Annotated in this window: 98 protein-coding genes, 1 tRNA gene and 1 pseudogene (2 of these 100 running past the window's edge); 27 read left to right on the top strand and 73 right to left on the bottom strand. The window is 72.9% G+C overall.

Annotated features, from left to right (window positions below; all coding sequences use genetic code 11):
* Both H9623_RS02655 and H9623_RS02650 read right to left on the bottom strand, forming a co-directional pair.
* Positions 1–174: the 5' end (the start) of a response regulator transcription factor gene (locus tag H9623_RS02655; protein WP_193718536.1), read on the bottom strand. It extends 528 nt beyond the left edge of the window; the window shows 174 of its 702 coding nt (coding positions 1–174); the start codon lies at positions 172–174; its stop codon lies beyond the left edge, outside the window.
* Positions 171–1,571 (bottom strand): sensor histidine kinase, encoded by a 1,401-nt coding sequence (locus tag H9623_RS02650; protein ID WP_193718535.1) that lies wholly within the window; start codon positions 1,569–1,571, stop codon positions 171–173. The genes H9623_RS02655 and H9623_RS02650 overlap by 4 nt, the downstream gene beginning before the upstream one ends.
* 169 nt (positions 1,572–1,740) lie before the next feature.
* Here H9623_RS02650 and phoU point away from each other — a divergent pair, with 169 nt between their 5' ends.
* Positions 1,741–2,409 carry a phosphate signaling complex protein PhoU gene (gene phoU / locus H9623_RS02645; protein ID WP_193718534.1) on the top strand — a complete coding sequence of 223 codons (669 nt, stop codon included), beginning with the start codon at positions 1,741–1,743 and terminating at the stop codon, positions 2,407–2,409.
* Between the two features lie 168 nt (positions 2,410–2,577).
* Here phoU and H9623_RS02640 read toward each other — a convergent pair whose 3' ends face one another.
* The gene (locus tag H9623_RS02640; protein WP_193718533.1) at positions 2,578–3,315 is read right to left on the bottom strand and encodes a phosphoglyceromutase; all 738 of its coding nucleotides are present in this window, start codon (positions 3,313–3,315) and stop codon (positions 2,578–2,580) included.
* 124 nt (positions 3,316–3,439) lie between these two features.
* On the opposite strand from H9623_RS02640, the gene H9623_RS02635 reads away from it, so the two are divergent.
* Entirely contained in the window at positions 3,440–3,877 is a 438-nt protein-coding gene (locus tag H9623_RS02635; protein WP_193718532.1) for a nitroreductase family deazaflavin-dependent oxidoreductase, read from the top strand.
* A 92-nt stretch (positions 3,878–3,969) separates the two neighbouring features.
* Here H9623_RS02635 and mshA read toward each other — a convergent pair whose 3' ends face one another.
* The 21 genes from mshA to dacB form a co-directional block, all read right to left on the bottom strand.
* A complete protein-coding gene (gene mshA / locus H9623_RS02630; protein WP_193718613.1) occupies positions 3,970–5,205 on the bottom strand; it encodes a D-inositol-3-phosphate glycosyltransferase in 1,236 nt (411 codons plus the stop codon).
* A 29-nt stretch (positions 5,206–5,234) separates the two neighbouring features.
* The gene (locus H9623_RS02625; RefSeq protein WP_193718531.1) at positions 5,235–6,374 is read right to left on the bottom strand and encodes a lactonase family protein; all 1,140 of its coding nucleotides are present in this window, start codon (positions 6,372–6,374) and stop codon (positions 5,235–5,237) included.
* Between the two features lie 97 nt (positions 6,375–6,471).
* The gene (locus tag H9623_RS02620) at positions 6,472–6,807 is read right to left on the bottom strand and encodes a histone-like nucleoid-structuring protein Lsr2 (RefSeq protein ID WP_193718530.1); all 336 of its coding nucleotides are present in this window, start codon (positions 6,805–6,807) and stop codon (positions 6,472–6,474) included.
* Between the two features lie 91 nt (positions 6,808–6,898).
* The gene (locus tag H9623_RS02615) at positions 6,899–7,093 is read right to left on the bottom strand and encodes a hypothetical protein (RefSeq protein WP_193718529.1); all 195 of its coding nucleotides are present in this window, start codon (positions 7,091–7,093) and stop codon (positions 6,899–6,901) included.
* Positions 7,094–7,186: 93 nt separating this feature from the next.
* Complete coding sequence (gene lysS, locus H9623_RS02610) at positions 7,187–8,698, bottom strand: lysine--tRNA ligase (RefSeq protein WP_321575254.1); 1,512 nt, start codon at positions 8,696–8,698, stop codon at positions 7,187–7,189.
* Between the two features lie 132 nt (positions 8,699–8,830).
* A complete protein-coding gene (gene nadC / locus H9623_RS02605; protein ID WP_193718528.1) occupies positions 8,831–9,751 on the bottom strand; it encodes a carboxylating nicotinate-nucleotide diphosphorylase in 921 nt (306 codons plus the stop codon).
* 42 nt (positions 9,752–9,793) lie between these two features.
* Positions 9,794–11,512 (bottom strand): L-aspartate oxidase, encoded by a 1,719-nt coding sequence (locus H9623_RS02600; RefSeq protein ID WP_193718527.1) that lies wholly within the window; start codon positions 11,510–11,512, stop codon positions 9,794–9,796.
* Positions 11,509–11,937, bottom strand: coding sequence for an aspartate 1-decarboxylase (panD, locus tag H9623_RS02595; RefSeq protein ID WP_227748078.1), 429 nt, complete (start codon positions 11,935–11,937; stop codon positions 11,509–11,511). The genes H9623_RS02600 and panD overlap by 4 nt, the downstream gene beginning before the upstream one ends.
* 53 nt (positions 11,938–11,990) lie before the next feature.
* The gene (gene panC / locus H9623_RS02590) at positions 11,991–13,025 is read right to left on the bottom strand and encodes a pantoate--beta-alanine ligase (RefSeq protein WP_193718526.1); all 1,035 of its coding nucleotides are present in this window, start codon (positions 13,023–13,025) and stop codon (positions 11,991–11,993) included.
* Positions 13,025–13,990: a Rossmann-like and DUF2520 domain-containing protein gene (locus tag H9623_RS02585; RefSeq protein ID WP_193718525.1), complete on the bottom strand. Its 966-nt coding sequence runs from the start codon at positions 13,988–13,990 to the stop codon at positions 13,025–13,027. The genes panC and H9623_RS02585 overlap by 1 nt, the downstream gene beginning before the upstream one ends.
* Positions 13,983–15,656 (bottom strand): PH domain-containing protein, encoded by a 1,674-nt coding sequence (locus H9623_RS02580; protein WP_193718524.1) that lies wholly within the window; start codon positions 15,654–15,656, stop codon positions 13,983–13,985. The genes H9623_RS02585 and H9623_RS02580 overlap by 8 nt, the downstream gene beginning before the upstream one ends.
* The gene (locus H9623_RS02575; RefSeq protein WP_193718523.1) at positions 15,653–16,210 is read right to left on the bottom strand and encodes a PH domain-containing protein; all 558 of its coding nucleotides are present in this window, start codon (positions 16,208–16,210) and stop codon (positions 15,653–15,655) included. Before H9623_RS02575 ends, H9623_RS02580 begins: the two co-directional genes overlap by 4 nt.
* Positions 16,211–16,265: 55 nt before the next feature.
* Positions 16,266–16,775, bottom strand: a complete 510-nt coding sequence (locus tag H9623_RS02570; RefSeq protein WP_193718522.1) for a DUF3180 domain-containing protein — start codon at positions 16,773–16,775, stop codon at positions 16,266–16,268.
* Positions 16,775–19,393, bottom strand: a complete 2,619-nt coding sequence (folK, locus tag H9623_RS02565; RefSeq protein ID WP_321575237.1) for a 2-amino-4-hydroxy-6-hydroxymethyldihydropteridine diphosphokinase — start codon at positions 19,391–19,393, stop codon at positions 16,775–16,777. The genes H9623_RS02570 and folK overlap by 1 nt, the downstream gene beginning before the upstream one ends.
* Positions 19,390–20,340: a dihydropteroate synthase gene (folP, locus tag H9623_RS02555; RefSeq protein ID WP_193718609.1), complete on the bottom strand. Its 951-nt coding sequence runs from the start codon at positions 20,338–20,340 to the stop codon at positions 19,390–19,392. The genes folK and folP overlap by 4 nt, the downstream gene beginning before the upstream one ends.
* Positions 20,341–20,419: 79 nt before the next feature.
* Positions 20,420–21,031, bottom strand: coding sequence for a GTP cyclohydrolase I FolE (gene folE / locus H9623_RS02550; RefSeq protein WP_407671820.1), 612 nt, complete (start codon positions 21,029–21,031; stop codon positions 20,420–20,422).
* A gap of 1 nt (position 21,032) precedes the next feature.
* Complete coding sequence (ftsH, locus tag H9623_RS02545) at positions 21,033–23,099, bottom strand: ATP-dependent zinc metalloprotease FtsH (RefSeq protein ID WP_193718521.1); 2,067 nt, start codon at positions 23,097–23,099, stop codon at positions 21,033–21,035.
* Positions 23,100–23,334: 235 nt separating this feature from the next.
* The gene (hpt, locus tag H9623_RS02540) at positions 23,335–23,889 is read right to left on the bottom strand and encodes a hypoxanthine phosphoribosyltransferase (protein WP_030144051.1); all 555 of its coding nucleotides are present in this window, start codon (positions 23,887–23,889) and stop codon (positions 23,335–23,337) included.
* A gap of 5 nt (positions 23,890–23,894) precedes the next feature.
* Positions 23,895–25,037 (bottom strand): tRNA lysidine(34) synthetase TilS, encoded by a 1,143-nt coding sequence (gene tilS / locus H9623_RS02535; RefSeq protein WP_193718520.1) that lies wholly within the window; start codon positions 25,035–25,037, stop codon positions 23,895–23,897.
* Positions 25,038–25,042: 5 nt separating this feature from the next.
* A complete protein-coding gene (locus H9623_RS02530; protein WP_193718519.1) occupies positions 25,043–26,170 on the bottom strand; it encodes a zinc-dependent metalloprotease in 1,128 nt (375 codons plus the stop codon).
* Between the two features lie 104 nt (positions 26,171–26,274).
* Entirely contained in the window at positions 26,275–27,681 is a 1,407-nt protein-coding gene (gene dacB, locus H9623_RS02525) for a D-alanyl-D-alanine carboxypeptidase/D-alanyl-D-alanine endopeptidase (RefSeq protein WP_193718518.1), read from the bottom strand.
* A 274-nt stretch (positions 27,682–27,955) separates the two neighbouring features.
* Between dacB and H9623_RS02520 the strand changes: the two genes are divergently transcribed.
* On the top strand, positions 27,956–28,459 hold the full coding sequence (locus tag H9623_RS02520) for an inorganic diphosphatase (RefSeq protein WP_030144047.1): 504 nt from the start codon (positions 27,956–27,958) through the stop codon (positions 28,457–28,459).
* A gap of 128 nt (positions 28,460–28,587) precedes the next feature.
* On the opposite strand, the gene H9623_RS02515 is transcribed toward H9623_RS02520, so the two are convergent.
* Positions 28,588–30,030 (bottom strand): C40 family peptidase, encoded by a 1,443-nt coding sequence (locus H9623_RS02515; RefSeq protein WP_193718517.1) that lies wholly within the window; start codon positions 30,028–30,030, stop codon positions 28,588–28,590.
* Between the two features lie 456 nt (positions 30,031–30,486).
* Between H9623_RS02515 and H9623_RS02510 the strand changes: the two genes are divergently transcribed.
* The 6 genes from H9623_RS02510 (at position 30,487) to H9623_RS02485 (ending at position 36,608) form a co-directional block, all read left to right on the top strand.
* A complete protein-coding gene (locus H9623_RS02510) occupies positions 30,487–31,851 on the top strand; it encodes a bifunctional o-acetylhomoserine/o-acetylserine sulfhydrylase (RefSeq protein ID WP_193718516.1) in 1,365 nt (454 codons plus the stop codon).
* A 73-nt stretch (positions 31,852–31,924) separates the two neighbouring features.
* Positions 31,925–33,136, top strand: coding sequence for a homoserine O-acetyltransferase MetX (gene metX / locus H9623_RS02505; RefSeq protein ID WP_193718515.1), 1,212 nt, complete (start codon positions 31,925–31,927; stop codon positions 33,134–33,136).
* Positions 33,137–33,252: 116 nt separating this feature from the next.
* Entirely contained in the window at positions 33,253–33,966 is a 714-nt protein-coding gene (locus H9623_RS02500; RefSeq protein WP_193718514.1) for a maleylpyruvate isomerase N-terminal domain-containing protein, read from the top strand.
* Between the two features lie 161 nt (positions 33,967–34,127).
* Positions 34,128–35,060 (top strand): 2-phospho-L-lactate transferase, encoded by a 933-nt coding sequence (gene cofD / locus H9623_RS02495; protein WP_321575235.1) that lies wholly within the window; start codon positions 34,128–34,130, stop codon positions 35,058–35,060.
* Positions 35,057–35,971 carry a 2-phospho-L-lactate guanylyltransferase gene (cofC, locus tag H9623_RS02490; protein ID WP_227748039.1) on the top strand — a complete coding sequence of 305 codons (915 nt, stop codon included), beginning with the start codon at positions 35,057–35,059 and terminating at the stop codon, positions 35,969–35,971. The genes cofD and cofC overlap by 4 nt, the downstream gene beginning before the upstream one ends.
* A 64-nt stretch (positions 35,972–36,035) precedes the next feature.
* Entirely contained in the window at positions 36,036–36,608 is a 573-nt protein-coding gene (locus H9623_RS02485; RefSeq protein WP_193718513.1) for a GNAT family N-acetyltransferase, read from the top strand.
* 9 nt (positions 36,609–36,617) lie between these two features.
* Here H9623_RS02485 and H9623_RS02480 read toward each other — a convergent pair whose 3' ends face one another.
* Complete coding sequence (locus H9623_RS02480) at positions 36,618–37,310, bottom strand: nitroreductase family protein (protein ID WP_193718512.1); 693 nt, start codon at positions 37,308–37,310, stop codon at positions 36,618–36,620.
* A 128-nt stretch (positions 37,311–37,438) separates the two neighbouring features.
* Between H9623_RS02480 and gadC the strand changes: the two genes are divergently transcribed.
* On the top strand, positions 37,439–38,980 hold the full coding sequence (gene gadC, locus H9623_RS02475; protein WP_321575234.1) for a putative glutamine/gamma-aminobutyrate antiporter GadC: 1,542 nt from the start codon (positions 37,439–37,441) through the stop codon (positions 38,978–38,980).
* A 4-nt stretch (positions 38,981–38,984) separates the two neighbouring features.
* Here gadC and H9623_RS02470 read toward each other — a convergent pair whose 3' ends face one another.
* The 6 genes from H9623_RS02470 to H9623_RS02445 form a co-directional block, all read right to left on the bottom strand.
* The gene (locus H9623_RS02470; protein WP_321575253.1) at positions 38,985–41,840 is read right to left on the bottom strand and encodes an FAD-binding and (Fe-S)-binding domain-containing protein; all 2,856 of its coding nucleotides are present in this window, start codon (positions 41,838–41,840) and stop codon (positions 38,985–38,987) included.
* 308 nt (positions 41,841–42,148) lie between these two features.
* The gene (locus H9623_RS02465; protein ID WP_193718510.1) at positions 42,149–42,721 is read right to left on the bottom strand and encodes a dihydrofolate reductase family protein; all 573 of its coding nucleotides are present in this window, start codon (positions 42,719–42,721) and stop codon (positions 42,149–42,151) included.
* Positions 42,722–42,889: 168 nt separating this feature from the next.
* Positions 42,890–43,738: a hypothetical protein gene (locus H9623_RS02460; protein ID WP_193718509.1), complete on the bottom strand. Its 849-nt coding sequence runs from the start codon at positions 43,736–43,738 to the stop codon at positions 42,890–42,892.
* A complete protein-coding gene (locus tag H9623_RS02455; RefSeq protein WP_193718508.1) occupies positions 43,735–44,706 on the bottom strand; it encodes a type IV toxin-antitoxin system AbiEi family antitoxin in 972 nt (323 codons plus the stop codon). The genes H9623_RS02460 and H9623_RS02455 overlap by 4 nt, the downstream gene beginning before the upstream one ends.
* Positions 44,707–44,874: 168 nt before the next feature.
* On the bottom strand, positions 44,875–46,968 hold the full coding sequence (locus H9623_RS02450) for a YhgE/Pip domain-containing protein (protein WP_193718507.1): 2,094 nt from the start codon (positions 46,966–46,968) through the stop codon (positions 44,875–44,877).
* Positions 46,965–47,888 (bottom strand): ATP-binding cassette domain-containing protein, encoded by a 924-nt coding sequence (locus H9623_RS02445; protein ID WP_193718506.1) that lies wholly within the window; start codon positions 47,886–47,888, stop codon positions 46,965–46,967. The genes H9623_RS02450 and H9623_RS02445 overlap by 4 nt, the downstream gene beginning before the upstream one ends.
* Before the next feature lie 206 nt (positions 47,889–48,094).
* Here H9623_RS02445 and H9623_RS02440 point away from each other — a divergent pair, with 206 nt between their 5' ends.
* Complete coding sequence (locus H9623_RS02440; RefSeq protein WP_193718505.1) at positions 48,095–49,135, top strand: NAD-dependent epimerase/dehydratase family protein; 1,041 nt, start codon at positions 48,095–48,097, stop codon at positions 49,133–49,135.
* A gap of 77 nt (positions 49,136–49,212) precedes the next feature.
* On the opposite strand, the gene H9623_RS02435 is transcribed toward H9623_RS02440, so the two are convergent.
* The 3 genes from H9623_RS02435 to H9623_RS02425 all read right to left on the bottom strand — a co-directional run bounded on the left by H9623_RS02435 (position 49,213) and on the right by H9623_RS02425 (position 50,807).
* Entirely contained in the window at positions 49,213–49,650 is a 438-nt protein-coding gene (locus tag H9623_RS02435; RefSeq protein ID WP_193718504.1) for an OsmC family peroxiredoxin, read from the bottom strand.
* Positions 49,651–49,854: 204 nt separating this feature from the next.
* On the bottom strand, positions 49,855–50,406 hold the full coding sequence (locus tag H9623_RS02430; RefSeq protein ID WP_193718503.1) for a hypothetical protein: 552 nt from the start codon (positions 50,404–50,406) through the stop codon (positions 49,855–49,857).
* Positions 50,407–50,489: 83 nt separating this feature from the next.
* A complete protein-coding gene (locus tag H9623_RS02425) occupies positions 50,490–50,807 on the bottom strand; it encodes a YbjQ family protein (RefSeq protein ID WP_030144034.1) in 318 nt (105 codons plus the stop codon).
* A gap of 155 nt (positions 50,808–50,962) precedes the next feature.
* Here H9623_RS02425 and H9623_RS02420 point away from each other — a divergent pair, with 155 nt between their 5' ends.
* Positions 50,963–53,776, top strand: coding sequence for a cation-translocating P-type ATPase (locus H9623_RS02420; protein WP_193718502.1), 2,814 nt, complete (start codon positions 50,963–50,965; stop codon positions 53,774–53,776).
* Between the two features lie 72 nt (positions 53,777–53,848).
* Here the strand turns inward: H9623_RS02420 and H9623_RS02415 are convergent, their stop codons facing one another.
* Complete coding sequence (locus tag H9623_RS02415) at positions 53,849–54,511, bottom strand: hypothetical protein (protein ID WP_193718501.1); 663 nt, start codon at positions 54,509–54,511, stop codon at positions 53,849–53,851.
* Positions 54,512–54,819: 308 nt separating this feature from the next.
* Here H9623_RS02415 and H9623_RS02410 point away from each other — a divergent pair, with 308 nt between their 5' ends.
* Complete coding sequence (locus H9623_RS02410) at positions 54,820–58,443, top strand: S8 family peptidase (RefSeq protein WP_193718500.1); 3,624 nt, start codon at positions 54,820–54,822, stop codon at positions 58,441–58,443.
* Positions 58,444–58,677: 234 nt separating this feature from the next.
* Here H9623_RS02410 and H9623_RS02405 read toward each other — a convergent pair whose 3' ends face one another.
* The 9 genes from H9623_RS02405 to H9623_RS02365 all read right to left on the bottom strand — a co-directional run bounded on the left by H9623_RS02405 (position 58,678) and on the right by H9623_RS02365 (position 68,534).
* Positions 58,678–60,084 carry an alkaline phosphatase family protein gene (locus tag H9623_RS02405; RefSeq protein ID WP_193718499.1) on the bottom strand — a complete coding sequence of 469 codons (1,407 nt, stop codon included), beginning with the start codon at positions 60,082–60,084 and terminating at the stop codon, positions 58,678–58,680.
* Complete coding sequence (gene eboE, locus H9623_RS02400) at positions 60,081–61,367, bottom strand: metabolite traffic protein EboE (RefSeq protein WP_193718498.1); 1,287 nt, start codon at positions 61,365–61,367, stop codon at positions 60,081–60,083. The genes H9623_RS02405 and eboE overlap by 4 nt, the downstream gene beginning before the upstream one ends.
* Positions 61,367–62,245 carry a TatD family hydrolase gene (locus tag H9623_RS02395; protein ID WP_193718497.1) on the bottom strand — a complete coding sequence of 293 codons (879 nt, stop codon included), beginning with the start codon at positions 62,243–62,245 and terminating at the stop codon, positions 61,367–61,369. The genes eboE and H9623_RS02395 overlap by 1 nt, the downstream gene beginning before the upstream one ends.
* The gene (locus H9623_RS02390; RefSeq protein WP_193718496.1) at positions 62,245–62,979 is read right to left on the bottom strand and encodes an EboA domain-containing protein; all 735 of its coding nucleotides are present in this window, start codon (positions 62,977–62,979) and stop codon (positions 62,245–62,247) included. Before H9623_RS02390 ends, H9623_RS02395 begins: the two co-directional genes overlap by 1 nt.
* Positions 62,976–63,917, bottom strand: a complete 942-nt coding sequence (locus tag H9623_RS02385; protein WP_193718495.1) for a sugar phosphate isomerase/epimerase family protein — start codon at positions 63,915–63,917, stop codon at positions 62,976–62,978. Before H9623_RS02385 ends, H9623_RS02390 begins: the two co-directional genes overlap by 4 nt.
* Positions 63,914–64,927 (bottom strand): SCO3242 family prenyltransferase, encoded by a 1,014-nt coding sequence (locus H9623_RS02380; RefSeq protein ID WP_321575233.1) that lies wholly within the window; start codon positions 64,925–64,927, stop codon positions 63,914–63,916. The genes H9623_RS02385 and H9623_RS02380 overlap by 4 nt, the downstream gene beginning before the upstream one ends.
* On the bottom strand, positions 64,924–66,144 hold the full coding sequence (locus tag H9623_RS02375; RefSeq protein ID WP_193718494.1) for an inositol-3-phosphate synthase: 1,221 nt from the start codon (positions 66,142–66,144) through the stop codon (positions 64,924–64,926). The genes H9623_RS02380 and H9623_RS02375 overlap by 4 nt, the downstream gene beginning before the upstream one ends.
* 267 nt (positions 66,145–66,411) lie before the next feature.
* Complete coding sequence (locus H9623_RS02370; protein ID WP_193718493.1) at positions 66,412–67,881, bottom strand: hypothetical protein; 1,470 nt, start codon at positions 67,879–67,881, stop codon at positions 66,412–66,414.
* Between the two features lie 56 nt (positions 67,882–67,937).
* A complete protein-coding gene (locus H9623_RS02365; protein WP_321575232.1) occupies positions 67,938–68,534 on the bottom strand; it encodes an RNA polymerase sigma factor in 597 nt (198 codons plus the stop codon).
* Positions 68,535–68,713: 179 nt separating this feature from the next.
* On the opposite strand from H9623_RS02365, the gene H9623_RS02360 reads away from it, so the two are divergent.
* Positions 68,714–70,543 carry a DUF4012 domain-containing protein gene (locus H9623_RS02360; RefSeq protein ID WP_193718491.1) on the top strand — a complete coding sequence of 610 codons (1,830 nt, stop codon included), beginning with the start codon at positions 68,714–68,716 and terminating at the stop codon, positions 70,541–70,543.
* A 177-nt stretch (positions 70,544–70,720) separates the two neighbouring features.
* Positions 70,721–71,428 carry a peptidase gene (locus H9623_RS02355; protein ID WP_193718490.1) on the top strand — a complete coding sequence of 236 codons (708 nt, stop codon included), beginning with the start codon at positions 70,721–70,723 and terminating at the stop codon, positions 71,426–71,428.
* A gap of 79 nt (positions 71,429–71,507) precedes the next feature.
* On the opposite strand, the gene H9623_RS02350 is transcribed toward H9623_RS02355, so the two are convergent.
* The 3 genes from H9623_RS02350 to H9623_RS19745 form a co-directional block, all read right to left on the bottom strand.
* Entirely contained in the window at positions 71,508–72,122 is a 615-nt protein-coding gene (locus H9623_RS02350; protein ID WP_193718489.1) for a hypothetical protein, read from the bottom strand.
* A gap of 349 nt (positions 72,123–72,471) precedes the next feature.
* Positions 72,472–74,442 (bottom strand): glycosyl hydrolase family 18 protein, encoded by a 1,971-nt coding sequence (locus tag H9623_RS02345; RefSeq protein ID WP_321575231.1) that lies wholly within the window; start codon positions 74,440–74,442, stop codon positions 72,472–72,474.
* 248 nt (positions 74,443–74,690) lie between these two features.
* On the bottom strand, positions 74,691–77,714 hold the full coding sequence (locus tag H9623_RS19745; RefSeq protein WP_193718488.1) for a helix-turn-helix transcriptional regulator: 3,024 nt from the start codon (positions 77,712–77,714) through the stop codon (positions 74,691–74,693).
* Between the two features lie 467 nt (positions 77,715–78,181).
* Between H9623_RS19745 and H9623_RS02335 the strand changes: the two genes are divergently transcribed.
* Complete coding sequence (locus tag H9623_RS02335) at positions 78,182–78,481, top strand: hypothetical protein (protein WP_193718487.1); 300 nt, start codon at positions 78,182–78,184, stop codon at positions 78,479–78,481.
* Positions 78,478–79,488 carry a CorA family divalent cation transporter gene (locus H9623_RS02330; RefSeq protein WP_193718486.1) on the top strand — a complete coding sequence of 337 codons (1,011 nt, stop codon included), beginning with the start codon at positions 78,478–78,480 and terminating at the stop codon, positions 79,486–79,488. Before H9623_RS02335 ends, H9623_RS02330 begins: the two co-directional genes overlap by 4 nt.
* A gap of 129 nt (positions 79,489–79,617) precedes the next feature.
* Here the strand turns inward: H9623_RS02330 and H9623_RS02325 are convergent, their stop codons facing one another.
* The 9 genes from H9623_RS02325 to H9623_RS02285 form a co-directional block, all read right to left on the bottom strand.
* Complete coding sequence (locus H9623_RS02325) at positions 79,618–81,177, bottom strand: glycosyl hydrolase family 18 protein (RefSeq protein WP_321575230.1); 1,560 nt, start codon at positions 81,175–81,177, stop codon at positions 79,618–79,620.
* 270 nt (positions 81,178–81,447) lie between these two features.
* On the bottom strand, positions 81,448–81,873 hold the full coding sequence (gene dtd, locus H9623_RS02320) for a D-aminoacyl-tRNA deacylase (protein WP_193718485.1): 426 nt from the start codon (positions 81,871–81,873) through the stop codon (positions 81,448–81,450).
* Positions 81,870–82,868, bottom strand: a complete 999-nt coding sequence (locus tag H9623_RS02315) for an asparaginase (protein ID WP_321575229.1) — start codon at positions 82,866–82,868, stop codon at positions 81,870–81,872. The genes dtd and H9623_RS02315 overlap by 4 nt, the downstream gene beginning before the upstream one ends.
* 5 nt (positions 82,869–82,873) lie before the next feature.
* Positions 82,874–83,221: a DUF2516 family protein gene (locus H9623_RS02310; RefSeq protein WP_193718483.1), complete on the bottom strand. Its 348-nt coding sequence runs from the start codon at positions 83,219–83,221 to the stop codon at positions 82,874–82,876.
* 9 nt (positions 83,222–83,230) lie between these two features.
* Positions 83,231–83,656, bottom strand: a complete 426-nt coding sequence (locus H9623_RS02305) for a type II toxin-antitoxin system VapC family toxin (RefSeq protein ID WP_193718482.1) — start codon at positions 83,654–83,656, stop codon at positions 83,231–83,233.
* Between the two features lie 13 nt (positions 83,657–83,669).
* Positions 83,670–83,933 (bottom strand): type II toxin-antitoxin system Phd/YefM family antitoxin, encoded by a 264-nt coding sequence (locus H9623_RS02300; protein ID WP_193718481.1) that lies wholly within the window; start codon positions 83,931–83,933, stop codon positions 83,670–83,672.
* A gap of 165 nt (positions 83,934–84,098) precedes the next feature.
* A complete protein-coding gene (locus tag H9623_RS02295) occupies positions 84,099–85,250 on the bottom strand; it encodes an FUSC family protein (protein WP_193718480.1) in 1,152 nt (383 codons plus the stop codon).
* A 61-nt stretch (positions 85,251–85,311) separates the two neighbouring features.
* Positions 85,312–86,535 (bottom strand): CAF17-like 4Fe-4S cluster assembly/insertion protein YgfZ, encoded by a 1,224-nt coding sequence (gene ygfZ / locus H9623_RS02290; RefSeq protein ID WP_193718479.1) that lies wholly within the window; start codon positions 86,533–86,535, stop codon positions 85,312–85,314.
* Positions 86,536–86,619: 84 nt separating this feature from the next.
* Positions 86,620–87,240 carry an FABP family protein gene (locus tag H9623_RS02285; RefSeq protein ID WP_193718478.1) on the bottom strand — a complete coding sequence of 207 codons (621 nt, stop codon included), beginning with the start codon at positions 87,238–87,240 and terminating at the stop codon, positions 86,620–86,622.
* 250 nt (positions 87,241–87,490) lie between these two features.
* On the opposite strand from H9623_RS02285, the gene H9623_RS02280 reads away from it, so the two are divergent.
* Positions 87,491–87,901, top strand: a complete 411-nt coding sequence (locus H9623_RS02280; protein ID WP_193718477.1) for a DsrE family protein — start codon at positions 87,491–87,493, stop codon at positions 87,899–87,901.
* A gap of 118 nt (positions 87,902–88,019) precedes the next feature.
* Here the strand turns inward: H9623_RS02280 and H9623_RS02275 are convergent, their stop codons facing one another.
* The 4 genes from H9623_RS02275 to H9623_RS02260 all read right to left on the bottom strand — a co-directional run bounded on the left by H9623_RS02275 (position 88,020) and on the right by H9623_RS02260 (position 90,448).
* A complete protein-coding gene (locus tag H9623_RS02275) occupies positions 88,020–88,691 on the bottom strand; it encodes a pentapeptide repeat-containing protein (protein WP_193718476.1) in 672 nt (223 codons plus the stop codon).
* Positions 88,692–88,719: 28 nt separating this feature from the next.
* Positions 88,720–89,178 (bottom strand): DUF4395 domain-containing protein, encoded by a 459-nt coding sequence (locus H9623_RS02270; RefSeq protein WP_193718475.1) that lies wholly within the window; start codon positions 89,176–89,178, stop codon positions 88,720–88,722.
* A 40-nt stretch (positions 89,179–89,218) separates the two neighbouring features.
* The gene (locus H9623_RS02265) at positions 89,219–89,650 is read right to left on the bottom strand and encodes a thioredoxin family protein (RefSeq protein ID WP_193718474.1); all 432 of its coding nucleotides are present in this window, start codon (positions 89,648–89,650) and stop codon (positions 89,219–89,221) included.
* Between the two features lie 63 nt (positions 89,651–89,713).
* Positions 89,714–90,448: a hypothetical protein gene (locus tag H9623_RS02260; protein ID WP_193718473.1), complete on the bottom strand. Its 735-nt coding sequence runs from the start codon at positions 90,446–90,448 to the stop codon at positions 89,714–89,716.
* Between the two features lie 219 nt (positions 90,449–90,667).
* Here H9623_RS02260 and H9623_RS02255 point away from each other — a divergent pair, with 219 nt between their 5' ends.
* Together H9623_RS02255 and H9623_RS02250 are read left to right on the top strand one after the other, a co-directional pair.
* Positions 90,668–91,462 (top strand): winged helix-turn-helix transcriptional regulator, encoded by a 795-nt coding sequence (locus H9623_RS02255; protein ID WP_193718472.1) that lies wholly within the window; start codon positions 90,668–90,670, stop codon positions 91,460–91,462.
* On the top strand, positions 91,459–92,391 hold the full coding sequence (locus H9623_RS02250) for an alpha/beta fold hydrolase (RefSeq protein ID WP_193718471.1): 933 nt from the start codon (positions 91,459–91,461) through the stop codon (positions 92,389–92,391). Before H9623_RS02255 ends, H9623_RS02250 begins: the two co-directional genes overlap by 4 nt.
* Before the next feature lie 45 nt (positions 92,392–92,436).
* On the opposite strand, the gene nth is transcribed toward H9623_RS02250, so the two are convergent.
* Positions 92,437–93,168: an endonuclease III gene (nth, locus tag H9623_RS02245; protein ID WP_321575226.1), complete on the bottom strand. Its 732-nt coding sequence runs from the start codon at positions 93,166–93,168 to the stop codon at positions 92,437–92,439.
* A 195-nt stretch (positions 93,169–93,363) separates the two neighbouring features.
* Here nth and H9623_RS02240 point away from each other — a divergent pair, with 195 nt between their 5' ends.
* Positions 93,364–94,041 (top strand): Crp/Fnr family transcriptional regulator, encoded by a 678-nt coding sequence (locus H9623_RS02240; protein WP_056645111.1) that lies wholly within the window; start codon positions 93,364–93,366, stop codon positions 94,039–94,041.
* Between the two features lie 103 nt (positions 94,042–94,144).
* Here H9623_RS02240 and H9623_RS02235 read toward each other — a convergent pair whose 3' ends face one another.
* The gene (locus H9623_RS02235) at positions 94,145–94,633 is read right to left on the bottom strand and encodes a RidA family protein (protein ID WP_193718469.1); all 489 of its coding nucleotides are present in this window, start codon (positions 94,631–94,633) and stop codon (positions 94,145–94,147) included.
* Complete coding sequence (locus H9623_RS02230; RefSeq protein ID WP_021481786.1) at positions 94,633–94,797, bottom strand: hypothetical protein; 165 nt, start codon at positions 94,795–94,797, stop codon at positions 94,633–94,635. The genes H9623_RS02235 and H9623_RS02230 overlap by 1 nt, the downstream gene beginning before the upstream one ends.
* Positions 94,798–95,009: 212 nt before the next feature.
* Between H9623_RS02230 and H9623_RS02225 the strand changes: the two genes are divergently transcribed.
* From H9623_RS02225 to H9623_RS02210, 4 genes are all read left to right on the top strand, one after another.
* Positions 95,010–97,337: a transglycosylase domain-containing protein gene (locus H9623_RS02225; protein WP_193718468.1), complete on the top strand. Its 2,328-nt coding sequence runs from the start codon at positions 95,010–95,012 to the stop codon at positions 97,335–97,337.
* A gap of 11 nt (positions 97,338–97,348) precedes the next feature.
* Complete coding sequence (locus tag H9623_RS02220; RefSeq protein ID WP_193718467.1) at positions 97,349–98,293, top strand: metallophosphoesterase; 945 nt, start codon at positions 97,349–97,351, stop codon at positions 98,291–98,293.
* A 123-nt stretch (positions 98,294–98,416) separates the two neighbouring features.
* A tRNA-Pro gene (locus H9623_RS02215) sits at positions 98,417–98,493 on the top strand.
* A 142-nt stretch (positions 98,494–98,635) separates the two neighbouring features.
* The gene (locus H9623_RS02210; protein ID WP_193718466.1) at positions 98,636–99,874 is read left to right on the top strand and encodes an NAD(P)/FAD-dependent oxidoreductase; all 1,239 of its coding nucleotides are present in this window, start codon (positions 98,636–98,638) and stop codon (positions 99,872–99,874) included.
* 373 nt (positions 99,875–100,247) lie between these two features.
* On the opposite strand, the gene H9623_RS02205 is transcribed toward H9623_RS02210, so the two are convergent.
* The 4 genes from H9623_RS02205 to H9623_RS02190 all read right to left on the bottom strand — a co-directional run bounded on the left by H9623_RS02205 (position 100,248) and on the right by H9623_RS02190 (position 105,231).
* On the bottom strand, positions 100,248–101,981 hold the full coding sequence (locus H9623_RS02205) for a glycoside hydrolase family 13 protein (protein ID WP_193718465.1): 1,734 nt from the start codon (positions 101,979–101,981) through the stop codon (positions 100,248–100,250).
* Positions 101,982–102,021: 40 nt separating this feature from the next.
* The gene (locus H9623_RS02200) at positions 102,022–102,933 is read right to left on the bottom strand and encodes a carbohydrate ABC transporter permease (protein ID WP_193718464.1); all 912 of its coding nucleotides are present in this window, start codon (positions 102,931–102,933) and stop codon (positions 102,022–102,024) included.
* Positions 102,930–103,868 (bottom strand): carbohydrate ABC transporter permease, encoded by a 939-nt coding sequence (locus H9623_RS02195; protein WP_193718463.1) that lies wholly within the window; start codon positions 103,866–103,868, stop codon positions 102,930–102,932. Before H9623_RS02195 ends, H9623_RS02200 begins: the two co-directional genes overlap by 4 nt.
* 76 nt (positions 103,869–103,944) lie before the next feature.
* Positions 103,945–105,231 (bottom strand): ABC transporter substrate-binding protein, encoded by a 1,287-nt coding sequence (locus H9623_RS02190; protein WP_193718462.1) that lies wholly within the window; start codon positions 105,229–105,231, stop codon positions 103,945–103,947.
* A 237-nt stretch (positions 105,232–105,468) separates the two neighbouring features.
* Here H9623_RS02190 and H9623_RS02185 point away from each other — a divergent pair, with 237 nt between their 5' ends.
* Both H9623_RS02185 and H9623_RS02180 read left to right on the top strand, forming a co-directional pair.
* Positions 105,469–106,620: an ROK family protein gene (locus tag H9623_RS02185; protein WP_193718461.1), complete on the top strand. Its 1,152-nt coding sequence runs from the start codon at positions 105,469–105,471 to the stop codon at positions 106,618–106,620.
* Between the two features lie 262 nt (positions 106,621–106,882).
* Positions 106,883–110,107 (top strand): glucodextranase DOMON-like domain-containing protein, encoded by a 3,225-nt coding sequence (locus tag H9623_RS02180; protein ID WP_193718460.1) that lies wholly within the window; start codon positions 106,883–106,885, stop codon positions 110,105–110,107.
* A 292-nt stretch (positions 110,108–110,399) separates the two neighbouring features.
* Here the strand turns inward: H9623_RS02180 and H9623_RS02175 are convergent, their stop codons facing one another.
* The 5 genes and pseudogenes from H9623_RS02175 to H9623_RS02155 form a co-directional block, all read right to left on the bottom strand.
* Positions 110,400–111,587, bottom strand: a complete 1,188-nt coding sequence (locus H9623_RS02175) for a bifunctional 2-methylcitrate synthase/citrate synthase (RefSeq protein ID WP_193718459.1) — start codon at positions 111,585–111,587, stop codon at positions 110,400–110,402.
* Between the two features lie 48 nt (positions 111,588–111,635).
* Positions 111,636–112,541: a methylisocitrate lyase gene (gene prpB / locus H9623_RS02170; RefSeq protein ID WP_193718458.1), complete on the bottom strand. Its 906-nt coding sequence runs from the start codon at positions 112,539–112,541 to the stop codon at positions 111,636–111,638.
* Between the two features lie 128 nt (positions 112,542–112,669).
* Positions 112,670–114,184 (bottom strand): annotated as a pseudogene (locus tag H9623_RS02165) (MmgE/PrpD family protein); the annotation flags it as partial.
* A 132-nt stretch (positions 114,185–114,316) separates the two neighbouring features.
* A complete protein-coding gene (locus H9623_RS02160; protein ID WP_193718456.1) occupies positions 114,317–115,027 on the bottom strand; it encodes a GntR family transcriptional regulator in 711 nt (236 codons plus the stop codon).
* A 78-nt stretch (positions 115,028–115,105) separates the two neighbouring features.
* Positions 115,106–115,343, bottom strand: the 3' end of a protein-coding gene (locus H9623_RS02155) for a DUF2625 family protein (RefSeq protein WP_193718455.1). The gene runs 458 nt beyond the window's last position; the window shows 238 of its 696 coding nt (coding positions 459–696); its start codon lies off the right edge, out of view — the gene reads right to left on this strand; it ends in the stop codon at positions 115,106–115,108.

Raw genomic sequence — 115,343 nt, 5'->3', positions numbered from 1 at the left:
CAGCCCGGGCAGCATGAGGTCGAGCAGCACGATGTCCGCTCCCCCGGCGTCGTACGCGGCCAGGGCCTCGGGGCCCGTCGCCGCCTCGACGACGTCGAAACCCTCGCGGGCCAGCTGGTAGGTCAGAGGGTCGCGGTACGACTCCTCGTCCTCGACGACCAGGATGCGCGTCACGCACCCACCTCCTTGGTTCTGGGGGACGTGCCCGGATGGGGAGCTGCTGGCTGGGGGGCCGGTGCCCTGGTGGGTGCCGGACCGGGGTGCGTGGGCGGGGCCTCGTCGGTGCCCGCGGGGGCGTCGCCCTCGCGGTCGCCCTCGACCGGGGCCCCGGTGCCCGTGGGACCTGCTGGTCCCGCCGCTCGCTCGGACGGCGCGTCGGCCGGGTCGTCGGGAGAGCCGTCACCGGACGTCCCCTCCCCTGCCGCCTCCTCGAGCGCGGCCGGGTTCGCCGCCGGGATGCGCAGCGTGAACGTGGACCCGCGGCCGGGCTCGGACCACATGGTCACCTCACCGCCGTGGTCGGCCGCGATGTGCTTGACGATGCTGAGCCCCAGGCCCGTCCCGCCGGTGTCGCGCGAGCGCGCGGGGTCCACCCGGTAGAAGCGCTCGAACACCCGCTGCTGCTCGCCCTCGGAGATGCCGATCCCCTGGTCCACGACGGCGATCTCCACGAGGTCGCCGTCGACGCTCACGCCGACCCCGACCCGGGTGTTCTCCCCCGAGTACGCGACCGCGTTGTCGAGCAGGTTGCGGACCGCGGTCACGAGCAGCGCGTGGTCGCCGTAGACGACGGCGTCGAGGTCCCCCCCGACCGTCAGGACGATGCCCTTGGCCTGGGCGTTGGTGCGAGCCCGGTCGACGGACTCCTCGACGACGCCCCGGACGGGGACGGCCGTGACGGCCTGGAGCGCGCCCGCGACCTGCAGGCGCGAGAGCTCGATGATCTCCTGGACCAGCGCGGACAGCCGCGTGGCCTCCTGCTGCATGCGGCCCGTGAAGCGGCGCACCGCCACGGGGTCGTCCGCGGCGTCCTGCACGGTCTCCGCGAGCAGCGCGAGCGCCCCCACGGGCGTCTTGAGCTCGTGCGACACGTTGACCACGAAGTCGCGGCGGATCGCGTCGACGCGGCGCGCCTCGGTGCGGTCCTCCGCGAGGACCAGGATGTGGTGGGGGCCGACCTGCGCGACCCGGACCTGGAGCATGACCATGCCGCGTCCGACCGGACCGCGCGGGAGCTCGAGCTCCTCGTCGCGGATCACGCCGTCGCGCTGGACCTCCTCGATCATGTCGAGGATCGGGGTGTGCACGATCGCGTCGCCGCGGACCACGCCCAGCGCGTACGCCGGCGGGCTCGCCCGCACCACCTCGCCCTCGGAGTCGAGCACGACGGCAGCCGACCGCAGCACCGCGAGGACACGGACGAGCCCTTCGTCGAGCTCGGGCGCCTCCTCGTCGGGCATGCGCCGGGAGCTGCGCTCGCTGAACCGGAACGCGAGCGTCGCGAAGACGCCGACGAGGAGCCCGATCACTCCTGCGACGAGCAGCGAGACGCCCTCCTGGATTCCTTCCACGTCACCAGCCTACGGTCGCCCCCTGAGCGCGCCGGACCAGGAGCGACGGTTCGGCGGACGTGTGTCCAAGAGTTCACCTGGCGGCGTCCCGGCGTTCACCTGTCCGTTCATCTCCCCGTTCACCTGGCCTGGCAGGGTGGACGGTGCTGGTCACCATGAAAGGGAAGCGATGCGGGAAATCTTCGAGGCAGAGCTCAAGCAGGTCGGTGACGACCTCGCCGAGATGAGCCGGTTGGTCGAGTCGGCCATCAGTCGAGCCGGGACGGCGCTGCTCACCGCAGACCTCCAGCTCGCGCAGGCCGTGATCGCGTCCGACCACGCGATCGACGCGCTGGAACGTGAGCTCGACGAGCGGTGCGTGCTGCTGCTCGCGCAGCAGCAGCCGGTCGCGACGGACCTGCGGGTCGTCGTGAGCGCGCTGCGCATGAGCGCGACGCTCGAGCGCATGGGAGACCTCGCGCGGCACGTGGCGCAGGTCGCCCGCGGCCGGTACCCGGCCCACGCGATCCACCCCCTGCTGGAGGGGACGTTCTCCCAGATGCACGACGCCGCGACGCGGGTCGCGCGACGCACCACGACCCTGCTCACGACGCGGGACCTGGAGGTCGCGGCGAACGTCGAGCGGGACGACGACCTGCTGGACCACCTGCACCAGGACACGTTCGCGGCGCTCCTGGGGCCGGAGTGGGACGGCACGCCGCAGGAGACGGTCGACGTGACGCTCGTCGGGCGGTACTACGAGCGGTTCGGCGACCACGGGGTCTCGATCGCCAAGCGCGTGACGTTCCTCGTCACGGGCGACTTCGCCGACGACAGGGGGCAGGCCACGCGCGCCTGAGGCCCGCCCGCCCGCGTCCTCGACGGGTGCGGGTCCCTCGCGGGAAGCGCTCGGCGCCTCCCGCGAGGGACCCGCACCCGTCGTCCTTCGCCACGAACGCCCGCCCGGGCCCCGCTCCCCGCGGGGGGAGCGGCGCCGTCGGGCGTTCGCGTCGAGGCGACGGGACGATCAGCGACCCTGGTTCGCGACCGCGGCGATCGCGTCCGCCGCAGCAGCCGGGTCGAGGTACTTGCCACCCTTGACCACGGGGACCAGGTTCTCGTCGAGCTCGTACACGAGCGGGATGCCCGTGGGCACGTTGAGAGCCGCGATGTCCTCGTCCGAGATGCCGTCGAGGTGCTTGATGATCGCGCGCAGCGAGTTGCCGTGCGCCGCGACGAGGACCGTCTTGCCGGCCTTGAGGTCGGGGACGACCTCACCCTCCCAGTACGGCAGCGCGCGCTCGAGGACGTCCTTGAGGCACTCGGTCCGCACGACCGGGGCGTCCGCGTAGCGCGGGTCCGTGTCCTGCGAGAACTCCGAGCCGAGCTCGATCGCGGGCGGCGGCACGTCGTACGAACGACGCCACAGCATGAACTGCTCCTCGCCGAACTCGGCGAGCGTCTGCTTCTTGTCCTTGCCCTGGAGAGCACCGTAGTGGCGCTCGTTGAGGCGCCAGGAGCGCTTCACGGGGATCCAGTGACGGTCCGCGGAGTCCAGCGCGAGGTTCGCGGTGGTGATCGCGCGACGCAGCAGGGAGGTGTGCACGACGTCGGGGAGGACTCCCGCGTCCGTCAGCAGGGTGCCGCCGCGCTTCGCCTCCTCGACGCCCTTCTCCGAGAGTGCGACGTCCACCCAGCCGGTGAACAGGTTCTTGGCATTCCATTCGCTCTCGCCGTGGCGGAGCAGCACGAGGGTGTAGGTCATGGTCACCATCCTGCCGCACCATGACGCGGGTGGCAGCGCTGTCCCGGGAAATGGTCACCGAACATCTACGGAACGGGAATCTCCGCTCCGGGAATGGTGACGCGCGCCACGCGTTGTACCAGGCATGCCGATCACCGGAGAGTACGCACCCAGCACGAGCGACTGGGCACGCAAGCAGGCCGAGCTGTACGAGACCTCAGGCGGGACCAAGGGCACGACGCTGCGCGGGATGCCCGTGGTGATCCTGTGGACCCTGGGCGCGAAGAGCGGCAAGATCCGCAAGACGCCGCTCATGCGCGTCGAGCACGACGGCACCTACGCCGTCGTCGCCTCGCTCGGCGGCGCCCCGCAGCACCCCGTCTGGTACCACAACATCGTGGCGAACCCGCACGTCGAGCTCCAGGACGGGCCCGAGCGCCACGACTACACGGCCCGCGAGGTCACGGGCGAGGAGAAGGCCCTGTGGTGGGAGCGCGCCGTCGCGGCCTACCCGGACTACGCGAGCTACCAGGAGCGCACCGACCGGGAGATCCCGGTCTTCGTGCTCGAACGGCGCGACTGACCCCGGGCGGCAGCCGAGGCAGAGGGTTCGCGTCGACGGAGCCGGCCAGGCGCTCCCCCGACGTGGAACCTCGCGGGAGCCGTGGTCACGCCTCAGCGCGGACGCGCCGCCCGCGCCTCGGCCGCCTGCTCGTACACCGCGAGCATGGCCTCTGCCGTCGCGTCCCAGCCGTACCGTTCGCTGACGCGCCGCGCCCCGGTCGCGAGCCCGGCACGGCGCTCGTCGTCGGCCAGCAGGTCGCTCAGGGTGCGCGACCACGTCCACGGGTTGTGGTCCGGGACCAGGATCCCCGACACCCCGTCCTCGACGACCGTCCGCAGCCCACCCACGGCCGCCGCGACCACGGGCGTGCCCGACGCCTGCGCCTCGGCTGCGACCAGCCCGAACGACTCGTTGTGCGACGGCACGGCCACGACGTCGGCGGCCCGGTAGTAGCGCACGAGCTCGTCGCGCGGCACGGGCGGGCGCACGACCACGTGGTCGGCGACGCCCATCTGGTAGGCGAGCGCCTCGAGCTCGCGCACCGCCGTCATGCGCCCGCTCGGTCCGCCGAGCACCACGAGCGTCGGCAGCGGCTCGTCGTGGTCCGCGAGCACCCCGAGCGCCCGGACCAGGACGTCGGGCGCCTTGAGCGGCTGGACGCGCCCCGCGAACAGCACGAGCCGACCCGTGGTCGGCAGCCCCAGGGAGGCCCGCAGCGACTCCTTGGTCTCGCCCGGCGCGGCCGGCGAGAACAGGTCGAGGTCGACGCCCGGCGGCACGACGTGCACCTTCGCCGGGTCCGCGCCGTACTCCTCGACGAGGTCCTTGAACTCCTCGGGCGTGCTCGCCACGAGCGCGTCGGCCTCCGCGACGACCTGCTCCTCGCCGATGATCCGCCCGAGCGGCTCGGGGGCGTCCCCCGGGGCCAGGGCAGCGTTCTTCACGCGGGCCATGGTGTGCATCGAGTTCACGAGCGGCACGTCCCACCGGTCCGCGGCGAGCCAGCCCGCCTGCCCGGAGAGCCAGTAGTGCGTGTGCACCACGTCGTACCAGCCCGCGTCCCGCCGCGCCTCGGCCCGCAGCACCCCCGCCGTGAAGGCGCAGAGCTGCCCCGGGAGGTCGTTCTTGTCGAGCCCCTCGAACGGACCGGCCACGACGTGGCGCACCAGCACGCCGTCCTCGACCTCGACCACGGGCGGCTGGGCCGACGACGTCGCGCGCGTGAAGATCTCGACCTGCGCCCCGCGCCGGGCCAGCGCCCGCGCCAGCTCCGTGATGTACACGTTCATGCCGCCCGCGTCGCCCGTGCCGGGCTGGTCGAGCGGCGAGGTGTGCACCGAGAGCATCGCGATGCGCGGCGAGTCCTTCACAACCCTCAGGCCTCCACGACGCACGCCGGGACAGGGACAGCGACCTCGTCCACGAGCACGCCCGCACCGTCCGTCCGGTCGACCCGCAGGACCACGAGGTTGGACGAGTTCTGGTTGGCCACGACGACCAGGTCCGCGACGGGCGTCGCGTCGCCCACGGGCGCCAGCACCGCGAAGTGCCGCGGCCACGCCCCGCCCAGCGGGGTGTCGGACAGGTGCTCGAGGACGGGGGCTGCGCCGTCGGGCCCGGGCGCCCGCGTCACCGCGAACGTCGACAGGACGTCGGCCCCGCGAACCGCGACGAACAGGCGCGCCCCGTCCTCGCTCAGCGCGACGTGCGACGGGTAGTTCCGGCCGCCCTCGGGCAGCGGGGCGGCGGTCGCGGGGACCGAGCCGGCGACCTCGAACCGGCCGTCCCCCGAGGGGACCAGGACGTAGACGCGTGCGTCGAGCTCGGTCGCGACGAGGAGCGCCCCGGGAGAGCCCTCGGGGTCCGGCAGGACCGCGAAGTGGCGCGGGCCCGCACCGCCCGGGAGGGTCGCCACGACACGTGCCGGGGCGGCGGCGTCCGCGAGGTCCCGCAGCTCGTCGAGCGCACGCGGGTACGCGCGCAGCTCGTCAGTCCCCAGGTCCGCCACCACGGGGTCCCCCGCGACCGCGCCGACGAAGTGGGCGTGCGGCCCCCTCTGGCGGTCGGTGTCCGGCCCCGTACCCCGGTGCTCCAGGCGCAGGGCCCCGGTCGGGGCGCCCGACGCGTCGAGCGGCAGCACCGCGAACGTGCCGTCGCCGTAGTTCGCGACCCAGACCGCGTCGTCCGTCGCGACCACGTGGCACGGGTGCGTGCCACCGCTGGGCACCGTCGCCAGGTGGGCGAGCGCGCCGTCCGGCGAGACCCGGAACCCGCTCACCGCGCCCCGCTCGTCCTCGGTCACCGCGTACAGGAGGGCACCGCTCGGGTCGAGCGCGACGAACGAGGGCGACGGCGTCACGGCCGCCAGGACCGGCTCGCCCAGCGCGCCCGTCGACGGGTCGACCGGCACCCGCCAGATCCCCTCGCCGCTGCCGACCGGCGCCCCGTCGGGGTAGGTGCCGAGCCAGAGGGTGCGCGAGTCCGGGGCGCCCACGGGCGACGAGGGAGAAGTCATGCCCCGAGCCTAGTAGCACCCGGACGTGCGTCAGGGGCGCTCCGACCGACCCCGCAGCGCGGAGACCGGGCGGGACGCCCCCGACAAGGACAGCGGATCAGTGCGCTGCGTCGTACGCCTGCTGGACGTCGGCCGAGATTCGGCCACGCTCGCTGACCGTGTAACCATTCGCGCGTGCCCATTCACGGATCTCCGTCGCACGCGACGGACCCGCTGCGGAAGAACGCGTCTTGCGGGCCGCCGGGCGAGCAGTTCCGCGCGTGACCTTGCGTGCGTGACCGACCCACGGCGCAAAGGCGTCGCGCAATTCCTGGGCGTGAGCCGAGCTGAGGTCGATCTCGTAGGAGACGCCGTCGAGGGCGAACGTCACGGACTCGTCCGCCGCTCCACCGTCGACGTCGTCGACGAGAATTACCTGGACCTTCTGTGCCACTGTGCTACCTCGCGTCTTCGAGAATTGATGCTGGTATCTCGAAGTGTGCCATTTCGAGGGAATGACGTCAAAGGCAAAGCACGTGTCGCGACTACCGAGAAGTCGTCGAAGAATCCCCCGACGCCTGCGCACGGAGCTCGGCCTGCTCTGCCCGGGCGTCGAGCTCGGCCATGGCAAGCCTCTCGTTACGGTCCGCACGCACGATCGCACGCATCGCGAAATAGAAGAGGATGCCGACCCCCACCGAGGGGATCAAGGCATAGACGGCGGGCCAGAAATCGCTCATGCGGGCCAGTCTACGACCGCAGGACGACTGCGGGGTGTGACGCCCGTGGGCGTCGCACCCCGCAGTCACCCGGTCATCGCGGGGGACGCCCGGTCACTGGGCGGGCTTGACCAGGGGGAAGAGGATGGTCTCGCGGATCCCGTGGCCGGTCAGCGCCATGAGCAGGCGGTCGAGCCCCATGCCCATGCCCCCCGACGGGGGCATCGCGTACTCCATCGCTGTGAGGAAGTCCTCGTCGAGACGCATGGCCTCGTCGTCGCCCGCGGCCGCGAGGACCGCCTGCGCCTCGAAACGCTGACGCTGGATCACCGGGTCGACCAGCTCGGAATAGGCGGTGGCCAGCTCGAAACCGCGGACGTAGAGGTCCCACTTCTCGACCTGACCCTTGACCGTGCGGTGGTCGCGGGTCAACGGCGAGGTCTCGACCGGGAAGTCGCGGACGAACGTCGGGGCATACAGGTGGGCGCCCACCAGGTGCTCCCAGATCTCTTCCACGAGCTTGCCGTGACCGGCACGCTTGGTGTCGTAGGAAATCTCGAGCCGGTCGGCGATCTTGGACAGATGTTCCACAGACGTTTCCGGGGTGATCTCTTCACCCAGGGCCGCCGACAACGAGTCATACATCTTGAGGTGCGCCCATTCACCGCCGAGCTCGTACTCCTCGCCCCCCGGAAGCACGATCGTGGTCGTTCCCAGAGCATCCTGGGCCGCCCGCTGGACGAGGTTCTGCGTCAGGTCGGCCATGGTGTTGTAATCACCGTAGGCCTCGTACGCCTCGAGCATCGCGAATTCCGGCGAGTGCGTCGAGTCAGCCCCTTCGTTGCGGAAGTTGCGGTTGATCTCGAAGACCCGCTCGACCCCACCGACGACCGCGCGCTTGAGGAACAGCTCGGGTGCGATGCGCAGGTACAGCTCCATGTCGAACGCATTCATGTGGGTCGTGAACGGACGCGCCGCCGCACCGCCGTGAATGGTCTGGAGCATGGGCGTCTCGACCTCGAGGTAGCCCCGCTCGTGGAAGTTCTCGCGCAGCGACCGCACCACCGCGGCACGCAGCCGGACCATGTCCCGCGCCGCAGGGCGCGCGATCAGGTCGACGTAGCGCTGACGGACCCGGCTCTCCTCCGAGAGCTCCTTGTGCAGGACGGGCAGCGGGCGCAGCGACTTGGCAGCGATCTTCCACTCGTCCGCGAAGATGCTCAGCTCACCGCGGCGCGAGCTGATGACCCGCCCGTGCGCGAACAGGTGGTCCCCCAGGTCCACGTCGGCCTTGAACGCCGCGAGCGACTCCTCGCCCACCACGGCCTGGCTCAGCATGACCTGGAGCCGGTTGCCCTCGCCGTCCTGCAGCGTCACGAAGCAGAGCTTGCCCGTGTTGCGCAGGAACACGACACGTCCGGCCACGCCCACGACGTCGTCGGTCTCCTGACCGCTCTCGAGGTGGTCGTACGCCGCACGGACCTGGGCGATCGTGTGCGTGCGCGGGACCGAGACCGGGTAGGCCTCCTCGCCCTGCGCGAGCAGCCGCTCGCGCTTCTCGCGCCGGACCCGCAGCTGCTCGGGGAGGTCGTCGGTCTCGTCGACCTCCGCCGGGGCGGGGTTCACGGCGGGAGCGGCATCGGCGGCGGGCACGGCGGCAGCAGCAGGATCGGGGGAAGTCACGCGACGATTCTACCGGGGAGCGCCGGATGGGGTTCCAGCGCTCCCCCGCACCGTCCCGCCCTGCCGCCCGACGCGTCAGCCGATGAGGTCGAGGGCCAGGTCGAGGATCGGCGCCGAGTGCGTGAGCGCCCCCACCGAGAGGTAGTCGACCCCGGTCCCGGCGACCTCGCGCGCCCGGTCGAGCGTCAGGTTCCCCGTCGCCTCGAGCTCGATCCGCCCCGGTCCGCCAGGAGCCGCCTCGCGCTCGCGCACGAGCCGCACGGTCTGGGCGAGCACGGGCGTGGGCATGTTGTCGAGCAGCAGGAAGTCGGCCCCTGCGTCGAGGGCCTCCATGGCCTGGTCCGTCGTGTCGGCCTCGACCTGGACGAGGACGTCGGAGAACATCGTCCGGACCGCCTCGATCGCGCCGCTCACCGAGCCCGCGGCGACGACGTGGTTGTCCTTGACCATGGCCACGTCGTAGAGACCCATGCGCTTGTTCGTGCCACCCCCCGCCCGGACGGCGTACTTCTCCAGGGCGCGCAGACCCGGGGTCGTCTTGCGGGTGTCGAGCACCTGCGCGCCGGTCCCGTCGAGCTCGCGGGCCCACGCGCGGGTCGCGGTCGCGACGCCGCTCGCGCGGCTCGCGAGGTTGAGGAGCGTGCGCTCGGCCGTGAGGAGCACCTGGACCGGACCGGTGAGCGCCGCGAGGACACGCCCGCGTGCCACGGCGTCGCCGTCCTGCGCGGTGAACGTGACCGTGACGGGCGCGAGCCCGAAGCGCTCGGCGACCTGCCGGGTGACCTCCTCGACCACGACGAGACCGGCCACCACTCCGTCGGCCCGCGCCACCAGGTGGGCGGTCCCCGTGCCCGACGGCGGCACCGTGGCCTGGGTGGTCACGTCCCGGCCCGGAGCGGGGCCGAGGTCCTCGTCGAGGGCACGCGTGACGATGTCGGTGATCCACCGGGGGTCGAGGCCGGGCTCGACGAGAGAGGGAGAGTTCACGGCGCTCACGCTACCTTCCCCGGCGACGGCCGACCGGCGACCGGCGGCCGCTCACACGACCCGCAGCGCGCCGTCCGCCCCGAGCGTGATCTCGATCCGCCGCCCCCACGCCGGGTCGGCCTGGGGGAAGTCCGTCCGGAAGTGTCCACCCCGGCTCTCCTCGCGCACGAGCGCGGCCTCGGTCAGCGCGGTCGCGACCTGGTGGACGTTGGTCGTCTCCCACTCGGCGGTCTGGGGGACGGCCACGACGTCGGTGGACCGGTGCGCGTCGGTGCGCACGGCAGCGAGCTTGTCGGCTGCGGCCCGCAGGCCCCGGGCGTCGCGGATGACGCCCGGCCCGGCCGAGGAGACGGACTGGACCCGGGACCGCGACGCGGCGGGCACGAGCGCCGCACCGCCGTCGCGCTCGACGGGCGTCCCGAGGGGGAGCTCTCCCGCGGCGACGCGCGCCGTGATCTCCTGGGCCGCCCGGTACGCGAAGACCAGGCCCTCCAGGAGCGAGTTCGACGCGAGCCGGTTGGCCCCGTGCACGCCGGTGCACGCGACCTCGCCCACGGCGTACAGGCCGTCGAGCGTCGAGCGTCCGTGGAGGTCCGTGACGATGCCGCCCGAGTGGTAGTGCTGGGCGGGCGCGACCGGGACGGGCTCCTCGGTGAGGTCGATGCCCTGGTCGAGCAGGCGCTCGGTGATGGTCGGGAACCGCTTGCGCAGGAAGTCGGCACCCAGGTGCCGGGCGTCGAGCAGCACGTGGTCCGAGCCCGTGGCGGCCATCTGCCGCACGATGGCGTGGGCCACGACGTCGCGCGGCGCGAGCTCGGCCATGGGGTGGACCGCGGGCATGAAACGGTGCCCGTCGGTGTCGAGGAGGATCGCGCCCTCTCCCCGGACGGCTTCCGACACGAGCGGGAGCTGACCCTTGGCGCCGAGACCCAGCCACAGCACGGTCGGGTGGAACTGGACGAACTCGACGTCGCCGAGCGTCGCCCCCGCACGCAGCGCGGCGGCCATGCCGTCGCCCGTGGCCTGGGGCGGGTTGGTCGAGGAGCGGAACACCTGCCCGATCCCACCGGTCGCGAGGACGACCGCCCGGCCGAGGACCGCGCCGACGCCGTCGCGCGAGCCCTGCCCGCGCACGTGCAGCGTCACGCCGCACGCGCGGGGACCGCCGGGCTCGTCGGGGGACGTGGTGAGGACGTCGAGCACGAGGGCGTTCTCGATGACCTCGATGCCGGGGTCGGCGAGGACGGCCTCGAGCTGGGCGACGAGCGCCCGGGAGATCTCGGCGCCCGTCGCGTCGCCGCCCGCGTGCGCGATGCGGTCGGCGTGGTGACCGCCCTCGCGCGTGAGCGCGATGTCGCCACCGGGGGCGAGGTCGAAGTTCGCGCCGCGCGAGACGAGCTCGCGCACGCGTGCGGGGCCCTCGGTCACGAGGACCTCGACCGCGGCCGGGTCGCACAGTCCCCCGCCCGCCGCGAGCGTGTCCTCGAGGTGGGCCGCGGGTGAGTCCGAGGGGTCGAGGGCCGCGGCGATGCCGCCCTGCGCCCAGACCGTGGAGCCGGAGGAGAGCTCGCCCTTGGTCACGAGCAGGACGCGCGGCACCTGGGTGCGCAGCTCGAGCGCGGCCGTGAGGCCGGCGATGCCGGAGCCGACGACGATCGCGTCGACCGTGGTCGTCCAGCCGGGGGCCGGGGCGGCGAGCCGACGGGCCAGGTGCCGGGGCGCGCGGGGCGCCTCGTCGGTGGAGACGTTCGCCTCCGCGGCCTGGGTCACTCGGCCGTGGCGGACTGGAACGGGGCGATGGGCAGGCCGCTCGGCTCGAGGTCGTACCCCTCGGGCACCAGGCCGGGCTCCTCGCTCACCTCGACGATGCGGTTGTCCCCGTCGACGAACACGACGTTCGGCAGGAAGTGGCGCGCCTCGTGGTCGGCGATCATGCCGTAGGCGATGAGGATCACGGTGTCGCCGGGGTGCACGAGGTGCGCGGCGGCGCCGTTGATGCAGACCTTGCCGGAGCCGCGCTCGCCGGGGATCGCGTACGTCGTCAGCCGTGCGCCGTTGGTGACGTCGACGATGTCGACCTGCTGGCCGGAGATGATGTCGGCGGCCTCGAGGAGGTCGACGTCCACGGTCACGGACCCGACGTAGTGGAGGTCCGCCTGCGTCACGGTGGCGCGGTGGATCTTCCCGATCATCATGGGTCGCTGCAAGGAAGCGGGGCGGCGCGTGCCGTCCTGCGGTCCCGTCTGGGTCACTGCGTGCCTCCTGGGCGGGCCGTGCTCGCGGCGGGGTCTGCCACGTCCACGGCCAGGTTGTCGATCAGTCGGGTGGTGCCCACGCGTGCCGCGACGAGCAGCAGCGCAGGTCCCACGTACTCCGGTTCCAGGTCGTCCACGGTAGTCGGGTCGACCAGCGCGAGGTAATCGACCACAACACCGGGGTGCTCGTTGAGCATTCCCGAGGCCACCTCGACGGCCGAGGCGGCGCCCCGGCCGGCAGCGGCCGCAGCGGCTCCGGCACGCAGGGCCCGGCTCAGGGTCAGGGCGTCGGCGCGCTCGGCGGCGGACAGGTACGCGTTGCGCGAGGACAGCGCGAGGCCGTCGTCGTCGCGCACGATCGGGACGCCGACGACCTCGACGTCGACGTTCAGGTCCGCGACCATGCGGCGGATCGCGAGGAGCTGCTGCGCGTCCTTCTCGCCGAAGAACGCGACGTCGGGGCGGGTCAGGTGCAGGAGCTTGAGCACGACGGTCAGGACCCCGTCGAAGTGGCCGGGGCGGAAGGCGCCCTCCAGCACGGTGCCGATGCGGCCCGACGTGACGCGCACGATCGGGTCGCCGCCGGGGTACATCTCCTCGACCGAGGGGGCGAACACGACGTCCACGGCGGGGCGTCCGGGCGCGGGCTCGGGGAGCCCTGCGAGGAGCGTCACGTCGGCGTCGAGGTCGCGCGGGTAGCGGTCGAGGTCCTCGTCGGGCCCGAACTGCAAGGGGTTCACGAAGACCGTCACCACGACCTGCCCCGCCGGCCCCACCCGCTCGCGCGCCGCGCGCACGAGCTGCAGGTGCCCGTCATGGAGAGCGCCCATGGTCATGACGACGGCCCGCTCGCGCGTCAGGGTGCCCGGCTGCCCGGCGCCGGGCGCCCGCCCGTCCCGGCCCGCCGGCGTCGCGCCCCCGGGTGCTGCGCCGTCGGGCCCGGCGGTCGTGGCCAGGGCGTCGCGCAGGTCTGCGCGCGTGCGCACGACGTGCGGCCGGGCCCCGGCAGGGGGCGTGGGGACAGACATCAGTGACCTTCCTCGAGGACGTCGAGCAGCTCCTGCGCCTGGCGGGCGTCGATGCGCCCCGCGGCGAGGGCACGGCTCGTGGCTCCGCGGCTGAGCTCGCGGTAGGACGCGGGCACGTCGGTCGCGGCGACGCGCGGAGCGGTCTCCTGCGCGGACGTCACGGCGAGGGCTCGCAGCACCTCGAGGTGCGCCGCGACGGTCCCGACGTCCCCGCGCGACACCGGACCGGTGAGGGCCGAGATCGCGCCGGGCCCCGCGCCCTCGCCCGCGTCGGCCGAGCGGGTCGCGCCGTCGAGCGCCGCCGACAGCAGCGGGGCCAGCACGCGCCCGGGCTGCTCGATGCCCGCCGCCTCGAGCGCCTGGGCGGCCTGGGCCACGAGCACCACGAGGTGGTTCGCGCCGTGCGCGAGGGCCGCGTGGTAGAGCCCGCGGGCCTCCTCCTCGACGATCACGGGCTCACCACCGAGCTCGACCACGAGGGCCTGCCCGATGGGTTGGACCGGTCCGGGCGCCGTGACCGCGAAGGTCGTGCCGACGAGGCGCGACAGGTCGAGCGACGTGCCGGAGAACGTCATCGCGGGGTGGATCGCGAGCGGGATCGCGCCCTGGGCGCGCGCCGGGTCCAGGACGCCCGCACCGTAGCGGCCCGACGTGTGCACGACGATCTGGCCGCCCTGCCACGCCCCGACCTCGGCGAGGCCCGAGACCAGGCCCGGGAGGGCGTCGTCGGGCACGGCGAGCAGGACCAGCTCCGAGCGCCGCACGACCTCCTCGACCTCCAGCACGGGGATGCCGGGCAGGAGCGTCTCGATGCGCTCGCGCGAGGCCTCGGAGATGCCGCTCGCGCCGACGACCGCGTGGCCCGTCGCGCGCAGCGCGCTGCCGAGGACGGCGCCGACGCGTCCTGCGCCCACGACGCCGACACCCAGGCGTCCGGGGCGTCTGCGGCCGGTCGCGTCAGTCACGTGCGTTCTCCTCGTCCTCGTCGGTCCGGTCGTCCGTGCCGGTCGTGCCGGTCGTGCCGGTCGTGCCGTACGTCTCGTGCGGGCCGCTCCCCGGCCCCTGGCCGGTGTCGTCGCCACCCTCGATCTGCTCGACCACGGCCGCGACCTCGTCGCGCCGCATCCACAGCTCGGGGCCTGCGTGCGCGCGGGCCTCGCGGGCACGGCGCGCCTGCTCGTCCATGAGCGCCCCCGCGACGTGCTGGTCGAGGTGCGGCACGGCCGGGGTGACCGGCCCGGGGACCGAGTGCATCGCGAACGTCGCGACGCCCAGGCGACGCTGCCACGGCCCCTGCTGGAGGCCGAGCGACTGCGTGCGCTCGTGCGGCACGATCTCGACGCGCCGCACGAGGCGTCCGCGCCGCAGGACGAGCGCACGCCCCGTGACCGTGAAGCCGTTGCGACGCCACGCGATCGGGTCGAGGATCCGGGCGCGCCGGGGGGCCGTCGTGAAGTGGGCGCCCGCGTCGATCCCGGACAGCGCCTCGTCGAGCAGCCCGCGCGGGTCGGGGGTCCCCAGGTCCGGCAGGACGAGCCACACCGCGCCCAGGGCCTCGTCGCGCGTGCCGACGGGCAGCAGGACGCTGTTGTTCGTCGTCCCGTCCGAGCTCTGGCCGTACCCCGCGACGTTGACCTCGACGCGCCACCAGTCGGCACTGCGCCACAGGAGCCCCTGCGTGAGGCGGATCGCCTGGACGCGGCCCGGCGGGATGGTCTGCGAGCGGGTCTCGAGCAGGCCGTGACGCAGCCGGATGCCGTCGGGCGAGATCGCGCTGCGGAAGTTGAACTCGCGCGTGAACCGGCCGAACAGGTAGCCGCCGACGCCCAGGACCAGCGGCAGGGCCGTGAACAGCGTCCCGATCTCGCGCGTCCCGACCGCCACCCCGATCAGGCCGAGCACCGCCACGACCAGGACGATCATCGCGACCGTGCGGACGAGGGACAGGACCAGCCGGCCCGGCGGGACCTCCATGACGGGCTGCTCGGGCGCCTCGGGAACGCCCAGGGAGACGTGCCCGACGACGTCGCTCCCGTCCGTGGGGACCTCGTTCTCCGGGGCCTCGCCCCGCCCGTCCGAGGCACCCTCGCCGGGCGTGGCAGGACGTGCGGCAGGGCCGCCGACCCGCAGTCCCGCTGCGCGGGCCAGGAGCTCGACGCGCAGGTGGTCGGCCTCCTCGAGCTTGAGGAACCCGAGCTTGATGCCCGAGTCCGCACCGCCCGCCACCTCGAGCTTGAGCTCGGCCAGCCCGAAGAGCCGGGCGACGAGCGGCTGGACGATGTCGACCGCCTGCAGGCGGTCGAGCCGGGCCTTGCGCTGCTGCCGGAACAGGACCCCTGTGTGCAGGCGGACCGACTCGTCGTCGATCGCGTACGTCGTCATGCGCCAGGCGAGCGCCGAGTAGCCGAGGCCGATCAGGCCGACCAGGACGATCCCGCCCAGGATCTGCCACCAGCCGTTGCCGGCCAGCATGTTCTGCCCCGCGGGGAGTCCGTCCAGGGTCTGGTTGCCGACGATCACGAGCAGGACCGCGATGACGGACCAGCCCCGGACCACCGGGGTCACGGGGTGGACGCGGTGCCAGGTGAGGTCTGTCGGTGGGGCGTCGGGCTGCGTGGTGCTTTCGCTCATAGCCCGGCCAACCGTGCCTCTCCGCGCGAGGCGAGGCGGTCGCGCAGGCGCTCGGCCTCGGCCGGCTCGAGGCCGTCGATCGACGCGTCCGTCGCGGGCGAGGCGGTGTGGAGCTGGACCTGGGCGATGCGGAAGCGGCGTGCGAGCGGCCCGGCCTGCACGTCCACGTACTGCATGCGGCCGTACGGCACCACGACGAGCGAGCGGAACATCACGCCCTTGCGGATCAGCAGGTCGTCGTCGCGCTCGGCGTAGCCGATGGCCCGGACCTGGCGGGGCACCACGACCACGCACCAGACCCCGATCAGGAGCATGACGGCCGGGACGGCCCACAGCCAGACCAGGCTGAACACGAGCGCGAACACCGCGCCCAGGACGGCCGGGACCAGCAGGAAGATGCCGACCGTGAGCAGCCTGGCCGTGATCAGTCGGCTCGAGACGCCCTGCCAGGTCACCCCCGGCGGGTCGAAGGGGCCGCTCGGGGTCGTCGGGGCCGAGTCCGTCACCGGAGCCGGGTCGGTCTCTGGGGCCCGGTCGAAGGCGTGGTCCGTCATGTCCCCATCTTCCCATCCGGGGTGGGCCTGCGCGTCGTCCGGGAGGTTGACCCGGTCACCCGGCGGCGTCGGCCTCGGGCGCGGACTCGCCGGTCGGCCGGGACCGCCCGCGCTCGGAGGGGTCCCCGTCCTCGGGCGGGACCTGGCAGAAGGTCTCCACGACCAGCCCGACGACGGCGAGCACGACCGCGCTCAGGGCTGCGACCCCCGCCGCGACCGCCTTCTCCCGCCGGGGCTCGATCGCGAGGTCGCCCAGGACCGCCACGACCTGCGCGAGGTACCACCCGGCCAGCAGCGACCCCGTGAGAGCCGCGGCCTTGGCCAGGACGAGCGTGCGGGCGGCGCGCAACGGGTCGAGCGACGGGCGCCGCCCCTTGAGGTAGGACCGCACGGCCCACCCCGCCCAGAAGACGGCGACCGCGAGGCCGACGAGGGCCACGTCGACGATCCAGGGCACGCGCGGCAGGTACGTCCCCCGACGCTCGAGCCCGACGACGACGAGCCACCCGACCACCGTCGTCACGACCGTGACGAGCAGGAGCGTCGTGACCTTGGTGCGCTGCATCAGCTCGACGAGCCGCGCAGGTCGGCCGGGAAGGTCATGGGCGTACCGGTGACGGGAGGTTGCTGGACCGACGGCGCCCCGGGCTGCGAGGACCGCGGCTCAGGGTGCCCGGGAGCGTGAGGCGCCGGCGGGGCCTGCGGCGGCTGGAACGAGCCCGCCGGGGCCTGGTGCACCGGGTGGAACTGCGGTGACCCCTGCTCGGCCGGGGAGAACGGCTGAGGAGCGGGTGCGGGCTGCTCGGCAGCGGGTGCGGCCTGCGAGACGTCTGCCCACAGCGGCGGGACCTGAGCGTGCGGAGCCTCCTGCCCGTCCTGCGGGTGCACGGGGTGGAACGAGGGCACGAACGGCCCGGGCTCCGCCACCGCCTGCTCCTGCTGAGCGGGGGCCGACGGCGGGACCGGGGCGGCCGGGGGCTGCTCGGGCACGAACGGGTTCACCGGCGCCGGCACGGGCGCGTGGCCGCCCGCGTCGTGCGGGACCGGCTGCGCGGCCTCACCGGGGTGCGCCGGACGGGTCGACGACGTGGCGGCCTCGGGTGCGGGGGCCTCGGCCTGCGGGCTCGCCGCGGACGTCGCGGGGTCCTGCCGTGCGGGCTCGACGGTGGCCGCCGGAGCCTCCTCGGCACGGGCCGCGACCGGGGCCGCCTCGGGCTCCGGCTCCGCGTCCGTGAGCCAGTCCAGGGCCAGCCACCGGATGCCGCCACGGTCGGGGGCCGTCGCCGCGAGGGTCGCGACCGGACCTCCGCCGAGTCCCGGCAGCACCGCGTCGGGTGCGATCTGCGACCACGGCTCCAGCACGAACGCCCGCTCGTGCGCCCTCGGGTGGGGCAGCTCGAGATCCTCCGTGAACTCGGTGACGGTGCCGAAGACGATCAGGTCGACGTCGAGGGTGCGGGGACCGTTGCGCTCGGCGCGGACCCGCCCGTGCACGTTCTCCACCCCCTGGATGGCGTGCAGGAGCGCGCGCGGCGACAGCGTCGTGCGGGCCAGGAGGATCGCGTTGAGGTAGTCCGGCTGGTCGGGGCCGCCGACCGCCGCGGTCCGGGCGAGCGGCGAGACGTCCGTGATCTCGAGACCGGAGATCCGGTCGAGGTCCGTCACGGCGTCCCGCAGCGTCTGCTGGGCGTCGCCCAGGTTCGCGCCCAGTGCGAGCACGACGGGCACGAAGCCCGTCGGCGCCTCGTCGAGGCGGTCGAGGGGGCGGGCGGGCTCGGGCTCGGGTACCGGGTGCGGCTCGGGCTGCGGCTCCGGCTGGTGCACGGGCTCCGGCTGGTGCACGGGCTCCGGCTGGTGCACGGGCTCCGGCTGGTGCGCGACGGGACGGTCGGGAACCGTGTGCTCCGTGGGGGTCTCGGCCAGGTCCTGGGCCTCGACCGGGGCACGCTGCGCAGGGACGTCCGCGGGCTCGGGCAGGGGCGGCAGCGGGGCCGGGGGCGTGGTCTCGGCGGTCGTCGTGGCGACCGGGAAGGGCTGGTCCCGGTCCTCGTCGACGAACGGCTCGTGCGCGGCCCGCACGGGCTCCTCGGCCGGGACGCGCTCGGCCTCGGCCTGCGCCGCGGCGAACGCTCCGGCGTCCGGCACGGCGTACCCGACGGGGGCCGCGGTGACGACCGGCGCAGCGGGCTCGGCCGGTGCGGCAGCCGCAGCCTGCGTGAAGTGCTCGACCGGTGCGGCGGGCACCGCCTGCGCGAGCTGCTCCGCCGGTGCGACGGCCTCGACGGGTGCCGCGGCGGGAACGTCCGGGTGGCGGTCCTCGACGGGAGCACCTGCGCCCTGCTGCGCCTCGGACATCTCGGGGGCGGCGTCGGCCGGCGCCACCTCGGGCGACGGCACGGGCGCCTGGTCGGGCACCTCGACCTCGCCCGTCGTCACGAAGTCGGCCGACGGCGCGCTCAGCGCGTCCTCCGGAGCGCTGTAGAACGAGTCGAGGGCGGCGACGAACTCCTGGTCGGAGACCCCTCCGGCCCCGCCGTCCCCGGCGACCGGTGCGTGGTCCTCGGGAGCCGCCGCGAAGACGCCCTGGTCGGGCGAGCGGTCCGGCGCGGGCACGGGGGAGACGGGCGGGATCGACGGGGGCATCGACACGTGCTCGTCCTGGGGCGTGACGGACTCCGTCAGCGCGACCTGCCCGAGCACGGGCGGCGTGATCGAGCCCACCGGGATCGGCACGACGCGCGGTCGCTCGTCGACGACGGCGGCCACGACGGGGGTCTTGACCCGGTCACGGCGGATGACGACCTCGACGTCGTCGAACGGCACCGTGATGGGCGCCTGCGGCTTGTGGATCGCGACGTCGACCGCCTCGATCGTCGGGTGACGCAGCGCGACCGCCGCGACCCGCTCGGCGACGGTCTCGATGAGGTCCGCGGGCGAACCGGCCAGGACCGCGACCACGTCCTCGGCGACGACCGCGTAGCTCACGGTGTCCTCGAGGTCGTCCCCGGACGCGGCACGCCGCGTGTCCAGGTGCAGCACGACGTCGGCCCGGAACAGCTGGCCGTCGATCCGCTCGTGCTCGAACACGCCGTGGTGCCCCGTCGCGCTGAGCCCCGTGAGCCGGATCTGGTCGAGAGGCCGTCCGTCGGTGCCGTGCACCGCCCCTGCGAACGCTGTGCTCACGTCGTGCTCCTGTCGTCGCTGTCGTTCGTTCCGTGGTCCGTGCTGTGGCGCGGACGAACCGCACCGGCGGGCCCGTGCCCGCCCGTCGAGGCTGGTGCCCTGCCGAGGGCGCCGGGGGCGGGTTCTCCCCCGCTGGCATCCTCCCCTGTCCGACCGGCCCGAGTCCACGCCGCGGCGACCCGCACCGCGTCCGCCGACGGCCGGACGGCGTGCACGCGCACGCACCACGCACCCTCCGCCGCGGCGAGGGCCGTGATGGCGGCGGTCGCCCCGTCCCGCTCCAGGGGCGGGACGGGCGTGCCGTCCTCGCCCGCGAGCAGGTGGCCGAGGAACCGCTTGCGGGACGCCCCGACGAGCACCGGGAAGCCCAGCTCGCGCAACGTGCCCAGGTGCGTCAGGAGCGGCCAGTTCGTCGAGCCCGCCTTGGAGAAGCCCAGCCCGGGGTCGAGCACGATGCGGTCGTCCCGCACCCCCGCCGCCCGGAGCGCCTCGACCCGTGCGGCGAGCTCGTCGCGCACGTCCGTCACGACGTCGTCGTACACCTCGAGGTCGTCCATGACGTCCGCGTGCCCGCGCCAGTGCATGGCGACGAACACCGCGCCCGTCCGGGCGGCGACCGCGGCCATCTCCGGGTCCGCGAGCCCCCCGGAGACGTCGTTGATGATCTGCGCGCCCGCGGCGACCGCCTGCTCGGCGACCGTGGCCCTGGTCGTGTCGACGCTCACCACGGCACCGCGGGACGCGAGCGCCTCGATCACGGGCAGGACCCGCGCGAGCTCCTCCTCGACGGGCACGCGACCTGCACCGGGTCGGGTCGACTCACCACCGACGTCGAGGACGTCCGCACCCTCGGCCAGGAGCTCGAGGCCGTGCTCGACCGCGGCTCGGGGCTCGAACCACTCGCCGCCGTCGGAGAAGGAGTCGGGCGTGACGTTGACGACGCCCATGACGAGCGTCCGACCGACCCCCGCGAACGGGAGGCCGCTCGGGGTGCCGTCGTGCTGTGTGTGCTGCACTGCTGCGCGCCTACCGTCCCAGGATCAGGCTCATGGCCTCGGCGCGCGTGGCGCCGTCGCGCATCTGGCCCCGCACCGCGGACGTGACGGTCCGGGAGCCCGGCTTGCGCACACCGCGCATGGACATGCACAGGTGCTCGCACTCGACCACGACGATCACGCCGCGGGGCTCGAGGTGCTCGACCAGCGCGTCCGCGATCTGCGACGTGAGCCGCTCCTGCACCTGGGGGCGGCGCGCGTACACGTCGACCAGCCGGGCCAGCTTGGACAGCCCCGTGATCCGGCCGTCGGCGTTGGGGATGTACCCCACGTGCGCGACGCCGTGGAACGGGACCAGGTGGTGCTCGCACGTCGAGTAGACCTCGATGTCCTTGACCAGCACCATCTCCTCGTGGCCGAGGTCGAACATGGTCGTCAGGACGTCGCCGGGCTCCTGGCGCAGGCCCGCGAAGATCTCGCGGTAGGCGCGGGCCACCCGGGCAGGGGTCTCGACGAGGCCCTCACGGTCCGGGTCCTCACCCACGGCGAGGAGGAGCTCGCGCACCGCGGCGCGGGCCCGCTCCTCGTCGTACTCGGGGACGTCGGCAGCGGCACGCAGCCCCTGCTCGGCCCTCGCGGTCACGTCAGACCTGCCCGTCGTCGACCGTGCGGTCGGCGGGGACCTCGCCGATGCGCTCGGGCGGCAGCTCGTCGCTCGCCGCCGCGGCCTCGTCCTGCGGGACCACGATCGGCTGTCCCGTCGGGTCCTTGGGCATCTCGGCCTTCTCCGCGTCCGTCAGGACCGGGGGCCGGTGCGACACGGCGCGCTGCTCGCTCGAGAGCCAGACCTCGCGGGGGGCACGCTTGACGACGGGGGCGAAGATCTCCGCGAGCTCGGCCTGGTTCAGCGTCTCCTTCTCGAGGAGCTCGAGGACCAGGTGGTCGAGCACGTCGCGGTACTGGACGAGCACCTCCCACGCCTCGTCGTGCGCGGCCTCGACCAGGCGACGGACCTCGTGGTCCACGGTGCCCGCGACCGACTCGGAGTAGTCGCGCGTGTGGCCCATGTCGCGGCCCATGAACGGCTCGCCCGAGCCCGTGCCGAGCTTGATCGCGCCGACGCGCTCGCTCATGCCGTACTCGGTGACCATCTTCTTGGCGATCGCGGTCGCCTTCTCGATGTCGTTCGAGGCCCCCGTGGTCGGGTCGTGGAACACGAGCTCCTCGGCGACCCGCCCGCCCATGGCGTACGCGAGCTGGTCGAGCAGCTCGTTGCGCGTCGTCGAGTACTTGTCCTCGAGCGGCATGACCATGGTGTACCCCAGGGCGCGTCCGCGCGGCAGGATCGTCACCTTGGTCACGGGGTCCGTGTAGCGCATGGCCGCGGCGACCAGGGCGTGACCGCCCTCGTGGTACGCCGTGATCTTCTGCTCCTTGACGTTCATGACCCGGGTCCGCTTCTGCGGTCCCGCGATCACGCGGTCGATCGCCTCGTCGAGCGCGCGGTCGTCGATGAGCTGGGCCCCGGAGCGCGCCGTGAGCAGCGCGGCCTCGTTGAGGACGTTGGCCAGGTCGGCACCGGTGAAGCCGGGCGTGCGGCGCGCGACGGCGGCCAGGTCGATCTCCGGGACGATCGGCTTGCCCTGGGCGTGCACCGCGAGGATCGCCTCGCGGCCCTTGAGGTCGGGGGCCTCGACGGCGATCTGCCGGTCGAAGCGGCCCGGACGCAGGAGCGCGGGGTCGAGGATGTCGGGGCGGTTGGTCGCGGCGATGAGGATGACGTTGGTCTTGACGTCGAACCCGTCCATCTCCACGAGGAGCTGGTTCAGGGTCTGCTCGCGCTCGTCGTGCCCGCCGCCCATGCCGGCACCACGGTGACGGCCCACCGCGTCGATCTCGTCGACGAAGATGATGGCGGGCGAGTTCTCCTTGGCCTGCTGGAACAGGTCACGCACACGGCTCGCGCCGACACCGACGAACATCTCGACGAAGTCCGAGCCGGAGATCGTGTAGAACGGCACGCCCGCCTCGCCCGCGACCGCGCGGGCCAGCAGCGTCTTGCCCGTCCCGGGAGGGCCGTAGAGCAGCACGCCCTTGGGGATCTTGGCGCCCACGGCCTGGAACTTGTCCGGCTCGGCCAGGAACTCCTTGATCTCGTGGAGCTCCTCCACGGCCTCGTCCGCGCCGGCGACGTCGGCGAACGTGACCTGCGGGGTGTCCTTGGACGCGAGCTTGGCCTTGGACTTGCCGAAGCCCATGACCTTGGAGCCGCCGCCCTGCATCCGGGACAGCAGGAACCAGAAGACCAGGCCGATGATGAGGAACGGCAGCAGGAGGGAGAGGGCCGACGTGAGGAACGACGGACGCGCGATCTCCGAGTTGTAGCCCTTGGGGGGGTCCGCCTCGGTGACAGCGTTGACGACGGCCTCGCCCTGGGGCGCGACGTAGAAGAACTCGACGCTCTTGCCGTAGTTCACCTCGTCGTCGCCCGTGCCGGTCGTGTAGTCCTCCGACAGCGTGAGCTGGACGCGCTGGTCTCCGTCGACGATGAGGGCCTGCTCGACCTTGCCGTCGGCCAGGAGCTCGAGCCCGGTCGACGTGTCGACCCGCTTCACGTTGGGTCCCGACAGCGCCATGAAGGCGATCCCGAGGATCGCAAGGCCCACGACGATCCAGATGATCGGTCCGCTGAGAATCTTCTTGATGTTCATCGGCGACGGGGACGATTCCCCGTATCCCTCCACTCGCGCAATGGTTCCGCCAGTGAAGTTACACGCACAACCTGGCAGTTGGCTGGTCTGTTCGCCCAGGGCGTTGCCTCGACGAGCGGCGTCCGCAACGGGCGGCGGCGGGGCCGCGGGGTGGCCTCACGACGACGGGGGCGGGATGCGCGACGACGGCGCGCGTCCCCGCCTCCCGTCATCGCAGGGGCACGGGGGTGGCGCGTCAGGACGAGTAGACGTGCGGGGCGAGCGTGCCCACGAACGGCAGGTTGCGGTACTTCTCCGCGTAGTCCAGGCCGTAGCCCACGACGAACTCGTTGGGGATGTCGAAGCCGATGTAGCGCACGTCGACCTCGGTCTTCGCGGCGTCGGGCTTGCGGAGCATCGCGGCGACCTCGACCGAGGCGGGGCCACGGCTGCGCAGGTTCGACAGCAGCCACGACAGCGTCAGGCCCGAGTCGATGATGTCCTCGACGATCAGCACGTGGCGCCCCGTGAGGTCGGCGTCGAGGTCCTTGAGGATGCGCACGACGCCGGAGGACTTGGTGCCCGAGCCGTAGGACGAGACCGCCATCCAGTCCATCTCGACGTCGTGGTGCAGGAGGCGTGCGAGGTCCGCCATGACCATGACGGCGCCCTTGAGCACGCCGACCAGGAGCAGGTCCTTGCCCGCGTAGTCGCGGTCGATCTGCTCAGCGAGCTCCACCAACCTCCCGCGGAGCTGGTCCTCGGTGAGGAGGATGTTCTCGAGGTCGTTGCCGACGTCGGATGAGTCCACGGGTTTCACTCCTGTGCTGGTTCTGCTGGTGTCTTCGCGGGCGCGGTTCGCGCGTTCGAGGGGGGCCCCGAAGGCCGTAGGAAGAGTCTCCCACGGCTCCGCAGTGCCCGGAGGTCTCCGGGCAGGTGCGCGGGGCCCTGGCCCCGCCAGTCGGTGATCATCGCGTCGAGGGTCGCGACGTGGCTCGCGAAGAGGGATCCGGCGGGGCTCCCGGCCTCGACCGCGGCCGCCCGCAGGGCCCGACGGCGCAGCGCGGCCGGGGCGGACAGGAGCACCCGGGTGTCGAGCACCACAGGGGCGGGCGGGGAGTCGCCCGGCGACGCCCCCTCCTCGGTGGGCGTGCCCAGGTCCGCGACCCGCGCCTCGTCGAGCAGCCGGGCGGCGAGCCCGTCGAGGAGGTCGGCGTCCTCGCGGAGCAGGTCGGCCGTCCGGGCGAGCGTGACCGCGACCCCCGGCCCCAGCACGTCCTCGAGCACGGGGAGCACGCGGGACCGCACCTGCGAGCGCAGCGGGAGCCCGTCCGGGCGGTCGGCACCGCCCGGCGGGGGGTCGACGGCACCGCCCGGAGCGAGCGCCCCGTTGGTCGGGTCCGTCCACCAGGTCAGCCCGTTCGCGGTGCACACGTCCTCGGTGTCGCTGCGGCGCAGCGACAGGAACGGTCGGCGATACGTCCCGCGGACGGCCGCCATGCCCGCGAGCGACCTCGCCCCGGAACCACGCGCGAGCCCCAGGATCACGGACTCGGCCTGGTCGTCCAGGGTGTGCCCCAGCAGGACCGCCGCGGCCCCCGCCCGGTGGGCGACGTCGTCGAGCACCGCGTAGCGCGCGTGGCGCGCGGCCGCCTCCAGGCCCCCGGGTCCCTGGACCCGCGCCCGCCGGACCTCGACCGGCTCCAGCCCGAGCGCCCGGCACTGCTGCGCCGCGACGGCCGCCACCTGCGCGCTGCCGTCCTGCAGACCGTGGTCCACCACGACGGCCCCCGCCCGCAGCCCGTCGCGCGAGGCGACGAACGCCGTCGCGGCCGCGAGCGCGAGCGAGTCCGCCCCGCCCGAGCAGGCCACGAGGACCAGGTCCCCCGGCGCGAGGTCACGGACCGAGCGGCGCACGGCGCGTCGGGCCGCGGCCTCGGCAGGGTGAGGACCGACCACGCGCGTCAGCCGTGGACCCGGCGCACCCAGGCGCGGGGGTCGGCGATCTCCTGGGCGGAGGGCAGGTGCTCGGGTCCTGACCACACGGCGTTGAGCCCGTCGCGGCCCACGTCCCTCTCGACGGCGCGCACGAACGCGGCACCGTCGCGGTACTGGGCGAGCTTGGCGTCCATCCCCAGGAAGCGGCGCAGGACGGTGTCGAGGGTCCCGGCGCCCTGACCGTCGCGGCGCGCCTCGAACTGCGCGCGGATGCGCCGGACCGTGGGGACGGTGGCGCGCCCGACGGCGTCCATCATGACGTCGGCGTGCCCCTCCAGCAGAGCCATGACGGCCGACACCTCCTCGAGGGCGCGCTGCTGGTCGGGCGTGAGGAGACCGTGGGCCACGCTCCCGTCCTGCCCGCGCACGGCCCGCAGGACGACCCGTCCGGCGGTCGTGAGCTTGTCGCGCAGGCGGGCCTCCGCGAGCTGTCGCGAGGACTCCGAGAGCCCCACGAGCAGGTCACGGGCCGCGGCCCGCAGGTGCTCCGCGAGCCACGGCGCTGCCGTGAACTGCAGCGCGTGGGTCTGCTCGTGCAGGCACACCCAGAGGCGGAAGTCCGCGGGCACGAGGTCGAGGTCGCGCTCGAGCTGGAGGAGGTTCGGGGCGACAAGCAGCAGGCGCCCGGGGGCCGCCCCGGCGTCCGGGTCGAGCACGCTGTACGGGTCGAACTGCCCCAGGACGCGGCTCGAGAGCGCAGCGAGGACCGCACCGACCTGCGCAGCCCCGACGAGCGCCGTGGCCGGGGAGACGGGCTTGTCCCCCGCCGCCGTGAACGACTCCGCGACGCCGTCGGTCAGGCTCGCCATGACCTCGGTGTTGGCCAGGGCCCAGCGGGAGCGGTCGACGACGTACACCTGCGAGAGCTCGAGGGTCCCCTCCCCCGCGCCGGGCGGCGGCGTGAGGTCGGGCGGGGACATGCGCGTGACACGCAGGACGTGCGGCACCGCTGCCGACGCCGCCTCGCGCAGCCCCGCCACGAGGGCCGCGAGCTCGTCGCGCGACGCGGTCGGGCCCGGAGGTGCGACCCGGGCGGCGATCTGCGCGGCGGCGACCCAGTCGACGAGCGGCGTGCCGAGCACGGAAGACGTCATCGCCCCACCGTAGCCGCTGACCGGACCCGGCGGACCGGGCGGTCAGCAGTCGCGTCGGGCCGTGCCGGGTCGGGCCGGTTCGGGCCGTGCCGGGCCGTGCCGGGTCAGTCGGCCTGACCGACCAGGCTCCCGACGAACCCGTCCAGGAGGAGCCGTGCACCGTACGAGCCGCCCTCGGGCAGGGCGTCCGCCAGGAGCACGAACACGAGCTGCCGGTCCTGCGCCGTGACGACGGTCCCGGCGAGCGACGTGACGCCCGGCAGGCTCCCCGTCTTGGCCCGCACCAGTCCCCGGCCCGGCGACGCGAGGAATCGGTCGTCGAGCGTCCCGGAGAGACCCGCGACGGGCAGTCCGACCGCTCCGGCACGCAGGCCGGGCTCGGCAGGGTCCGCCAGGAGGTCGAGCACGGCGGCGAGCTGGGCAGCCGAGAGCGACGACCCGTCCCCGAGCCCGGAGCAGTCGGCGAGGACCGCCCCCGTCAGGTCCACCCCCAGGCGTGCGACGCTCGCGCGGACCGCCTGCGTGGCGCCGTCGAACGTCGCGGGCAGGCCCGCGTCGATCGCGACGAGCCGCCCCACGACCTCGGTGATCGTGTTGTCCGAGTGCTGGAGGAAGTACGCGACGACCTCGCCCAGGGGCGCGGACTCGACCGACCCGAGCACCTTCGCCGACGAGGCGGACTCGCCGCGGACCGGCTCGCCCTGGACCGTGATCCCCTGCTCCGTCAGGCGCTGCGCGAGCACCTGGGCGGCCGCGAGCGACGGGTCGGGGCTGCGCTTGGCGTACTCCGCGTCGCTGAGCCGAGCGATGTCCACCGCGACCGACGTGACGGGCGCGATGTACCCGGCCGTGACGTTGCCCTCGAAGACCGCGGGGCTGACGGTGGGACCAGAGAAGTAGCGGTCGTCGACCACGAGGCGCACGGTGGTGCGCCCGGTGACCTTGAGCTCGCCCGCGACCTGGGCCGCGAGGTCCGCCATCCCGGCCCGGCCGTTGACCGCCAACGGGTCGCCCTCGCCGGCGGCGAGCATCATGTCGCCGCCGCCCACGAGGGCGATCGTGCCGGCGTCGACCTCGACGACCTTCGTGGTGAGCGTCACCTCCGGTCCCGGGGACGCGAGGGCCGCGGCCGCCGTGAGGATCTTCTGGGTCGAGGCCGGGACCATGAGGGTGTCGGCGCCGCTCTGCGCGAGCACCTCGCCCGTGATCCGGTCCATGACCACGCCACCCACCCGGTCACCGAGGCGGGCGTCGTCGACCAGCGCGTCGAGCGACGCGGAGATCGTCGCGGCGTCGGGCAGCGGTGCCGACTCGTCGAGGACCGGGAGCGTCTGCGCAGGTGAGGCCGAGTCCGTCGCCCCGGGAACGTCCGGGAACGGGGCTGCGGGGGCGACCGCGGGAGCCGTCGTCAGGATGCCCGGCACCACGTCGTAGGCGTCCGCCGTCAGGTAGCCACCCGCCAGGACCACCACGATCCCCGCTGTGATCCCGGTGCGTGCTGCCCAAGCCATCTCGGTCCTCTTCCCTCCTGCCGTCGGCGCTCTGGGGTGCGCCGCTCACGTGCGCATTATCACCCAGGAACCCCGACGTCCCCTGGGTCCGGCCTCAGCCCACCCAGGCCGTTCGTGTCACACTAGAGGGCGCATCACGGCCTGATACCTCGTGGTTCACACCACCCGGCCAGGTTCGCCGGTCGGAACGACCGGGGCCGCGTGCGCACGACAGCCGATTCACGACCGCCACACCGCGACCGAGCGGGTGCGCCGGTTCAACTGGAGGAGAACAGTGGAGTTCGACGTCACGATCGAGATCCCGAAGGGCCAGCGCAACAAGTACGAGGTCGACCACGCGACAGGTCGCATCCGTCTTGACCGCATGCTGTTCACCTCGACGCGCTACCCGGACGACTACGGGTTCATCGAAGGCACCCTCGGTGAGGACGGCGACCCGCTGGACGCCCTGGTCCTGCTCGAGGAGCCCACGTTCCCCGGTTGCCTGATCCGTTGCCGCGCGCTCGGCATGTTCCGCATGCGCGACGAGGCCGGCGGTGACGACAAGGTCCTGTGCGTGCCCACGGGAGACCAGCGTGCCGCGTGGCGCCAGGACATCGACGACGTCTCGGACTTCCACCGTCTCGAGATCCAGCACTTCTTCGAGGTCTACAAGGACCTCGAGCCGGGCAAGTCCGTCGAGGGCGCCCACTGGACCGGCCGCGCCGAGGCCGAGGCCGAGATCGAGCGCTCGATCCAGCGTGCGATCGACAGCGGTTACCACACGCCCGGTCACTGAGGTCCCTGAGGTCGCTGAGACCCCTGAGGTCGCCGACGCGACCGACCTGCCCGGCCCGCGAGGCCCGGCGACGACGCACGACGAGGCCCGGTCCCCTGAGGGGGCCGGGCCTCGTCGTGCGCGGGGCGCTACGGCCGTCCGGCGTACGGCATGCTGCTCGTCCACCGGACGGGGCTGATCTGCACCGGCTTGCCCTCGTAGATGGCCTCGATCATCTGGCCGTTGCCGACGTACATGGCCACGTGCCAGATGGTGCTCGGGTCCTGGGGGTTCTTGCCGTAGAAGATGAGGTCTCCGGGGCGGAGCTGGCTGTAGGGGATCTTCGCGACGTGGCCGTATTGGGAGCGCGAGGTCCGCGTGATGCTCACCCCGACGCTGGCCCAGGCCTGGGAGGTCAGGCCCGAGCAGTCGTACGCCGGGCCGGTGCCGCCCCACAGGTACGGGGCGCCGATCTTCGTCCGCGCCCAGGCGACCGCGGCCTGCCCCTTCGCCGCTCCGCTGCCCCCGGGGTTCACCGGTGGTTCCACCGGTGGCGTGACCGGAGGCGTGACGGGCGGGGTCACCGGGGGCGTGACGGGCGGCGTGACCGGCGGGGTCACCGGCGGGGTCACCGGCGGGGTCACCGGCGGGGTCACCGGCGGCGTGACGGGACGGCTCACGCTCCCCCCGCCCGACGGCGGAGCGGGAGTCGTCCCGCCGCTCTCCTCGGGCGCCGGCACGGTCTGGCCGCCGCGGTCGGCCTGGGCCCGCTGCTCGGCGGCGGCCCGCCGCTCGGCGTCGAGCGCGTCCTGCCGCGCGCGCTCGACCTCGACGGTCGTCGCACGGGCCGCCGCGAGGTCCGCGAGGAGCTCGTCGCGTCGGGCGGCGGCCGCTCGGACGGCGCCGTCGATGCTCTGCTGCGCCTCGACCGCTGAGACGTGGGCCTGCTCGGCCCGCTCGGCGGCTTCTGCCTGCGCCTCCTGCGCGGCGACGGACCGCGCCCGGGCCGAGTCCGCGAGGGCGCGGGCGGTGCGGTGCCCGTCGGCGACCGCCTGGACCTTGCGGCCGGTGAGCCGCTGCGCCTGCTCGGACGTGACGATCTGCTCGAGCTCGTCGGCGTCGAGCACGACGCGCAACGTGTCGAGCGACCCGCCGGACTGGCGCGAGGCACGGTAGGAGGCACCCATCGCGGAGCGCGCCGCGGCCTCCCCCGCCTCGGCCGTGGTGAGTGCCGTCTCCGCGGCCTCGACCTCGGCCGTGGCGGCCTCGAGAGCGCTCTGCGCCTCGCCCGCGTCCTCGGCCGAGAGGCCCGCGCGGATCCAGGCGGCGTCCTGCTGGTCGGCGAGACGGGCGAGCTCGGCCTCGATGTCGGCGACCCGGCGGGTCGCCGACTGCTCGTCCTGCTGGGCCGACCGGACGTCGTCGTCACCGGGGGGCTCTGCCTCGGCCGCCGGGACGACGCCTCCGGTGAGCGACACGGCCAGGGCCGCGACGAGCGCGACCCGCCCTGCGCTCCGGTGCGCGCCGGGCTCCTGGGCCGGGCGACGCCGTCGGGCGGGTGTTGCCTGCTGAGGGGAAGGCTGCGGGAGCATCACGCTCCTCCTATGCGTCGTCGGGAGGCGTCAGCCGCACGGGCGACCGGAGGGCGCCGCAGGCACGCGGCCGACGTCCAGTCTCCCTGGCGGTCCAGGAAGGCGCGACCAGGCGCCCGGAGGAACGGACGCCGTGCACGGGTGAGCCCCCGCCCTGGGTGTCTCGCATCGCGAGACGGGGGTATCGCCGGATGAGATGCCGACCTAGTCTCGGAGCATGACCTGCCGACGAATGTGTAGCTGACCCCCAGCGCACGTTCGCCTGCCTGCGGGCGGCCCCCGGACGCAGCCACGGACCACGCCGACGACGACCGTCGGCCCACGGCCCCGCGGCCCCCAGCCGGTCCCGCCCACCGCGTGCGCACCAGTCCACCCACTGCCCCGCCGCGGACCGCCCCCGGAACCAGGCCACCGGACGCACCTGCGGCTCCCTCCCCCGCACCCCAAGGAGCCACCATGAGCACCGAGCCCCGCTGGTCCTTCGAGACCCGCCAGATCCACGCCGGCCAGACGCCCGACCCCACCACCGGGGCACGCGCGCTGCCGATCTACCAGACCACGTCGTTCGTGTTCCCCGACGCGGGGGTCGCGGCCGACCGCTTCGCCCTCAAGGACCTCGGCCCCATCTACACGCGCATCGGCAACCCGACCGCCGAGGTCGTCGAGAACCGCATCGCCAACCTCGAGGGCGGCGTCGGAGCGCTGCTGCTCGCGTCGGGCCAGGCCGCGACCACGTTCGCGATCCTCAACGTCGCCGAGGCCGGCGACCACGTCGTGGCCAGCCCGTCGCTGTACGGCGGCACGTACAACCTGCTCCGGTACTCGCTCGCCAAGCTCGGCATCGAGACCACGTGGGTCACCGACCCGCACGACCCGCAGGCCTGGCGCGACGCGGCCCGTCCGAACACCAAGGCGTTCTTCGCCGAGACCATCCCCAACCCGCAGGCCGACATCCTCGACATCGAGGCCGTGGCCGCCGCCGCGCACGAGGTCGGCGTACCGCTCATCGTCGACAACACGGTCGCGACGCCCTACCTCCTGCGGCCCATCGAGTTCGGCGCGGACATCGTCATCCACTCCGCGACCAAGTACCTCGGCGGGCACGGCTCGGCGATCGGCGGCGTGATCGTCGACTCCGGCAACTTCGACTTCTCGAAGGACCCCGAGCGGTTCGCGAGCTTCAACACGCCGGACCCCAGCTACAACGGGATCGTGTACGCCCGCGACCTGGGCGTCGACGGCATCCTGGGCGCGAACCTCGCCTACATCCTCAAGGCGCGCGTCCAGCTCCTGCGCGACCTGGGCTCGGCCATCTCGCCGTTCAACGCGTTCCTCATCGCCCAGGGCATCGAGACGCTGTCGCTGCGCGTCGAGCGCCACGTCGAGAACGCCAAGACCGTCGCGGCGTGGCTCGAGTCGCGCGACGACGTCGTGTCCGTGGGCTACGCGGGCCTCCCGTCGAGCCCCTGGTACGCCAACGCGCAGAAGTACACGCCGCGCGGCCCGGGCGCGATCGTCACGTTCGACCTCGACGGCGGGAGCGACGCCGGCCAGGCGTTCGTCTCCGCGCTGACGCTCCACTCGAACGTCGCCAACATCGGCGACGTCCGCTCGCTCGTCATCCACCCGGCGTCCACGACGCACGCCCAGCTCAGCCCCGAGGAGCAGGTCACGGCCGGCGTCACGCCGGGCCTCGTCCGCCTGTCCGTCGGGATCGAGCACGTCGACGACATCCTCGCGGACCTCGAGGCGGGATTCACCGCCGCGAAGGCCGCGCTGGGGTCCGACGCCGCGACCGCTGCCTCGGTCGCGGCGGAGTAGGGCACCGGGACACGCGATGACGATTCTGGACGGCCGGGGCGCCCCCGGTGCCCCGGCCGTACAGTGGTCGGCGATGACCTCTCCGCCCCCGTCAGCGACTCCTCGCCCGCACCGCGGGTCGGACTCGCGCGCCCGGGCCAAGGCGCCCGTACCGGCCTCGGCGGCGTGGCGCGAGGGGGACGACGTCGGGGCGCGCCTCTTCGCGGACGTCGGCACGTTCGACCTCGAGGCCGGCGGCAGGCTGCCGGACGTGCGCGTCGCGTACGAGACCTGGGGCACGCTCGCCCCCGACGGCTCCAACGCGGTGCTCGTGCTGCACGCGCTCACCGGGGACTCGCACGTCGTCGGCCCGACCGGCCCCGGGCACCTGTCCGCGGGCTGGTGGGAGGCCATGGTCGGGCCCGGCGCCCCCATCGACACCGACCGGTACTTCGTCGTCGCGCCCAACGTGCTCGGCGGCTGCCAGGGCACCACGGGCCCGGCCTCGGCCGCGCCCGACGGCCGCCCCTGGGGCGGGCGCTTCCCGCGCGTGACCACACGGGACCAGGTCGCCGTGGAGATCGAGCTCGCGCGTACCCTCGGCATCTCGTCGTGGGCGCTCGTGATCGGCGCGTCCATGGGCGGGCTGCGCGTGCTCGAGTGGGCGATCCTCGGCCCCGAGGCCGGGATCACGGTCGAGTCGATCGCGGTCATCGCGTCGGGCGCCCACACCTCGGGCGACCAGATCGCGTGGGCGCACCCTCAGCTCGGCGCCATCCGTGCCGACCCCCGGTACAGGGGCGGCGACTACTACGACGTCCCCGACGACCAGGGCCCCCACGTGGGCCTCGGCATCGCGCGCCAGATCGCGCACGCGACGTACCGCAGCGCGCGCGAGCTCGACGAACGCTTCGGCCGGCTCCCGCAGGGCGGCGAGGACCCGTTCACCGACGGGCGCTACGCCGTCCAGTCCTACCTGGACCACCACGGCGACAAGCTCTCGCGCCGCTTCGACGCGAACTCCTACGTCGTGCTGACCGAGTCCATGCTGACGCACGACCTGGGCCGCGACCGCGGCGGGATCGACGCCGCGCTGGGCCAGATCACGGCCCGCACGCTCGTCGTGGCCGTCGACACCGACCGCCTGTTCCTCCCCGAGCACTCTGTGCGGATCGCCCAGGGCATCCCGGGGGCGGAGCCCGTGCGGCTGCTGCACTCGGAGTTCGGGCACGACGGGTTCCTCATCGAGTTCGACCAGCTCGGCCCCATGGTCACGCAGTTCCTCGGGGAGCGCGCGCAGGTCTGAGGACGCCACGGCGCCGTGAGCGGCGGCGTCTGGCTCGTCGAGCGTGCCGGCCCGCGCCCGTCCCACCCAGCGCACCGCGCGTGACGTCCCACCCGCCGACCGGGCACCATGTCCCCATGACCGCAGACCTGGCCGAGGCCACCGCAGCCCTCCGTACCCAGTGGGACCGCCTCGAGAGGTGGCTCGGCTCGCTCGACGACACCCTGGACGACGCGGTCGACCAGCCCAGCGTCCTGGACGGCTGGACCGTGGGCGAGCTCGTGTCGCACCTGGGACGGGCCATGGACGCGCTCGTGGCCGCAGGACCGGTCGCCCCCGGCACCAACCCGTTGACGCTCGCCGAGTACCTCGGCACCTACCCCGAGCGCGCCGAGCAGATCGCCCAGGTGACGCGCGCCCTCGACGACGAGATCGCGGCCGACCGCCTGACCGCCGTCTCGGGGTACGCGCGCCGTGCGTTCGCGCGCCTCGACGAGCTGTCGCCGACCGAGACCGTGGTCCAGGCCCGCCGCGGTCCCATCACGCTGCGCGACATGGTGGTCTCGCGCGTCATCGAGCTCGTGGTCCACGCCGACGACCTGGAGCGCAGCCTGCCGGGCGTCGCCGAGAAGGCCGTCGACCGAGGCGCCCTGGACCTGGTCGCGGCCGAGCTCCTGCGCATCGTCGTGACGCGCGGCGGCTGGAGCCTCGAGGTCGTCGACCCGCGTCTGTGGGTCCGGCTCGCGACGGGCCGCACCCCCTACGACGTCGACGACCTGGCCCGCGCGCTCGCACCGCTCCACACCTCGGACTCGGTCCCGGACCTGGGGCGCATGCTGCCGCTGCTCTGACGTCCTGGCCGCACGGTCCTGCACGAGACGGGTGGCCCGGTCCGAGACACGCCTGACGGACGGGTGCGCGACCACCCGTCTCGTGCGCGACCACCCGTCTCGCCGGGCACCCGCGGGGACCCGCGGCCCTGCCGGCCGGGCGGCCCAACTATGCTCGACCGGTGGTCGACGACATGCGGGTGACGGTCCTGGCAGGCGGTGTGGGTGGCGCGAAGCTCGCCCACGGCATGGAGCTCGCGGGGGCCGACCTCACGGTCGTGGTCAACACGGCCGACGACGTCGAGCTGCACGGCCTAGCGATCAGCCCTGACCTGGACACTGTGACGTACACGCTCGCGGGCCTCGCCGACGACGTGCGCGGGTGGGGCCTCGCCGGCGAGACGTACGCGACGCTCGACGCCCTGCGCCGCCTGGGCGAGGACACGTGGTTCACGCTGGGCGACAAGGACCTCGCGACGCACATCGCACGCACGGCCCGTCTGCGCGCCGGGGCCACGCTGACCGAGGTCACGGCCCAGCTCACGGCCTCGCTCGGGGTGCGCTCGCGCCTGCTGCCCATGACCGACGACCTGGTGGCGACCGTCGTGGAGACCGCCGACGGGTCGCTGGGCTTCCAGGAGTACTTCGTCGCGCGCCAGCACCGCGACGAGGTCCTGGGACTGACGTTCGTGGGGGCCGAGCAGGCAACCCCTGCTCCGGGCGTGCTCGACGCCGTCACGGGGCCGGACCTGCTGGTCGTCGCGCCGTCGAACCCGTTCCTGTCGATCGAACCGATCCTGAGCGTGCCCGGCGTCCGCGACGCCCTCGAGGCCTCGTCGGCCCGCCGCGTCGCGGTGAGCCCGATCGTGGGCGGCCGCGCGCTCAAGGGACCGGCGGCGTCGGTCCTCGCGAGCCTGGGGCACGACGTCTCGGCCCTGGGCGTCGCGCGCCTGTACGTGGGACTGGTCGACGTCATGTGCATCGACCAGACGGACCGGGACCTCGCGCCCGCGATCGAGGCCCTGGGCCTCGAGGTGCTCGTGACGGACACCGTCATGGGCGGCGCGGAAGGCCGCGAGCGCCTGGCCCGCGAGCTCCTCGCGGCGTCGGCATGATGCCCGACGGCGCCACGTCGGCCTCGCCCGATGCGTCACCCGCGCGGGGCGACCTGCCCGACGGCGGCCCGCACCCGGGGGACACCGGTGCCGCGGGCGCCCACGCGGTCGGGCGGCGCGTGGTGGCCGTCGTGCCGCTGCGCGACGGGTCGTCGGGCAAGTCGCGGCTCGCGTCCGTGCTCGACCCGGCCGAGCGCAGCCGCCTGATCGGAGTCCTCGCGCGGCACGTCGTCGGGACGCTGCTCGCGAGCGAGGCCGTGGAGCGCGTGCTCGTCGTGACGTCGGACCCGCGTTTCACGTGGCGCGCGCTGGGGAGCCTGGTCCCGCCCGTGCGCCCGCCCCTGGACGAGGCACCGCCGGCGGAGAGCAGTACCCCCGCCGGCGGGGACGAGGCCGGTGCTGCGGGCGAGGGCGCCGCCGGTGACGCCGAGGCCGACGGGCCGGGCCGTCTCCAGATCGTGCTCCAGCCCGCGAGCAGGCCGGGGCTGAACGCCGCGCTCGACGTCGGGCGGGAGGTCGTCGCGGGCCTCGCGACCGACCCGGCGGCCCCCGCCGCCCGGCTCCTGGTCGCCCACGCCGACCTCCCGGCGCTCACGGTCGAGGACGTCGACGCGCTGCTCGCCCACGACGCGCCGATCGTGGTCGCGACCGACCGGGCCCGCTCCGGCACGAACCTGCTGGTGCTCGACGCCGACGTGGCGTTCACCTTCCGGTTCGGCGTCGGGAGCCTCCCGGCGCACCTGGCCGAGGCCGACCACCGGGGCGTGCGCGCCGCCGTCGTGCAGCGGACCGGGACCGCGGTGGACCTCGACACGCTCGACGACTGGGCCGAGCTGCCGGCCGACGTGCGGGCACGCGACGACCTGTCGGCGCTCCACCGGGCCATGGACCGGGCGGGCTCCGGCACCTGAGGCGCCCGTCCCTCGGGACGACCAGCCGATTGCCGGTCCGGCACGCCGGTGGCATCGTGGCCGCATGGCGATCGAGGTGCGGCCCGCGACGGTGTTCGCCGACGTGCGCACCATGGTCGGGCCCAGGCGGCCCGACGCCAACGTGTGCTGGTGCCTGAGCTACCGCCTGCCCTCGAAGGAGAACGTCGCGCTCGTCGGCCCCGAGCGCGGGGCGCTCGTCGAGAGGCTCTGCCGTCAGGACCCACCGCCCGGTGTGCTCGCCTACGACGGCGACGACGTCGTGGGCTGGGCCGCGGTGCACCCGCGCGCCGACACCGCCTTCGCGCGCAACCGGAAGATCCCGCACGTCGACGACCTCGACGTGTGGTCGGTGTGGTGCCTGCGCGTGCGCCCCGGGCACCGCGGCAAGGGCATCTCGCACCACCTGCTCCAGGGCGCGGTCACGTTCGCCCGCGAGCACGGCGCCCCCGCGGTCGAGGGCTACCCGCTCGACAACCAGGGGAAGAAGATCGACCTGACCATGGCCTACGCGGGCACCCGGAAGCTCTTCGAGGACGCCGGGTTCACGCAGGCGACGACGACCGGCTCGGTGCTCAACGGGTTCCCGCGCGTGCTCATGCGGCTCGACCTGCGCTGACGCCCCTGCTCACCACCCACCGCGGTGCACCACGTCCTCGAGCGGACGTCGCGCACGTCGCGTGGGCGACCCGCTCGCCGCGCGCCCTCCCTCGACACCTCGGGCGGTGTCCACGGCCTCGTGCCCCACCGCGACCACCCCGGTGACCAGGAGCTCGTCCGGCACCCCGAGCTCGGCGCGCAGCGCCTCGACCTGCCCCGGCGGCACCCCGAAGAAGCACGCCCCCAGCCCCTCGTCGACCGCGGTCTGGAGCATGAGCAGCGACGCCATGCCCGCGTCGACGTGCCAGTACGGCACGTCCCACGGCGACTCCCCCTCCCCCGCGGCCTGCGCCGCCGCCCGGGCCTTGTCGTCCTCGGCGTACCGCCGCAGGTACGCCTCGCGCGAGGTCAGGACCACGACGATCACGGGGGCCGTCCGCATCCCCGCGAGCCACCTGTTCTCCCGCGCGCCGGCCACGGCCTCCGCCCCTGCCTCGTCGGCCGCACCCACGCCCGCCACCGCCCCCGGCGAGGTCGCGGACCAGAAGCGCGCGACGTCGTCGGGCCGGTCGAGGACCACGAACGCCCACCCCTGCGTGAACCCCGCGTTGGGTGCGCGGACCGCGTTGCGGAGCATGCGGTCCACCGCCTCCGGCGGGACGGGCTCGCCCGTGAAGCGGCGGACCATGCGGCGGCGGCGGACGACGTCCTGGAACTCCATGCCGACCATGCTGCCAGGCCCGCCACGACGCAGGCTCCCCGCGCGCCGCCGCGCCCCGGGTGCCACGATGCGTGAGTCGCGCCGTCGGCCACGATCCGGCACCGCCCCGTCGCAGGAAGGCCCCGCACGTGAGCGAAGCACGCAGGACGCCCGGCGCGGGGACCATCACGGTCACCGCGCTCGCCGTCATGAACATCGTCGCGGTCGTGAGCCTGCGCGGGCTGCCGGCCGAGGCCGAGTACGGGCTCGCCTCGACGTTCTACTACCTCTTCGCGGCGCTGTTCTTCCTGGCCCCCGTGGGCCTGGTCGCGGCCGAGCTCGCGACCGGCTGGCCCGAGGAGGGCGGCATGTTCCGCTGGGTCGGCGAGGCGTTCGGCAGCCGGTGGGGGTTCCTCGCGATCTTCATGGTGTTCATCGAGGGCTGCATCTGGTTCCCCACGATCCTCACGTTCGCCGCGGTCACGCTCGCCTACACGGGGGACGCGGCGACGGCCCCGCAGGTGTCGAGCGACAAGGTGTTCGTGCTCGTGGTCGTCCTCGCGGTGTTCTGGCTCGCGACCCTCATCGCGCTGCGCGGCGTGCGGTCCTTCTCGTCGGTCGCCAAGTGGGGCGGCATCCTGGGCACGCTCGTGCCGGCCGTGGTCCTCGTGGGGCTGGCCGCCGCCTACCTCGCGGCGGGCCACCCGTCACAGACCGAGCTCTCGTGGGGCGCGTTCGTGCCCGATCTGTCGAAGGTGTCGAACATCGTGCTCGCCGCGAGCATCTTCCTGTTCTACGCGGGCATGGAGATGAACGCGGTGCACGTGCGCTCGATCAGGAACCCGATCCGCAACTACCCCGTGGCGATCCTCGTGGCAGCGCTCGGGGCCGTCGTCGTCCTGACGCTGGGGACGCTCGCGATCGCCGTGGTCGTCCCACCCGGGCAGATCGACCTGACGCAGAGCCTGCTCACGACCTTCCACACCCTGCTCGACTGGGCGGGGATCGGGTGGGCTGCGCCGGTCCTGGCCGCGATGCTGGCCGTGGGCGTGCTCGCGGGCATCGTGACGTGGGTGGCGGGTCCCGCGACGGGCCTGCTGTCGGTGGCCAGGGCGGGCTACCTGCCGATCTGGTTCCACCGCACCAACCGGGCGGGCATGCCGTCACGCATCCTGCTCGTCCAGGCCGCGGTCGTCACGGTCCTGTCGGTGCTGTTCGTGGTCCTGCCCTCGGTCCAGGCCGCCTACCAGCTCATGAGCCAGCTCACCGTGATCCTGTACCTCGTCGCGTACGTGCTGATGTTCGCGGCCGTGATCGCGCTGCGATATACGCAGCCGAGCCGCCCGCGCCGCTACCACGTGCCCGGCGGGCTGGTGGGCGTGTGGGTCATCGGCGGGTGCGGCCTGCTCGCGTCGGTGCTCGCGCTGGTCGTGAGCTTCGTGCCGCCCGCGCAGGTCGAGGTGGGCAGCCCGACGACGTACGTGGGTCTGCTCGTCGGCCTCAGCGTGGTCTTCGTGGCCCTGCCGTTCTGGGCGTACGCCGCGCGCAGGCCGTCGTGGCGCGACGACACGCTCGACTTCGCGCCGTTCACGTGGCAGGCGACGGCACCGGGCGGCTCGGCGACCGACGGGCAGGGGACCGGCGGGACCGACCCCGGGGCGGGCGACCCGTGGCCGCCCGCCCACCGGTGAAACCCTAGAGCCGCTCGGCGAGCAGCTCGACGAGCGCCTTGCCCTGCACTCCGCCGAGCTGGTCGGCCTGGGTGCGGCACGAGAACCCGTCGGCCAGGAAGATGTCATTCGGCCCGGCAGCCCGCAGCGCGGGCAGGAGCGCGTTCTCCGCGACCGCCACGGACACGTCGTAGTGGCCCTTCTCCATGCCGAAGTTCCCGGCGAGGCCGCAGCACCCGGCGAGCGTGTCGATCGTGGCGCCGGCGCCGCGGAGCAGCTTCTCGTCGGCCTGGAAGCCCATGACGGAGTGCTGGTGGCAGTGCGGCTGGACGACGGCCGTGACGTCGGACAGGTCGGGGACCTTCCACCCGGTCTCCGGCGCGGGCCGGGTCTCGGGGCGCGTGAGCAGCTCGGCGACCGTGTGGGTCGCGCCCGCGACGGCCTTCGCACGCGGGTCGTCGGGGAAGAGGTCGACCAGGTCCGAGCGCAGCACCGCGGTGCACGACGGCTCGAGCCCGACGATCGGGATCCCGTTGACCGCGAACGGCCCGAGGACCTGCAGCAGGTTCTCGAGGCGCTTGCGGGCTCCGTCGAGCTGGCCCGTGCTGATCCAGGTCAGGCCGCAGCAGGCCTGCTGGTCGGGCACGATCACGTCGTAGCCGGCGGCGTCGAGCACCGCGACCGCGGACTGCGGCACCGAGGGTGCGAGCGCGTCGCTGAACGAGTCGGTCCACAGGACGACCTTGGGCCGCGTGTGGTTCGCGGGGCGCCCCGGCGTCTGCCCGACGGCGAGCCCCGGCACCCCGCTCGTCGCACCGCCGCGCTTCCACCACGTGCGGAAGGGGACCTCGGCGAACCTCGGCACCTCACGGCGCGAGTCCATGCCGCCGAGCGAGAGCACGAGCTTCGCGATGGGCCGGACGCCCAGGACGGCGTTGATGACCCGCGGCATCATGCCCGCGAGGCGCGCCCAGCGCGGGAGCCAGCCCAGGGCGTAATGGTTCATGGGGCGCAGCTTGCCCCGGTAGGTCCGGTGCAGGACCTCGGCCTTGTACTGGGCCATGTCGACGCCTGCGGGGCAGTCGGCCGAGCACGCCTTGCAGGACAGGCACAGGTCGAGCGAGTCGCGGACCTCGGGCGACGTGAGACCTCCCACGAGCGTGCCGTTGATCGCGTCCTGGAGCACGCGGGCACGGCCGCGCGTGACGTCCTTCTCGTCCTTGGTCGCCTGGTAGGAGGGGCACATGAAACCGCCCGACGCCGAGGAGTCCGCGCGGCACTTGCCGACGCCGACGCAACGGTGCACGGCCTGGGTCATGTCGCCGTGGTCGTGGCTGAACGAGAAGCCGCCCTTGGTCGGCAGCACCGGCAGCGCCTGGGGGCGACGCAGGTCCGCGTCGACCGCGGCGGGCCGCACGATCACGCCCGGGTTGAGCACGTCCTGCGGGTCGAACAACGCCTTGACCTGCTCGAACAGCGAGATGGCCTCGGGTGAGTACATGACGGGCAGCAGCTCCGAGCGGGCGCGGCCGTCACCGTGCTCGCCCGACAGCGAGCCGCCGTACTTGGCCACGAGCTGCGCCGCCTCGGTCATGAAGGTGCGCAGCACCGAGCCCGACGTCTCGAGCGGGATGTCGATGCGCAGGTGCACGCACCCGTCGCCGAAGTGCCCGTACGGCAGGCCGTCGACGCCGTAGCGCGCCATGAGCGCGTCGAGGTCGCGCAGGTAGGCGCCCAGCTTCTCCGGGGGGACCGCGGAGTCCTCCCAGCCCGGCCACGCCTGCTCGCCCGCCGGGGTGCGCCCGGCCAGCCCGGCGCCGTCGGCCCGGATCTGCCACATGGCGGTGGCGTCGGGACCTGCGGGCAGGATGCGCGTGGACGTCGACGCGGAGGCCGCGACGATCGCCTCGGCGTTCGCGTACGCCTCCTCGGGGGTCGCGCCCCCGACCTCGACCATCATCCAGCCACCGCCCGGCGGCAGCTCGGGGACCGAGCCCGCGCCCTTGGCGCGGCGCACCACGTCGACGAGGCGCGCGTCGAGGCCTTCGACCGCGAGCGGGCTCAGCGAGAGGAGGGCGGGGACGTCGTCGGCCGCGGTCGGCATGTCCTCGTAGGCGAGGACGACGAGCGTGGGTGCGCTCGGGACCGGGACCAGGGTGACCGTGGCCTCGAGGATCGTGACGAGCGTGCCCTCGGAGCCCACGAGGAACTTCGCGAGGTCCGAGCCGTTCTCCGGCAGCAGGTGCTCGACCGAGTACCCCGAGACCTGGCGGCCGAACCGCCCGAACTCGGTGCGGATGAGCGCCATGTTGTCCTTGACGAGCCGCGCGAGGCCCGGGACGGCCGCGAACGTCGGGTCGCCCTTGCCCGCGGTGAAGCGCCGGCCCGTGCCGTCGACCACGTCGAGCTCGACCACGTTGTCCGCGGTGCGCCCGTAGGCGACCGCGTGCGGGCCGCACGCGTTGTTGCCGATCATGCCGCCGAGCGTCGCGCGGTTCTGCGTCGAGGGGTCCGGGCCGAACCGCAGGCCGTGCGGGGCTGCGGCCTTCTGGAGGGTCGACATGACCACCCCCGGCTCGACGCGGGCCGTGCGGGCCTCGGGGTCGACCGACAGGACCTTGTTCACGTGCCGCGAGAAGTCGACGACGACGCCCGGCCCGATCGAGTTGCCCGCGACCGACGTGCCGGCGCCGCGCGCCGTGAGCGGCACGCCCAGCTCACGCGTGACGTCGAGCGTCGCGACGACGTCGTCGGTCGAGACCGGGAACACCACCATCTCGGGGACCACGCGGTAGTTCGACGCGTCCGTCGAGTACTCCGCCCGGCGCCGCGTCGCGGTGTCGACGATGCCGCGCGTCGTGGTGCGCAGCGCGGCCGCGATCGCCTCGCGCGCCGCGTCGGCCGCCCGCTCCGCCTCCCGGCGGGCCGTGGACCGCGCAGCCTCCTCGGCGGCGGTCGTCGTCGCGGCCCGGGCGTCCGCCTCCGGTCGCTCGGGCGGGACGGGGGCTCCTGCGGCGTCGAGTTCAGCAGTCACGTCGGCGATTCTCCCACCACTCCCCGGGGCCGCGGACGAGCGTCCGGGGAGTGTCCGGATCCGGGGGTTCCGCGTGGGACGGGCCGGGCCAGGACGCCCGACGGCGGCGCGCGGCTCCCCGGGGCCGCCGTGGACGCGCGGTGCTCGCCCGGGGCCTAGCGCCGGGTCTCGTACCGCGTCAGGACCACGCCCTCGGAGAACGTCACGGTCTCCACGAGCCTCAGGTCGACCCAGTCGTCGAGGGCCGTGAAGAAGGGCGTGCCGGCGCCCACCAGGACGGGCGCGGTCGCCAGCACGTACTCGTCGATCAGGCCTGCCCGCATGGCCGCTGCGGCGAGCGTGGCGCCGCCGATCTCGAGCGGACCGCCCTCCTCGGCCTTGAGCCGGATGATCTCCGCGACCGCGTCCCCTGTGACGAGGCGCGCGTTCTCGTCGACATCGCCGAGCGTGCCGAGCGTCGAGGAGAACACGACCTTGGGCATGGCGCGCCAGCGGTGGGCGTACTCGACCTCGGCCGGGGTGACGCCGGGCTGCTGGTCGGCCGTCGGCCAGTGGGAGCTCATCGTCTCCCACAGCTTGCGCCCGTACAGGGCGCCCCCGGTGTCCACGACCCGGTCCGACCACCACTGGAACAGCTCCGCGCTCGGCACGCTCCAGCCGATGTCATCCCCCGGGGCGGCGATGTAGCCGTCCAGGCTCACGTTCATGCCATAGGTCAGTCTCCGCATGGTGCTGTCCTCCGGGGATCGGTGCTCGATCGGTGCTCGGTGAAGGTGCAGACCGGTGCGGCGCGCGAAAGTCATCGCCGAGCGCTGGCCAGAGCCCGTGTCAGAACGAGCGTGACCCATAGCCCACGCTCGCTCTGACACGTGCGCGGGACGTGAGCGCGCAGCAGGTCACTGGACGATGACCTGCCTCACGGCACGTGCGTAGGCGCTCAGCCGCGCATCACCACGGGGCGGCCATCCAGGCAAGGATCCGTTCGCGAGGTTGTCGGCCAGGACGTCATCCCTCACGAGGTCCCGCCACACCGCGGCGAGTTCCTGCTGCCGATCACCAGCGAGCACGGCACGGGCGTCCGAGACGAGCAGTCGCACGGCGGCCTCAGGCACGTCGAACTCGACCTCGGTGAGCAGCTCGAGGCCGGTGGGCGATTCCCAGAGGCGGGCGTCGATCAGGTCGACGTCCTCCTGGTACCAGTGCATGGCTGTGGCCAGATCCTGCGCGTCCTTGTACTGATGCGCGGCCGAGCGGTCTGCCCAGGCCTTGAGCTTCAAGAGGGTGTATCCGGGCGCCGTCGGCACACGGATGGTGATCGATCCGTTCAACTGCACCTGGTAGGCGGAGGCCCAGACGTCCTGAAAGCCGAAGACGCTCATCGCGACATCCCGACGGGTGGGAGAGACGACCCCGTCGGGGTACTCCACGGGGTCCCCGAAAGGAACGATGTCGACGGGGTGTCCAGCGATGCGGTAGCGGATCGCTGATCCTGCTCCGGTCATCGGCTCCAACTGAGCGGTGATGGTCTCGTAGTGGTCCCAGCCGTCGGCAGCGAGGGCGATGTCGAGGTCGTCGGTGGCCCGCAGCCGTGCAGGATCGTGGCCAGCGGCGAGATGCAGGGCATCTCGGCAGACGGCTCCCACGACCAGGACGTCCGGCAGGCCTGGGCTGAGCTCTGCCAGCACCTCGACCACGGGAGCCACTGCGTGTTCGAGCATGCCGTGCGCTCGAGCGATGTCGATCACAGCTCTCCTCGCATCGCGGCGGCGGCTTCGCGCTGGCGTGGGTCGTTGGAGGCCAGGAGGTCGCCGTAGACGAGCAGTTGAGGCGCCCGCTCGACGCGAGGTTCGAGAGTGATCGCGTCCGGGTCGGCCCAGAACGCCTTGCGCACGATGATGTTGGCATGCTCCTGTGGCGCGGGGCGCTTCCAGCGCGCGCTCATGAGTGCCCGGGGTTCCAGCTCCGGCACGTACAGGACGAGGTCCGGCCCCGAGATGTTCTCGGCGGCGTACTCACCGCTGGTGTAGACCTGATGGCCGAGCTCGGACCATGCTCGTGGCCTGGGCTCACCGCTGAAGCGACCGAGCTCCGTCCATCGCGCGAGGCCGAGCGGGTAGGCGGCCGCCCACAGGTCGATGAGCTCATCTCGCCGCTCCAGGCCCCTCGAGGTCACCGAGAGGTATCGCTCCTGCTCGAGCAGGAGGAACACGGTGTGGACCAGTGACGACGAGACACCAGCGACCTCGGCGACCTCTTTCATGGAACGGGTGACGAGGTGCGGCCACGTGAGCAGCGAGAACACGACCTGGGCACGACCCGGGCTGACGAGGTTGCGAGCGTTCCTCCTCGCGGGGGCAGGCTTGCGGGAGGAAGCAGGCAGTCGGCCCTCGACCTCGATGAGCACGCCGGGCGCGCGCACGAACATGTTGCCGGCAGCGTCCGCGTACCAGCCGCCGTCGTCACGGATCCGTCGCGCCAGCGACGGCCCGATCCTGCTGGCGAGGAAGAACTGGTCCCGGGCTCCTGTGCGCAGCGCTCGGGGAGAACGAGCCGACGGATCCTCGGTCAGCCACCTCACCGGCCGCCGCAACGTGTGCCCGTCGACCTCCAGCGTGACACTCTCGCCGTCAGCGTGGATCTGCACACCGCGCTGACCCACGGCCTGCTGGATCCGATCGAGGACTTCGAGATCGACGTTCGAGGTCTGGTCCATGTCTCACAACGTACAACAAGAGTGGACGTCCACTCTTGTTGTACATCCATCAAGAGTGGACGAGATTCGGCGCCGGCCGGAGCCTGTGTCAGAACGAGCGTGCCCCAGAGCCCACGCTCGTTCTGACAAGATCGCGCGGTGCGCGCTCAGAGCACGCGCGGTGCGCGCTCAGAGCACCAGCTCCGGCTGCAGCCTCGTCGGGCTCCACACCCGCTGCCGGTACGCCGCGTACGTCGTGGCCGCGAGGGCGACCGCGAGCACCGCCAGCAGCACCCCGATGTCGCGCGCGACGGTCGCGAGGTCGCCCCCGTACAGGAGCTGTCGCAGGCCCTCGACCGTGTAGGACATGGGCAGGAAGCGGTGCAGGGCGCGCAACGGCTCGGGGATCGTCTGCCACGGGAACGTCCCTCCCGCGGTCACGAGCTGGACGAGCATGAGCACGAGGCCCAGGAACTGCCCCACGGCTCCCAGGTACACGTTGAGCGCCTGGAGGATCGCGACGAACGTCGCCGACGCGAGCACGAGCAGGACCGCGGTCCCGACGCCGTGCACGGGGTCGATGTCGAGCGCGAACTTCACGACCGTGAACATGAGCGCGACCTGCGCCACGCCGATCAGCGCCGGGGTGAGCCACCCGCCGAGCGCCGTCTGCCACGCGGGCCGCCCTGCGGCGAGCGACCTGTTCGACAGCGGTCGCACGAGCAGGAACAGCACGTACGCTCCGATCCACGCCGCGAGGGACATGAAGAACGGTGCGAGGCCCGCACCGTAGGTGCCCGCGTTCGCGATGACGTCCTTCTTGACGGCGACGGGGTTGCCGATCGTCTTCGCGGTGTCCTCCTGCGTCTGCTCGTCGAGGTCCGGGATCCGGCCCAGGCCCGCGGCCAGACCGTCGCGCAGCTCGGTCATGCCGGACAGCAGCTCGCCCGCGCCGTCGCGCAGGGTCACGCTCGAGGTCGCGAGCTCGGCCGCGCCGTCGGACACCTGCACCGTGCCCGACGCGAGGCTGCTCGCCCCGGTCGCGAGCGTGCCCGCCCCGGACTCGAGCTCCGCCGCCCCCGACGCGAGCCGGTCCCCGCCCGACGCCGCGGTCGCGATGCCCTGGGTGAGCTCGGGCGTCGCGGCCGCGAGGGTCGCCGCCCCGTTCGCGACCTGCGACGACCCCGAGCTGAGCTCGTCCAGCCTGGCCGCCGCGCCCTCGACCGTCGCGGCGGCGTCCTCGACCGGGGTGCGCGCGTCCTCGAGGACCTGCGTGACGGCGTCGGCCTCCTCCTGGGTGATGACGCCCGCCGCGACGAGCTCCGCGAGGCGTGCCTCCAGGTCGGTGCGTGCGGTGTCCAGGAGCCCGACGACGTCGCGCGCCGCCGTGGCCGCGTCCTGCCCGTAGCCCGCGACCTGGGCGTTGCCGTCGGCGACCTGCTGCGCACCGTCGGCCAGCTCCTTCGTCTGGGCCGGCAGGTCCGCGGTCTTGCTGCGGAGGGTGTCGAGGCCGTCGGACAGGGTGGCCGCCCCCGAGGCGAGCGTGCTGCTCCCGGACCTGAGCTCGTCGGCGCCCGCCGCGACCTTCGAGGCACCAGCCGCGGTCTCGCCCGCCCCCGACGCGAGCCGCGCCGTGCCGTCGACCAGCTGCACGGTCCCGTCGGAGAGCTGTGCGGCGCCGTCGACCAGCTTCTGCGCGCCCTCGACGCCGCTGGCGAGGTTCGTGTGGATCGACGCGAAGCCCTTGAGGAACGTGTCTGCGGCCTCGGTGCCCACCTGCTCGGCGATCGAGTCCCGCACCTGGCCCACGATCGTGTCGGCGATGGTCGTCGCGAGGTAGTTGTCGGCGTCGTTCGTGATGAGGATCAGGCTCGCCTGCTGCGGCTCGAACCTCCCCGACGAGGCGAGGTCCGCGGAGAAGGTGGGGCCGATCACGAGCGCCGCGTCGAAGCGGCCCGAGCGGACCCCGGCCTCGGCGTCGGCCTGCGTCGTCTCGACCCACCCGAACCCGCCGTCGCCGTCGACGAGCTGCTTGGCGACCTCGTCCCCGAAGTTCGTCTCGGTCGACGTCCCGTCGACCGAGTTCTCGACCGTCGTGCCACGGTCCTGGACCACCAGGGCCGCGGGGACCTCGGCGAGCCGGCCGTACGGGTCCTCGTTGGCGAACAGGTAGAGGCCCGAGTAGAGCGTCGGGATGATGATCATCGCGAGGATCGCGAGCTTGGGCAGGGTGCCGGCGCTGATGCGCCGCAGCTCGGAGATGCCGAGTCGGACGGCGGTCATCGGTCGGTCTCCTCGTCCGGAGTCGGGCCAGGAGGGCCCGTCGGGTCGGTCCGGTCACGTGAGTCGGCCGGGTCACGTGAGTCGGCCGGGTCGCCGGAGTCGGCCGGGCCCCGGTCGTCGTCCCCGCGCGGGCCGGCGGGCGCCTCCTCGGGCGGGCTCGCGGGCGGGCTCCCGGGCGCCTCCTCGGACGGGCCGGCGGGCGCCTCCTCGGGCGGGCTCCCCGGTGGCGCGAGGGGGACCGCGACGGGTGGCCGGGTGCGCAGCGCCTCGATCGGCGCGGCACGCAGGGCGTCGTCGCCGCGCGCCGGTGGCAGGTCCGCGCCGAGGTCGCGCGCGGAGGACCGGGTGCACTGCACGACCACCCCGTACCCGAGCGAGGCGAGCGACTCCGCGACCGACCACCAGCCCGAGGGTTCGCCCCGGTGCCGGTCGGGCAGGGTCAGGACCACGAACCGGACCTCCTCGCGCTCGGACGCGAGCGAGGACAGGAGCGCGGTCCGGACGGCGCCGTGCAGCTCGTCGACACGGTCCTTGCGGCGGTCGAGCAGGTCGTGCACGTCGAGCCACCGGGTGGCGTCGCCCGGCAGCGAGCGCTGCCCGGCGAGCGAGAGCTCCTCGGCCACGACGTCGCCGACCGTGAGCTCGTCGTCCGGCTCGGAGATGCCGGGGACGTCGACGACCGCGGTGACCCGGCGCAGCGCGGCCGTGGACGTCGTGGTCGCGCCGTCGTCGTCCACGAGCGTGACCGTGCCCGTGAACGGGGCGAGGCGGCCCGTCGCGACGAGCGCGAGCGCGGTGTGCCCGTGACCCGGCTCGCCCGCGAGGAGCACGCACTCCCCCGACGAGACGGTCAGGCTGGTGGTTTCGAGCATCGGGGCCCGGCGGCCCTCGACCTGGACGTCCTCCAACGCGATCTGCACCGTGTGTCCTCTCGTGGCGAGCCCCGTGCGGATCGGCCGCGTCCGAGTCTCGTGTCGATCTTCCGTTGGACCCCGCGCGGGCGCACCTTGTCCGCCCGGCCGCGGTGCGTCGTCGGGCACCTCCGACGGGTGAAGGTCCGCCCTGCCCCGGCCGAGCACGCGCCCGGTCGGTAGCGTGGGGTGGACAGGCGTCGAGAGGAGACCCCATGCGTGTCGTGATCGTCGGAGCGAGCGGGAACGTCGGCTCGGCCCTGCTGCGCAGGCTCGCGGACGACCCCGTGGTGACGTCGGTCGTGGGGGTCGCGAGCAGGGTGCCCCGCGCCGACGGCTCGAGCACGGTCGTGCCGCCGTTCGACACGGCCGAGTGGGTGCGCTGCGACCTGACCGACCCGGAGGACGCCGTGGCGTCGCGTCTCGCGGGGGCGTTCGTGGGCGCGGACACGGTGGTCCACCTGGCGTGGGCGCTCGACCCCGCGCACGACCGCGACGAGCTGGCGCGCGTGAACGTCGAGGGGACGCGGCGGGTCGCGGCCGCCGCGGCGCGCGCGGGCGTGGGCCACCTGGTGGTGGCGTCGTGCGCGAGCGCGTACTCGCCCGCGTTCGACGACGTCCCGCGCGACGAGCACTGGCCGACGGCGGGCGTCGCGGGGTCGGTGAGCAGCGCGCAGAAGGTCGAGGTCGAGGAGTTCCTCGACCGGTTCGGCGAGCAGCACCCCGGGGTCGTGGTGACACGGGTGCGTGCGCCGTTCACGTTCCAGCGCGACGCGGCCGGCGAGGTGTCGCGGCTGTTCTTCGGCAGGATCCTGCCCGCCCCGTTGCGACGCAAGGGGCACCTGCCGACGCTCGTGTGGCCGCGGGGCATGCGGCTGCAGGTGGTGCACGCGGACGACCTGGCGGACGCCTACCGCGAGATCGTGGTGGGACGTCACGCGGGCGCGTTCAACGTCGCTGCGCAGGGCGTCCTCACCGGGCCCGACGTCGCCGCGATCGTCTCGCAGGGACGTCTCCGCGAGGTGTCGCCCGGGTCCTTGCGCCGCTGGGTCGCCCTGGCCTGGGCGGCGCGGCTGGTGCCGCTGGACCCGTCGTGGTTCGACGTCGCGCTCGCCGTCCCCGTCCTGGACGCGTCACGCGTGCGCACGCTGATGCACTGGGAGCCGGTGCACGACGCGCAGGCCACGGTCACCGAGGTCGTCGGGGGGCTCGTCGAGGGGGCCGGGACGCAGAGCCCGCCGCTGCTGCCGACATAGCCAGGGTGCCGAACCCGAGGTTGGTCAGGTGATCCGGGCGAATTGCCTGACCAACCTCGGGTTCGGCACCGGGAGCGTCAGGACTCGAGCGTCGCGTCCAGCGTGATGGTCGTGCCGGTCAGCGCCTTGGAGACCGGGCACGTGGCCTTGGCCTGCTCGGCCGCGGCGAGGAAGCCCGCCTCGTCGAGCCCCTCGACCTCGCCACGGACCGTGAGCGCGATCGTGGAGATGCGCAGGCCGCCCGCGGGGTCCGGCGAGAGCGTGACGTCGGCCGTGACCTCGAGCGCGACGGGCACCCCGCCTGCCTGGGCGATCTCCCCGGAGAGCTGCATCGAGTAGCACGAGGAGTGGGCGGCCGCGATGAGCTCCTCGGGGCTCGTGCCCTGTGCCTCGTCGGCCGTACGGCGCGGGAAGGTGACGTCGAACGTGCCGGTCCTCGAGCTCGTGAGCTCGACCTGGCCGCTGCCCTCCATGAGCGTGCCGTTCCAGGCCGTGCGGGCGGTGCGAACTGCCATGATGTGGCTCCTTCGTGCGGGGGTTCGGGGTACGAGACCGTACCTCCCGACCGTAACCCCGGGGCCACCGGCCCGCAGCGGCGTCCACCGCGCCGGGACCGGGCACGAGGACGGCGCCGACCCGGCGAGCCCGCCCGCACGCGGGGAGCGGCGCCGTCGGGCACGTGCGGGCGCGGACACCCGGCGGCCCCGCAACCGCGGAGCTCAGGGGGCCGAGACCTCCACCTCGACCGGGAACCCGACCTCGGCCGAGAGCCGCTCGGCGAGCGTGAGCGGGTTGGCCACGGGGCCGGCGACCTGCACGACGATCGCCGAGAGGTCGTCACGGACGGAGGCCGCGCCGATCCCGGGCCGGCGCTCACCCCCCAGGAGGGACTCCGCGAGGCCCTGGAGGTCACCCGGCAGCACGCCGAGCGGCTCGACCCGCACCGGGACGTCCGGGTAGGCCTCCGCGACCGAGGCCAACGCCTCCAGCGGCGGGTCGCCGTGCCACACGAGGACGAGCGAACCGGAGCGGTCGAGCCTGACCGTGCCGAACCGCTCGTCGTCCGCCAGGAGCCCGCTCAGGAAGGACGACGCACCCGCAGGCCCCTCGGGGTGCTCCGGGCGCAGCGGGAGCTCTGGGGCGTCCCGCTCGGGCACCGTGAGCGTCACCGACGTGTCGGCCTCGAACCTCATCTCCCCCTCGGTGTCGGCCGAGCACCCGGTCACCCCCAGCACACCGACGACCAGCACGCCCACGGTCGCTCGCCTCATCACGCATCCCCCTCGCGAAATCGTCGCCCGCACCCTAGCGAAGACCCGCGGGACGGCGGAAGGGCGTCCGGGCGCCACCCGGCTCAGGGGGCGAGGACCACGGCCGTGCCGTAGGCCACGATCTCCTGGTACCCGTTGCCCACCTCGTCGCTGTCGTAACGCATCGCGAGGATCGCGTTGGCGCCCTGAGCCGTGGCCTCCTCGACCATGCGTGCGACGGCCTCGTCGCGCGACTGCTGGAGCTGCTTCGTCAGGCCCTTGAGCTCGCCGCCGACGATCGACTTGAGCCCCGCCCCGATCTGCGCGCCGACGTTGCGCGACCGGACGGTCAGTCCCGTCACCTCGCCGACGACCTGCTGCACGGTCCGGCCCGGGACATCGTTCATGGTGGAGACCAGCACGGTACGTCCTCCTCACGGTCGCACGTCGTGCGCGACGTCCCCTTCACCGTAGGAGGTCCCCGGGCGGTGCGCACCGGCGGGGTGCGCTGGAACGCTTCGTCCCACCCTCACCGCTCCCCGGGTGCTCGGGGGCGACCGGGCGTTGAATGGGAGGCATGACAGCCTCGGACACCCCCCTCGTCCCCGCGACTGCCGACCCGACGCCGTGGGCCCTGACGCCCCAGGAGGTGCTCGCCGAGGTCGGGTCGAGCGACACCGGCCTCACGGCGGACCAGGCGCGCACCCGGCTCGCGAAGGTCGGTCCCAACCGGCTGGCCCCGCCCCCACGGACCCCGTGGTGGCGCCGGGTGCTCACGCAGTTCGACGACGTCCTCATCTACATCCTGCTCGTGTCCGCGGTGCTCAAGGCGATCGTGGGCGACTGGATCGACTTCACGGTGATCCTCGCGGTCGCGGTCATCAACGCCGCGATCGGCCTGATCCAGGAGGGACGGGCGGAGAAGGCCCTCGACGGGATCCGCAGCATGCTCTCGGTCCATGCACAGGTCCGCCGCGACGGGGCCTGGACGCAGATCGACGCCGACGACCTGGTGCCCGGCGACGTGGTGCGCGTGCGCTCGGGCGACCGCGTCCCGGCCGACCTGCGCCTGCTGACCGGCGTCAACCTCCGCGTCGACGAGTCGGCGCTCACGGGTGAGTCGGTACCCGCGGCCAAGTCCGTCGACGAGGTCCCGGCCGACGCCGGGGTGGGCGACCGGTCGAGCATGCTGTTCTCCGGCACCCTGGTCGCGGCGGGCACGGGCACGGGCGTGGTCGTCGAGACCGGCGGGACGACCGAGATCGGCCGCATCCAGACCCTCATCGCCGAGGTCCCCTCGCTCGAGACGCCGCTGTCCCGCACGCTCGACGCGTTCGGCAAGAAGCTCGCGGTCCTGATCCTCGTCATGGCCGTGGTCATGGTCGTGATCGGGCGCGTGTTCCACGGGTTCGAGACCCCCGAGCTCGTGTCCGCCGCGATCGGCTTCGCCGTCGCGGCCGTCCCCGAGGGCCTGCCGGCCCTGGTGACGATCACGCTCGCCCTGGGCGTGCAGCAGATGGCCCGACGACGGGCGATCATGCGCCGCCTGCCCGCCGTCGAGACGCTCGGCTCGGTCACCACGATCTGCTCGGACAAGACCGGGACGCTGACCAAGAACGAGATGACGGCCCGCACGGTGCGGACCGCCGGGCACGAGTACGCGGTGACCGGGATCGGCTACGCGCCCGACGGCGAGGTCACGCTCGACGGTGCGCCCGCCGGGCTCGCCGAGCACCCCGACCTGCGTCGACTCACCGAAGTCATGACGTCGTGCAACGACGCGCGCATCGTCCGGGACAGCGGTGACGGCGCAGGTGTCGACGGGGACGCTGCCGGCGGCGGTGCGCCCGGCTGGCGTCTCGTGGGCGAGCCCACCGAGGGCGCGCTGCGGACCCTGGGCCTCAAGGCGGGTCTGGACCCGGCAGGGTGGCGCCGTGTCGCGGTCGTGCCGTTCGAGTCCGAGAACAAGTACATGGCGACGCTCACCGAGGATCCCGACGGCGGCCTCCACGTGCTCGTCAAGGGTGCCCCCGACCGGGTCCTCGAACGGTGCACCACCCAGACCGGGGTGGACGGCCGTCCCGAGCCCCTCGACCGCGACTTCTGGTCCGACCAGATCGACGCGATCGGCGCGCAGGGCCTGCGGGTCCTGGCCGCGGCCCGCACGTCGGCCGAGCCGGGCCGCACGACCCTCGACGCCGCCGACCTCGACACGGGCCTCGAGCTCGTGGGCCTCGTCGGGATCGTCGACCCGCCCCGGCCCGAGGCCGTCGAGGCCATCGCGCAGTGCCAGGACGCCGGGATCACGGTCAAGATGATCACGGGCGACCACTCGGGCACCGCTCTCGCGATCGCGCGCGAGATGGGCATCGTCCGAGGGGCGTCCCCGGGCGAGGGGGCGGCGGCCGGGGACGGAGCCGGGGCCGCGGAGGCCCACGCGGACACCAAGGTCCTCACGGGGGCAGAGCTCGAGGCCATGAGCACCGAGGAGCTGCGCGCGGTCGTCCGGGACGTCGACGTCTACGCCCGGACCAGCCCCGAGCACAAGATCCGCATCGTCTCGGCGCTCCAGTCCCACGGGGAGGTCGTGGCCATGACGGGTGACGGCGTCAACGACGCCCCGGCGCTGACCCAGGCGGACGTGGGAGTCGCCATGGGGATCAAGGGCACCGAGGCCACCAAGGAGGCCGCCGAGGTCGTCCTGGCCGACGACAACTTCGCGACGATCGAACGGGCCGTGGAGGAGGGTCGGCGGATCTACGACAACCTCCGCAAGTCGGTGCTGTTCCTCCTGCCGACCAACGGCGCGCAGTCGCTCGTGATCCTGGTCGCCGTGCTCCTGGGCTGGGCGCTGCCGCTCCAGCCCGTGCAGGTGCTGTGGATCAACATGGTCACGGCCGTGACGCTGTCGCTCGCGCTGGCCAACGAGCGCGCCGAGCCGGACATCATGGCCCGCAGGCCCCGCGACGCCAAGGCCTCGATCCTCACCGCGGCGTACCTGCGCCGGATCCTGCTGGTCTCGGTCCTCATCGGCGGTGCGACCATGGCGGTGTACTTCATCGAGCGCGAGCAGGGCATGAGCGTGGCCGAGGCCCAGACGACCGCGGTCACGATGCTCGCGCTCGGCCAGCTCGCGTACCTGTTCAACTGCCGGTTCCTCGACCGGTCGTCCATCACGCTCGCGGTCCTGCGCGGCAACCGGGCGGTCTGGTACTCGGCCGGGTCGATGGTCGCCCTCCAGGCCGTGTTCGTCTACGCGCCCTTCATGCACTCGTGGTTCGGCTCGGCGCCCATCGGCCTGCGGGAGTGGGGCATCACGCTGGGGCTGTCGATCGTGGTGTTCCTCCTGGTCGAGGCCGCCAAGGCGCTGGGGCGGTCGCGGCAGCGCTGAGGGAGGTCCGGCGTCGAGGTGGGGGCGTCCGCCTCCACCTCGACGAGGGTCCGGCCGCCTCGCGGCCCCTGGTCAGTCGATGGTGCCGATGGGGCGGAAGACGAGGGACGACGCGCGGTTGTCCATCGATCCGAGCGTCAGGCAGTCGGGGACGCAGTTGGTCGAGGTGCCCTTGACGTAGTTCTCGAGGTCGTAGAGCGTCGACCAGCAGTTGGCCAGGGTCAGCATCGAGCTGATGACGTTGTTCTGCAGGTAGACGGACAGCTTGGGGAACCCCCACGTGACCCCGATGCAACCGGCGCCGTTGCTGCCGGTCCCGTAGTAGACCTTGTTCTGGCCCGTGTGGTTCTTCCCCTGGTACGAGACCCCGAGCAGCCTTCCAGCGGCCAGGGGCGCGGCCGCCGTCCTGGCCTGGCTCGCCACCTGCTCCTGCGCGTACCGGCGCAGCGCCGTGGGGTCCCCGGCGAGCACGTCGGGGTCCGTCACGGCCTCTCCCGAGACGGACTCGAGCGCCTCGCCGAGCGAGTCGTAGCACTCGACCGCGGGCTCGGGTGTGAACGCGACGTCCTGCCCGAGCGGGGTCGGCTGCGCGACGACCGTGCAGACCTCCTCCTGCGAGTCGAAGGACTTCGAGGTGAGGTCGGGTCCGTCGGCGAGGGCCGGGGAGGCGCCCAGCGCCCCGACGAGGAGAAGAGCCGCGGTGACTGCCGCGACGCGGGTCGGACGTGATGACATGTGATGCTCCTTCACAGCGTGGGCCAGGTCGTCCGCTGCCCGCGGCCGACCTGACACGTGGGTGAGGACCAGCAGCGGAACCTCGGTGTCCCGCTCCCCCGCCCCGATAGTAGGGGCACCGGTGCGCCCTGTCCCGGTTTGTCCCCCGACCGGGCGGCCGGCCCCGGAATGGTCCCGCAGCGCGCGGGACCGGGGCTTCGCCGATACCGTGCAGGCACGGTCGCCTGCACACAGCCGTCGGCGACCACCACGGGGGAACCACCACGCACCTTCAACGCCGCCGGTCCGTACCGGGGAAATGAGTGTCGATGAAGCACCGTTCGTTGTTAGCTGCTCTCTCTGGACTGGCGGTGGTCGCAGCATCGACGCTGCCCGCCGCGTCCGCCGATCCCGCCGGTCCGTCCGGCCCCGACCTCACGTCGCAGTCCGCAGGCTCGCTCTCGCCCACGGAGAGCGAGGCGGGCAAGGTCGCCCCGTCGCTCGCCGAGTCCTCCGGGACGGTGACCGCGTTCGTCCAGCTCGACACCCCGTCGGGGGCGGACCTCGCGGACCAGGGCGCGAGCCCTGCGCAGGTGGAAGACAACCAGGCCGTCGTCGAGCGCCTCGCGGACACCGTCGTCCCCGCGCAGACGAACGCCCGCGGTGCTCGCGCCGCGGGGGCCCCGCAGCAGGTGTCCGTCACGAGCAGGCTGGTCCCGGGCGTCGTCGTGACGGGTGACGCCGAGCAGGTCCGGTCGCTGGCCGCCGACGACAAGGTCGTCACGGTGTACCGCATCATCCCCAAGACGCCCTCGAACAAGGGCACCGACGCGTTCACGCGCGCCCTCGAGGCGTGGCAGAGCACGGGCTTCACGGGGCAGGGCGTCCGGGTCGGCATCATCGACACGGGCATCGACTACACGCACGCGGGCTTCGGCGGGCCGGGCACGCAGGCTGCCTACGACGAGGCGTACGGCGACAAGGGCCAGGGGCCCGTCCCGGCGGGGACGTTCGACGACGCGAAGTTCCTCGGCGGGTACGACTTCGCGGGGTACGACTACGACGCGTCGGGCACGGTCCCGGGCACGTCGTTGATCCCGACGCCGGACGAGAACCCGATCGACTCGCTCGACTCGATCGGTTCCGGGCACGGCTCGCACGTCGCGGGCACCACGGGCGGCTACGGCGTCACGGCGGACGGCAAGACGTTCGACGGCGACTACTCGACCCTCACGGACATCTCCGACTGGACGGTCGGGCCGGGCTCGGCGCCCGAGTCGGGCCTCTACGCCCTCAAGGTCTTCGGTGACCTGGGCGGTTCGACGAGCGTCGTGGTCGACGCTCTCGAGTTCGCGGCCGACCCGGACGGCGACGGCGACCTGTCCGACCGCCTGGACGTCGTCAACCTGTCGCTCGGCTCGGACGACAGCCCGGCCGACGACCCGGAGAACCTGTTCATCGACCAGCTCTCGCGCCTGGGCACGCTCGCCGTGGTCGCGTCGGGCAACGCGGGCGACGTGACCGACGTCGGCGGCTCGCCCGGCAACGCGCGCACCGCGCTCACGGTCGCGAACTCGGTGGGCAACACCCAGACGTTCGACGGCGTCGAGGTCACGGCCCCGGCGGGCGTCGCGGGCTCGTACCCCGCGCAGAACTCGCAGAGCTACGCGGGCTCGGCGGACGTGACCGCGGAGGTCGCGTTCCTGGGCGCCACGGTCAGCGGGTGCACGCCCCTGACCCCGGCCCAGGCGGCCGCCACGGCGGGCAAGATCGCGTTCCTCTACTGGGACGACGACGACGCGACGCGCCAGTGCGGGAGCGCGGCTCGCTTCAACGCCGCGCAGGCCGCGGGCGCCGTCGGCGTCCTGCTGTCGTCCGAGCTCGAGGTCTTCGCGGCCGGGATCGCGGGCAACGCGGGCATCCCGGGTGCGCAGCTCACGGGCCCGAGCCACGACGCGCTGCGCCCGGCGATCGAGGCCGGCGGGGTCGTGCTGACGCTCGGCCCGTCGCTCGCGAACTCGTCGTTCGTCGAGATCCCCGCGATCGGGGACACGCTCAACGCGGGGTCGTCCCGCGGCGTGCACGGCTCGCTGGGCGTCGTGAAGCCCGACGTCGCCGCACCGGGCACGGGGATCTCCTCCGTGGCCTCGGGTCGCCTCACGCAGCCCGGCATCAAGTCGGGCACGTCGATGTCCACCCCGCACGTCGCGGGCATCGCGGCGCTCGTCAAGGAGGCCCACCCGGGCTGGAGCGCTCAGCAGGTCAAGACGGCGGTCATGAACACGGCCTCGCACGACGTGTGGACGGGCAAGGGGGGCACGGGCGTGGCCCACGGTCCCGAGCGCGTCGGGTCGGGGCGCGTGGACGCGGTCGACGCGGTGCAGAACTCGACCCTGGCCTTCTCGGCGCAGGACAAGGACCTCGTCTCGGTGTCGTTCGGGCTGGTGCCCGTGGCGGACAAGAAGGTGACGGTGCGCAGGACGGTCGACGTGCAGAACACGGGCTCCGCGTCCGCGACGTACGCGACGGCCTTCACGACGTCGAGCACGGCGGGGGGCGCGGCCGTCACGGTCTCGCCGGCGAACCTCACCATCCCGGCGGGGCAGACCCGGACGGTCACGCTGACCCTCTCGGCCGATCCGGCGACCCTCGCCAAGAAGCTCGACCCGACGTCGGCAGCGACGGCCTCGGGCGTGCCGCGCGACTTCGTGGGCATGCTCACGGGCCGCCTGGTCCTGACACCGGGGTCGGGCAGCGAGCTGCGCGTCCCGGTGCAGGCCGCACCGAGGCTCGTGAGCGACCTGACGGCCAAGGACGTCACGTTCCTGAACCAGGACACGGCCGCGACGCTCGACCTCGACGGCAGGGGCGTGGCTTCCGGGGGCTGGACGTCGCTCGTCGCGCCGTTCGAGCTCAAGGCGACCAGCCCGCGGCTCGAGTCCGACGCGGCGGCAGGGTCCTCGGCCTCGGCCGTGGCGTCGGGCGACATCCGTGCGGTCGGCTTCACGTCGAGCGCGCCGCAGTACGCGGCCGCGGGCGGGGACCCGGGCGCGGGGCGGATCGGCATCGGTGTGGCCATGGACGGCGACTGGGCGTCGCTCGGGTCGGTCATGTTCCCGTCGGTCGAGACCGACGTGGACGGCGACGGCTCGGCCGAGTTCGAGACCGTGGTCCGCAAGTACGGCGAGTCGGACCTGACCCTGGCGACCACGTACACGCTCGAGGCGTGGACGGCACCCGACGGCCGCCAGCACGCGGCGGGGGCACCGGTCCTGCGCGAGCCGGTCAACTCGGTCTGGGCGAACGTCGACACGTCGGTCTTCGACAGCAACGTGCTCGTCGTGCCGGTCGCGATCGGCGCGCTCGGCATCGCACCGGGCACGGTGCCGTCGTTCACGGTCGCGACGTACTCGTACTACGGGATTCAGCCTGACCAGTCGATCGACCGGGTCGGTCCGTTCACGGGCGACCCGTACGACCCCGCGTACTGGTTCAGCGGTGGTGGTCAGCTCCTGTTCGTGGGCGCCGACGACGCGCCGGTCACGGTCAACCGGTCTGCTGCGGCGGCCGAGGCCGGGACGGGCGAGCTGCTCCTCCTCCACCTGCACAACGCCACGGCGGCCAAGCGCTGGCAGACGGTCGGGGTCGCGAACCTCGACGCGTCGGTCGAGCTCACGGTCACCGCGCAGTCGCGCTGCGTCGCGGGCACGGCGCAGGTCTCGGTCCGCGCGGTCAACGACGGCGACGTGAAGGCCGACGTCGCGGTCGCGACGCCGTTCGGCACCAAGACGTTCAAGAACGTCTCGCCCGGGAAGTCAGCGTCGCAGACGTTCAGCTCGCGGACGGCCACGATCGACGCCGGCACGGCGACGGTCACGGGCACCGCGATCGTCGAGGGCATCACGGTCACGACGCCCTACGAAGCCGGGTACGAGGCGATCAGCTGCGGCTGACGCCTCGACCAGCCGGGCCTTGTCGGGGCGGGAGCGTGCATGGGGCCGCTCCCGTCCTGACGGGGACGCGACGAGCACCCGGTGAACGGGAAAGTCTGAAGGGCGCGCCCGACCGGTCCCCCCCCCCCCCCCCCCCCCTTCGGGCTTCCCCCGGGCCCGGCGGCCCGGGGAGCCGTGCCGGAGCGGGCGTGGCCCCATGCTCACGCTCGCCCCGGCAGGTCGGTGAGGGCGGTCTCAGACCCGCACGCCCAGGTTCTGCATCTCGAGCACCAGGCCCTTGACCGCCGCGGCGGGCACCTGTCCCCCACGCTCGACGAGCGCCGCGACCGACGCCGGGATCTCCGCCTCCGAGCACAGGATGAGCGGGGTGTCTGCCGCCGAGTCGGGCAGCCGCCCGTGCGTGCCGCGCACGTACGACGCGTCGAGCGGCACCGTGCTCATGGCGTACCGCAGCCCGACCTTCTTCCTGACGAGGTTGAGGCCGGCCTTGGCCTTGGCCAGCCGGTCGGCGGGGTCGAAGAACAGCTCGGCCGGGTCGTAGCCGGGCTTGCGGTGGATGTCGACGCCACGCGCGTACTCGGGGGCGCGGGCGTCGTCGAGCCAGTAGTAGTAGGTGAACCAGGCGCCGGGCTCGGCCACCACGACGAGGTCCCCCGAGCGCGCGTGGTCGAGCCCGTAGCGGGCCTGCGCCTCGCGGTCGAGGACCTCGTCGACGCCCGGGACGGCCCGCAGGAGGTCGGCGACGCGCGCGAGCCGCGAGGCGTCGTCGACGTAGACGTGCGCGACCTGGTGGTCGGCGACCGCGAACGCCTTGGACGTCCAGGGGTCGAGCTGCTCCTTGCCGTCCTGCACGTAGACCTCGAGCAGGCCCTCGCGGCGCAGGATGCGGTTGAGGTGCACGGGCCGGGTTGCCTCGGCGATGCCGTACTCGGAGACCACGACGACCGCGACCCCGTTGTTGGCCGCGTCGTCGAGCAGCGGGGCGAGGACGGCGTCGAGCTCGGCGGCCGCGGCGTCGGCCTGGGCGGAGTCGGGGCCGAACCGCTGCAGGTCGTAGTCGAGGTGCGGCACGTAGGCCATGGTCAGCTCGGGCGAGTGGGTGCGCAGGACGTGGCGGGTCGCGTCGACGATCCAGGCCGAGGACGTGATCGCGGCGGTCGGGCCCCAGTACGTGAACAGGGGGAACTCGCCGAACCGCCCGGTGAGCTCGTCGTGCAGCGCGGGCGGGCGGATGTACGCGTCGGGCGACTTGCGCCCGTCGGCGTGGTAGATCGGCCGGGGGGTGACGGTCACGTCGGTGGTGGCGCCCATGGCGTACCACCAGCAGACGTTCGCGGTCCGGTGGTCGGGGTTCGAGCGGCGCGCGGCCTCCCAGATCTTCTCGCCCTCGACGAGCTTGTTGTGCTGGCGCCACAGGAACACCTCGCCGAGCTCGCGGAAGTACCAGCCGTTGCCCACGGCCCCGTGCTGGGCGGGTGCGAGGCCCGTCATCATGGTCGCCTGGACGCTGCACGTGACCGCGGGCAGGACGGTCGCGAGCTGGGTCTGCCAGCCGCCCGCAGCCATCTGGCGCAGGCGGGGCATGTGGGCGATGGCCTTCTCGGTGAGCCCGACGACGTCGAGCAGCAGCACGGGCTTCATGCGGGGACTCCTGTGGTCCGGGGGGTGTGCGAGGAGGGCGCGGGACCGGGGCGGTGGACGCCGCCGGGCGCGAGGAGGTGGTCGGTGGCCCAGCGCAGCTCGGCCGCGATGCCGGCGACGAGGGGTTCGCCGGTCCCGTCGGACGCGAACGCCGGCGAGTCGGGCGGCAGCACGGCCCACGTGTAGGTCTCGACGTCGAGGTGCGCCTCGTCGCCGTGGGGCGCCGTGCGCACGGCGGCGACGGCCTCGCGCAGCACGTCGGTCGTCGCCGCCAGCGGCGGGGCGGGTTCGTGGTGCAGGGGCACGTGGAAGTGCACGCGCCACGGCCCCTGGCCCGGGAGCCCGGGCTCCCCACCCTCGCCCAGCGCGTCGGGCAGGTCGTCGACGGGCAGCACGTCGCCGCTCGGGGCGAGCTCGCGCACCTGGTGGATGTAGCGCTTCTCGACGAACTGCCCGACGGCGTCGCGCGCCTCGGGCGTGGACGGTTCGGCCACGTGGAGCGCGGCCGAGGCCTGCACCTTGACGACGCGCAGCCCGGCCCCCGTGATCCGCGCGACGGCTGCGGCCGGGTCGGCGAACGAGACCGCGAGGTGGCACGTGTCGAGGCAGACCCCGACGAACGCGGGGTCGATGCCGCCGGTGCGCCCCGTGCCGGCCGCGCCGTCGGGCTCGTCGGCCCCGCCCGTGCGCGCCTCGAGCCAGGTCACGACGTCCTCGACCGTGTCGAGCACGCACCCGGGCTCGGGCTCGACCGCGACGCGCACGACCTTGCCCGTGCGGGCCGCGAGGTCGCGCAGCCCGGCCGAGAGCTCCTCGAACGCCCGGGTCGCGATCGCGTCCTGCGCGGGCGACCACGGCTCCCCGCCCGGCTCGCGCCACGCGAGGGGGAGCGTCGAGATCGACCCGTCGACGCCGTCGGGCAGGAGGGCCGCGAGGACCTCGGCGCACTCGAGCGTGTAGGCGAGCCGCTCGGCGTCGGCCCACGTGGGCGAGTAGACCGCGAGCTTGACGACGTCGTCGTGGAACCCGCCGTACGGGAACGCGTTGAGCGTGTGCACCTGGAGGCCGTGCTCGGCGAGCGCGGCCCGCAGCCGGGCCAGGTCGCCGGCCGCGCGCGGCGAGGCCGAGAGCCGGTGCGCGAGCGAGGCGGGCAGCCACAGCCCGACCCCGAGCACGTCGAGCCCTGCGGCCTCTCGCACGGGCCCCGCGTACCGGGCGAGCTGCTCGACCACGCCGTCGAGGTCCTCCGCGGGGTGGACGTTGGTGCAGTAGGACAGCAGCATCAGGCCCGTGCCCCGCGCAGCACCGAGCTGCCCTCGAAGCTCGCGGTCGGGGCGGGCGCCTCGCCCTCGACGAACCCGGGCACGGGGTCGAGCAGCAGGTTGCCGGACTGCCCGTAGAACTCGACGGGGTTGCGCCACAGGACCTGGTCCACCTCGTCGTCGGTGAACCCGGCCGCGAGCATGGCGCGCCCGGTCTTGAGCGTCTTGAGGGGGTCGGACCGGCCCCAGTCCGCGGCCGAGTTCACCAGGACCCGCTCGGTGCCGTGCTCGAGCAGGATCGCGACCATGCGGTGCTCGTCCATCTTGGTGTCGGGGTAGACCGAGAAGCCCATCCAGGCCCCGGCGTCCTTGACGAGGGCGACGTTGGTCTCGTTGAGGTGGTCGACCACGACCATCCCGGGGGCGATCCCGGACTCGCGCACCACGTCGAGCGTGCGGTGGGTCCCGACGAGCTTGTCGCGGTGCGGGGTGTGGACCATGACGGGCAGGGCCGCGTCGATCGCCATGGCGAGCTGGCGCGTGAACGCCTCGTCCTCGGCGGGGGTCATCGAGTCGTACCCGACCTCCCCGACCGCGACCACGCCGTCCTTGGCGAGGTAGCGCGGGATCTCGTCGAGCACCTCGGTGCAGCGCGGGTCGTTCGCCTCCTTGGGGTTGAGCGCGATGGTCGCGTGGTGGCGGATCCCGAACTGCGTGGCCCGGAACCGCTCCCAGCCCAGCAGCGCGTCGAAGTAGTCGAGGAACGAGCCGACCGTCGTGCGCGGCTGGCCGAGCCAGAACGCGGGCTCGACGAGCGCCCGCACGCCCGCGGCGTACATGGCCTCGTAGTCGTCGGTCGTGCGGGAGGTCATGTGGATGTGGGGGTCGAAGATGCGCATCAGGCGTCCTTGCCGTGAGTCGTGCGGAGGGTGAGGTCGGGCGCGATGCGCGCGACGTCGTCGGGCACCGTGCGGCCCGCGGCGCGGCGCTCGGCCGCGAAGTCGTGGGCCATGCGCGCGAGCTCGTCGTCGGCGCGCTCGTCGAGCCCCGCGACCGCGTCGAGGCTCACGCCCATGAACACGAGCTTGAGGACCGCGTGGCGCCACGCGTGGTCGTCGAGGTGCGCGGCCGCGAACGGCCCGACGGCCGCGGCCACGAGGCTCTGGTCGTTCGCACGCAGGGCGTCGGCTGCGAGCGCCGTGGCCGCCGACGCGACGGCCGGGGGCACGGTCCCGCCGAGCGCGAGGGCGTCGAGCCCGCGCAGCACGCCGCGGCGCTCGGCCGTGTCGCCGCGCTGGTAGGTCTCGGTCAGGTGCGTCGCGAGGGACTCGCCGTCGGCGGGCAGTGCGGCCGCGAGCGCCCCGACGAGGTGCGCACGGGCGGCGTCGTCGAGCGTCCCGTGAAGGACGCCCGCGGGGTCCGCGGCGGGCGCCAGGGGCGTGCGTCCCACGGCCCGCCCGGCCCGTGCCAGGTGCCCGACGGCGGTGCCCGGGTCCGCGGCGATCTCGCTGCGGGCCGTGGCCAGCCAGGCGGCCTGCTCGTCGGTGAGCAGTCCCGCGAGGGCGTCGGGGCGACCGGCTGCGAGGCCGGGGGGCGTGGTGCCCGCTGCCGGGGTCGGGGCGGGGGTGGTCATCGGAGTGCCTCCTGGGGTGTGGATGCGGTGGTCGTCGTGGCGGTCGGGTCGGTCGCGCTCCACGCGGCCCAGGCGCCGGTCATCGCGGTCATGCTGCGGTGCGCGAGCCCGGGGGCGTCGTACGAGTGGCGGGGCAGCTCGACGGCCGCGACGCCCGTGTACCCGATCTCGCCGAGCGTGCCGAGGGCCAGGGCCAGGTCGAGCTCGCCCTCGCCGAAGGGCAGGTGCTCGTGCGCGGTGTGCCGCATGTCGTCGACCTGCACGTTGAGCAGGTGCGGTGCTGCGGCGAGCAGCGCGCCCCGCACTCCCCCGGGCTCGACGACCACGCAGTGCCCCAGGTCGACCGTGACCCCCAGCCCGGCGGGTGACCCGACGTCCGTGCGCAGCCGCAGGGCGTCCGCCACGGTCTCGACGAGCATCCCCGGCTCGGGTTCCAGGGCGAGCCGGACCCCGTGCTCGTGGGCGTGGGCCACGACGCGCGGCACCCGGGCGAGCAGGCGCTCCCACCCGGCCTCCGCCGTCGTGCCTGCGGGAAGGACTCCGGAGAAGAAGGACACGCACTCCGCGCGCAGGCCCGCCGCGACCTCGACCGCGCGGCACAGGAAGCGGACGCGGACGTCCGCGAGGTCCTCGTCCGGGTCGAGGAAGGTCGGGTGGTGCTTGCGGAACGGGTCGAGCAGGAAGCGGGTGCCGGTCTCGACGACCACGCGCATGCCCAGGTCGTCGAGGCGCTCGCGCAGCCGGGCGACCTGCGGGTCGGCGTCGGGCGCGAACGGGTCCAGGTGCGGGTGCCCGAGCGTGAGCGCCACGGCGCCGTAGCCCTCGTGCGCGAGCACGTCGAGCGCGACGTCGAGCGGGTGGTCGGTGAACCCGTTGGTGCCGTACCCGAGGGCGAAGGGGACGGGCGGGACCGGCCCTGCGGGTACCTGGTCGCTCACGACTCGCTCAGCCCGGGTCGCGGGCTCGGGCTGCGTCGTGCACGGGCGCGCAGCGCACGCCCCGCGACCTCGACCCCCGCCAGGACCGCGACCGCGCCCATGCTCCCTCCCCGTGCCGCGAGGGCGGCCTGGAGCGGCACCATCGCCCGGATGCCGGCCTTGGTCGCCGTGAACGCGCCCGCGGCGTCGGGCAGCGCGACGGCCGAGAGCTGCTTCGGGAGGCACGACGCGACGTACACCCCCGTCGACGCGAGGGCTGAGAGGGCGGAGAGGGCCGCGACCGCCTGGGCGCCACGGCCGTCACGGGCCACCGCGCCGCGCCGTGACGTCAGGCCTCGTCGCAGTCCCTGCAGCGCTCCGCCCGCGACCGTGCCCGCGACGCCCGCCGTACCCGCGGCGACAGCGGCCGCGACCCAGGTCCTCGTGCCGTGGACCTCGCCGCGCGAGAGGACCGTGACGCCCGCGGTGTGCGCCGTGAGGGCGGACGCGGCCGGGAGCGCCGCCCGCAGCCGTCCCCTGCCCGCGCCCATGAGCACGTCGAGGCCCCGGCAGGCCGCCATGACGGCCGGGCCGGCGGCGCGGTCCTTCGCGACGAGGTCGTAGGTCCAGACGCTCGCCGCGAGCGGGACCGCGAGGGCGAAGGACCGCCGGCCTCCGCCCGCTCCCGCGAGCGTGAGTCCTGCGACGGTCAGACCCGACGCGACCGCCAGGGCCTGGGCGGGCGAGACCCGCCCCGAGGGCAGCGGACGCTCGGGTCGCTCGACCGCGTCGAGCTCGCGGTCCGCGTAGTCGTTGAGCGCCATGCCGCCCGCGTACAGGCAGGCCGAGGACAGCGGCAGGAGCGCGAGGCGCCACGTCCGCACGTCCGCGGGACCGGGCGGGCCCCCGGCCCGGCGGGCGTGGCCTGCCGCGGCGAACCGGCCGCCTGCCGCCGCCCCGGCGAGCGTGTCGCCGAGGACGGACAGGACCGCAGGAGCACGGACCAGGTCGAGGTAGTCGCGCAGGCTCACGGCTCGCTCGCCTCGGCCCGTGCCAGGTCCGCCTGGGCGCTCGTCCGGTGCGCCCACACGCCCAGCTCGCGCGACTGGTCCGCGAACGCGTGCACGTCCGACCCCCACGGGTCCTTGAAGAAGAAGCCCATCTCCGGCACCGGTCCGGACAGGCCCGCGGCGTCCGCGAGCGCCAGCAGGCGGGCCAGGTCGAGCACGAGCGGCGCGGCGAGCATCGAGTCGTAGGCGCTCCACGTGGTCTGCAGGGTCAGGCGCGAGCCCAGGAAGCCCTCGACGTGGATGTGGTCCCACGCGACCTTGACGTCGCCCAGGTCGGGGACGTTGTCGATGTGCAGCGGGGTCACGGTGGTCCCTGTCAGGTCCTGCAGACCACGGTTCTTCGAGACGAGCTTGCTCTGGACGGCGTGCGGGTCGGCGAGGGTCGCGCCGTCACCGCCGCCCAGGAGGTTCGACCCCGCCCAGGACAGGACGCGCAGGCCGCGGGCCGCGAACGCCGGCGCCAGGACGGAACGCAGCCATGTCTGGCCGGTCTTGCCGTCCTGCCCCGCGAACGGCACGCCGCGCTCGGCGGCGAGCGCGTGCAGCGCCGGGAGGTTCATGCTCGCGGAGGGCGTGAAGCCCGCGTACGGCGCGCCGGCGAGGAGCGCGGCGTACGCCGTGACCGAGCTCGCGGGCAGGACCTCGCGCTCGGGGTCGTCGAGCGCCGCGCGCAGGAGGTCGAGGTCCTCGAGCTCAGGAGCGGGGGCGGGCAGCGGCTCGGTCGAGGCGAGGTCGATCACGACGACCCGGGCGAGCCCGTGACGGTCGCGGAAGGACCGGATGTCCGCCGCGAGGCCCTCGGCCGCCGCGGCCTGGGAGCCCGTGCGGTGGCCGGGGTCGTAGCCGGGCCGGATCTCTGCGTCGGCGGCATCGAGCTGGGGGCGCACGGCCTCGAGGAGGCGGAACGGGATCATGCCGGCCTCGACGAGCATCTCGGCGCGCTTGCCGAGCGGGGTGTCGCTGATGTCGTGCCCGCCGACGACGAGGTCCGCGAACGCGGGCAGCGTGACGGTGTCGAGCGGCGGCTGTGCGGTGACGCACCCCGTGGGGCTCGTCAGCCCCGAGGCGATCGCGGCCAGCCCGAGCGTGGCGGTCGTCGCGACGGATCCTCGGGCCCCGACGAACCAGATGCCCGTACGGCCGTGGTCCCAGGTCGGGTGGTGGGGTGGAAGGTGCATCGTCGCTCCTGGTCCCGTCGGTCCCCGCTGGCAGGACCGATGTGCGGAGTCGAGGGCCTCGTCGCTCTCGACCGGCTCGGTCCGGACGGGCGTACGCTCGCGAACGAGCGCCTGCGCCACCAGGCCGAGTCGTGCAGCGACCATAGCCCGGCTTTTGTCGATGGTCAATCAAAAGGCGAAGGCCCCCGGCCTGGTCTGCCAGATCGGACGACAAAAGAACGCGGGGCCGGGCCGACGCTCTCGCGCCGCCCGGCCCCGCCCCGACGCTCAGCCCGCCGGGGAGAAGTCCAGCCGGTCGTCGACCACCGCGACGACCGACCACACGTTGCCCTCGGCGTCGCTCAGCTCGTACGACGGCACGAGCAGGGCGCCGCCGTCGGCCTGGTAGTGCACGGCCCAGCCGAGACGGGCCGACGTGATGGTCACCTCGGCCACGGGCCACGAGACCGCCGCCCCCTCACCAGCCGTCGGTGGCACCGTCGGCACCTCGGGCTCGGCCGGGGCGACCTCCGTCGCGAACCCCTCGAGCGTCGTCGCCGTTCCCGCGGGGCGGGCGTACGCGACGAAGCCCGGGCTCCCGAACCGCGGGTCCCCGAGCCGCTCCACGGCCGCGCTGGGACTCACCACGGCGTAGTCGCCCACGGACACGGTCGGCGCGAGCGAACCGTAGAGCGACGACAACCCCGCCCCCGAGTACGTCAGGCTCCACACGACCCCGGTCCGCTGCCCGTCGACCACCTGGGACGCGGTCACCGCGAGGACCTTGCCCTCGGTGTCGTACGACTCGGTCGTGTACTCGAAGCCCGCGGGATCCAGGTCGAGCGAGCCGAGCACGTCCTTGCTCGCCGAGATCGCGGCGTCCGCGGACGGCGCGGGGCCGAGGTCCGGCTGACCGCACCCCGCCTGGGGATCGATCATCTCCTCGGTGGTCGCCGAGCCGCTCTCAGGGGTCACGACGACCGAGCACGCCCACGGGTCCTTGCCGGGGTCGTTGAACGAGACGCTCGTCGTCCCGTCGGGCTGGAGGCTCACGGTGGGCCCCTGCCCGTCGTTCGCCCCGACGACCCATGCGCCGTACTCCTGCCGCGGCTCCCCCGCGACGCCGAGCGCCGCCGCCACCTTCGCCGTCGTCCCGGCCGAGAACGTGCCCGCGGCGTCGTACGCCCACGCGGGCGCAGAGGCCCCCTCCGTCCCGAGCCCCGACGACCGGAACACCGTCCGGCCCCCGAACCCGGCGAGCCCGGACATCCTGGCGTCGGCGGCCGACGACGACGCCCCCTCGGGCGCGGCCGGCGCCGACTGGTCGCCCGCGGCGCGCTCCTGGAGGGAGATGGGCGCGTCCGCGACCGCGGCCGACGCTCCTCCCGACGTTCCGCCGGCGTTCCCGAGCGCGTACCCGCCGACCCCGAACGCGAGCACGCCCGCGACACCCGCGGCGACGGCGCCGACCAGCGGCACGCGGCGCCGCCTGCGCTCGCGGCGGACGGCCAGCTCGTCGACCTCCTCGGCGTCCTCGCCCGACGCCGTCGCACCGGTCGCGGGGTCCTGCTCGCCCGGGGAGCCCGTGACCGGGGGGACCGCCTCGCCCAGGTGCGCGCGCACGGTCGCGTCCTTGGCCGCGATCGCCGAGAGGTCGGGGGTCGCGGTCGCCGCCGGATCGGCGTCGCGGACCCGGTGGTACGCCTCGTCCCCCGTGTCGTCAGGGGGTGTTCCGGGGGCCTGGTCGTCGGTGCTCATCGGGAGCCTCCAGCTCGTCGATCCGGGGGCCCGGATCCTCTACCCCGTCTGTGTCGTCAGTGACCGGCCTCTTGCACGGGACGCGACGCCGGCGCTGCCGTGCGGGCGCGGACCGTCGCGACGGGCACCTCGCCGGTGTCGCCGGCCCTCGACTGCGCGGCCCAGGCGTCCCGCAGCCGGGACCGGGCCCGGGACAGCGCGGCGTCGGCGCCTCCCCTGCTCACCCCGAGCACCCCGGCGAGCTGGTCGCCCGTCAGCCCGTCCCAGGCGTTGAGGAGCAGGATGCGCCGGTCGCGCGGGGTGAGCACCCCGAGCACGCGGCGCACGTGGTCGTCGGTCAGCGCGAGGGCCTGCGGGTCGACGTCGTCCGCCTCCTCGGGCACGTCCGCGACGAGCACCGGGCGCATCTTGCGCCGGTGGTTGGCGAGGACGAAACCCGCGGTGCGGTAGAGCCAGGGCAGCTCGGCCCCCTCGGGGACGTCCTCCCGGCGGCGCCAGGCGGTCGCGAAGACCTCTGCGGTGAGGTCCTCGGTGTCCGGGCCGGCGCCTCCCGAGCCCGCCGGGAGCCTGCGGCGGAAGTAGCGGTAGACGGCGGTCGTGTGCGTGGTGAAGAGCGCCTCGAACCAGGCGTCGTCGCGGGGCGGGGGCGTCACTGAGGCTCCAGGTGGGATCGCCGGCATCGTCTACCTCCCTGTGTCCTGGCCACCCCGATCCTTGCACCCTTCGCCCCGCCCGTGCGTCCGGGTGCGGGCCAGCCGGGTCACCGGGGGCCGCCACCCGGCGGTCCGGGACGTCGCCCCGGCCGCGCCTCGACTGCCTCTACCCTGTTGCCATGAGCGCCACCGACGACGCAGGCCCGACGACGCCCCCCGCCTCCCGCGGCGGTCGTCGCGCAGGACGCCGGGCCGGACGGGTGGTGCTCGTGCTGTTCCTGCTGCTGGTCGCGATCCTGGTGTGCGCAGGGCTCCTCGTGCGGGACGCGCTCGCCGCCCGCTCCTCGCTGACCGACGCGATCGACCGGCTGCCCGCGGTCGAGGAGGCGCTGCGCACCGGTGACGGCGCCGCCGCGGAGGCCGCGCTGGCCGAGGTCCAGCCCCTCACGGCCGACGCCCGGGGCCACACGGACGGCCCGCTCTGGTGGGTCGCCGGCCGCCTGCCGTTCGTCGGTGCGGACGCCAGCGCCTTCTCGACGGCAGCGTGGGCGGTCGACGAGATCACGCACGACGTCCTGCCGCCCCTCACCCAGGCGGCGGCGCTCGTCTCCGAGGGCGGGATCCAGGTCCAGGGCGGGACCGTCGACCTCGCTCCGCTCACGGCCGCAGCCCCCGAGGTGTCCGTCGCAGCCGGCACCATGTCGGACGTCGTCGACCGGGTCGGCGGCATCGACGTGTCCACGCTGCAGGGGGTGCTCGCCGGACCGGTCTCCGACCTCCAGGACAAGGTCTGGACCCTCGAAGGGCTGGTGTCGACCGCAGACCGGGCGACGACGCTCCTGCCCGCGATGCTCGGCGCCGACGGCCCGCGGACGTACCTCGTCATGGCGCTCAACACGGCCGAGCTCCGCGCGCCCGGGGGGATCCCCGGTGCGTTCGCCCTGATCGGCACCGACGCCGGGCACATCGCGCTGCTCGACCAGGCCTCGACGCAGGACGTCGGCCCGTTCCCGGAGGGCATCGCCCCCCTGGCGCCGGCCGACCAGGAGCTCTTCGGCACGAACATGGCCGTCTACGTCCAGGACACCGTGTACACGCCCGACTTCCCCACGGCCGCGCCCCTGGCCGCGGCGATGTGGGAGGAGGCCACCGGGCAGGCGGTCGACGGGGTCCTGACCCTCGACCCGGTCGCGCTGTCCTACCTGCTCGAGGCCACGGGTCCCGTCGAGGTCGCGGGGACGACGATCGATGCGTCGAACGCCGTCGACACGCTCCTCTCCGACGCCTACACGGAGCTCGAGCCCGGTCCCGAGACCGACGCGTTCTTCGCGGACGTCGCGGCCGCGGTCCTCACCTCCGCGCTGTCGGGGGACACGGACCCGCAGAGCCTGCTCAGCGCGGTCCAGCGCAGCTCGAGCGAGCACCGGTCGCTCGTGTGGTCGAGCCACGCGGACGAGCAGGCCCGGCTGGCCGACACCGTGGTCTCGGGCGACATCGGGGCCTCCGACCGCGCTGCGGACACCGTCGGCGTCTTCTTCAACGACGCGACCGCAGGAAAGATGGGCTACTACCTGGACACGGCGGTCGAGCACGTGTCGAGCGAGTGCACGGCGTCAGGGCGCGCGGACACGTTCCGCGTGGACCTCACGTCCACGGCTCCCGCCGACGCCGCGACCGACCTGCCCTGGTACGTGACCGGCGGAGGGATCTCCGGGACCCCGCCGGGGAACGTCCGCACCGACCTGTTCCTCTACCCGCCCCGCGGGGGCCGGGTCGTCGACGTGACGGCCGACGGGGCCCTGACGGGCAGCGAGGTCGTCGAGATCCAGGAACGCGCCGTCGCCACCCTGCCGCGCGAGCTCGCGCCGGGGCAGGCCACGAGCGTGACGTTCACGGTCACGAGCGACGACGGAGAGGGCGCGTCGGGCACCCGGTGGTTCGACCTGTGGACGACCCCGACGCTCAGCCAGGGAGGCCTCGCGACCATCGAGGTCCCGGCTTGCGGGTGAATGTCGGAAATCACGGCCGGATAACAATTGCCGACCCCCTCCTTTTCACCCGGACAACCGTCCACTTCCTGACCGATAGTCGCTACCCTCAAAAGCCAGGGTCCTGTGACGGTACGGCGGCGCGCCGGGGCTTCGACCCATCCTTTCAACGACCGCCACGAACAGACTGGTGACGCCATGAGCACTTCAAGGACCGCACTCTGGGCGCGGGGGGCGCTCGTCGCAGGGCTCCTCGGTGCGACAGCTCTCGTCGCCCCCACGGCCACCGCCTCGGTCGAGACTCCCGACCCCTCCGCGACCGACGGGTACGTCTCCCCGACGCCGCCTCCCACGATCGACCTCACGGTGCTCCAGCCCGTGTGCGACGGTGACGTGCCCTACCTCGTGTACGACGTCGCCGTGACCGGCACCCCGAACGAGACCGTCACGATCACCTGGCTCAACCCGACGGGCGACGACGTCGTCCAGGCCGGGCTGCCTCTCTCCGGTCGGGTCCTGTGGCCCGGGGCCACCGTGAACGCCGCCGGCGAGCCCACGGGCTGGCCGGGCTGGGTGTTCGAGGACGGCGAGTGGGTCGAGGGCGGCGACTTCGGCTGGGTGCGCCCGTCCGTCGAGGTGCTGTTCCAGGTCAACCCCGAGATGACGGTCTCGGTGGACTACCCGCCGTCGAGCCCCAACTGCAGCACGAACCCCCCCGGCACGCCGACGACCCCCGGCGGCGACGTCTCGAAGGTCTCGAACGTCGCTGACACCTCCGGCTCCGAAGGCGGTCTCGCGGCGACCGGTGCCACCGTCGGCACCATCGTCGGTGTCGGGGCAGCGCTCCTGCTGGTCGGCGGTGGCCTGGTCCTGGTCGCCCGCCGCGGCCGCAAGAGCAACGCCTGACACACCCTGCACGACGCACGACGAGGGCCCTCGGTGATCCGATCACCGAGGGCCCTCGTCGTGCGTCCGACAGGTCCCGTCAGGCTGCCGCGGTCGTCCAGGTCGCAGCGTAGAGCCGCTGCTCGAGGCCCTCGAAGGCCCAGCGGTCGGCGATGAGCGTCGGGCCGTTGGGCGAGTCCGGCACGAACCACTGCATCTGCTCGACGGTCATCTGCTCCGCGCCCGACTCGTCGACACAGCTCAGCTCGAACCGGGTCAAGGTCGCAGGCTGCTCGTCGATCTCGACGTCCAGCTTGCTGGTCTCCTTCGACGACCCCACCGTGAGCCTGCCGGTGCCCGGGCAGAACGCACCCTCGGGGACGTACGCCTCGGTCGCGTCGACCGCCGCGGCCGCCTCGCCGTTGAGGATCTCGAACGTCGGGCACGCCTCGGCCTCGGGGCACCCGCCCGCCCGCACCTGCGTCACGCCCTCGGACGGCTCGACGACGGACCAGTAGTCCGCGGCGAACAGGGCCAGCGGGCCGACGTCCACGGTGTTGGTGTGCTGACCCTCGTGCTCGTCGTGCGTGTCGGAGGCCGCAGGGCCCGAGCCGGAGGGGTCGGTCTCCGCGGTGCCCTTGTCCGTCGCTGCGCCACCGGAGCAGGCCGAGGCGAGGAGCCCCACGCCCAGGACGAGCCCGACGAACGGGAGCATGCCCGCACGACCAGCGCGACGCCGTCGGGCCTGCGGGGATGCTGTTGCCACGGCGGCCGAAGAATGGATCACACGGTGCTTGTGCACGGGTACTGCCTCACTCATGTAGGTCGGCCCCGGCATGACCCACTGGGAAGGTCACGCCGGGGCCTCGGACGATTTCACGCTACTGATGGCTGCCGGAAAGGGTGATGAGGGGTTCCCACATCCTTCCCGGCGAGGTACGGGATATCCCGTACCCGACATGGTGCCCACCGGTGACCGAGCCTCGATCGGCGTCGGCCCTCGGCGGGGGTCGTGGGGAGCGAGCCGGGGGGCAGGGCGGGGAACCCGCCCCCCGGCTCGGCTCTCAGCAGGCGCCGAGCGCCTGCCACGGGCCGTACTGCTCGGCCCCGGGGACGCTGTTCTGCGTCCACCACTTGGCGGTGTACTTCTGGCCGTTGTACGAGACCTGAGCCCCGCCGTTGTAGACGGTCGAGGCCGACCAGGCAGGGGCCGTGCAGGTCCCGCCGGTCGTGCCACCCGTCGTGCCGCCGGTCGTCCCGCCGGTCGTCCCGCCGGTCGTCCCACCGGTCGTGCCACCGGTCGTGCCACCCGTGGTCCCACCCGTCGTGCCGCCGGTGCCGCAGGCGGCGACGAGCTCCCAGGGTCCACCGGCCGTGCCGGGCGTCTCGTTCTGGGTCCACCACTTGGCCTTGTAGTTCTTGCCGTTGTAGGAGACCGTCGCCCCGCCCGAGTAGACGCCCGTCGCGGTCCACGCGGCGGCGCACTCCGTCCCGGTCCCACCGGTCGTGCCACCCGTGGTCCCACCGGTCGTGCCGCCGGTCGTCCCACCGGTCGTGCCACCGGTCGTGCCACCGGTCGTCCCACCGGTCGTGCCACCGGTCGTCCCACCGGTCGTGCCACCGCCGCCCGTCGGGTCACCGGTCACCGGCCCCGCGGGCACCGCACGGAACTTCGTCGCGAGCCCCTTGAGCAGCGAGCCGTCCTGGTTGCCCGTCAGGTCCCACCACATGGCCCCTCCGAGCTTCTTGGCGGCGATGTAGTCGCCCTTGACCGCGACGGACCTGGGGTCGTCGAAGCTCCACCACTGGTTGCCGTCGTGGCGCCACGAGGCGACGGCTACCGGGTCGAAGTAGCCCGTGCCGAGGTTCTTCAGCTTGTCGTAGTCCTCGTTGCCGGCCTCCCACGTGCCGGGTCCGGCGTCGGTCGCGACGCCCCAGGGAGCCGACGACGTCGCGCCCTTCCAGCCTCGCCCGTACATCGCGAGGCCCATGGTGAGCTGCTTGGCGGGGACTCCCGCGTCGAGGTAGGCCTTGACCGCCTTGTCGACGCTGTACCGGCGGTTCGCGGGGCGCGTGTCGGTCGGGTCGTCGTACAGGTTGCCCTGGTGCCCCGTGAGGGTCTTGTTCCAGGCGCCGTGCAGGTCGTAGCCCTGGATGTTCCCGAAGTCGAGGTACTGGTAGTTCTCGGGGTCGTTCCAGCCGCCCGACGCGATGTCGTCGGGGTTCGCGGGCAGGAACGCGCTGAGCTGGTACTTCTTGCCCGTGGTGGCACCGTAGGCGTCGAGCTGGGTGCGGAACTCCTTGAGGAGCGCCTTGAAGTTGGCCTTGTCGTTCGCGACGTCGACGATGTTGCCGACCTCGCCGTTGTTCGAGCCGGGCCACTCCCAGTCGATGTCGAAGCCGTCGAACACCCCTGCCGCCGCGCCGGGTCCGCCCCGACCGTCGACGACGGGCAGGTTGCCCTTGAGGTACAGGTCGATGCAGGACGACACGAGCTTCTTGCGGCTCGCATCGGTCGCGGCGGCCTTCGAGAAGTTCTTGGACCAGGTCCAGCCGCCGATCGACAGCATGGCTCTGATCTGGGGGTTCTTGGCCTTGAGCTGCTTGATCTGGTTGAACGAGCCGGCGAGCGGCTGGTCCCAGGCGTCCGCCACGCCCGCGACCGAGTTGGCGGCCGTGTAGCCCATGCCGTAGTCGGCCCACGCGTCGCCCGCGCCGTCCGACCCGTTGGGGCCGGTGCCCTGCGCCTTGTTGGCCTCGAAGCACGTGAGCGTCTGGTGGTGGATGTTGCCGAACGCGTAGTTGAGGTGCGTCAGGTCGGCGGCGGCGCCGGAGTCCTGGAGCTCCTTCATCTTGAAGTCGCGCCCGTAGACACCCCACTGGGTGAAGTAGGCGACGTTGCGGTAGCCGTTGATCGCGCTGTCGCCGGACTCGGCGGTCGTGGTGGCTGCGGGGAGGGGGGTCGCGGTCGCGGCGACGGTGCCGGCGACCAGGGACGTCGCGAGCATGGCAGCGGCGGTCAGTCCCGCGGCCACCTTCCTCGCACGTCCTCGTGGAGTTCTCAGTCGCATGTGTCTGCCTCACTTGGCTGGGGGCCGTGGGCCCGGTGACCCGGACGTCGTTGCCCAGGAACACCTCGACCCTAGGGAGCGACCGTGCCCTCGTGAATCAGCGTTTCCCACATTGTTCACCTCGCGTACATACACACGGGCGTGTAGGTGTAACCCCCTACGCGCCGACCCTGGGCCTACGGGGTCGACCCAGCGTCGGCACGTCCTCCCGCCTAGCGTCCGACGCGGTGCGCGAGGACTGCGAGCTCGACCCGCGACCGCACGCCGAGCTTGCGGAAGACGCGCCCGAGGTGCACCTCGACGGTGCGCACCGACAGGTAGAGCTGGTCCGCCGCCTCCCGGTTGGATCCCCCCTGGACGACCAGCAGCGCCACGTCCAGCTCGCGTTCGGTGAGCTCGTCGGCCCAGCGGGCGCGCAGCTCGTCGAGCGCGTCGTCGGACACGTCGGACTCGCGTGCGGCGAGGCGCGGCCTCCCCGTGCCCGACGCCGGCGCGACCACGTGCGCGGCGGCGCCCCCGCCGCCGGTGGTCCCGACGGGCGGGTGCTCGGCGCTGGCTGCCGGCGCGTCGAGCACCCCCAGGTGCGCGAGGACGGCCGCGAGCTCCTCCTGCGCCTGCCGGGCCCACGCCCAGGCACCCGACTGCGTGAGGAGCTCGACCGCGGAGAGCAGGTGCTCGTGAGCCGCGGGAAGGTCTCCCCAGCGGGTCAGCGCACGGCCCAGGCAGAGCTCGGTGCGCCCGTGCTCGAACGGCGACGCGATCCCCCGACCTGCGGACGCGACCGCGTCGCGCAGCGCGACGGCGTCCTCCGGACGCGCCAGCACGATCTCCGCGCGCGCCAGGGTCGCAACACGGTTCGCCGGCGACAGGTCCTTGGCCTCGACACGCCGCCGCGCGAGCGCGCGCTCCGCCGCGTCGGGGCGCCCGGCGAGCACCCAGGCCTCGACGTCGTCCATCCCGGGCAGGTGCAGCATGTGGGCGCAGTCGCGACGGTCCGTCTCGGCGGCCAGCTCCAGGAGCGTGGCGGCCTGCGTGTGGTGGCGGGCGAACGACGCACCGATGGCCCGGTCCACGAGGAGGCCGAGGCGGACCGGCCGCGACGTCGGGCACGAGCAGGTCTCCTCGAGCGCGGTGGCGACCGTCCCGACGCTGCCGTGGACCGCCATGTCGAGGCGGCGGGCGACCGCGACCCCGGTCCCCGCGAACGGCAGGCCGACGGGCAGGCGGAACGCCGCCTCCTCGAGCTCGCGGCGCGCCTTGGTGATGTTCCCCGCCCAGAAGTGCACGAGCACCTGGGCCAGACGCAGGTGCGCCTCGACGTAGGGCGTCACGGCCCCGGACGGGGCGTCGAACCAGCGGCCGCCGTTGCGGACCGGCGCGAGGTTCGCGACAGCGCTCGCGAGCGCCTGCCCGGCGACGTCGAGGGCGTCCTCGTCGGCCAGGGAGATCGCCCGGCTGACCTGGGCGTAGGCCTCGCGCTCCGGGGAGAGGCCCGAGCCGGGCAGGCTCACCTCCTTCCCGCGCTCCCCCACCCCGTAGTTGGCGAGCCACGACCGGACCACCTCGAGTCCGCCCACCCCCTGCGTGCACCGGCGCGCCAGCCGCTTCGCCGCGTCGAACGCCTGCGAGGCGGCGACGCCGTCACCCCGCTCGGCGTGCAGCGTGGCCGCGCTCGTGAGGCCCGTGACGACGTCGCCGATCTCGCAGCCCCCGGCGGCGTCGCGCGGGCGCCCCTCACGGTCCACGCAGCACGTGCACGCGTCGTCGTTGTCCGCGAGCGCCAGGAAGGGGGCGATGACGTCGTCGGGCACCTGGCCCTGGACGTGCGTGAGCGCGACGACGAGCGGGCCCAGGATGCGGGCGGGGCTCACGCCTCCCTCGCAGCGCGCGGCGCGGCGCAGCCAGTCCGCGGCGTCGTGGACGTGGCCCGACTGCAGCGCCGCGGTCCCGGCCAGCACGTACGCCTCCCCGCGCTCGGCCGCGGTCGCCTGGCTCGCGGCCTCGCGCGCCACCTCGTGGGCCCACACCACGTCGCCCCGTTCGAGCAGGCGGCGGGCGAGGGAAACGAGGCCCGGCGCGAGCGTCGGGTCGCCCGCGAGGGTCGCGAGGGCGGTGTGCCAGGTGGCGATGTCCTCCTCGCCGGCGGCGGTGTGCACGGTCGCCAGGCGCAGGTGCGCGGCGGTCCGGTCCGCGAGGCGGGCGTCGCCGTGGACGAGGGAGCGCACCCTCGGGTCGGTGAACGCGAAGCGGCCCGAGACCAGGGAGAGCTGCCCCGCGAGCGGGCCGTCGAGCACCTCCTCGATGCTCAGGCCGGACGCGGCCAGCAGGACGTCGGTCCGTTCGACCACGGCCACCGCGGCCACGAGCAGGGCGCGGAGCTCCTCGGGGGCGAGGTCGTCGAGCCGGTCGCCCAGCAGGGCACGGACCGCGGGGACGGGTGGCAGGGGGTCGGGCAGGATCGCGGTGCCCGCGAGCTGCTCCGCGGACAGCAGCCGCGCCGTCTGGGAGATCGCGGCCGCGTTGCCCGCGAGGTTCTGGGCGAGGCGCGACGCGACGTGGGGCGCGACCGCCAGCCGTTCCTCGACCAGCAGGAGGTGCAGCGCCTCCGCCGGGCCCAGGGGCGTCAGCTCCCGGACCTCGATCGGGTAGGGCAGCGGCCGGTCGAACCCGTCGGGCACCGCGGTCGCGAGGAGCACGAGGGAGGCGCGACGCTGGGCGACCAGGCCCACGATCACGGCGCGGCTGATCTCGTCGACCAGGTGGAGGTCGTCGGCGAGGAGGACGACCGTGCGGTCGGGCACGGCCTCGTCGAGGTACTCGGCGAGCGCGACGGCCCCCACCTCCGGGAGGTAGCCGTACTCCGGGTCGGCGACGTCGAGGGGCCGGACGAGGCGGTTCGGCACGGCGTGCCCCGTCACCTGGGCGACCTGGGTCACGAGCGAGCGCACCGCGGCCCCCGACCGCTGCAGACCGACCGCCTGCGCGACCCGCAGGACGAGGGGCGGGTGCGGTCCTGGCGACTCGTGGAGCGCCTCGTGGACGAGCTCGAGCGTGGTGCTCGCCCCCATGCCGGGCTCGCCGGTCCAGACGAACGCTCCGCGGCCGTCGGCGACCGCTGCGAGCGCGAGGTCGATCTCGGCGCGTCGGGACGAGAGGCGCTCGGGCCGGTGCTCGGTGGACGTGCGGGACGTGCGCACCTGATCCGAGGTCAGGACGTCTTGCTGGCTGGCTGGCATGTCAGACCCTCCCGTCCGGGGCAACGATGGCCGGACGACTCTCAGGAATGTTAACAACCCGACGTAAAGGCGGGCATCCTGTCCTGTTACCCGTAAGTATCTTCGGCGGCGTCGCCGTGGAGGCGGTTTGCCGGGGCCTTCCACCAGGTCTAGGGTGACCTCGTTCCGTGCGTCATCACTGCCGAGAGTTCTCGGCACCTCAGACGAGCACGGAACCAGAAGCAGATGAGAAGGAGGTGAGAGCGATGCCGGACGGCAGCAGTCATAGATCCCCGCACTGCGCGCTCGCTCCCCTCCGCCCTGCCCGCTGACCCTCCGGTCAGCCCGCCACGGCCTCCGGGTCGGTCGCCAGTGCGCTCCATCGCACCGTCCCCCTTCGCCCCGCCCCGACCTCGTGCCCACGCACGCCACGGGACGCCCGGCGACCGGTCGGCACCGTCGAGAGCACGGCGCCGGGAAGGCTCACCATGTCGACGACCACCCACCCCAGTGCAACCCTGCACGCCCCCGCTCGCCAGAGGGCGACACCGACCCGGACGAACCGGGCAGGCGCCGCCGCGCCTCGACGCCCTGACCTCGAGCGCCAGTCGATCACCTTCACGATCGGCCTCTACCTGTTCATCTGCACGGCACTCCTCGGGACGCACCTGCTGGCCTCGGGGCACGCCGCCGCCCCCGCGCCCGCCGCGACGACCTCCTCCTCCGACACGGCGCCGTCGGGCGTGCCGCCCGTTCCCGCAGCCGCACCCCTGACGGTGACGCCGTGACGCGCCTGACGCCCGCGGTCGTCGAGGCGCCTCGCGCCGCCCTGCCCTCCCCCGCGCACCGCCCGACGACGGCGGCCACCCCGGGCGCCCACGACGGCCGGTTCGACCCCCAGGCCCTCCGGGGACGCTGGCTCCAGGTCGCCGCCGAGGACCCGGCCGCCCTCCCCCGCGCCCACGTCGCGGGCGTCGACTTCGCGCTCGCGTCGGGGCGGGTCTGGGAGACCGACGAGCACGTGTACCTGCCCGTCGTGGCGACCTACCGGCGCGGCGAGAGCATCGAGCGTGAAACTCTCATGTTCGCGCTGTCGCCCGCGCGTGTCGTGACCCTGCAGCCCACCCGGCACTACCCGATCTTCGACAAGGCGATCGCCCGCATGCGGCGCACACCGCGCCTGATCAGCACGTCGTACGGCGTGATGTACGCGCTGCTGTACGCCCTCAACGAGGCCGCCGAACGCGTCATCCTCCACGCGAGCGACCTGCTCGAGGACATGTCCGACCAGATCGAGGAGGCGACGCTCGGCTACGACCGGCGCGGTCGGGAGATCGGTGTGACCGACATGCAGGGGACCATCGCACGCATGAACCGGGCCGAGGAGATCGTCTCCAGCACGCAGGAGTCCCAGCTCTCGCTCGCGCGGGCCGCCCGGCACCTGCGCAGCGAGATCGCGGACTCCGACCCGGTGCTCGCGGGCCTCGTCGAGACCCTCATCGCGGACGTCGACGGCGTCAAGGAGCACGCGAGCTTCGAGCACGACAAGGTCCGCTACCTCCAGCAGGCCATCATGACCTCGCTCGACGTCAAGCAGAACCAGATCGTCAAGGTGTTCACCATCATCACCGCGGTGTTCCTGCCCCCGACGCTCATCACGTCGTTCTACGGCATGAACTTCACGCGCATGCCCGAGCTCGAGTGGGAGCTGGGGTTCCCGTGGGTCGTGCTCGTGACGCTCGTCGCGGCGGTCATCCCGCTCGTCTACATCAAGCGGCGCGGCTGGCTCCGCTGAGCCCCCTGGCCGGTCCGCGCCGGGGTAGGTCGGCCCCCGGACGCACGGACGCCGCCGGGACCACGACAGGCAGGTCGTGGTCCCGACGGCGTCGGGAGTGCGCAGGGCCGGAGCCGCTACCGCATCAGGTCAGGCGCAGGTGCCGACCGTCCGCCACGGGCCCCAGTACTTCTCGGTGCCCGGTGCGTTGGTGTGGACCCACCAGTTCGCCTGGTAGTTGACACCCTGGTACGAGACCACACGGCCGGCCGTGTAGGTGCCCGCCTTGCTCCAGCCGGCGTAGCAGCCGCCCGGGGCGTCCGAGTCGACCGGACCAGCCTTCGACGCACGGTAGACGTCCGCCGCCGTCCCGACCAGCTCGTCCTCGTAGTCGCCCGCGAGGTCCCACCACATCGAGCCGCCGAGGCCCTTCTCCGCGACCCACTTCGCCTTGTACTCGACCGCGCGCGGGGTGTCGACGCTCCACCACTCGTTGCCGTCGTAGCGCCACGAGGAGCCCGTCGCCTCGTCGAAGTACTCGGTGCCCAGGTCACGCAGCTCGAAGTACTGCTTGTTGCCCGCCTCGAACGTGCCCGGTGCGACCCCGGTGGCGGCCTGCCAGGCGCCCGCCGTGCCGCCGTCCTGGACGCCGGTCCAGCCGCGCCCGAAGGCCGGGATGCCCAGCGTGATCTGCTGCGGGTCGACGCCGCGGCTCAGGTACAGGTTGATGCCCTGCTCGACCGAGATGTCACCCGAGTAGGAGGGGTCGTCCTTCAGGTTGGACTGGTGGCCCGCGAGGTTCGGCGACCAGCCGCCGTGCAGGTCGTAGCCCTGGATGTTGCCGTAGTCGAGCGAGTCGAAGATCGCCGGGGCGTCCCAGCCCGCGTTGATGACCGTCGGGTTCACCGGGATGTAGGACGAGAGGAGGTACTCGTCGCCCTGCGACGCGCCGTACTCGTCGAGCTGCTTGCGGAACTCGGCGAGGAGCGCCGTGAAGTTCGCCTTGTCCTTGACCGGGTCGATGATGTTCTCGGGGTGCTGCGACCAGTCAGGGGCGCCGGGCCACTCCCAGTCGATGTCGATCCCGTCGAAGATCCCCGCCGCCGCGCCGGGGCCGCCGCGCCCGTCGATGACCGGCAGGTTGCCCTTGAGGTACAGGTCGATGCAGGACGACACGAGCTTGGTGCGGGACTCCGGCGTCGCCGCAGCCTTCGAGAAGAACTTGGACCAGGTCCAGCCGCCGATCGACACCAGGACCTTGGTGTCGGGGTTCTGCGCCTTGAGCTTGCGGAGCTGGTTGAAGTTGCCCGCGAGCGCCTGGTCCGCGGTGTCCGCGACGCCGTCGATCGAGTCCGCGGCGCTGACCGCGTCCACGAAGTCCGCACCGGCGACGCCGGCGCCGTCGTTCCCGCCCGGCTCGGGCGTACCGACCTTGTCGGAGATGAAGCACGTCAGGTCGGTCGGGTGGATGTTCCCGAACGCGTAGTTGATGTGCGTGATCTGGTCGGCCTGGCCGGTCTCCTGGAAGTCCTTGACCGTGTAGCCGTAGTTCTCCGGTGCCCAGGACATGAAGTAGCCGACGTTGCGGTACCCGTTGATGTCGTTGTCACCGTTGGGGCTGACCACCGCAGGAGCGGCGGCCGGTGCGGCGGTGGCAGTGCCTGCTGCGACCAGGCCGGACCCCACGAGGGCGAGGGTCGTCGCGGTCACCACGGCACCGGCGGCGCGGCGGCCGCGGCGTGGGTGCGAGGGAGTGATGCGGGATGCGTGCAAAGGGAGGCCTCTTCGTCTTCCGTGCTGCTGGCTCCGGTCCGTTCCGGAGCCCCAGATGCTGGGCAGTTCGAACCTAGCCACGGATCCAGCCGAAAGATGTACGGGTTGTCCACATGGTTCGGAGTGCTCACATAAGGGATTTCCCGTAGATGTCCGACGTACCGCTCGAAACGTTACGAGCGGTACCTTCCTGCGAGCCCGCGAACGCTACGCCTCGACGAGGATCGTCACCGGACCGTCGTTCACCAGCTCGACCTGCATGTCCGCACCGAACACGCCCGTCGCGACCTCGACGCCCCGCGCGCGCAGCGCCGCGACCACGTCCGCGACGAGAGGCTCCGCCACGTCGCCCCGTGCCGCACCGTTCCAGGACGGCCGCCTGCCCTTCCTGGTGTCGGCGTAGAGCGTGAACTGGCTGACCACGAGCACCGGTGCCCCCTCGTCGAGCACCGAGCGCTCGTCACGCAGGATCCGCAGCTCGGCGATCTTGCGCGCCACCAGCTCGACCTGCGCGGGGCCGTCGTCGTGCGTCACGCCCACGAGCGCTACCAGGCCCGGCCGGTCGATGCTGCCCACGACCTCGCCGCCCACGCTCACGCTCGCGCGCGTCGCTCTCTGCAGGACGGCCCTCATGCGGTGCGGCCCGGTCCGAGCACGGCCCGCACCTCGCCCACGGGCTCTCCCCCGCCCAGGACCGGGGTACGGCCGACGCGGTCGAGCGCGGCGCCGTCGGCACCTGGGACGGCCTGCGCCCCGAGCGCCGCCAGCGCCGCGACCAGCACCGCGGGACGCGGGCGCGGCGAGCCGTCGAGGACCTTGAACGCGAGCGCCCTCCCGTCCGGGAGCCCCGCACCGTACACGCCGTCCGCGCCGTCCTTGGCGACGAGCCCCGGCACGGCCTGCATGACCTCGGTCGCGTCGCGTCCCGTCCCGCCCACCATCTCCGGGAACGAGGACATCGCCCGCGCCACGAGAGCCTCCGGCGAGCCGGGCGCGACCGACGGCGCGGCGGCCAGGCGGCCGAACGCCCGCGCCAAGCCGACCAAAGTCGTCGAGAACAACGGCGCGCCGCAGCCGTCGACCGTGACCCGGAGGTCCGCCGCGTCGTCGCCCGTGAGGTCGAGCAGCGTCTCGCGGATCGCGACCTGGAGGGGGTGCGTCGGCTCGAGGTACGTCGAGGTGTCCCAACCGGCCGCGACGCACGTCGCGAGCATCGCGGCGTGCTTGCCCGAGCAGTTCTGCGTGATCGACGCCGGGCCGTTGCCCTGCTCCTGCCACGCGAACGCGGCAGGCGGGTAGATCGGCATGTCGGGCGTGCTGCGCAGCGCGGACTCGTCGAGCCCGACGCCCGCGAGGATCTCGCGCACCCCCGCGAGGTGGAAGTCCTCGGCGTTGTGGCTCGCGGCACCGAGCGCCAGGAGGCGGGGCGGCAGGGACAACCCGTGGCGGAGCATCGCGACGGCCTGGAAGGGCTTGACCGACGAGCGGGGCCAGATCACGGTCGACGGGTCGCCCACGACCACGTCCGCCGCCCCCGACGCGTCGAGCGTCACCAGGTGCCCCAGGTGCACGGACTCGACCAGGTCCCCCCGGACGACCTCGGCGAGCGGGCCGGCGGAGTCCAGCACCGAGGTCACCATCCGCCCGGCCGACCGCCGCGGTTCCCGCCCGCGCCACCCGAGCCGCCCGACCCGCGGCCGTACGGCTTGAGGCGCGGGCGCACGTCGACCAGGTAGATCACGGCCGGCGCGACCGCGAAGATGTTGAGGAAGCCGACGCTCGCCCCCATGGGCGGCAGGGCGATGAAGCCCAGCGCGGCACACACCCCGAGGATGAGCAGCCAGATCGTCTTGGTCAGCTTCCCCTCGGCCGTGTAGGCGTTCTTGGGTCGGCTCGCGGCGTCCAGGAGCGCGACGAGCTGCGCGACGAACACCGCGAGGAAGAGGACGAGGTAGACGAGGGTCTGGGCTGCTCCGAACACGACACGAGCCTACGGCAGGACGCGCAACGACTCCGCGCGTGCCGCGCTCGCGACCCGCTCGTCCCACACCGCGAAGATCGCGTCCTCGTGCTGCAGCACCAGGGCCGACGCGAGGTGCACGGCGTCCGCGCCCCGCAGCGAGTGACCGTTGCCCCCGGCGAGGGCGCTCGCCCTGTCCAGCACCTCGGGCGAGACCTCGACCAGGTGCAGCGCCGGCCACAACCGCTCCCAGGTGGCGAGCGCCTGGACCCGCTCCGCGGCGTCGAGGACCCCTGCCCGCTCGCCCGCCGCCAGGGCGGCACGGACCTCGGTGTCCGACAGGCGGCTCGTGCTGACCACGTCCGCCCGGTTCCACAGGGCGCTCGCCAGCTCCGAGCCGGGCTCGGCGACGCACAGCTTCACGAGCGCGCTCGCGTCGAAGTAGACCAGTGCCACGGGGTGCGCCGGCTCAGCGTCGGATGCGGCGCACGAGGCCGGACATCGCCGACTGCTTGGCGACCGGGCGCGCGGGCGGGGTGTGCACGGGCCGTTCCTCGGAGGCCGGCGTCAGCAGGCCGTCCCGCGTCAGCGACGCGATCAGGTCGGCGCTCCCGACGGCGCTCAGCCGGGCGACCGGGATGCCGCGCTCGGTGATCACCACGTCCTCCCCGTCACGCGCCCGCTCGATCCACGACTTCAGCTCGGCCCGCAGGGCGCTGACGGAAACCTCCATCCCCTGAAGGTACCGGCACCCGCCCGGAATGCGTAGACCTCCACGCGTGCCAGTCCTGCGGATCTGCTGGGAGCGCGCTCGGAGCCCGACGTCGCCCCCGAGCCGCCCGCCCGGCACCCGCCCGGCACCCGCCCGGCGAGCTCCCCGCGGGCGCGAGGGACCGGCTCAGAGCTCGTGCAGGGCCGCCCGCGCGTCCTGCGGGGACATCCCGGCGGCCTCGAGCATGTCGACGATCGGCGACCGCAGGAGCATCACGAGCGACTGGACCTGCCAGTCGCCGGCCCCCACGGTCCGTGGGTCGGCCGCCGCGGCGGTGCCCGCCAGGATCTCGCGGGCCGTCACCGGGTCGCGGCCCGCCCCGATCGCCTCCGCCAGCACCCGCGTCCCGGCGGCGAACCTGTCGACGATCGCCGCGACGGGCAGGAGGTCGTGGTCGACCCCGGCGACGGGGCGCGCACGCCGGGCGAGGACGCGGACGCTGCGCATGGCCCGGTCGACCAGGAGGGCCTGGCGCTCGATGACCCCCAGCTCGGCACGGTGCTTGCGCCCCACGGGGCTCACCCGGGACAGCTCCTGGGCGCTCGTCGCGGTCGCCTGCCACTCCTCGAGCGCGGGCTCGGACGCCCGCCCGCGCACGAGCGCCGCGTCGAGGTCGTCGACGTCGCCCGAGCGGAAGCCCCGGGCGAGGAGCTCGAGCGTCTCGGCGAGCTCGGTCGTCCCCTCGTCCCCCAGGGCACGGGGCCGACGGCGCGGGTCGCCCGGTGTGAGCGTCGCGACGAGCAGCGCGATCGCACCACCCACGAGGGCGTCGACCAGGCGGCCCCCCGGGCCGCCCGTCTGGGTCGCGGGAAGTCCCACGATCACGATGGCCTGCACCCCGGCCTGGGTCGCGAGCAGCGCCCCCCGGTCGATGAAGCGGGCCACCAGGGCCGACGTCGCGAGGACGACGGCGACCTGCCACCACCCGGAGCCGATGAAGTGGACGATCAGGTCGCCCAGCCCCACGCCGACCGCGACGCCGATCGCGAGCTCGCCGACCTTGCGCACCTGCCGGTCGAGGCTGAACCCGAGACAGATCCACACCGAGACCGGCGCGAAGAACGGGTACGGGTGCCCGAACAGGTAGTGCGCGATCCCGTACGCGACGCCCGACGCGAGCGAGGCCTGGATGACGGGCCAGAACGCCGCCCGCACCCGGGACCTCCCCTGCCGCAGCCTGGCCCGGAGCAGCAGCCGACGGAACGCCTTGCGGGCCGACTCGACCGCCCCCGGTTCCGGGGTCGCCGTGCCCCCGGCGGACTCCCGCGCCTGCGTCATGTGCTCCTGCTCACCGCGTCCCGTCGTGCCGGACACCCGGCACGACACATCAGATCATGCTCTAGATCATGCTCTGGGGCGCACCCGCACCCCAGGGCGTGATGCCGCGTGCGACCGGGCCGCGCGGCGCGGGCCGGTCGACCGACACGCCCTCGCCGGGGACCACGACCTCCTGGGCCGCGGCCACGGCTCCCCCGTCGCAGTCGACCACGAGCTCGACGTCCTCGGGGGCGCTGCGCTTGAGGACGGCGAGCGCGATCGGGCCCAGCTCGTGGTGCCGCGCGACCGACGTGACGACGCCCACGGGCCGACCGGCGAGAGCGACCCCGTCCGGGCCGGGGGCCCCGCCCCCGCCCGGGAGCCGCACCTCGGCCCCCGCGACGGGGAGCAGGTGCCCCGAACCGTCGAGGTGGAGCATCACGAGGCGACGGGGCGGGCGGCCCATGTTGTGCACGCGCGCGATGGTCTCCTGGCCGCGGTAGCAGCCCTTGTGCAGGTGGACCGCGGTCCGGAGCCAGTCGAGCTCGTGCGGGATGGAGCGGTGGTCCACCTCGGTCGCGAGGCGCGGGCGCCAGGCCTCGACGCGCAGGGCCTCGCTGGCCCAGGTCCCGGCGAGCCGCCACCCGGCGGCCTCGCGGGACGCGACGGCGTCGGGAAGCTCTGCCCGCGGCACCAGGACCAGACGCCACGGCCGGTGGGCACCGGGGTGCTCGTCGTCCGCGGGGCCGTAGCGCGTGCCGCCGGGTGCGGTGCGCGGCCACGGGTCGCGCCAGGTGACGGGCTCGCCCTCGGTGCCCTCGGCGTCGCGGGGTTCCCCCAGGACCGCGATCTCGTCGGTCATGTCGGTGATCTCGACGCGCAGCGCGAACTTCATGCGGTCGAGCCACGCCGCGAGCGTCGGGGCGTGCGAGCCCTCGGTCACGAGCCACGTGGACTCGCCGTCGTCCACGACGCCGGCCGCGTGCTCGACGTGCCCCTGAGGGCTCAGGACGAGCAGCTCGGTCGAGGTGCGCGGCGCGAGGCCCAGGAGGCTCTGGGACGTGATGGAGTTGAGCCACGTGAGACGGTCGGGGCCGGTGACCCGCACGACGCCGTGGTGCGAGAGGTCCACGACCGCGCCACCCGACTCGAGCGCGCGCTGCTCGCCCGTCGGGTCCCCGTAGTGCCAGGCGACCCCCGCGTCGGGTCCCGAGCCCGCGACCGCGCCGGGGCGCGACAGCAGAGGGCTCGTGCGAGCAGCGGACGGGGCCCCGTCCTGGGTGGCGTTCTCAGGTCCAGCGGTCACGGTGCAACAACCTCCTCGGCGCCGGTGGGCGCACGTCCGTCCGGCCGCGCGACGGCGGCGGCCGGGACTCGCACGTCGGAGGACCTAGAGACGGTCCAGCTTCGCCGACGCATACGACTGCAACGGTTGACCGAAGGCCGCCAATTCCCAGACCCACAGGAGCTGGCCCTGGACGTTGCCGTAGAGCCGGTTCGACGCCGTCACCTCGGCCGAGGTGGACGTGCGCACCATGGCGTCGCTGGACAGGTCCACCCGGCCGTTGCCGACCACGCCCAGGTAGAGGGTCATGCGGCCCGACGGGTCCGCGATCATGACCTCGATCGCGGACTTGTCCTCCGGCAGCCCCTCGGGGCGCTCGGGCGAGACACGCCAGTAGCCCGTCTCGGTGGACCAGATGCGGCCCGGCGCGAGGTGGCCCTCGCTGCTCGGCTCGGTCTGGTCGCTCGACGGGTGAGCGGACGGCTCGGCGGCGTCGTCGGTGGTCCAGGCCTCCGGCACGGTCTCCGGGACCTCGGCCTCGAGGACGCGGATCGTCGACTCGTAGCGCAGGTACGGGCCGCCGTCGTGGTCGAACACGACGTCCTGGACGAACGCGGTCTCGGGGATCCCCGGGTAGGCGATGACTCCCTCGCCGCGCCAGGAGCCCACGAGCCACGCGAGCGGGTAGGCCTCGGGGGCGAGCCCCTCGGGGAACGCGAAAGCCATCAGGTGGTACCTCCGACGGTCCCAGCGGACCGGTGACGACGACAAGGGCGGGACCGGGCCGGCCCCTCCGGGCGCGAGCGCCCGGCGTGACGCTCAGGTCAGCGCTGACCCTTGTACAGCTTGTAGACGACGAACCCGGCGAACCACGTGATGGTCACGGTCGCGGCGATCAGCAGTCCCAGGAAGATGAGCTCGAGTGCATGCGTGGACATGTCGCCGATCCTACCGTCCGGCCTCTAGGCTCGCGCACGTGACCACCCAGCCCGTCCCGCCGCAGTCCACGGCCGTCCCGGCCCCCGCCTCCCGCTCGCTGGTCGTGAAGTCGACCGCGGGCCTCGAACGCCCCGAGGCGACCAACCAGGCCTTCACGGTCGCGGCTGCCGCCGTCGCGGCCGGGGTCGAGGTGAGCGTGTGGCTCACGGGCGAGTCGGCGTGGTTCGGCCTGCCGGGGCGCGCGGGCGAGCTCGAGCTCGAGCACGCGACGGCCCTGCCGGACCTGCTCGACGTGGTCCTCGCGGCCGGGACGGTCACGGTCTGCACGCAGTGCGCGGTGCGGCGCGGCATCACCGAGGCCGACCTGCTGCCGGGGGTGCGCATCGCGGGCGCCTCGGTGTTCGTCGAGGAGGCGCTGCGCCCGGGCGCGCAGGCCCTCGTCTACTGACGCGCGGGTCCGACGACGTGCGCAGGCTGCCCGACGGCGGAGCACCGGTCGTGCGAGCGGCTCACGTTGCGCGGGCCGGAGACCCGGGGCCGCCGGGCGCTCGGTCCTCGACGGGCGCTCAGTCCTCGACCCGCAGGCCGAGCCCGGCCGCGAAGAGGGGCGCGAGCTCGACGACCTGAGCCGTGCTCAGCGTCGCCCCCGCGAGCCCGCCGAGGTTCGTGACCCGCCGCAGCGCCGCCCCCCGCAGGTCCGTGTGCGCGAGGCGAGCGCTCGCCAGCACCAGGTGGTCGACCGACGTCTCCTCGAACGCGACACGCGTGGCCTGCGCGTTCGTCAGGTCGAGCTCCTCGATGCTGCACCGCGTGAACCGCACGTCACGGATGGTCGCTCCGCGGAGGTTCACGTAGCCGAGCTTGCAGTCGACCAGCTCGACCGACCGCCACCCCGCCTCGTAGAGCTCGGCGGAACCGATCCGCGACCCGGCCACGACCACGTCGTGCCACACCGAGCGCGGGGCGCTCAGGACGGGAGCGTCGACCCGCTCGAGCCGCGACTCGCTGAACGTCGCCGCCCGCAGGTCGGCCTGGTGCAACGAGATCCCGACGAGGTCGCAGCGCTCGAACGTCACGTCCGACAGGTCGACGTGCGAGAGGTCCCCGCCCTCGAACCGCTCGTCGTGGCGCCGGTCCTCCGCGCCGACCTCCGTGGCGTCGCCCGGCGACCGGACCCCGGCGCGCAGCCTCTTGATCCTCGGCGGGACGGTGGACGAGGACTCGGTCTGAGCAGGCACCGCACGACCCTACGCCCGCGGGAGCGCCTCACCGGGCAGGCGCGAACCGCCGGATCAGCAGGTACATCTCGCAGCCCAGGCACAGCCCGAACGCCGCGTTGAGCACTGCCGCGACGAGCGCCAGCCCCGCGGCGACCGGCACGGCCACGAGCGACACCGTGAACCCCAGGACCACACCCACCCCGGTGATGACGAACCCGACCCCTTGCGCGAAGCGAGGCGGCCGCGGGTCCTCACGCTCCGCCGTCGGGCCGAGCCTGCGCTGGACGAGGGTCTTGAAGACCCAGCCCTGCCAGGTGCCCTGGGCGCCGCGGAGCGCCCCCAGCAGGAAGCTCAGCGCGATGAACGTCAGCACCCACAACCCGGCCTGGGACGCCCCGAGGAGGAGCGTCACGGCGAGCAGCAGGGCCGTGATCCCGGCGCCGACCCGGGGCCCGCGCGGGTCGATGCCCCGGGCCGTGCTCGTGGGGTGCGGATCGTGCGACATGGCGGCTCCTCGGTCGGCCCGCCCGGGAGGGCGAGCGGTTTCAGGCGACGGACCCGGCAGGGACGTCGAGCGCCTCGACCGCCTGGGCCCGGCTCACGCTGCCGCTCATCCGAGCGACCTCGCGACCGGACGGGTCCAGGACGAGGACCGTCGGAGTGCGCAGTATGCCGAAGGTTCGCACGAGATCGTGGTGCTCGTCGACGTCCATCTCGCGATGCGTCACGTCGGCGCGGGCAGCGACGACGTCGTCGAGCACGCGCGCCGTGTGCCGGCAGGGCGAGCAGAACTCGCTCGAGAACTGCACGAACGTCCGGTGCTCACCCAGCACGATCCCCCGCGCGGTCCAGTCGACCGCAGCCTCCTCGGCGACCGGGCGGCCTGCCCGGACCACGCCCTGCCGGCGCTGCCACCAGACCCCGAGCACCACGCTCGCGGCGAGCAGCACGACCAGGACCACGATGCGCCAGACCATTGCCTCGACCTCTCCTCCGTACGGCTCCGCGGCGGGAACCGCCCCACGGCGGGTGCGGGCGGCTCAGCCCACGACCACGCGCCCCACCACGAAGACCAGGATCCCCCCGACCGTCACGGGCAGCACTATCGCAGCAAGCGCCGCCTGCCTGCGCTCGAGGGCCGGCAGCTGGTCGAACAGCGCGCGCAGTCCCGCGACCAGCATCCCCGAGACCACCCCCGTCCAGAGCCCGTTGCCGATCTCGACGTCGGGCAGCAGGACGCCGAGCCCGCCGCCTGCCGCCGCCGCGGCGACGACCGTCAGGATCGAGCTCCACCAGCCGGCGAGCGGGAGCGCCGAGACCGCCGAGGCGACCGCGAGCGCCGCGGCGCACGTCACGACGAGGGCCACCCCGGCGTCGGAGCGGTCGGCCGCGATCCAGCCCGCGGCCGACACCGCCACGACGAGCCCGCTCACGGTGCCCAGCAGGGACTCGACGAGCCGGGGACGCCCGTCGCGCCGCAGCATCTCGGCGACGAACGCCAGCACGATGCCCATCGCGAGGACGAGCGGCAGGTTGCGCAGCGAGGGCTCCCCCTCGGTCGCGGCGACGGCCCCGACCGCCCCGACCCCGGTCAGGCCGATCACCAGCCCGGACCCGCCCGGTGCGGGCTGCCCCAGGAGCGCGGGCCAGCCGACCGCGATCAGGATGGCGAGCGCGGCGGCCGCGATCGTGAGGGGGAGATGTCCGAAGAATGCGGCGGCGGCGACGGCGACGGCCACCACGGACGTGGCGACGGCACGCGAGGAGAGGCCCACTAGGCACACTCCCCCGACGGCGCGAGCTGCGGGAGGACGAGGACGAGACCGGGTCCGGGAAGGCTGAGCACGAACACGAGTCTCCCAGATGACACGGCACGCCCAACACGAAACAAGGTTGTAACAGCGCAAAGGCCCTGGTCACCCCGTTGACCCCTGTTCAACGCGCTACGGTAATGATTCCGGCCTCCTCGGGGGTCACTGGGAGGAGGTGCGTCGGTGGCAGAGCTGTTGATCCTGACACCGGCGACAGGTGGGTCCGTCGACATCCTGCCTGCGCTGGGACTGCTGTCGCACCGCTTGCGGGTGCTGCCCATGGAACCGTCGGCGCTCGTCGACGCGCCCGACTCGGACGTCGTCCTGCTCGACGCCCGGCGCGACCTCGCTGCCGCGCGCACGACCTGTCGCCTGCTCCATGCCACCGGGCTGACCGTGCCCCTGGTGCTCGTGCTGACCGAGGGCGGCCTGACGGTCGTCACCGCCGAGTGGGGGGCTGCGGACCTGCTGCTCGAGCACGCCGGCCCGGCCGAGGTCGAGGCCCGGCTGCGGCTCGTGATCGAGCGGTCGGCGCACGGCCGGGCGGAGGAGGCCCCGCAGGAGATCTCCGCGGGCGAGCTCGCGATCGACGCGGGCGGCTACACGGCCCGGCTGCGCGGGCGTCCTCTGGACCTGACGTACAAGGAGTTCGAGCTCCTCAAGTACCTGGTGCAGCACCCCGGGCGGGTCTTCACGCGCGCCCAGCTCCTGCAGGAGGTCTGGGGCTACGACTACTACGGGGGCACGCGTACGGTCGACGTCCACGTGCGGCGCCTGCGCGCCAAGCTGGGGCCCGAGCACGAGCAGCTCATCGGCACCGTGCGCAACGTCGGCTACCGGTTCGACCCGCCCAAGGACCGCCGGTCCGCGGCCCCTGCCGAGGTCGACGCTCCCGGGGGTGACGGGGCCGACCGCGCCCAGGGCACGGAGGCGACCGCGCCCACCGACTCGAGCGAGCAGGTAGGTTCGTCCGGGTGACGACCGACTCGAGCGATTTCTCCGCAGCCCTCGTCGACGGCCCCTGGCGGCACGAGTTCGTGCCGGCCAACGGCGCCCGCTTCCACCTCGCGCTGGCCGGACCCGACCCGCGGGGCGGCGGCTCGCACGCCCCGCTCGTGCTCCTACTGCACTCGTTCCCCCAGTTCTGGTGGGCGTGGCGGCACCAGCTCGAGGCCCTGGCCGACGCGGGCTACCGCGTCGCGGCCATGGACCTGCGCGGCACGGGGGCCTCCGACAAGCCGCCCATCGGCTACGACGCCCCGACGCGCACGCGCGACATCGCGGGCGTGGTCCGTTCGCTCGGTGCGGACCGCGCCGTCGTCGTGGGGCACGGGACCGGCGGTGGGCTCGCGTGGGCCATGGCCGCGCTGCAGCCCGCGGTGACCGCGGGGGTCGCGGCGTTCGCCGCGCCGCACCCGGCGCACGTGCACGCGTCGGGTCGCCGGCTGCTCACGCCGGTCGCGCAGCGGCACCTCGCGTTCGCCCAGCTCCCGACGCTCCCCGAGCGCGCCCTGACGCGGGACGACCTCGTCGGGCGTGTCCTCGCGGACGGGGCCGCGACACCGTTCGCGCCCGACGTCGTGGACACCTACCGGGCCGTGATGCGCATCCCGTTCGCTGCGCACTCCGCGATGGAGGCCATCCGCTGGTCCGTGCGCTCCACGCCCCGGCCCGACGGGCGCCGCTTCCGCAGCGCGCTGCGCCGGCCGATCAGCGTCCCGACGCTCCAGGTCCACGGCGGGGACGACGGGTTCCTGCGTCGCGACCTCACCGACGCGGACGCGGCAGCCGTCTCGCGCTCGTTGCGCTTCGAGGTCCTCGACGGGGTGGGGCACTTCCTCCCGGAGGAGGCGCCCGACGACGTCACGCGGCTCCTGCTGGAGTGGTTGCCGACCACGAAGGGCTGAGTCGGGCGCCCTCGGTGGCCGCGGGCCGCGCGATCCCGCGGCCGGTCAGTCGGTCTTGACCAGGGTGGCCGCGACGGCCGGGTCCGTCTCCCCGATCCCGAACGACGGGCACAGGTGGGACACGGTGCACGCGCCGCACGCGGGCTTGCGCGCGAAGCAGACCCGGCGCCCGTGGAAGATCAGGCGGTGCGAGAGCATGGTCCACTCGCGCTTCTCGATGAGCTCGCCCACCTCCGTCTCGACCTTGACCGGGTCCTCCTCCGTGGTCCAGCCGAGCCGGCGCACGAGGCGTCCGAAGTGGGTGTCGACCGTCAGGCCGGGGACGCCGAAGGCGTCTCCCAGGACCACGTTCGCGGTCTTGCGGCCGACCCCGGGCAGCGTCACGAGGTCGTCGAGCCTGCGCGGGACCTGACCGTCGTAGCGCTCGACGAGCGCCTGGCCGATCCCGATCAGGGCCTGGGCCTTGGCCCGGAAGAACCCCGTGGGACGCAGGATGTCCTCGAGGTCCTCGCGGTCCGCCGCCGCGTACGCCGCGGCGTCCGGGTAGCGCGAGAACAGCTCCGGGGTGGTCATGTTGACGCGCTTGTCCGTGGTCTGGGCGGACAGGACGGTCGCGACCAGCAGCTCGAGCGGCGTGGTGAAGTCCAGCTCGCACCGGGCGTCCGGGTAGGTCTGGGCCAGCTCGCGGTTGGTGCGGCGTGCGCGGCGCACCAGGGCGAGCCGTGACTCGGCGTGCAGCAGTGGTGCAGGACTCGAGGTACCGCCCGAAGTGGTCACGTTCGGCAGCCTACTCGGCCCCACCCACACACCTCTCCCACGGAATTCTTGCAGGCCGCCCAGGACAGGTGGCGACCCGAGTTGCGCGCATGAGGCAGACTTGTGGGAGGAATCACGAGTACCGGTTCGCTCGAACCTCCGCCGATGCAGACGGGCACATGCCGGGAAAGTCCGCTCAACCTCGAAGGACATCGCGTGGACGACGACGTAGTGCTCTCGGCCCCCCTCTTCGCCACCATGGACCGCGAAGAGACCCGGACGCTGTTCGACTCGATGCAGCAGATCGAGCTCACCCGTGGAGACGTGCTCTTCCGCGAGGGCGAGCCCGGTGACCGGCTGTACGTGATCGCGCAGGGCAAGATCAAGCTCGGCCGACGCTCGAACGACGGCCGGGAGAACCTCCTGTCCATCCTCGGGCCCGGCGAGATGTTCGGTGAGCTCTCGCTCTTCGACCCGGGCCCCCGCACGGCCACGGCCAGCTCGGTGTCCGACGCGCTCCTCTACGAGCTGCGCCACGAGCAGCTCATCGAGTGGATCGAGAAGCACCCCAGCGTCGCGAAGCACCTGCTCAACGCTCTCGCCCGCCGGCTGCGCCGCACCAACGAGACGCTCGCGGACCTCGTGTTCTCCGACGTCCCGGGCCGTGTGGCCAAGGCGCTCCTCGACCTGTCGACCCGCTTCGGCGAGGAGACCGAGGAAGGCGTGCGCGTCGCCCACGACCTCACGCAGGAAGAGCTCGCCCAGCTCGTCGGCGCCTCGCGCGAGACGGTCAACAAGGCCCTTGCCGACTTCGCCACCCGCGGGTGGGTGCGGCGCGAGGGCCGCGCGGTCGTGCTCCTCGACGTCGACCGGCTCGAGCGCCGCGCGCGCTGAGCTCCGGCCCACGGACCGCCGAGAGGCCGGTTGCCCGCCCTCCGGGTCGAGCGACCGGCCTCTCGCCGTCACGGCGTGCGGCCCGGACGGTGCGGGCGGCCGCTCAGCCTTCCGCGTCGTCCGCGAGCTCGACGACGAGCTCGACCTCGACCGGTGAGTCGAGCGGGAGGACCGCGACCCCGACCGCGCTGCGCGCGTGGACGCCCGCCTCGCCGAAGATCTCACCGAGGACCGTGCTGGCGCCGTTGATCACCGCGGGCTGCCCGGTGAACGACGGGTCGCTCGCCACGAACCCGACGACCTTGACGACCCGCACGACCTGGTCGAGGTCTCCCACGACGGCCCTGACCGCGGCGAGCGCGTTGAGCACGCTCGTCCGGGCGTACCCGGCCGCCGCGTCGGGGGTGACCAGGCCTTCCCCGTCACCGACCTTGCCGGTCGCCGGGAGCGAGCCGGCCACGAACGGGAGCTGGCCCGAGGTGTACACGTACCGCCCCGTGCGGACCGCCGGGACGTACGCCGCGACGGGTGCTGCGACGTCGGGCAGCGTGATGCCCAGCTCGGCGAGCCGGGCGTCGACGACGCCGGCCACTACTTCTCGCCGGTCGGTCGCTTGAGGTAGGCCACGAGGCCGTTGCCGTCCGGGCCCGTGACGACCTGGACGAGCTCCCAGCCGTCCGAGCCCCACTGGTCGAGGACTGCCTTGGTGTTGTGGATGATGAGGGGGATGGTCGCGTACTCCCAGGTGGTTGCCATGCGCCCGAGCGTAGTCGCGATCGGGCGCGCGTTCACGGGCTGACCGGTCCCTCGCGGCACGCCCCGGGCCGACGCCGCTCCCAGACGCCGCCCAGCCCGCTCCCAGGGCTCCCGGGCTCCTCGACCTGGCCCGCAGATGCTCACACAACCCGCACACCGACCGGGGCCACGATTCCCGGAAGGGCGTCGGCGGCCTCCCGTAGGCTTGCGCCATGGCTTCCCCTGCGCGTCCCCGTCGACAAGTCAACGCCTATCAGCTCATCGCCCTGCTGCTGGCGTTCGTCCTCGTCTCCGGAGTCGGCGGCGTGCTCGGCGCGGGCCTGCTGATCCCCGTCGCCGCGGGCGCCAGCCAGCTCACGGACAGCAGCGTCCAGATCTTCGACGAGCTGCCCGACGAGCTCGAGCCCGGCCCCCTGTCGGAGCAGTCCCGGGTCTACGCCAAGGACGCCGTCACACAGCTCGCGACCTTCTACGTCGAGAACCGCATCGTGGTCCCCCTCGACCAGGTCTCGGAGCACATGAAGAACGCGGTCGTCGCGATCGAGGACCGCCGCTTCTACGAGCACGGCGGGATCGACACCATGGGCACGCTCCGGGCCGCGCTCAACAACGCCTCCGGCGGTGCCAAGCAGGGTGGTTCCAGCCTCACCCAGCAGTACGTCAAGAACGTCCTGATCGAGAAGGCCGTGCGCGAGGGCGACCCCATCGCCGCCGACGCCGTCAAGGACGACACGATCGAGCGCAAGGCCCGCGAGGCCAAGCTCGCGATCTCGCTCGAGAAGCGCATGACCAAGGACGAGATCCTCCAGGGCTACCTCAACATCGCGCAGTTCGGCATCAAGGTCTACGGCGTGGAGACCGCCGCACGGCACTACTTCGGCAAGAGCGCGTCCGAGCTCGAGATCGTCGAGGCCGCGACCATCGCGGGCGTGACCAACGCGCCGAGCAAGTACGACCCCGTGGCCAACCCGGAGAAGGCCGAGAAGCGCCGCAACCAGGTGCTGGGCGACATGCTCGAGCAGGGGTACATCACGCAGGCGGACCATGACGCGGCCGTGGCGACCTCCGTCACCGACACGCTCAACGTCGTGCCCGTGCGGGTCGGCTGCCAGGCCGCCCAGGGCGCAGCCTTCTTCTGCGACTACGTGACCAAGGTCATCCTCTCCAACCCGATCTTCGGGGAGACCGAGGACGAGCGCGAGGCGATGCTGTACCGCGGCGGCCTCGACATCACCACGACGCTCGACCCCGCGATGCAGGCCGCCGCTGAGGCGAGCGCGCTCGCCGCGGTGCCGACCGACGACTCGTCCGGCGTCGAGGACGCGATCGTCTCGATCGAGCCCGGCACCGGGAACATCCTCGCGATGGCCCAGAACCGTCCCTACGACGCCGCGTTCGAGCCCGAGCCGGGGACGACGGCGCAGAACTACAGCGCCGACCAGGCGCACGGCTCGTCCAGGGGCTTCTCCCCCGGCTCGACCTGGAAGCCGTTCCTGCTCGCGGAGTGGCTGCGGTCCGGCCACACGCTCAACGAGACCGTGAGCGCGAACAAGCGTGGCTGGCACAACAAGGACTTCGACTGGTGCGGCGGAACGGTCCGCAACGAGCCCAAGCCGTGGAGCCCCAGCAACTCGGACGGCCGGACCGACCAGGGCAACGTCTCGGTCCTGCGGGCGACGTACAACTCGCTCAACACCGCCTACGTGGCCATGGAGTCCGAGCTGCGCCTGTGCGACATCAAGTCGACGGCCGAGTCCATCGGGTTCAAGCCGGCGGTCACCGCCGACCAGGCCAACGGCGTCCAGATGCGGCCCTCGATGGTCATCGGGACCCAGGAGACCTCTCCGCTGCAGATGGCCGCGGCGTACGCGACGTTCGCGAGCGGCGGCACGTACTGCGACCCCGTCGCGATCACCCGGATCGTGGACGCGAACGGCAAGGAGCTCGAGGTCCCCTCGGCGAACTGCAACCCGAACGCCCTGGACCCCGCGGTGGCCAACACCGTGACCTACGCGCTCCAGCAGGTCATGACCAAGGGATCGGGCGTGAGCTCGCAGCTCGACGGCCGCCCCAGCGCCGGGAAGACCGGCACGGCCCAGCTCAACACCCACACGTGGTTCGTGGGTTACACCCCCCAGGTGTCGACGGCCGTCTGGATCGGCAACGCCGAGAAGGCCGTCGAGATGCGCAACAGCGGTAACGGGCGCTTCGTCATCAACGGCGTCGGCAAGAACTGGTGGTTCGGCTCGGACCTCGCCGCCCCCACGTGGCGCGACTACATGAACACCGTCCTCGCGGGCACCCCCGCCCAGGCATTCCCCGAGCCCGACCCCAAGATGCTCGGGCCGGTCCAGGCGCCGACCCCGACCAAGCCGCCGAGCGACAGCGAGAACGGCGGCGGCAACAACGGCGGCGGCAACAACGGCGGCGGTGGCAACGACAACGGCGGCGGCAACAACGGCAACGGCAACGGCGGCGGTGGAAACAACGGCGGCGGGAACGGCGGCGGCGAGACCGCGCCCGACGGGGAGCAGGACTGACCAGGGCCCGCGTGCACCCCGCACTGGTCGGCGCCGGCGCTCTCGCCGCGGCCGGTGCGGGCGCGCTCGCCTACGCCCACCTGGAGACCAAGCTCTTCACGCTGCGTGAGGTCACGGTCCCCGTGCTCCCCCCGGGGCACGCCGACGTGCGCGTCCTGCACTTCTCGGACCTGCACCTGACCCCCACGCAGGAGCGCAAGATCGAGTGGATCCGGTCCCTCGCCGCGCTGCGCCCCGACTTCGTGGTCGACACGGGCGACAACTTGGCGCACGTGGACTCCCTGGAGCCGCTCCTGTACGCGCTGGAGCCGCTCCTGAGCACCGCACCGGGCGCGTTCGTCATGGGGTCGAACGACTACTTCGCACCCTCACCCAAGAACCCGGCCCGCTATCTGCTGCCCGACGCCCGGATCTTCCACAAGATCGACCCGCCGCGCCTGCCGGCCGACAAGCTGGCCGCCGCCTTCAGCGGGGCCGGCTGGATCGACCTCACCAACCGCCGGGACACGGTCGAGGTCGCGGGGCTGTCGATCGACCTCGTGGGCGTCGACGACCCGCACCTCGACCGGGACGTCTTCCCTGCCGCGCCCGTGCGCGCGGCGAGCGGTGCCGAGAGGGACGCGACGCCGTCGGGCCTGCGGATGGGCGTGGTGCACGCGCCCTACGTGCGCGTCCTCGACCAGATGCACGCCGACGGCGCCGACGTCATCCTCGCCGGTCACACGCACGGCGGGCAGCTCTGCGTCCCGTTCTACGGCGCGCTCGTGACCAACTGCGACCTGGACCGCGGGCGGGCCAAGGGCCTGCACGGCTGGCCCGGCGCACGGCCCGACGCCCCCGGCGGCGAGGGGTCGACGTGGCTCAACGTGTCGGCCGGGGCAGGCACGTCGCCCTACGCGCCGTTCCGGTTCGCGTGCCGCCCGGAGGCCACCGTCGTGACGCTCACGGCACCCTGAGCACGCGCTGAGGAGCCGGTTTCGTCGCAGGGGCAAACGTCGGCTATTCTAGGCAGGCTCCAGCGCGCAGGTTTGGCGGGACCTTTCGAGGACTCTCCACGGACCAGGCGCAACAGGGGCAATCGGGGTGTGGCGCAGCTTGGTAGCGCGCGTCGTTCGGGACGACGAGGTCGCAGGTTCGAATCCTGTCACCCCGACCAGCACGAAGGCCCGGAGTCCACTGGACTCCGGGCCTTCGTCGTCCCCGCCCCACGAGGCGACGTCCCGCGGTGACCGCCCTGTGCAGGCCCCACCTTCCGGTGTCACGATGAGGGTCCATCACCCCCAGCGTCGGAGGTCGACATGGCCCAGGAGCCGATCGTCATCGTCGGAGGTGGCCTCGCCGCCGCGAAGGCCACCGAGGCCCTGCGGGCCGAGGGGTACGACGGCGACCTCGTGGTCGTCTCGAGCGAGCCCCACCGGCCCTACGAGCGCCCACCCCTGTCCAAGGACTACCTGCGGGGCGAGGCCGAGCGCGACGTCCTGTTCCCCCTGTCGGAGGACTGGTACCCCGAGCACCACGTCGACCTGCGGACCGCGACCCGGGCCGCGGGGATCGCCGTCGCGGACCACTCCCTCACGCTGATCGACGGGACCGTCCTGCCGTACTCCCGCCTGCTCCTCGCGACGGGCTCGACGCCGCGCTCGTTCACCGTGCCGGGCGCCGACCTGCAGGGGGTGCACTACCTGCGCACGATCGAGCACGCCGACCTCCTGGCCGCGACGTTCGAGGCCTCCGCGCGCGAGGGCGCGGGCCGGCTCGCGGTCGTGGGCGACGGGTGGATCGGGATGGAGGTCGCCGCGTCCGCGCGGACCCTGGGCCTCGACGTCACGGTCGTCGGACGCGCGGTGCACCCGCTGGGCCGGGTCCTGGGGCCCCTGCTGGGCGAGATGTACGGCAGGGTCCACGCGGACCACGGCGTGCACCTGCACCGCAACGTCCAGGTCATCGGGATCACGGGCAGCGAGGGGCGGGTCACCGGTCTCGACATGGCGGACGGCACGCACGTGGAGGCCGACGTCGTGGTGGTGGGCGTGGGCGTCACGCCGAACGTCGGGTTCGCGGAGGCGGCCGGGATCGCGCTGCGCGAGGCCGCCCTGGGGGGTGGGCTCGCGGTCGACGGGACGCTCGCGACCTCGGCCCCGGACGTGTGGGCCGCGGGGGACGTCGCGAGCGTCCCCTCGCCGCGGTACGGCCGCCCCCTGCGCGTCGAGCACTGGGCCGTGGCCCTGGAGACGGGGCCCCACGCGGCGCGCGCGATGCTGGGCTCGCGCGAGCCCTACGACAAGCTGCCGTACTTCTTCTCCGACCAGTACGACGTGGGCATGGAGTACCTGGGGTTCGTCGAGGACCCGGCTGCGACCGAGGTCGTGGTGAGCGGGTCGCTCGAGGACCACGAGCTGGTCGCGTTCTGGGTCGCGGACGACCGGGTCCAGGCGGGCATGGCCGTGAACACCTGGGAGCAGATGGGACGGGTCGAGGAGATCGTCCGCGCCGCGGGGCCGGTCGACCGCGACGCCCTGGAGGCGTTCCGCGACTGACCGACCGGGGCACGCGGGGTGCCCCGCCGTACTGAGCCATCTCGCTGCGGATGGACGGGGTGTTGAGGTCTGGCCAGAGACAGGGTGGGTCACCGCTCGAAGCGAGCGGCATCGTCCTCGAGGTCCCACTTGGCGCGCCAGCGCCTGGGGTACCTGGCGACCTCCTCTGCCACCGCCCTCGACGTGCCGCCTGCGGGGGTGGACATGCCGGGCTCAGCACCCACCTTTCGCGCACACCGTGGTGGCGACCGGGAAGGCACCGTCGATCCCTGATCGCGCGCGGGTGTCGTGAGGCGCGATCAGGGATCCCGTCGGGTGATCTATCCCTTCGAGGCTCGTCGGGTGCGACCTCTGGAGGCGGTCGGGTTCAGTGTCACCGCAGCGATGTCGAGAGGTAGATCCTGGCTTCCCAAGGGGCGAGCGAGAGGCGCCCCTCCTTGGGTGGTGTGCCGGTCTCGGTGTTGCTGAGGAGCAGCTCGGCCGACGTGACGTCCAGTTCGATGTCGGCGTGTTCGCTCGCGAGGTTGGCCATGACGAGGAGCGTGGTCTCGTCGTGGTGTCGCTCGTAGGCGTAGACCGCGGGGTGGTCGTCCAGGAGCATGGTGAAGTCGCCGTGCGCGACGACGGGGAGGTTGTGCCGGAGCCCGATGAGGTGCTGGTAGTAGCAGTAGATCGACCGGGGGTCGTCGTACTGGGCTGTCGCGTTGAGCCAGGCATGGTTCGGGTTGACGCCGATCCAAGGGGACCCGGCGGTAAAGCCTGCCTGAGGGCCGTCGTCCCACTGCACTGGTGTGCGAGCGTTGTCGCGTCCGATGTGCCGGATGGCGGTCATGACGTGCTCGGCGTCCTGGGTGACAACGGCTTCGCGGTAGTGGTTGAGCGACTCGATGTCGCGCAGGTCTTCCACGGAGGCGAACGGTGCGTTGGTCATGCCGATCTCTTCGCCCTGGTAGATGTATGGCGTCCCTCGGTGAAGGTGCAGCACGGTGGCGAGTGCGGTGGCTGACTCTCGCCAGTGCGCACGGTCGTCACCGAACCTGGAGACGCTGCGCGGTTGGTCGTGGTTGCCGAGGTAGAGGCTGTTCCAGCCGGTCGGCCCCAGTTCCCGCTGCCAGCGCCCGAGCGATGCCTTGAGGTCGGAGACCTGGAGCGGTCGGGGGTCGAACTTACCGCCCGGTCCGTGGTCGAGGTTGACGTGCTCGAACTGGAAGACCATGTCGAGCTCGCCACGGCTCGGGTCCGTGAACAGCACTGCGTCTTGCCAGGTGACCCCGGGCATCTCTCCGACTGTCAGGTAGTCGCCGGGTCGGTCGGCGAAGACTTCGCGGCGCATCTCCTGCATGAACTCGTGGACGCGGGGTCCGTTGGCGTAGTGCGCAAATCCGTCGCCGAGGCCTGCGTTCCCCACGGGACCGTCGGGGAGGTTCGTGTTCTTGGAGATGAGGTTGATGACGTCCATGCGGAAGCCGTCGACGCCACGGTCGAGCCACCAGCGCATCATGGCGAAGACGGCCTGGCGCACCTCGGGGTTCTCCCAGTTGAGGTCGGGCTGCTTGGGGTCGAACAGGTGCAGGTAGTACTCACCGGTTTCTTCGTCGAGGGTCCACGTGGGGCCGGAGAAGAACGACTCCCAGTTCGTCGGTTCTGCGCCGGGGGCGCCCGGTGCGAAGCCGTCGCGGGCGGGGCGCCACCAGTACCAGTCGCGCTTGGGGTTGTCCGTGCTCGAGCGTGACTCGACGAACCACGGGTGCTCGTCGCTGGTGTGGTTGACGACCAGGTCCATGACGAGCTTCATGCCGCGCTCGTGGACGTCGGCGAGCAGGTCATCGAAGTCCTTCAGCGTGCCGAAGGTCGGGTCGATGTCCTGGTAGTCACTGATGTCGTAGCCGTTGTCGGCCTGGGGAGAACGATAGATCGGAGACAGCCACAGAACGTCGATCCCCAGGCGCTGAAGATGATCCAGGCGTGCGCGGATGCCTCGCAGGTCACCGATGCCGTCTCCGTCGGAATCGGCGAAGGAGCGGGGGTAGACCTGGTAGACGACAGCGCTCTTCCACCACGAGGAGGTTGTGCTTGAGGGGGCGGGGACTGTGTGGGTGAGCGTCATGATGGTTCCTTCGGGTACGGCGAGCGGTCCAGGCAGGGGGCTACTTGACGGCGCCGAGATTGACGCCGCGCATCAGGGTGCGCTGGAAGATCAGGAAGAAGACGAGGGCCGGCAGGATGCCTGCCAGTGATGCGGCTGCGAGGGACGTCGGGTCGGAGGTGTATTGACCCGAGAGAGCTCCGAGCGAGACGGACACCGTCTGGTTCTTCGCGGAAGGCAGGAGGATGAGTGGCAGGAAGAAGTCGTTCCAGGTCCAGATGAAGAAGAAGGTGACCAGCACCGAGAGCATCGGGCGCGTGAGGGGAAAGACGATCCGCCCCAGGACCTGGCGCCTGCTGGCCCCGTCGAGTCTCGCGGCTTCGAGGACTTCCTTGGGGAATGCGCCCAGCACCGAGGAGAGCATGTACGTCCCGAAAGCGCTCTGAAGGACGGCGAGGATGATGATGACGCCCAGGAGCGTGTCGTAGAGCCCGAGGTCTCGGGTCAGGACGAACAGGGGGTAGACGAGCGCTTCCTGCGGGATCGTGAAGGCGACCATGAACACCGCCAGGAGCCAGACGCGACCCTTGATCCGGCCGATCCCGATGGCGAACGAGCTCAACATCGACAGGGCTGCGGCGATGAGCGCCACGCTGCCGGCGATCACCACGCTGTTGAGCAGCTTGCGGTTGAAGTCGACCTGGTGCCAGAAGTCGACGAGCGACGAGAAGTCGAGCTCGGTCGGGATCGACACCGGTCCACCTGCGAGGTACTGGTCGGAGGGCTTGAACCCGTTGATCAGCGCGATCCAGAACGGGAAGACCATGAGCACGGCGATCACCGCGACGACGACGAGGACGACCCAGCCACTAACTCGGCGTCGGCTGCGTGCACCACCGCGTGTGCGGAGCGGCGCCGGACCGAGGTCCGCAGGTCCAGATGCGACCGTGTCGGGCGCGAGGTTGACGCTCATTCGTCGAACCCTTCCGTTGTACGTGTCTGGTAGCGCAGCAGGGCGACCGCGATGATCGTCACGAGCAGTGCCAGGACGGTGGCTACCGCGGCGCCGTACCCGACTCGGGTGGTGGTGAAGAAGTTGGTGAAGGAGAAGTAGGCCGGCACGATCGTGCTCGTCCCTGGGCCGCCCTTGGTCAGGACATAGATCGGGGCGAAGACCTTCAGCGCCGCGACCGACGTCGTGATGAGCACGACGGAGATCTCGGGGCGCAGCTGGACGAGAGTGATCATGCGGAACCGCTGCCACCAACCTGCACCGTCCAGCTCGGCGGCCTCGTGCAGAGCGGGGTCCACGCGTGAGAGCCCCGCCATGAACAGCACGACGGTGTAGCCGATCTGCAGCCAGATCAGCACGTTCATCACCGAGTAGATCGCCAGGTCGGAGTCCCCGAGCCAGTTCTGGCGCAACCCGTCGAGACCGACCGCGCTGAGCATCGTGTTGATGACCCCGTACTCGGGCTGGTACATCCACTTCCACAGGACGCCAGCCACTGCGATCGGCAAGATCTGCGGCAGGTAGAACAGGGCGCGAAGCAGGCTTGAGGTGCGTGCACCGAACCGCGGCGCGATGAAGTCGAACAGGACGGCGGCGACGACCACACCGATGGCAGTGGGAATCACCGCCATGGCGAAGATGAAGAAGACGCTGTTGCGGAACGATGTCCAGAACGTCGCGTCCGCCATGAGCTGGGTGTAGTTGTCGAACCCGACGAACTGCGGGTCACCGACCCCGCTCCAGGTGGTCAGGCTGTAGTAGGCGTTCATCCCGAAGGGGATCAGGACCACCGCGAGGAAGCCGATCGCTCCCGGGACGATGTACCACCAGTACCCGGCGGGTGATTCTGAGACGACGCGGCGGCGACGCGTGGGCGTGCCGGTCTGTGAGGTCATGTGCGAGTCCTTCGTGACGCGGCGGGGGGGGGGGGCGCGGGCTGAGCCCGCGCCGCCGCACGGAGTGCGGACCGGATCAGCCCTGGGGCTTGCCGGCGTCGTAGGCGGCCTGGATGTTCGATGCCACCTGCGCAGGTTCGACGTTGCCCTGGACCAGGTCCGATGTCTGAGCGATGAACACGTCGTTGAGTCCCGGGACGGGCCAGTCCGGGTACCAGGCGAGGGTCCCGCCGTCTCCCGAGAGCAGCTCGTTGAAACGTGCGGTGACGACCGCGCCGACCGGCTCGCTCACCCCGCCGTCTTCGGCGGCGACCGGAACCCCACCGAGATTCCCGAGCTCGTTCTGCACCTCGGGGCGCTGGGTGATCTCGATGAAGTCGTACGCGAGTTCCTTGTTCTTCGCCTTGGACGGCACGACCCACAAGTTGCCGCCCGATCCCGGGTGCAGGTCGTTGCCTGGAAACAGGAACTGGTCCCACTCGAAGTCGGCGATGTCGCTCGCGAAGGGGCCCGCCCACCAGGTGCCGGAGTAGAAGAGCGGGTACTTGCCTGCAGCGAAGGCATTGCCCGAGTCCTGCGCGGGGATGCCGGTCGAGTCGGTGCTGATATAGCCCTTGTCGACCCAGTCAGCGAAGGTGGTCGCGGCCTTCTGCCACGCGGCCCAGTCCGGCTCGCCATCGAACTTCTGGTAGGCGGCGAGCGAGTCGGCATCCATGTGCGCAAGGGCGAGCGCGTAGAGGAGGTGCGGGCCTGGGTAGTCGGCAGAGCCGAGCGCCAGCGGGGTGATACCGGCGTCGACGAACTTCTGCATCACTGCCTCGAGCTCATCGAGGGTCTCGGGGACCTGTGCGCCCTGCGCGGCGAGCATGTCCTGGTTGAACCACATCCCGACGTACTCGCCGTAGTTCGTGACTCCGTACCGCTGACCAGAACCCATCGTCCCGTTCTCGTACAGGCCCACATCCTGTGCGGTGTTGTCGACCGCCCAGCCGCGCTCGGCGGCAACATCGGTCAGGTCGGTGAGCAGCCCTGCCTTGGAGACCACACCAGCAGTGGCGTTCCCCTTGAGGTACTCGAGCACGTCCGGGGCGTCGTTCGAGTCCAGGATGAGCTGTCCGGACTGCTGCATCTGCTCGTACGTCTTGAGCTCGAACTGGACCTCGACCCCCGGGTGCTCCTCCTCGAAGATGTCGATCGCCTTGTTCCAGGACTGGGCCAAGGCGCTGTCGTCGTTCTCCCACCACCACACCTTGAGCGTCTTGCCGTTCTCGGCCTCGCCGCTCCCTCCCTCGCTCGCGCAGCCAGCAAGGCCCAACGCGAGAACGAGCGAACCAGCCGCCAGCACCGCCATGTGCTTCCGCATTCCACTTCCTCCTGAGTCGACTACGTCGTCGTCCAGTTCTCGGGCCTAGCAGGCGTCACCGACGCTGCCCAGGATCGCCCTCGATCCGTGACGAAGGTTTTCTTCGTGGCAACATTAACTACCAGGGGTCAACCTGGCGTCAAGTCGCGGAAGATCACAGTTCCGTCACGCAGCGGGGGTTGCCTTCAAGTTTCGTGGCGGTACTATCTCCAGTATCCGACTCAGTGAGGAGCGCTGGTGCTCGACTCCGCATCACCCTGGACGCCGTTGTCCCCCAGTTCGCGCCGCGTGGCGCTCGAAGTGCTCGTCCATGGGCCTCTGGCACGCACCGAACTCGCTCGACGGCTCGACCTGTCCACCGCGAGCCTGACCCGCATCACCAAGCCGCTGGTCGACAGCGGCGTGCTTCGTGAGGTCCCCGAGACCACCGCGCGGAGCAGCGGACGACCGCTCCAACCGCTCGACGTCGACCCGAGTCGCCAACAGTTCGTCGGCATCAAGCTCACCGGCTTTCGCGCATACGGTGTCCTGACCGACCTGCGGGCGAACATCCTCGCGACCTGCACACGAGAGATCACCTCGCAGGTGCCGGCAGACGTTGCACAGGTCCTGACAGATGTCGTCGTCGACCTGTCTGCCGAGCACGCCCCCTCCGCCGTGGGGGTCGGACTGGGCGGGGTCGTGCGAGACTTCACGCTCGTGCGGCGGGCCCCGTTCCTCCACTGGCGTGACATCGATCTCGGCAGGGCGCTCTCGGAACGCACGCACCTGCCCGTGGCCGTCTCCAACGACCTCGACGCACTGATGGAGGCCGAGCACTGGTTCGGCGACGGACGCGACGTACACAACTTCGCCGCCCTGACCATCGGTGCGGGAGTCGGCGGCGGCCTGGTCATCCACGACCGCCTCGTGACCGGACCGGACTCAGGACTCGGCCTGCTCGGCCACTTCCCGCTCGACCCGCTGGGTCCTGTATGCGGCGAAGGGCACCGCGGCTGCGCGGACGCACTCCTGACGACCGACGCCATCCACTCCCAGGTCTCCATGCTCCTGGGACGCCCTGTCGCCTACGACGAGGTGCTCGACCTCGCCGCTGCAGGCGATCCCACCGCTGAACGGATCGTCGGGGGCGCGGCGCACGCGTTCGGCACCCTGATAGCCGCCGTGGCGAACATCGCCCAGCCCGAGCGCATCATCCTGACGGGAGAAGGTATCCGGCTGGCACGGGTGAGCGAACAGAGCCTCCTGGCCGGCATCACCCAGGCACGTCAGCCCGAGGCCTCACCCCTGGACCTACGGATCCTCGACGACGACCCGACGTTGTGGGCGCGAGGCGCCGCTGCCGTCGCCATTCAACGCGCCGTCCTGTCCGAACTGCCCCGCTTCTGACCCGATGACCCCGACCCGCGCTCTCCTCGAGGGACGCGCGGCGGTCCCTCACACCCTCATCACCGTCGATGACCCGCTCAAGGAGGAGCACATGAGACCCGACCACGACACCACCGGCACCTGACCACCGCCCGGTGACCATCGGTGGCGCGGGCATTGCCGTGCCCACGCCACCGGCCGCCCGCACAGCGGGCATACGGCTCCGTCGGGAGCACGAGCACGACCGAACGCCTCACCCGACCCACCAGAGAACGGAACCACCATGCATCCTGCCCCAAGACCGCGAGTCACGGCGACGGCGTCCGCAGCTGCCGTCGCTCTGCTCGCCGGCCTGCTGCTCGCCCCACCCTCGGCAGCGATCCCCCGACCGACCACACCAGACCCCACCCCGGTCGCGGCAGGCGAGCCGCACATCGCAGACTCCGCCGAGCTGCGTACCTGGTGGCACGACGACGCCGCCCCTACGACAGACCCGATCGATGACGGCCAGGTCCGCCAGTCGGCGTTCTACGACGCGAGGGTGACTGCGTCGTCAGACCCGGACTCCTCGTACGACTCGTTCGTGTACATGAGCGTCCCTCGCAGCGGCAACGACAAGATCGGCTACACCGAGGAGGACGGTGCCGAGTTCTCCTCTGCGGCAGACCTGACCATGAGCTGGTCGAGCTTCGAGTACTCCACTGACGTGTGGGTCGAAGTCACCCTCAGGACAGGGCAGACGATCACGTCGGCCGACCAGGTCACCGTTCGACCGACCGATCTCGGGCTCGAGAAGGAGCTCGTCGACGCCTCCACGATCCGCGTCAAGGTCCCCTTCAGCGAAGACGGCTACCGGTTCTCCGTCGAGTTCGACCCGCAGCTGATCACGGCGTACAACGACATGTCTGGCGCCAGCGGTGTTCTCACGACCGATCCGGACGGCAACCGCGCGATCAGCACCGAGCCCCAGAACTCGATGCTCGTCTTCGCCAACCCCAAGCTCTCCCCGGCCGAGGAAGAGCGCACAGTCCCCACAGAGGCGTCCGGCTCCGTCCACCGCCCCCAGCCGGGCACGGTGGACGACCTGGACACCATCACAGAGGAGATCGTGTACTTCGGCCCGGGCACCTACTCCATGGGCTCGACCTACCACGCAGTCCTGCCGGAGAACGTCAGGTGGGTCTACCTGGCACCCGGCGCGTACGTGAAGGGCGCATTCCGGTTCCCGCACGAGACGCAGTCCCAGTTCAAGGTCACCGGGCTCGGAGTCCTCTCCGGCGAGCAGTACGTCTACGAGGCCGACACCTCGAGCGGATATCAGCACAACGTCAACGACAACTGCCACGTCACCTGCGTCAAGATGCTCCAGTTCGAGTCCTCCACCGAGCAGCAGACCCTGGACCTGCAGGGCGTCACCATCAACCAGCCGCCGTACCACTCGTTCGTCGTCTACGCCCACGAGGGCGAGACGGAGGTGGGCGTCGAGAACTTCCAGATGAACGTGGACAACTACAAGCAGGTCGGATCCTGGTACTGGCAGACCGACGGGATCGAGCTCTACGACGGCGGACGCATGAAGAACACGTTCTTCCACGCCAACGACGACGTGCTGAAGATGTACCACTCAGACGTCGCGATCGAGAACACCGTCATCTGGAAGAACGAGAACGGCCCCGTCGTCCAGTGGGGCTGGACTCCCCGCGACATCGAGAACGTCACCGTCACCAACACCGACATCATCCACAACCGGATGTACTGGAAGGACGTGAAGTACAACACCTGCATCTTCAACTCCTCCTCCCACTGGGAAGACATGGGCGCCACCGACCGCGCTGACACCACGACGGCGGTGAAGAACATGCGGTTCGTCGACACCCGGGTCGAGGGGATGACGAACTGCGCAGTGCGCGCCTTCGCGCTCTCGAACACGCAGAACGTGGAGATCGACGGGCTGCACATCGACGAATGGAACAAGCTCGACGCAAGCGCGCAGGTCAGCCTTCTCACGCGGCACGCCGACTCCACGGGCACCAAGGTGACTCTCGGCAACGAGGTCGTCGACGGGAACGGCCTCCTGCTGCACGACTACACCGTCGGCACCGTCCCGATTCTCAAGGCGGGCGACAACTGGTCCTCCGGCGAGCTCGGCCGGCTGAACTTCGACGCCGACACCTGGGACAGCTGGAACGCCACCAGCGACGACCAGGCCACAGGCCCTGCCCCGATACTGAACGTCAACGGCCTCCAGGACGGTCAGACCTCCACCTCTCGGACGCTTCCGATCTCCGGAACAACAGATGCCAAGAGCGTCACCATCACGGTCAACGGCATCGACACCCCTGCCAAGATCTCTGACGGGCAGTTCTCCACGACGGTCACCCTCGAAGAGATCTCCAACCGCGTCCGCGTGACCGCAGTGGGCGACAACGGCGTGATCAACGCTCAGCGCTTCAACGTGCTCGCGTTCGGGACCAAGCTCGGCTCACTCACGGACCCGAGCGGCGACGACGACGGCCCCGGAACCTACCTCTACCCCTCAGACGCTGCGTTCAACCCTGGCAGCCTCGACCTGACCGGACTCGACGTGTTCGAGGACGGCGACACCATCCGGTTCGCGGTCTCCACCGCCGGAGAGATCCGCAACCCCTGGGGCGGCCGCGGCATGAGTACCCAGCGGGTGAACATCTACCTCAGCGACCGGTCCTCGAGCACACCGGCGCCACTCCTACCCGGAACCAACACCTCCGCCGACGGCCCCTGGCAGTACGCCCTCGTGGCAGACGGCCGCAACGACACCTCTCGGTTCGGCGGCGGACTCTACGACGCCGACCTCACCAAGACTGCCGACGTCCAGCTGACCGTCATCCCGAACGGCACGATCGTCAGTTCAGTACCAGCAAGCGCGCTCACCGGACTCGACCTGCGCACCGCGGGCTACCAGGTCTCGATGTTCAGCGCCGCCGAAGATGGCGAAGGTATCGGCAACGTGCGCCCGATCTACAGCGCAGAATGTTGGCAGGGCAGCGGATGCCCCGCGTTCGTCGGGCCCTACAGGGGTGGTGGGGGCGCAGGTGACTGGACGGACACGAACCCGGAACGAGACACCGACTCCTCCGACAGCAACGCCTACGACATCATCTCCGGAGCAACCAGCCAGGCCCACGTGATGAACTGGACCACAGGCTCGGTCGTGGTCCCCTACGTCACGCTCGACTCCACGACGACGCTCCCGATCAAGATCACTCCGAGCATCCGCTGCATCGCCGGCAGGGCATTCGTCGCGGTCCGCGCCGAGAACACCAGCGACACGCCGCTCACCATCACGCTGAGCACCCCCTACGGCAGCAAGACGTTCCTGGACGTGCCGCCCGGCGCGACCCCCTACCAGTCCTTCGCGACACGCTCCACCTCGGTGAACGCGGGCATCGTCACCGTCACGACCACCACCACCGGTGACGACCCGACCACGGTCGTGTCGCACTCCCCCTACTCCGCGCACCACTGCTGATCGCCGTCAGGCATCGCACGACCTTCCACCGAGGACCTCCCTGTACCCGCAGCGGGTCGTGGGAAGAAAGCGGCGGACACCAGAGCGTCCTCCACCGTTTCCGGTGGGGGACGCTCCGGCACGTGGTGACGCGCCTCCTCGTGGGGCACACGGGCACCACACGGCCGACGACGACCAGAGACTCACCCCAACAGCCAGGGCGGCCGGCACTCACGCACCCGCCGGGGGTGGTCGCGCCTAGCTCGCCGACCGGGGGCGTCCATCGACGAGCCCCCGGCAGCAAGGCGGGCCCTCACGGCACCGCGCGCTGCGCCTGTCCCACGTACTGGCTCAGCGGCCGGATGAGAGCGTTCGCGGCGCGCTGCTCGACGACGTGCGCGGTCCATCCCACGACGCGTGCCGCGACGAACAGCGGGGTGAACGTCGGGGTGTCGAAGCCCATGAGGTGGTAGGCGGGGCCGGTCGGGTAGTCGAGGTTGGGCAGGATGCCCTTGCGCTCGGTCATCGCGGCCTCGAGCGCGTCGTACAGCTCGTCGAGCGCGACCGCCTCCGTGGTCGCGAGGTGCGCGACGAGGTCGTCGAGCGTGGTCTTCATGGTCGGGACGCGCGAGTCGCCGCTCTTGTAGACGCGGTGCCCGAACCCCATGATCTTGCGCTTGTCGGCCAGGGCCTGGTCGAGCCAGGCGGCGGCGTGGTCAGCGGTCCCGATCTCGGCGAACGTCGCCATGACGGCCTCGTTCGCGCCGCCGTGCAGGGCTCCCTTGAGGGCGCCGATCGCGCCCGTGACGGCCGAGTGCAGGTCGGAGAGGGTCGAGGTGATGACGCGGGCCGTGAACGTCGAGGCGTTGAACGAGTGCTCGGCGTACAGGATCATCGAGACCTCGAAGGCCCGCACGACGCACTCGTCGGGCACCTCGCCGAAGGCCATGTGGAGGAAGTTCTCGGCGTAGCCCAGGTCCTCGTCGGGGTCGACGATCTGCTGGCCGCGTCGACGGCGCTGGTCGAGCGCGACGACCGCGGGCAGCATGGCCCACAGGCGCAGGGCCTTGGCGTGCTCGGCCTCGGCGGACGAGTCCTCGGCCGTGGGGTCGTGCGCACCGATGACCGAGACCGCGGTGCGGCACACGTCCATGGGGTGGCACGTGGTGGGGAGCTCGAGGATCGCGTTGCGGACGGCACCGGGCAGCGCGCGGTGGGCCCGCTCGGTCGCGGTCTGCTCGGCGAGCTGCGCGGCGGTGGGCAGGTCGCCGTGCCACAGGAGGTAGGCGACCTCCTCGAAGCTCCTGGTCGCGGCGAGCTCCTGCACGGGGTAGCCGCGGTACAGCAGCGAGTTCGTGTCGGGGTTGACCTTGGAGACCGACGTCGTGTCGACGACGACGCCCGCGAGGCCCTTGTGGATCTCGGGAACCGGGGTCGCCGCCGCGAGACCCGGGCCCGAGGCGGTCGGCGCGCTCCCGACGCTGGGGGTGCTGGTGGTCATGTGCTCACTCCTTCGTGATGCGGGGTCCTGCGGGCAGTACCTGAGCGCCTACGGCCGGTACGTGAAGATCTCGGTGTCGAAGTGGTTGTAGCCCGCGTAGTCCACGAGCTCGTAGAGCCGCGCGCGCGTCTGCATCTCGCCGACCGCCCCGTCCTGCGTCCCGGTCTCCCTGATCATGTCCAGGGTGCGCTCCGCGGCCCCCATCGCGCTACGCAGGAGCGTCACGGGATAGATGACGATCTGCACGCCGACGGCCGCGAGCTGGTCCCGCGTGAACAGCTCGGACTTGCCGAACTCGGTCATGTTGGCGAGCACGGGCACGTCGACCGCGGAGGCCACGGCCTCGAACTCGGCGAGGTCTCGCATGGCCTCGGGGAAGATCGCGTCGGCCCCGGCGTCGACGAGCGCCTTGGCCCGGTCGATCGCGACCCTCAGCCCGGTGGGGCCTTCGACGCTCGCCCGGACGTCGGTGCGCGCCATGACGAGGAAGTTCGGGTCGCGGCGGGCGTCGACCGCGGCACGGATGCGCTTGGTCGCGGTCTCGAGGTCGACGGTCGCCTTGCCGTCGAGGTGGCCGCACCGCTTGGGGTTGACCTGGTCCTCGATGTGGCAGCCCGCGACGCCCGCGTCCTCGAGCGTCTGGACGGTGCGCGCGACGTTCATGGGTTCCCCGAAGCCGGTGTCGGCGTCGACGATCGCGGGCAGGTCCGTCATGCGCGCGATCTGCCCCGCTCGGGTCGCGACCTCGGTGAGGGTCGTGAGGCCGATGTCCGGCAGCCCGAGGTCCGCGGAGATCACGGCCCCCGAGACGTACACGCCGTCGAAGCCCTTGTCCTCGATGAGTCGCGCGGAGAGCGGGTTGAACGCGCCGGGGAGCTGGAGCAGCTCACCGGCCGCGAGCCGGGCACGCAGAGCGGCCCGCTTGTCCGACGGCGTCACGTGCGAGTAGAGCATCAGCTGCCTCCTGCGGTGGTCGAGCGGGTGGGGTCGTCGGCAGCCTCGCGCATGGTCCAGCCCGCGGCGCCCTCGCCGGGTCCGGTCTCGCCGGGTCCCCCGGCGTCCCGGGACGGGCGGCCGAGCTCGAAGATGCCCGTGGGCACCGGGACCGTGTCGAGCAGACCCGGCCGCGCGACGATCGAGAGCTCGCGCACCTCGGCGGGGGTGAGCGACGGGAGACGCTGCGCGAGGTCGAGGAAGCGCTCGATCTCGGCGGGCTCGAGCACGCCGTCCGCGAGGAGCCGGAACTTGGCGACGTACTGCGCGCGGGCGAACGGCCGGGCACCGAGCGGGTGCGCGTCGGCGACCGCGATCTCGCGGACGATGCGCCCACCGTCGGCGAGCTCGATCTCGACGCGACCGCCGAACGCCTTCTCCGCGGGGTCGACCGAGTGGTAGCGGCGCGTCCACTCGGGGTCCTCGGCCGTCGTGACCTTGCCCCACAGCGCGACCGTGTCGGTGCGACCGGCACGCTCGGGCGTGTAGGAGTCGACGTGGTGCCACCCGCCGTCCTGGAGCGCGACCGCGAAGATGTACGGGATGGAGTGGTCGAGCGTCTCGCGCGAGGCCGTCGGGTCGTACTTCTGCGGGTCGTTCGCGCCCGAGCCGATCACGTGGTGCGTGTGGTGGCTCGTGTGGATCGTGATGGTGGCGACGTTGTCGGGGTCGGCCAGCCACGGGTGCTCGGCGTGCAGCGCGCGCGCCAGGTCGATGAGCGCCTGCGACTGGTACTCCGCCGAGTGCTCCTTGGTGTACGTGTCGAGGATCGCGGTCTTGGGCTCACCGGGCGACGGGAGCACGACGTCGTAGCGTCCCTCGGGGCCGTCGAGCAGCCACGCGATCACGCCGTCCTCGCCCTCGTAGATCGGCTCGGGCGAGGTCTGCCCGCGCATCGCGCGGTCCACGGCCTCGACCGCGACCTTGCCCGCGAGGGCCGGGGCGTACGCCTTCCACGTCGAGATCTGCCCCTTGCGGGACTGCCGCGTCGCGGTCGTGGTGTGCAGCGCCTGACCGATCGCCTGGAAGATCGTGGTGGTGTCGAGCCCGAGCAGGGTCCCGATCCCGGCCGCCGCCGACGGGCCCAGGTGCGCGACGTGGTCGATCTTGTGCGCGTGCAGGCTGACGGCCCGCACCAGGTCCACCTGGATCTCGTAGCCCGTCGCGATGCCGCGCACGAGCGCCGCGCCGTCGCAGCCTGCGTGCTGCGCGACGGCGAGGATCGGCGGGATGTTGTCCCCCGGGTGCGAGTACTCGGCCGCGAGGAACGTGTCGTGGTAGTCGAGCTCGCGGACCGCGACGCCGTTGGCCCAGGCGGCCCACTCGGGGCTCGTGCGGGTCGCGAGCGGGGACCCGAAGACGGTCGCACCGGGCTCGTACGGGTGCGCGAGGGCCTGCGCGCGGGCCGCGACGACGGGTGCGCGCGTGAGGCTCGCGGCCGCGACGGCCGCGTTGTCGATCACGCGGTTGACGATCATGTCGACGACCTCGTCCGGCACCTCGACCGGGTCGGTCGCGAGCTCGGCGAGCTTCCACGCGAGCTGGTCGGTGCGGGCGAGGTTCTCCGCGGACCGGTGGGTCCGCAGGTGGTGGGTCGTGGGCATCGGTGCCTCCGGTGGTCGGTTCGTCGTGCGTCGGGTGCCGGTGTCGCGGGAGGAGCGGCCTGCCCGACGGCGTCGCGCGGGCTGCGAGGCAAGGTGCGGTCCGCTGCGAGCCAGGTCAGGCGGGCGGCGTCGTCAGCCGGTCGGTGGGGGCGGGGCCTCACCGAGGGCCTTGGCGGCCATGGCCCCGCTGCGTTCGATGTGCTCGCGCATGGCCCGCTCGGCCGCGTCGGGGTCGCCGCTCGCGATCGCGCGGGCGACCGCTCGGTGCTCGTCCACGTGGTCGGTCGTCCCGACGCGCTCACGCGCGGCGAGGGAGCGGTACCGGTCGACGTGCCCGCGGATCTGGCGCAGCAGCTCGGAGCACCAGCGGTTGTCGGCCAGGGTCGCGATCTCGCCGTGGAACTGCGCGCCGATGCGCAGGACCTCGTCCTCGTGGTCACGCACGGCGTCCATGAGGTCGACCAGGCGTGCCAGGCGCTCGTGGTCGGCGGGCCGGGCCCGCTCGCACGCGTCCCGGGCGAGGAGCCCTTCGAGGCGGGCCCGGACGTCGTAGACGCGGTGCAGGTCGGCGACCGCGAGGGGGGCGACGCGCACTCCCCCGGTCGGCTGCTCGACGACGAGGGCCTCGGCCTGGAGGAGGCGCAGTGCCTCGCGGACGGGGGTCCGGCTGACGCCGAGCTGGGTCGAGAGGACGGGCTCGGTGAGCCGGGCGTCGGCCGCGAGCGACCCGTCGATGATGCGCTGCCGCAGGAGCTCGTAGACCGCGCGGGCGCCGGACTGGCGGCGGACGGAGACGAGGGGCTCGTCGCGCGGCGGGGACGACGTCGTCGGGGCGCTGCTCATGCGGCCATCGTGCCACAGGGTATGCGTACTTGTATACAACTCTGCTCGACAGCCCGCCCGGTCACGACCGGGCGGGGATCAGCAGCCGTCGCCCGCCGGTTCGTCGTCGCCCAGGGGACGCATCCGTTCGGCCAGCTCGTGGTGCCACACCGCGAGACCCTCGAGCTGGACGGCCCGCCGCTCGACCCACGCCCCCGCTCCCTGGCCCGACCACAAGGGCGGGTAGACGCTCAGTCCCATGTCCGGGGGAAGGTCCTCGACGTCCCGCTGCCAGCCGGGCCAGCGCAGGTCCGCGACGTACTCGGCCAGGCCTCCG

Origin of the sequence: Oerskovia douganii, from assembly GCF_015142735.1 — a bacterium.
Taxonomy (GTDB): domain Bacteria; phylum Actinomycetota; class Actinomycetes; order Actinomycetales; family Cellulomonadaceae; genus Oerskovia; species Oerskovia douganii.
Note: the sequence above shows the minus strand (reverse complement) of the source record. Positions and strands in the feature narration are given on the sequence as shown.

What these genes read in the sequence shown, in the direction of transcription:
- phoU (WP_193718534.1), top strand. Translation starts at nt 1,741, where the DNA reads ATGCGGGAAATCTTCGAGGCAGAGCTCAAGCAGGTCGGTGACGACCTC.
- H9623_RS02640 (WP_193718533.1), bottom strand. Translation starts at nt 3,315, where the DNA reads ATGACCTACACCCTCGTGCTGCTCCGCCACGGCGAGAGCGAATGGAAT.
- H9623_RS02635 (WP_193718532.1), top strand. Translation starts at nt 3,440, where the DNA reads ATGCCGATCACCGGAGAGTACGCACCCAGCACGAGCGACTGGGCACGC.
- mshA (WP_193718613.1), bottom strand. Translation starts at nt 5,205, where the DNA reads ATGCTCTCGGTGCACACCTCGCCGCTCGACCAGCCCGGCACGGGCGAC.
- H9623_RS02625 (WP_193718531.1), bottom strand. Translation starts at nt 6,374, where the DNA reads ATGACTTCTCCCTCGTCGCCCGTGGGCGCCCCGGACTCGCGCACCCTC.
- H9623_RS02615 (WP_193718529.1), bottom strand. Translation starts at nt 7,093, where the DNA reads ATGAGCGATTTCTGGCCCGCCGTCTATGCCTTGATCCCCTCGGTGGGG.
- panD (WP_227748078.1), bottom strand. Translation starts at nt 11,937, where the DNA reads ATGATGATCGGGAAGATCCACCGCGCCACCGTGACGCAGGCGGACCTC.
- panC (WP_193718526.1), bottom strand. Translation starts at nt 13,025, where the DNA reads ATGTCTGTCCCCACGCCCCCTGCCGGGGCCCGGCCGCACGTCGTGCGC.
- H9623_RS02580 (WP_193718524.1), bottom strand. Translation starts at nt 15,656, where the DNA reads ATGAGCGAAAGCACCACGCAGCCCGACGCCCCACCGACAGACCTCACC.
- H9623_RS02575 (WP_193718523.1), bottom strand. Translation starts at nt 16,210, where the DNA reads ATGACGGACCACGCCTTCGACCGGGCCCCAGAGACCGACCCGGCTCCG.
- H9623_RS02570 (WP_193718522.1), bottom strand. Translation starts at nt 16,775, where the DNA reads ATGCAGCGCACCAAGGTCACGACGCTCCTGCTCGTCACGGTCGTGACG.
- folP (WP_193718609.1), bottom strand. Translation starts at nt 20,340, where the DNA reads ATGGGCGTCGTCAACGTCACGCCCGACTCCTTCTCCGACGGCGGCGAG.
- ftsH (WP_193718521.1), bottom strand. Translation starts at nt 23,099, where the DNA reads ATGAACATCAAGAAGATTCTCAGCGGACCGATCATCTGGATCGTCGTG.
- H9623_RS02530 (WP_193718519.1), bottom strand. Translation starts at nt 26,170, where the DNA reads ATGACGTCTTCCGTGCTCGGCACGCCGCTCGTCGACTGGGTCGCCGCC.
- dacB (WP_193718518.1), bottom strand. Translation starts at nt 27,681, where the DNA reads ATGGCTTGGGCAGCACGCACCGGGATCACAGCGGGGATCGTGGTGGTC.
- H9623_RS02515 (WP_193718517.1), bottom strand. Translation starts at nt 30,030, where the DNA reads ATGCTCCCGCAGCCTTCCCCTCAGCAGGCAACACCCGCCCGACGGCGT.
- H9623_RS02510 (WP_193718516.1), top strand. Translation starts at nt 30,487, where the DNA reads ATGAGCACCGAGCCCCGCTGGTCCTTCGAGACCCGCCAGATCCACGCC.
- metX (WP_193718515.1), top strand. Translation starts at nt 31,925, where the DNA reads ATGACCTCTCCGCCCCCGTCAGCGACTCCTCGCCCGCACCGCGGGTCG.
- H9623_RS02500 (WP_193718514.1), top strand. Translation starts at nt 33,253, where the DNA reads ATGACCGCAGACCTGGCCGAGGCCACCGCAGCCCTCCGTACCCAGTGG.
- cofC (WP_227748039.1), top strand. Translation starts at nt 35,057, where the DNA reads ATGATGCCCGACGGCGCCACGTCGGCCTCGCCCGATGCGTCACCCGCG.
- H9623_RS02485 (WP_193718513.1), top strand. Translation starts at nt 36,036, where the DNA reads ATGGCGATCGAGGTGCGGCCCGCGACGGTGTTCGCCGACGTGCGCACC.
- H9623_RS02480 (WP_193718512.1), bottom strand. Translation starts at nt 37,310, where the DNA reads ATGGAGTTCCAGGACGTCGTCCGCCGCCGCCGCATGGTCCGCCGCTTC.
- H9623_RS02465 (WP_193718510.1), bottom strand. Translation starts at nt 42,721, where the DNA reads ATGCGGAGACTGACCTATGGCATGAACGTGAGCCTGGACGGCTACATC.
- H9623_RS02455 (WP_193718508.1), bottom strand. Translation starts at nt 44,706, where the DNA reads ATGGACCAGACCTCGAACGTCGATCTCGAAGTCCTCGATCGGATCCAG.
- H9623_RS02450 (WP_193718507.1), bottom strand. Translation starts at nt 46,968, where the DNA reads ATGACCGCCGTCCGACTCGGCATCTCCGAGCTGCGGCGCATCAGCGCC.
- H9623_RS02440 (WP_193718505.1), top strand. Translation starts at nt 48,095, where the DNA reads ATGCGTGTCGTGATCGTCGGAGCGAGCGGGAACGTCGGCTCGGCCCTG.
- H9623_RS02435 (WP_193718504.1), bottom strand. Translation starts at nt 49,650, where the DNA reads ATGGCAGTTCGCACCGCCCGCACGGCCTGGAACGGCACGCTCATGGAG.
- H9623_RS02430 (WP_193718503.1), bottom strand. Translation starts at nt 50,406, where the DNA reads ATGAGGCGAGCGACCGTGGGCGTGCTGGTCGTCGGTGTGCTGGGGGTG.
- H9623_RS02420 (WP_193718502.1), top strand. Translation starts at nt 50,963, where the DNA reads ATGACAGCCTCGGACACCCCCCTCGTCCCCGCGACTGCCGACCCGACG.
- H9623_RS02415 (WP_193718501.1), bottom strand. Translation starts at nt 54,511, where the DNA reads ATGTCATCACGTCCGACCCGCGTCGCGGCAGTCACCGCGGCTCTTCTC.
- H9623_RS02410 (WP_193718500.1), top strand. Translation starts at nt 54,820, where the DNA reads ATGAAGCACCGTTCGTTGTTAGCTGCTCTCTCTGGACTGGCGGTGGTC.
- H9623_RS02405 (WP_193718499.1), bottom strand. Translation starts at nt 60,084, where the DNA reads ATGAAGCCCGTGCTGCTGCTCGACGTCGTCGGGCTCACCGAGAAGGCC.
- eboE (WP_193718498.1), bottom strand. Translation starts at nt 61,367, where the DNA reads ATGCTGCTGTCCTACTGCACCAACGTCCACCCCGCGGAGGACCTCGAC.
- H9623_RS02395 (WP_193718497.1), bottom strand. Translation starts at nt 62,245, where the DNA reads ATGCGCATCTTCGACCCCCACATCCACATGACCTCCCGCACGACCGAC.
- H9623_RS02390 (WP_193718496.1), bottom strand. Translation starts at nt 62,979, where the DNA reads ATGACCACCCCCGCCCCGACCCCGGCAGCGGGCACCACGCCCCCCGGC.
- H9623_RS02375 (WP_193718494.1), bottom strand. Translation starts at nt 66,144, where the DNA reads ATGCACCTTCCACCCCACCACCCGACCTGGGACCACGGCCGTACGGGC.
- H9623_RS02370 (WP_193718493.1), bottom strand. Translation starts at nt 67,881, where the DNA reads ATGAGCACCGACGACCAGGCCCCCGGAACACCCCCTGACGACACGGGG.
- H9623_RS02360 (WP_193718491.1), top strand. Translation starts at nt 68,714, where the DNA reads ATGAGCGCCACCGACGACGCAGGCCCGACGACGCCCCCCGCCTCCCGC.
- H9623_RS02355 (WP_193718490.1), top strand. Translation starts at nt 70,721, where the DNA reads ATGAGCACTTCAAGGACCGCACTCTGGGCGCGGGGGGCGCTCGTCGCA.
- H9623_RS02350 (WP_193718489.1), bottom strand. Translation starts at nt 72,122, where the DNA reads ATGCTCCCGTTCGTCGGGCTCGTCCTGGGCGTGGGGCTCCTCGCCTCG.
- H9623_RS19745 (WP_193718488.1), bottom strand. Translation starts at nt 77,714, where the DNA reads ATGCCAGCCAGCCAGCAAGACGTCCTGACCTCGGATCAGGTGCGCACG.
- H9623_RS02335 (WP_193718487.1), top strand. Translation starts at nt 78,182, where the DNA reads ATGTCGACGACCACCCACCCCAGTGCAACCCTGCACGCCCCCGCTCGC.
- dtd (WP_193718485.1), bottom strand. Translation starts at nt 81,873, where the DNA reads ATGAGGGCCGTCCTGCAGAGAGCGACGCGCGCGAGCGTGAGCGTGGGC.
- H9623_RS02300 (WP_193718481.1), bottom strand. Translation starts at nt 83,933, where the DNA reads ATGGAGGTTTCCGTCAGCGCCCTGCGGGCCGAGCTGAAGTCGTGGATC.
- H9623_RS02295 (WP_193718480.1), bottom strand. Translation starts at nt 85,250, where the DNA reads ATGACGCAGGCGCGGGAGTCCGCCGGGGGCACGGCGACCCCGGAACCG.
- H9623_RS02285 (WP_193718478.1), bottom strand. Translation starts at nt 87,240, where the DNA reads ATGGCTTTCGCGTTCCCCGAGGGGCTCGCCCCCGAGGCCTACCCGCTC.
- H9623_RS02270 (WP_193718475.1), bottom strand. Translation starts at nt 89,178, where the DNA reads ATGTCGCACGATCCGCACCCCACGAGCACGGCCCGGGGCATCGACCCG.
- H9623_RS02265 (WP_193718474.1), bottom strand. Translation starts at nt 89,650, where the DNA reads ATGGTCTGGCGCATCGTGGTCCTGGTCGTGCTGCTCGCCGCGAGCGTG.
- H9623_RS02230 (WP_021481786.1), bottom strand. Translation starts at nt 94,797, where the DNA reads ATGGCAACCACCTGGGAGTACGCGACCATCCCCCTCATCATCCACAAC.
- H9623_RS02225 (WP_193718468.1), top strand. Translation starts at nt 95,010, where the DNA reads ATGGCTTCCCCTGCGCGTCCCCGTCGACAAGTCAACGCCTATCAGCTC.
- H9623_RS02210 (WP_193718466.1), top strand. Translation starts at nt 98,636, where the DNA reads ATGGCCCAGGAGCCGATCGTCATCGTCGGAGGTGGCCTCGCCGCCGCG.
- H9623_RS02205 (WP_193718465.1), bottom strand. Translation starts at nt 101,981, where the DNA reads ATGACGCTCACCCACACAGTCCCCGCCCCCTCAAGCACAACCTCCTCG.
- H9623_RS02200 (WP_193718464.1), bottom strand. Translation starts at nt 102,933, where the DNA reads ATGAGCGTCAACCTCGCGCCCGACACGGTCGCATCTGGACCTGCGGAC.
- H9623_RS02195 (WP_193718463.1), bottom strand. Translation starts at nt 103,868, where the DNA reads ATGACCTCACAGACCGGCACGCCCACGCGTCGCCGCCGCGTCGTCTCA.
- H9623_RS02190 (WP_193718462.1), bottom strand. Translation starts at nt 105,231, where the DNA reads ATGCGGAAGCACATGGCGGTGCTGGCGGCTGGTTCGCTCGTTCTCGCG.
- H9623_RS02180 (WP_193718460.1), top strand. Translation starts at nt 106,883, where the DNA reads ATGCATCCTGCCCCAAGACCGCGAGTCACGGCGACGGCGTCCGCAGCT.
- H9623_RS02175 (WP_193718459.1), bottom strand. Translation starts at nt 111,587, where the DNA reads ATGACCACCAGCACCCCCAGCGTCGGGAGCGCGCCGACCGCCTCGGGC.
- prpB (WP_193718458.1), bottom strand. Translation starts at nt 112,541, where the DNA reads ATGCTCTACTCGCACGTGACGCCGTCGGACAAGCGGGCCGCTCTGCGT.
- H9623_RS02160 (WP_193718456.1), bottom strand. Translation starts at nt 115,027, where the DNA reads ATGAGCAGCGCCCCGACGACGTCGTCCCCGCCGCGCGACGAGCCCCTC.